Below are 115,343 nucleotides of genomic sequence, written 5' to 3'. Positions count from 1 at the left end.
CAATCGCAACGCTTATCCGGTCGGCACCGAGGTCGGGCACAATTATCTCGCGCGGCAGACGCTGTACCGCAATCTCAGCGAGGCGGTGCTGTTCACCTACGAAGGCAAGGACGGGATCAACGTCGTCGATGTGGTCAACCCGCCCAATGAGAAAAGTTTTTCGGAGCGCGTGACACCACAATTGCTCAAGCTTTTGAGCAAACAGCAGAACCCGGCGATCAACCGCACCCCGGACACGATATGGATCGTGATCAACGTGCCCGATGCGCCCGATCTCTATCTGTATATCGGCACGCATGTGAACGCGACCTTCATCAACCGCCAGCATCTGGCGGCGAGCGACCTGATCAAGGAATACCGGACGCTCCAGGAGCATTCGCACGCACTCCAGCTCAAGTTCAACGCGGCCTTGTTCGCGGTTGCGGTGTTGATCATCGCGCTCACCGTCTGGATCGCGCTCGCGGTCGCCGATCGGCTGGTGCGTCCGGTCAACGAGTTGGTGGGGGCGGCGCTGCGCGTTTCCGAGGGCGACCTCGCGGTGCGGGTGCCCGAACCACGCACCCGCGACGAGGTCGGCTCGCTGGGCACCGCGTTCAACGTGATGACCGCACGGCTCGAAGCGCAGACGACCGCGCTCGAAAGCCGGCGCGCGCTGATCGAGGCGGTGATGTCGGGGGTCACCGCGGGCGTGATCTCGATCGATTCGGATCGCACCGTCCAGCTCGTCAACAGCTCGGCGGTGGCGTTGCTCGATTCGGGCGGCGGCGATCCCGTCGGCCGGCCGCTCGCCGCGCTTTCGGCCGAACTCGACGCGCTGCTCGACAGCGACACGCGCGAGGCGGTGATCCAGGTCGCCGCCGAACGCGAGCCGAGGACGCTTGCGGTCAAGATCACGCGCGATGCCGCCGGGCAGGTGCTCACGTTCGACGACATCACCCAGCAATTGCTCGACCAGCGCCGCGCCGCCTGGTCCGATGTCGCGCGCCGGATCGCGCACGAGATCAAGAATCCGCTCACCCCGATCCAGCTCGCCGCCGAGCGGCTCCAGCGGCGTTACGGCAAGCAGATCGAGGCGAGCGACCGCACCTTCCAGCGCCTGACCGAAACGATTGTCCGTCAGGTCGGCGATCTGCGGCGGATGGTCGACGAATTCTCCTCCTTCGCACGCATGCCCAAGCCGGTCTTTCGCGAGGAATCGCTCGTCGATATCGGCCGCCAGGCGCTGTTCCTCCACGAAGTCGCGCATTCGAACATCCATTTCTCGTTCGAGCATCAGGGCAATGCGGTGATGCTGGTGTGCGATCGGCGCCAGATCGGGCAGGCGCTCACCAACATCGTCAAGAACGCGGTCGAGGCGATCGAAGCGCGCGACGATGAGGCCGACGGCAGTGTCGTGATGCGGCTTTCGGAAGATGCCGAACACGATAGCGTGACGATCGAGGTGGCCGACGACGGCGTCGGCCTGCCGATCGAGCGTGACCGGCTGGTCGAGCCGTACATGACCACGCGATCGCGCGGCACCGGCCTTGGTCTCGCGATCGTCAAGAAGATCGTCGAAGAGCATCTCGGCACCGTCACCTTCACCGATCGCGAGGGCGGGGGCACGAAGGTGACGATGACCTTCGATCGCGCGATGCTGGCGGCGATCGACACCGGCGACGGATCGGACGCCGACGACGCCCGCGATCGACCACTTCCCGCCCTCACCAGAAATCGGACCCCCTGACTATGACGCTCGACATTCTCGTCGTCGATGACGAACTCGATATCCGCGAACTCGTGGCCGGCGTGCTCGAGGACGAAGGCTATGAGGCGCGCAACGCGGCGGATAGTGACGCCGCGCTGGAGGCGATCGCGGCGCGGCGGCCCTCGCTGGTGCTGCTCGACGTCTGGCTCCAGGGCTCACGGCTCGACGGGCTCGATTTGCTCGACGAGATCAAGCGGCGCGATCCCTCGATCCCGGTGCTGGTGATTTCGGGCCACGGCAATCTCGATACCGCGGTCGCCGCGATCCGGCGCGGCGCGGCCGATTTTATCGAAAAGCCGTTCGAGGCCGAGCGGTTGCTGCTGATGGTCGAGCGCGCGACCGAGACCGAGCGGTTGAAGCGCGAGATCGCCTCGCTGCGCGCCTCGGTGGCGAGCGACAGCGACCTCACCGGCGCGTCGGCGGTGATAAACGCGGTTCGCGCGACGTTGAAGCGCGTCGCCTCGACGGGCAGCCGCGTGATGGTCACCGGCCCGGCCGGGGTCGGCAAGGAGATAGCGGCGCGCCTGCTGCATGGCTGGAGCCCGCGAGCGAGCGCGCCGTTCGTCGTCGTCAGCGCGGCACGGATGACGCCCGAACGCGTCGAGGAGGAATTGTTCGGGGTGGAGGAGGGGGGTGACCTCGTTCGGCCCGGTATGCTCGAACAGGCGCACGGCGGCACCTTGTTTCTCGACGAGATCGCGGACATGCCGCTTGCCACGCAAGGCCGCATCCTGCGCGTGCTGACCGATCAGAGCTTCACCCGTGTCGGCGGGCAGCGCGTCGTCAAGGTCGACGTGCGCGTCGTTTCCGCCACGGCGCGCGACCTGACCGAGGAGATTGCCGAGGGCCGTTTCCGCGAGGATCTGTATTACCGGCTCAATGTTGTCCCGGTCGCGATCCCGCCGCTGGCCGACCGGCGCGAGGATATTCCGCCGCTGGTCGAGCATTTCGTCGCGCATTACGCCGCCGAGCGCCGCGTGCCGACCCCCGAGATCGCCCCCGACGCGATGGTCGCGCTGCAATCTTGTGATTGGCCGGGCAACGTGCGCCAGCTCCGCAACGTCGTCGAGCGGACGGTGATCCTCGCGCCCGGCGACCGCATCGGCCGGATCGAGATCGATCTTCTGCCCGCCGAGGTGCTCGGCGAACAGGGCGATCTCGGCGGCAACGGGAGCGCGGCGATCATGGGGGCGCCGCTGCGTGAGGCCCGCGAGACGTTCGAACGCGAATATCTGCGCGTCCAGATCCGGCGATTCTCGGGCAATATCTCGCGTACCGCGAGCTTCATCGGGATGGAGCGCTCGGCGCTGCACCGCAAGCTCAAGCTGCTCGGTATCACCGAAACCCGCGAATCCTGAGCCAGCAGTGGACGCGGCGCCACCGCGTCCCTAAAATTGAAACAGCGCGCCGATAAAGGTGCGTATCCTGACGCCGGGAACCGGCGCGCCGCAGGGCATGACCCTGCCAATAAGGACAGCAAGATGGCCGACAAACACAGCTCTCTCCAGGATCTCTTCCTCAACGCGCTTCGCAAGTCGAAGACGCCGGTGACGATGTTCCTCGTGAAGGGCGTCAAGCTTCAGGGAATCGTCACCTGGTTCGACAATTTCTCGGTGCTGCTGCGCCGTGACGGCCAGTCTCAATTGATCTACAAGCACGCCATCTCCACGATCATGCCCTCCGGGCAGATCGATGTCGCCGAAATCGTCGAATCGATGGGCGAAAGCAGCAAGAAGCCGGCGTTGCTCCAGGAGGTTTTCCTCAACGCGGTGCGCAAATCCGACGAAAGCGTGACGATGTTCCTCGTCAACGGCGTGATGCTCCAGGGCCATATCGCGGCGTTCGATCTGTTCTGCATGTTGCTTCAGCGCGACGGGCTGTCGCAGCTCGTTTACAAGCACGCGGTTTCGACGATCCAACCGGCGCATCCGCTCAACCTCGCCGAAGAGCAAGCGGAGTCGAGCGAGGGTTGAGCACCGGATTCGATCGCGACCGGGATGATTTCGCCCGCGGCGCGCGTGCCGTCGTCGTCTTTCCCGATCGCGGGGAATCGCGTCGCGATGCCGAGGCGCGGCTCGACGAGACCGCAGGGCTCGCGCTCGCGATCGGGATCGTCGTCGCTGATCGCGTCGCGCTCAAGCTGCGCGCGCCCAAGCCCGCAACCTTGCTCGGCAGCGGCCAGGTCGAGGCGCTGGCGACGACCGTGCGGATGGAGGACGCCGATCTCGTCATCTTCGATGCCGCGCTGACGCCGATCCAGCAACGCAACCTCGAAACCGCGCTCGAGGCCAAGGTGATCGATCGCACCGGGCTGATCCTCGAAATTTTCGGCGAGCGCGCCGCGACCGCCGAAGGACGGCTCCAGGTCGAGCTGGCGCATCTCGATTATCAGGCGGGGCGGTTGGTACGGAGCTGGACCCACCTCGAGCGCCAGCGCGGCGGCTTCGGCTTTCTCGGCGGCCCCGGCGAAACGCAGATCGAGGCCGACCGGCGGTTGATCCGCGATCGCATGGCGCGGCTGCGGCGCGAACTCGGTCAGGTCAAGCGCACGCGCGGGCTGCATCGCGGCCGTCGCCAGCGCGCGCCGTGGCCGGTGATCGCGCTCGTCGGCTATACCAACGCCGGCAAGTCGACGCTGTTCAACCGTCTGACGGGTGCCGACGTCATGGCAGAGAACCTGTTGTTCGCCACGCTCGATCCGACGCTGCGCCAGATCCGCCTGCCGGGAATCGACAAGGCGATCCTCTCCGACACGGTGGGGTTCGTCTCCGAATTGCCGACCCAGCTCGTCGCGGCGTTCAAGGCGACGCTGGAGGAAGTGGTGTCGGCCGATCTGCTGATCCATGTCCGCGATGTCGCGCACCCCGACAGCGAGGCGCAGCGCGCCGATGTCGAGGCGGTGCTCGCCGAGATCGGCGTCGACGAAGCGGCACTCAGGATCGAGGCATGGAACAAGCTCGACCTGCTCGACACGGTCGATCGTGAGGAGCGGCTGGGCGAGGCGGCGAAGCGCGACGATGTCGTCGCGATCTCGGCGTTGACCGGGGAAGGGGTGGAGACGCTGCTGGAGACCGTCGGCGCGTTGCTCACCAGCGGGCACCGGCGCTACCGCATCGCGCTCGATCCCGCCGATGGCGCCGGCGCGGCGTGGCTCCATCAGCACGGCGAAGTGCTCGATCAAGCGCTGGAAGGGGATAGGCTGGTGTTCGAGATGCGGATGGCGCCCGCCGATCACGAACGCTTTGAGACGCGGTTCGGGTGATAAGAACAACTAGAGAACGATAGGGAAGGGAACGGCGAGGCCGACGTTCATTCGGCTTGTTTCGCCGCGTTCCACAATGCTTCCTTGTCGTCGAGCGACAGCCCCGCGAACGCATCGCCGGCGCGGGTTTCCATGTCACGGAAGCGACGCTCGAACTTGGCGTTGGCGGCACGAAGCGCGGCTTCGGGCTCGATGCCGAGCTTGCGCGCCCAGTTGACGACCGCGAACAGCAGGTCGCCGATCTCCTCGGCGCGGTCGGCGTCGGTCGTCGCGGCCTCGACCTCGGCCAGTTCCTCGTCGATCTTGGCACGCGCGCCGCGCGCATCGGGCCAGTCGAAGCCAGTGCGCGCGGCGCGCTTCTGGAGCTTGTCGGCGCGCAGCAGCGCGGGCAGGCCGAGCGCGACTCCGTCGAGCGCATGGGTGGCGTTGCCCTTGGCCGCGCGTTCCTCGGCCTTGATCTCTTCCCACAGGTGATGACCGCCCTTGGCGCGATCGCCGAAGATGTGTGGGTGGCGGCGTTCCATCTTGCCGCTGATCGCCGCTACCACATCGGCGAGGTCGAACAGGCCGGCTTCCTCAGCCATGCGGGCATGGAAGACGACCTGGAGCAGCAGGTCGCCGAGTTCATCCTTGAGATCGGCCATGTCGCGGCGCGCAATCGCATCGGCGACCTCATAGGCTTCCTCGATCGTGTACGGCGCGATCGTCTCGAAAGTCTGGACATTATCCCATTCGCAGCCCGTCTTCGGGTCGCGCAGCCGAGCCATGATCTTGACGAGGCGGTCGATCATCGGCGGGGAAGGTGCGGCAAAGGTGAGGCCAAGAGTCCCCCCTCTGCCAGACCGTCTTCAGGTTCGATAATATACATTATGTAAAATCTATCCAGCGACGGGGATGAGCACGAGATCCCGCCCTTCCACACGCCAGGCCTTCAATTGCGAGAGAAAATTCATGCCCAGTACGTTGGTGTCGCCGAACGCCGGCGATACGATCACCGGCAGATCGCGCGCGGTGATGCCGCCGATCGTGACCTGCGCCGCGACACCGGGCAGCGCGGCGATCGCGCCGTTGGCGGTGCTGATCACTTCGGGAAAGCCGCGTTCGTCGACCGCGATGCCCGCCGCCGCGGCCGTCGAGGCCGAGATCGCGGTCGTCGTCGCGCCGCTGTCGATCAGCATCCGCCGGGTGGCGCCGTTGATCGAGACATCCGCCCAGAAATGACCGTCCTCCGCCATCGGGATACGCATCGTCCGCCCCGAGACACGCGAGTTGGTGCCGAACACCGCCTCGTGCAGGCTCGACCAGGCCGCCGCGACCCGGTGCCGCTGCGTCGCGAGCAGCAGCGCCAGCGCGAAGATCGCGATCCACGCGATCGCCATCTTCGCGACCTGCCGGATCGGCAATCGCCGCGCGACCAGCGCCGAGAGCGGCAGGATCAGGCACAGCGCATAGAAGAGCGCGTCCTGGCTCGGGCCGCTGTTCACGGCACGACTTCCAGCCCATCATAGCCGGGTTCGACCCCCGCGGGCAGCGTGGCGCACAGCGTCCGATAATCCATCGACTGGTCCATATGGATGAATATGGCACGTTTGGGTGCGAGTTGCGCGATCCATTCGAGCGCGGTCGCGAGATCGGGATGCGTCGGATGCGGGCGCACGCGCAGGCAATCGAGAATCCAGACGTCCAGATTCTGATATAGCACGCGCATATCGTCGGTGAGGATATTGAAATCGGTAGCATATCCGACGCTGAAATCCCCCGCCGTGAACCGCAGCCCCGCCGAGTGGATCGCGCCGTGCGGCTGATCGGTCACCGCGATCGCGAGATCGCCGACCATGAGACTATCGGGCAATGTCTCGCTCGCGATCGTCGGCGGATAGCCGCCGCGGCCCTCGAAAGCATAAGCGAAACGCTGCTCGAGCGACGCCAGCGTATCGGCGCGCGCCAACCCGCGCACCGGCCCGCCGATCGCGTGATACACCTGCCGCAGATCGTCGATACCGTGGCAATGATCGGCGTGATCGTGCGTCCAGATCACCATATCGAGCGCGGCGACATCGGCCGCGAGCAACTGTTCGCGCAGATCGGGACTGGTGTCGACGAGCACGCGCGCGCCCTCATGCTCGACGAGCAGCGAGGCGCGGGTACGGCGGTTGCGCGGTTCGGTGGGGTCGCACGCGCCCCAGTCATTGCCGATCCGCGGCACCCCCGACGACGTGCCCGAGCCGAGAATGCGGACCTTCACGCGCCCGTTTTCGCGAACAAGGTCTTGAAGTTGCGCGTCGTCGCTGCGGCAAGAGCTTCGATGCTGTCGCCGCGCAATTCGGCGAGGAAATGCGCGGTATCGACGACGAAGCCGGGCTCGCCGGTCTTGCCCCGGTGCGGGACGGGCGCGAGAAACGGCGAATCGGTTTCGATCAGCAGCCGATCGAGCGGCAGCCGCGCGGCGGTTTCTTGCAGATCCTTCGCGTTCTTGAAGGTCACGATCCCCGAGATCGAGATATAAAACCCCAGATCGAGTGCTTTATCGGCGAAATCTCCGCTTGCGGTGAAGCAATGGATGACGCCGGGATAGGCGCCCTTCCCCATTTCGTCGGCGAGGATGGCAGCGGTATCCTCCTCGGCATCGCGGGTATGGACGACGATCGGCAATTGTGTCTCGCGTGCCGCCGCAAGGTGCGCGCGGAAACTCGTTTGCTGGCGTTCGCGATCCGAATGGTCGTAATAATAATCGAGCCCGCTTTCGCCGATGCCGACGACGCGCGGATGCTGCGCCCGCGCGACCAGCCTGGCGGTATCGACATGGGGATGTTGGTCGGCCTCGTGCGGATGGATGCCGACTGTCGCCCAGACATCGGACTCGCGCTCGGCGGTGGCGAGCACGTCGTCCCACTCGCTCTCACGCGTCGAGATGTTGAGCATCCGCTCGACCCCACGCGCTCGCGCGCGTTCGAGCACGGCCTGTTGTTCCTCAACCAAGCCTTTGTAATTCAAATGGCAATGGCTATCGACGAACATCAGTCTGCCGCCTCTTCCTTGAGATCGAGCCGCGGGAACACCGGCGTCGGCGGTGCGATGCGGAAGCCCGAGGCAGCGAGCCTGGTGTACCAATCCGCATCGTCGAGCGCTGCATGATCGCGCGCCTCGGCGCCGAGCTGATCAAGCACCTTGCCCGCCGATTCGGGAATCACCGGCAGGATCGTGATCGCAAGGCTGCGGATCGCGCGGACGAGCGTGCCGAGCACCGCGTGCATCCGATCGGGATCGGTCTTGCGCAAGGCCCAGGGCGCTTGCACGTCGATATATTGGTTGCACGCGAACACGCCGCGCATCCACGCCTCGGTCGCGTGCGACAGCCCGAGATCGGCGAACGCCTCACGGAACGCCGTCGTCGCTTCGGCGACGCTCGCGAGCAAAACAGCATCCGCCTCGTCGCTCCGCCCCGCCTCGGGCAGCGCGCCGTCGAGGTTCTTGGCGATGAACGAAAGCGTCCGCTGCGCGAGGTTGCCGAAACTGTTGGCGAGATCGGCATTGGCCCGCGTTACAATCGCTTCGGCGGAGAAGCTGCCATCCTGCCCGAAGCTGATGTCGCGCAGCAGGAAATAGCGCAGCGCATCGACGCCGTAAGCATCGGCGAGCGCGACCGGATCGACGATGTTGCCGGTCGATTTGGACATCTTCTCGCCGCGGTTGAGCACGAAGCCGTGCCCGAACACCTGTTTGGGCAGCGCGATTCCCGCCGACATCAGGAACGCCGGCCAGTAGACCGCGTGGAAGCGGACGATATCCTTGCCGATCAGATGCAGATCGGCGGGCCACCAGCGCGCGAAATTGCCCGTTTCATCGGGAAAATCGAGCCCCGACAGATAGTTGGTCAGTGCATCGACCCACACGTACATGACGTGACCGTCGCTGCCGGGCACCTTGACCCCCCAATCGAAGCTGGTGCGCGATACCGACAGATCCGACAGCCCACCCTCGACGAAGCGCAAAATCTCGTTGCGGCGACTCTCCGGCCGGATGAAATCGGGGTTGGCCGCATAATGATCGAGCAGCGCCTGCTGGTATTTGGAGAGCCGGAAGAACCACGTCTCCTCGGCGGTCCATTCGACCGGGGTGCCGTTGGGCGAGAGCTTGCCCCCTTCCCCCTCGACCAGTTCCTTCTCGTCGTAAAACGCCTCGTCGCGAACCGAATACCAGCCCTCATAGCGATCGAGATAGAGGTCGCCGGCATCGGCCATGCGCTGCCACAGCGCCTGGGTGGCGGCGTGATGATCGGGTTCGACGGTGCGGATGAACCGATCATGCGAGATGTTCAGTTTCGCCGCCATGCCCTGAAAATATCCGGACATTTCGTCGGCGAGCGCGCGGACGGAGACGCCGCGATCGCGCGCGGTCTGCACCATCTTGAGTCCGTGTTCGTCGGTCCCGGTCTGAAAGCGCACGTCGCGCCCCGCCTGGCGCTGGAAGCGCGCGATCGCATCGGCGGCGATCGCCTCATAAGCGTGGCCGATATGCGGACGACCGTTGGGATAGTTGATCGCGGTGGTGATGTAATAAGGCACAGGCATAGCCGCGCTGTTAGGCCCTGTGCCGGTGATCGGCAATGGCCGCCTCAAGTCGGATCGGTCAGCGCGCCAGCCGCGCGACGATCCCCGCCATCTCGAACGCTGTCGCCTGCGCGTCGAGCGACAGCGCGCGGGCGCTGGCGGCAAGGCTGCGCGCCGCCTCGTGCGCGTCGAGCGCGGTGCGCAGGCGCTCGCCCTCGCGCCGGCCGGCCGCAGCGGCGATGAACGAAGGCGTGCGATCGAGAAACGCCTCGTAGCGCGGCTGGGCGGCTTTTGGCGCCAGCGCCTTCGCGAGTTTCGACCGCTCGGCATTGGTCGGATCGCCCTCGGCGGCGATCGTCGCCAGCGCCCGATCGAGCGCCGCCATATCGAGCCCCGCGAACCCCAGCGCACGGCCGGGCGATCCCTGCCCCGCCGCGATCAGCGCGGCAATTTCCTCGTCGCGCGCTTGCGGCAGCGCGTCGCGCAGTAGCGACGTCATCGCCTCGCGCGGCAACGGTTCGAAGCGCAACAGGCGGCAGCGCGAGCGGATCGTCGGTAACAGCCGCCCCGGCGCATGGCTGACGAGCAGGAAGATCGTGCCCGCCGGCGGTTCCTCGAGGCTTTTGAGGAGGGCGTTGGCGCCGCCGCGTTCGAGATCGTCGACCGCATCGATCAGCACCACCCGGCGCGACGACATCGACGGCGTGGTCGCGAACATCGCCTGCAACGTCCGCACCTGTGCGATCGTGATGCTGCGCGCGAGGTTCTCGCCCGGCTTGTCGGCATCTTTGGGCAGGCGCTGGAGCAGGCGGAAATCGGGATGCGACCCGGCCTCGATCAGCTTGCGGGTCGGGTTGTCGGCCGGCAGATCGAGCGCCGTTTCCAGCGCGCCCGGCGCGACGGCTTCGGCCAGTAATCGCACCGCCGCCGCGCGCGCGAACGTTCCCTTGCCCACGCCTTCCGGCCCTGTAAACAGCCATGCATGGTGCATTGCCGGGCCGCGCATCGCCGCCAGAAAGGTGGCGCGCGCCGCCTCGTTGCCGACGAGTGACGTCATGGCAGCAGATCGCCGAGCCCGGCGAGCAGCGCTTGCGTCACCGCATCCACGCTGCCCGATGCCGCGATCAGCCGCACGCGATCGGGCTCGCGCTCGGCGAAGTCACGAAAGGCGGCGGCGACCGCATCGTGGAAGCCGCCGTCACGCGCCGCGAAGCGATCGGCGGCGGCGCCGTCGCGCCCCGTCGCGCGCGCGGCGCCCTCGTCCGGCGCGACCTCGAGCACGAAGGTGCGATCGGGAAGCAGCCCGCGTGCGCCGAAACCGTGGAGCGCCATGATCGCGGCGTCGTCGATCCCGCCGGCAACGCCCTGATAGGCGCGCGACGAATCGATGAAGCGGTCGGCGATCACCCAGATGCCAGCGCCGAGCGCCGGATTGATCGTCTTCTCGACATGATCGGCGCGCGCGGCGGCGAACAGCAGCGCCTCGGTGTGCGGGCTCCACCGGTTGACCGCGCCTTGCATCAGCAGATGCCGGATCGCTTCGGCGCCCTCGCTGCCGCCGGGCTCGCGCGTCACCAGCGTGCGCAGCCCGCGCGCGTCGAGCGCGGCCGCGAGCCGCCGGGCCTGGGTCGACTTGCCGGCGCCCTCCCCGCCCTCGAGCGAGATGAAGCGCCCACGGGTCATCCGAACAGCGACGTCAGGCCGTTCCAGGCGCGCCGAAAAAAACCCGCCTCGCCAACGTCGCTCGCCGCGACCAGCGGCACCGTCTGGGGACCGGTATCGGGCATCTGGATGACCAGATCGGCGATGTGCTGGCCGGCCTTGATCGGCGCCTTGATCGGCCCCGCATAGACGACCTTGGCCTGCATCGCGGGCAGCGCGCCAGAAGGCACGGTGACGGTCAGATCGCGTGGCGCGACCAGCCCCACCGTGCCGGCATCGCCCATCTGCACCTCGGCGGTGGAAACCTGCTTGCCCTTGGCGACGATCGGATGCGCCTGCCACGCGCGGAAGCCCCAGTTCATGAAGCGCACCGATTCGCTGATGCGCTGGTTGAAGCTCGTCATCCCGGACATCACCATCACCAGCCGTCGCCCGTTCTGTTCGGCCGATCCGGTGACGCTGTAGCCCGATTCCTCGGTGTGCCCGGTCTTGAGCCCATCGGCGCCCTCGACGCGGCCGAGCAGCGGATCGCGGTTGGGCTGGGTGATCGGCTCGCCGCCCGCGGTCTTCCCCCACGTAAAATCAGGTTTCGAATAGAAATGCTTGTAGAGTTCGGGAAATTCCTCGATCGTCGCCTCTGCCAGCTTAGCCAGATCGCGGGCGGTCACATAGGTGACGCCTTCGTCGGGCCAGCCGTTCGAGGTGCCGAAATGGCTGTTGGCCATGCCCAATTTCTTCGCCTCGGCATTCATCTGCGAGACCCAGGCCTGTTCGGTGCCCTGCAACCCTTCGGCGAGCACGACGCAGGCGTCGTTCCCCGATACCGTGATGATGCCGTAAAGCAGATCGCGCACGCTGACCTGCTGGTTGGGCGACAGAAACATCGTCGAGCCGGCCTTGGGGCCGTGCCAGCGCTCCCACGTCTCGGGGCGCACGGTGACCATCTGATCGAGCTTGACGCGACCCTGCTTCACCATGTCGAAGGCGAGGTACACCGTCATCATCTTGGCGAGCGAGGCCGGCGGAATCCGCTGATCGGGGTTCTTCGAATAAAGGATCGCGCCCGACGACAGGTCCTTCATGAACGCGACCGGCGCGGGCGTATCGAACGGCGGCGCGGCGGCCATCGTGGGGTATGCCAGCGCAATGGCGGCGATCGAGGCGGCGAACAGCTTCTTCATGGATGATCCGTAACGCTTGGAGGAAACACTAGTCGGTGACGACGCGGGCATCGCCATAGCCGCGCTTGGCCGCGCCGTCACGCGCGCTCGTCGCGGCCGCGCGCGTGGCATAGGGGCCAAGGCGGACGCGGAAGTAGCGGCCGGCGGGCTGGACCGATCCGCCCATCGCCTTGGCGACCCCGGCGGCGCGATCGCGCGTCGAGAAGGTCGCCACCTGCACCTGGTAGCGGCCGCTCGCAGCGGCCGCGGCGGGTTTGGGCGTCGACGTCGAAGGCTTGGCGGCCGGAGCCGGCGTCGGCTTCACGGCGGCGGGTTTGGCCGCGGGTTTAGCAGGGGGCGGCTTCATTGCAGCAGCGTCGACGGCAGGTGGCTTGGTGGCGGGCGTCACCGCCGCGACGGCAGGCGGCGGCGCCTTCTTCGCGTCGAGCATCGTCCGCAGGCCCGTGAGCAGCACCGGCGGGGCATCCATCCGTGCCGAGGCGGGCTGGCCCTCGCGCAGCGCCACCGCATCGACGTCGGCCGGCTCGACCTGGCGCACGCGCACCGCCGCGCGGTCGCCGCTAACGCCCAGCAGGCGCGCCGCCTCGGGCGACAAGGTGAGCAGGTGCCCGGCCGAATCCGGGATGTTCCCGGCGATCGCGACGAGGATGGTCTTGCCGCTATCGAGCGCGGTCACCTCGGCGAAGGCACCGGCGGAAAGCGCGGACGATGTGGCCGAGATCGTGCCCGAGGCGGTGCCTCCTACAGCGGCATAGCCGACATCGTCATAGCTCTTGACCGCGCCCGAAGTACCCGCCGGCCCCGTTGTTTGCACGCCGTCGGGCAGCGGCGGCGCCTTGTCCTGCGCCGTCGCCGGGGTCGATACCGTGATCAGGAAAAGCGCAACCGCTTTAGTGTTCCACCGCATCCGCCAACAGCCCCACCGACAACGCATAGAAATTCGAGCAATTGTAATCGAGGATGACACGGTAGTTGCCGGTGAGCAAATATGCCGTGGCGCCGGGGCCGTCGGGTTCGAGCAGCGTCGCCAGCATATCGGGATCGGACGGCCACGAGCGGCCCTGCGGCACGAGGCCGAGCGCGCGCCATTCGGCCATCGTCTTCCACTGGCTGTGGCGCTCGAACACGCGCGGGCAGCGCGGCGATACCGTGCGGTTGACCAACGCGGCGCGGTTCAAGCTCGCGGGCGTCGTCACCGCGAAGCCCCAGGGCTGGCCCTTGCGCCACCCGGCATTGACGAAATAATTGGCGATCGAAGCGAGCGTATCGGCGTCGCTGTTCCAGATATCGATCCGGCCGTCGCCATCGCCGTCACGCGCGAGCCGCAGGAAGACCGAGGGCAGGAATTGCGGCCCGCCGGTCGCGCCCGCCCAGCTTCCCTTGAGCGACGATGCCGGCACGCCGGTGTCGATCATCTTGAGCGCGGCGATGAATTCGCCCGAAAACAGCGGCCGCCGCCGCCCCTCATAGGCAAGCGTGGCGAGCGAACGCGGCAGATCGAACCCGCCCATATAGCCGCCGTAATTGGTCTCATGCCCCCAGATCGCGACCATGATCGATTCGGGCACGCCGGTTTCGGCCTCGATCCGCGCGAGCTTGGATCGGTTGGCGAGCCAGGCGGCACGCCCGCGACGGATGCGCGCGGCATCGACGTGGCGGGCCTTGTACGGCGCGAACATCGGGATCGGCGCGTTGGGATTGCCGCCGGGCTGGGCGCGATCGAGTTCGATCACGCGCGGGTTCATCGTCAGCGTCGGGAAGACCGAGGCGATCGTCGCACGGCTGACCCCCGCCGCCTCGGCCTCGGCGCGCAGCGTGCCCAGATACTCCTGGAATCCGGCCTCGCTCTGCGCATTCGCCGAGCCAGCCATAGCGACGCACGCGACCGCCGCCCCGCCCCTTTTGATCCACCGTGCTACGCTACGATACTTTCGCATGAATCATGGTTGCCACATCCGCGCGACGACATGAACCCCCGATATCCACCGCTTGCGCAAATCGCCGCATCCGCCCTATGCGCCGACAACCGGAAGAGTGTCCGAGTGGTTTAAGGAACTGGTCTTGAAAACCAGCGAGGGTGCAAGCTCTCCGTGGGTTCGAATCCCACCTCTTCCGCCATTTCATATGCGCACTGATCGGGGGTAGGTCATGCCGTTTCAGCCATTCGGCTACAAGTTTGAGATTCTATCCCCTGCTTCTCGAGGCGCTCTCAAAAGCAAAATTCGCGCACGGAAAAAAAGATGGTTCCATCCGAAGACGGGTGCTCGCGGATGGATTTTAGGTCCCTTCATCTGCTTATGGTTCAGTGCGTTTGATCGCTATGGTCCCATGTTGGTTGGCACGCTTGTCGATGACGGGTTGGCTTGCCGCATTAAGGGACGAGCCGGATCGGACCTCAACGGCGTGGCGATGTTCGTCGCCATGCTGCTTTTGCTCATCTGGCTAATTTACATGAGCACTTCCGAAGGGGACCCCGCTACCGGACGACTGGTCCTAATGGTCGCCATATTCGTCCTTCTCCTTCTCAGTCCACTGATTCTCTGGTTGGCTCATTCCGATCGCAAAGATGCAGAGCCCCTTATCCGTTTCTTACGAGACGTTGCTGGAGAGCGCGCCGCGCCGCTACGCGCCAGGCCGGCGCAAATGCCGCTGTTAGAGAACCTCGCGCTGCGCGTATCAGGTGAGTTGGCACCCCTGCCATTGAACACTGACGCAATTTATGATGCACTGCTCGAAACTGGCACCAATGAGTTTATCGTCCTTGAACGATCCGCAGAAAAATACCTTCAGACAGCTTCTCGCGGTGGCAAGTTCACAATCGAGATGAGGGACGGAGACTACCTGCACCACTACCAAGCCCGGCGCGCTGACAGAACCCAAACAAAGCGACGCAAGCTGAACTTCGATTTCTCGTTCGAAGAGACGCTAGACGTAGTTCTCGCTTACGCAACTGGAAACGAAATGCCCAACCTGATTGCTTGGGAGAAAATGGACATGCCTGCGCCGACTGCTGCTTGAAGCGCCACGCTAGTGGCCACGCGAGTTCACCGTCGGCACGCATACCCGGAAGATCCATCAGCGGCACGGGGTCGGGCGGTGCGATGGGTTCGGGTTCAGGCATGACACAAGTGCGGACACAAGCACCGCACCCGCCCTGAACGGTGCCCACGGTGCCGGTTCCGCCCTCGGATCACCCGTGTTCGGCGCCGGGGTGGAAGCGCTTGACGCGGTGCAGCGTGTTCCGGTCGGTATGGTGCATTTCCGCGCCCGTCGCGGCGAGCTTCAGCAGCAGGTCCGACGTATAGCCCAGCGTGCCGTCGTCGTTGACGGTGAAGTCGCTCTTGAAATCGCAGATTTCCGCGCGCTCCAGCAGATACTTGTTTTGCAGGATGCCGTAATGCGCCGCGCCGGGCTTGGCGTCGAAGCGGAGCACTTTGTCGTGCGGCCCGGCGCTGCTGCCGGCGAGGATCGCGATGCCGCGCCCGAACACCACCGATCGCATGACCTCGCCGTGCGCCTTGTCCCACAGCAGGAAGCCGACCTCGTCGTGGAACGGATCCATCGCCTCCTCGCCGTGGCGCCACGCGGTCATGCTGTAGTGGAGCCCCCACAACACCTGCTGCCCGTTTTCCTGGACCGGAATCGGTTTGAAGCAGGCCTTTTCGAAATAGGTCGTCTCGGTCGTCCAGTCGTCCTTGTTGTGGTACGACAGATCGACCCCGGCATCGCCTTCCCATTCGCCGACAAACGGCGTCAGCGGACCCAGTTTCCGCGAATAGGAAATCTCGTTCGGCATTCCAGCTCTCCCTCCTGTTGTTGGGATGCCACGTTAGCACCTGCGCCGGCGTGCTGGCCAATCGATCCAATCAACGGCGGTAATCGACGCAAGCTATCAGATGCGGTGACGGGATCGCCGGGCGGTTGATTTCGCCGCGTGTCCTGCCTAGGTCGCGCCTCGCGAGGCCACGTCCTCCCCCTTTCGCGGGTTGAAGTCCGGGACGGCCCGGCACCTTTGACACAGGAGGTTGCCGTGGCGTGGATCGTTCTCATCATCGCCGGTCTTTTCGAAATCGTCTGGGCGTTCGCGATGAAGCAGTCGCACGGGTTCACGCGGCTGTGGCCGTCGCTGGTGACCGTGGGGGCGATGGCGCTGAGCGTCGGCCTGCTCGCCTGGTCGATGCGGTCGCTGCCGCTCGGCACGGCCTATACCGTCTGGACGGGGATCGGCGCGGTCGGGGCGTTCGTGGTCGGGATCGCGGTGCTCGGCGAATCGGCAAGCGCGCTGCGGCTGCTCGCCGCCTTGCTCATCGTCTCCGGGCTGTTGCTGATGAAGGTCGCGAGCCCGGGCTAGGGCTCGCCCCGACTCACTGCAACCGCAGCGTCTCGTCGAGGTCGACCAGCGCGTCGAAGCTGGCCTGCGTCAGCGGGGCGTGGAATTCGCAGCCGGCGACGAAATCGGTCGCCCAGGCAACATCGGCGATGATTTCGCCGATCTGCGGGAGCGTGAGCCAGATCGTTGCGCCGCGCCTGAGCGCCGAATAGGTCTCGAGCCGGGCGCCGTGGACCGACAGATCGACGACGCGGCACAGCGCGCGGTCCATCCCACCACGATCGATTCGCGCGTCGAGTGCGACGGCCGCACGCGCGCTGCGGCGGCGGCCGGGCGCGTCTGCGGGTTCGATTTCGGCGGCAAGCATGGCCTTCCCTCCTGCGAACGAGGGAAAGCCTATGCCGGTTGTGGATAACGAACGGTTAAAACCGCCGCGGGGGCAGCGCTTATTTGCGGCCGAGCGAAAGCCCGCCGAAACGCTTGTTGAAGCGCGCGACCTGCCCGCCCGCATCGACGAGGCGCTGGTTGCCGCCGGTCCAGGCCGGGTGCGACGTCGGGTCGATGTCGAGCGTCATCGTGTCGCCCTCACTGCCCCAGGTGGAGCGCGTTTCGAACACGGTGCCATCGGTCATCTGCACCTTGATCATGTGATAGTCGGGGTGCGTATCTTTCTTCACGTTGCAGTCTCCATTGGCGGACTGGTTTCCGACCAGCCCTTGCGGAAAGCGCGGCCTCTATACGGCTCGCGCCGTTAGGGCAAGCGTCGGTGCCGAGTTTCGAACCCGATTCTCAGGCGACGGGCGGGTCCGCGATCATCGCGGTGAAATTCGCCTGCGCCGCGACCTTGCCGTCGATCAGCGCCTTGCCGGCGAACTTGCATACGGTCGCGCGCTTCTGAACGAACGCGACCTCGAGCCGGAGCAGCACGCCGGGTTCGACCGGAGCCCGGAATTTCGCCTCGTCGATCGCCATGAAATAGACGAGCTTGCCCGAGCCCGCGAGCCCGAGCGATTCGACCGCAAGGATTCCCGCCGCCTGCGCCAGCGCCTCGACGATGAGCACGCCGGGCATGATCGGCCGGCCGGGGAAATGGCCCGCGAAGAAGCCTTCATTGATCGTCACCGCCTTGATCGCGGCGATGCTCTGATCGGGAATGATCTCTTCGACTCGATCGACGAGCAGCATCGGATAGCGATGCGGCAGCGCCGCCATCACCCGCTTGATATCGAGCGGGCCGATGGCGGCGGCGTTGGTCGTGCCGGCGTCGCTCACCGGCCCTGCGGCTGCGCTTGCGCGGGCGCGGCAGCGGCAGGGGCGGCCTGCTGCTGTTGCTGCTGCTGGCCGGGCTGCCAGTTGGCGGGCGGCGAGATGCTCACGCTCGGCACCACGCGATCGAGTTCGGTGGTGATGGCCGAGGTAATGTCGACGGCGGGCTGCGCGAAGAACGCCGCTTCGGGGCGCAGCAGCAGGCTCACCTTCTTCTGGCCGACCACGGTCTGGACCGCTTTGTCGAGATGGGCGCTGATCTGCTCGAGCGCGTACCCTTGAGCGCGCGCCGCGGGCTGCTGGAGCCGTGCGAGTTCCTGCTTGCCCGCATCTTCACGCTGGCGGATCGTCTGCGCCTGCGTGGTCAGCGACGCCTGGTTGGGGTTGGCGGCGTTGCGCGCGGTGTTGAACGCATCATAGAGCGGCTTCAACTCGGTCGCGATCGCCTGGCGGCGGGCCTCGGCCTGGTCGAGCTGGGCCTTGTAGGTGGTTTCGATCTGCTGCTTGGCAGTCGCCCACGCCCGCGTGTTCGCCACTGCCGCTTCGGGATCGGCAACCGCGATGCCGGCGACCTGCGCGTGCGCGGCGCTGCCGATGGCGAGCGCCGGCGCGGTGAGCGCGACGGCGGCAAGGAAAGTCTTCAGATTGGTCATCAGAATTGTCCACCTACGTTGAAAGTGATGAGTTTCGTGTCTTCGCCGGGCTGGCTGAGCAGCGCCTTGGCGATATCGATACGCAACGGGCCGAACGGCGAATTCCAGTTGACGCCGAAGCCGACCGACAGCCGCGGCTTCCAACTGAAGCCGTAGAATCGCTCCGCAAAGGGCGCGATCGAGTTCGTGTAAGCGGTGTTCGTCGAACTGCCCGCGCAGACGCCGCCGAAGGTATCGGCATAACCCGTCACACAGGTCGTGATCTTGCCGGCGTTATCGGCGGCGTCGGTCGGGACGATGTAGAGCGGGCGCCCCTCGCCATCGAGCACCGGGTTGATGATCGGATCGACGATGGTGTTGCCGTCGGCATCCACATGCGTCGGGAACACCGCGGTCGGCAACGGCCGCTTGACATCGAACAGCGCGCCGAAATCCATGAAGATCGACGGCCGGAGCCCGAGCTCCTGCGCGCCCGAGCCGAGCGGGATCTCGAGTTCGGCATGGCCCAGATAATAAGCCTTGCCGCCCAGCGCGTCGTCGTAGATCCGGTCTTTGTCGGTGACGAGCGTCTGGTTGCCGTCGGCGTCGGTGGTGTACGGGATACGCTGCACGCGCGGTCCCACGCCGCGGATGTCGAAGCCGCGGAACTGCGGTTCGCCGAGGTAGAAGCGGTCGATGATGCGGACTTTGTCGATCCCCGGGCCGCGGCTTTTCTCGAGCGAGAAGATATAGCCGCCCTCGGCACGGACCGAGAAGATGAAGCCGCCGCCGACCCCCCAATATTTGGCTGCTTCAAGGCGCGTGCGGACATATTTCACGTCGCCGCCCAGCCCCGCGAAATCCTGGCTGAACACCAGCCGGTTGCCCGCGCTCGGGCGCAGGCGGCTGTTGAGGCTGTCGTTGATGAGCGAATAACCGATCGACGAGGTCAGCCGATCACCGAGCGAATCGCACAGATAGCGGCCGGCCTTGAGCGGATCGCACTCGCCGTCGGAGAAGAACTGCTCGTCAAGCCCGACTTCGTCGTACGAGAGCTGATAACGGCCCGCGAGCGACCAATATTCGGTGAGCGGAATACCCGCGCGTAGCTGGAAGCCGGTCGATACCTGGCTGTAGGTGGTCTGACGATCGCGGCCGAGATAATTGAACGCGTTGTAATCGCGCCGGAAGACATCGGCACCGACCGCGACCGACTTATCGAACAGATACGGTTCGGTGAAGCCGAGCTGTACCGATTTCGAATAAGACGAATAATTGACGCTCGCGCGCAGTTCCTGGCCCTTGCCGCGGAAGTTGCGCTGGGTGATGCCGGCCTGGATGATGAATCGTTCGAGGCTCGAATAGCCCGCCGAAAGCTGGATTTCGCCGGTCGAACGTTCCTCGACATTGGCCTCGAGCACCAGCCGGTCGGGCGCCGAGCCGGGGTTTTGCTTGATCTCGAACTTGTCCTGGAAGAAGCCGAGCGAATTGATCCGGTCCTGCGAGCGCTTGACTTGGAAGCTGTTGAACGCGTCGCCCTCGGCCAACCGCATCTCACGCCGGATGACCTTGTCCTGCGTGTTGGTGTTGCCGTTGATGTCGATCCGCTCGACATAGGTGCGCTGCGACTGCGCGATGTGGAAGTTGATCCCCATCGTGAGGGACTCACGGTCGCGGTGGAAATCGGGCTCGACCTCGGCGAAGGCGTAGCCGACCAGCCCAGCCGTCTCCTTGAGCGAATCGATCGAATCCTCGACCACCTTGGCGTTGTACCAATCGCCCTTGTGGAACGGCAGCGCGGCGGCGAGCCGTTCGCCATTGAAATCGCGGATATCGCTATCGACCGTCACGTCGCCGAATTTGTAGCGCGGCCCTTCCTCGACGACATAGGTGATGATGAAATCGCGCTTGTCGGGGGTCAGTTCGGCCACCGCCGAGGTGACGCGGAAATCGGCATAGCCTTCGGTGAGGTAGAACTGGCGCAGTTTCTGCTGGTCGTACGCCATGCGATCCTGATCGTAGCTCGTGTTCGAACTCAGGATCGTCAGCAGGCGCGCTTCCTTGGTGGCCATCTGCTTGCGCAGCTTGCCGTCCGAAAATTCCTCGTTGCCGATGATGTTGATCTGGCGGACCTTGGATTTCGGCCCCTCGCTGATCTCGAACACGACATCGACGCGATTCTGGTCGAGCGCGACCATCTGCGGCTGGACGTTGGCGGCGAAGCGGCCCTCGCGGCGATACAATTCGATGATCCGCGTGACATCCTGCCGCACCGCGGTGCGCGTGAAGATCTGGCGCGGCGCGAGCTTGATCTCCTTGGTGATCTTGTCCGACTTGAGGTGCTTGTTGCCTTCGAGGATCACCCGGTTGATCAGCGGGTTCTCCTTGATGCGGATGACGAGCTGGCCCGTCTGCGCCCCGTCGATCGCGACATCGGCGAACAGCCCGCTGTTGAGCAGATCGCGCAGCGCCTGATCGAGCAGCGGGTTGCTGAGCGGCTGGCCGACCTGGAGCTTGGTGTACGACAGCACCGTCGCGGGTTCGATACGCTGTGAGCCATCGACGCGGATCGAGGTGATCGTGCGCTGCTGCGCCGGGGCCGAAACCGCCGCCGCTGCCTGCGCGGCATCGATGGCCGGCGGCGCGGCTGGTGCCGCATCGGTGGCGGCGGCCGGCGGGGTCTGCTGCGCCGTCTGCGCGTGCGCCGCGAGCGGAACCGCCGACAGCATCGTGCCCGCAAGCAGGATGGCGGTGGCGCGGTTGCCGAAATTGGAAGCCTTGGTCGCTGTCACTGTCCCACCCCAAAAGGTATGTTTGATGCCGGGAGGCACGGCCGCGACGCCCTGCCCCAACCGGCTCAGCCGATCAACCCGGCCAGATTCTTCCACAGCCCGAACGCGCCCAGATCGTTGAAGGTGACGAGCAGCATCAACGCCAGAATCGCCGCCAATCCGCCCCGGAACGCCCATTCCTGCACCTCGGGTTCCACCGGGCGCCGCCGGACCGCTTCGATTGCATAGAACATCAGATGCCCGCCATCCAGCACCGGGACTGGCAACAGGTTGATGAATCCGAGATTAATCGACACCAGCGCGATGAGGAACACGAACGCATCGGCCCCCATCGCCATCTGTTCGCCCGAGACGCGCGCGATCGACAGCGGGCCGCCAAGTTCCTTCACCGAGCGCCGCCCGCTGATGACCTGGCCGAGCGTTTCGACCATCATCTGCACGATATCGCCGGTGCGGTCGACCGCGACCACGGGCGCACGCATGAGCCCGACCGTGGCGCGAACGGGTTCGGACGGGCCGATGCCGAGCAGGCCGACGCGATATTCGTTGCCGAAGCGGTCGCGCTCGACGACCGTGCCGATCGTCGCCACGCGCGACATCTCGTCGTCGCCACGCCGGAAATCGACCGCAATCTGTTCGCCCGCGCGAATTTTCACGTAGCGGACCATATCGTCGAACGTGTCCATCGATCGCCCGCCGAGCGACACGATTCGATCGCCCGTCGTCAGCCCGATTCGCGCGGCCGCGCTGCCTTCGACCACGGTGCCGACCGTGGCGGGCGTCCGGCTCTCGCCATAGGCCAGCGCGAAACCGGCGAGGATCAGGATCGCGATCAGGAAATTGGTGACCGGCCCCGCCGCGACGACGATCGCGCGCTGCCACAGCGGCTTGGCCTGGAAGGTGCGCGCGCGCTCCTCGGGCGGCAGCGCGAGCCAATCAGCCGAGGGCTGCCCCGCCGGGTTCATGTCGCCCGCGAATTTGACGTAGCCGCCGAGCGGCATCCAGCCGAGCTTCCAGCGCGTGCCGCGTTTGTCGGTATGGCCCCAGATCTCGCGGCCGAAACCGATCGAGAAAGCGTCGGCCTTGATCCCGAACCAACGCCCGGCAAGATAATGGCCCAGCTCATGGACGAACACGAGCGGCCCGATCACGAGCATGAATGCGACGACGGTGAGGAGCACGCCCGGAGAGTCGATCAAGCCACGCAATCCTTTACACGCTCGCCCGCGATCGCCCGCGCCTCGGCATCGATGGCAAGCACCGCATCGATGCTGTCCGGCGCGGCCGGAGCATAGCGCGCCAGCGTATCAGCGACGATTGCGGCAATTTCAAGAAATCCGATCGCGCGCGCGAGAAAGGCGGCCACCGCGATCTCGTTGGCGGCATTGAAGATCGCCGGCCGCGCGCCGTCCGCCTCGAGCGCTTCTCGCGCCAGGCGGAGCGCGGGAAAGCGTTCGAGGTCAGGCGCTTCGAAGTCGAGCCTGCCGAGCGCCGCGAAATCGAGCGGGGCCATCGCGGTATCCATCCGATCGGGCCAGGCGAGCGTGTGTGCGATCGGCGTGCGCATGTCCGACGGGCCGAGCTGCGCGAGGATCGACCCGTCGACATATTCGACCATCGAGTGGATCACCGACTGGCGGTGGACGATGATCTCGATCTGGTCGGCGCGCACAGGGAACAGCCGCGCCGCCTCGATCAGTTCGAGTCCCTTGTTCATCATCGTCGCCGAATCGACCGAGATCTTGGCGCCCATCGACCAATTGGGGTGGGCCACCGCCTGTTCGGGGGTCACGCGCCGCATCTCGTCCAGCGTCGCGTCGCGGAACGGCCCGCCGCTCGCGGTCAGGATCACGCGCCGCACCCGATCCGCGCGCGCCGAATCAAAGCACTGAAAGATCGCATTATGCTCCGAATCGGCAGGCAGCAACGTCGCGCCGTGGCGTGCCGCCGTCTCGATCACCAGCGCCCCCGCCGATACCAACGGCTCCTTGTTGGCGAGCACCACTGTGCCGCCTTGCTCGAGCGCCGCCGTCACCGGCCGCAGCCCTGCGCAGCCGACGATCGCCGCCATCGTCCAGTCGGCACCGAGCGTGGCGGTGTCGCACACCGCCTGCGTACCGCCGGCCGTATCGATGCCGGTGCCGGCGAGCGCCGCGCGCAATTCGGGAAGCGCCGCTTCGTCCGCCACCACCGCGCGCTTCGCATTGGTCCTGATCGCCGCCGCGGCGAGCCCTTTCGCGTCGCGATTGGCGGTAAGCGCAAGCACCTCGAACTGCTCCGGCGCACGCTCGATCAGGTCGAGCGTGGAAGTGCCCACCGATCCGGTCGCGCCGAGGATAGTGACAGTCTTCACCCGATCAGCTCGCGAACATGGACGAGCACCAGGATCGCCGCGAGCGGTGCGACCGGCACCAGCCCGTCGAGCCGGTCGAGCACGCCACCGTGACCGGGCAGGATCGTGCCGCTGTCCTTGACGCCCGCGCGGCGCTTGAGCCAGCTTTCGAACAGATCGCCCGCCTGCGCGATCACCGCGAGCAGCGGCGACGCCAGCGTCAACCGCAGCGGCAGGCCGTAAGTATAATGCATCGCAATCCCGAACAGCCCGGCCGCGAGCACCCCGCCGCCGAGCCCGGCCCAGGTCTTGTTGGGGCTGATCGCGGGCGCGAGCTTCGGCCCGCCGATCGCGCGCCCTGCGGCATAGGCGCCGATATCGGTCGCCCAGACGAGCGCGAGCGTCCAGAAGACGAAGACAATGCCGTTGGCGGGCGTGTCGCGGATGAGCAGCAATGCGAACACCGGCAGCCCACAATAGAGCGTGCCCCAGCCGAGGATCGGCCGCCGCGTCACGATGACGATGAAGAAGGCCGCGCCGAGCAGCAGCCCAAGTGCGAAGAAATCGGGCCCCGCCGCCCACGGGCTGAAGATCGCGAGCGGCACGAACAACGCATATTGCGCGAGGCGTTTGGTCTTGGACGGCACCTTTGCGAGATCGGCCCACTCGGCCATCATCAGCAGCGCCATCACCGCAGCGAGCAGCCAGAACGCCATACCGCCGAAAATCAGCGCCGCCACCGCGATCGCGATCAGCGCGATCCCGGCAACCACGCGCAGCATCAGCTCGGACGGCGGCTTTCGGTCCTGGGGCGCGGTCACAGCCCGCCGAAACGCCGCTCGCGCTGCGCGAACGACGCGATCGCCTCACGCAGCCGCGCGCCGTCGAAATCGGGCCACAAGGTATCGACGAACAGCAGTTCGGCATAGGCCGCCTGCCACAGCAGGAAATTCGACAGCCGGCGTTCACCCGACGTGCGGATGAGCAGATCGAGCGGCGGCAGGCCGGCGGTGTCGAGTTCGGCCTCGATCGCCGCTTCGTCGATCGCCTCCGCGCCGATGTCGCCGGCCGCCGTGCGGATCGCGAGCCGGCGTGCAGCAGCGGCGATCTCCGCCTGCGCGCCGTAATTGAGCGCAATCACCAGTGTCGCGCCGCTATTGGCCGCGGTACGCGCGATCGCGCCATCGATCATCTCGGTGAGGTCGGTGCCGAAACGGCGATAGTCGCCAATCACCCGCAACCGCACATTCTCCGCGGCCAGTTCGTCGAGATCGGATCGGATGAAGGTGCGCAGCAGCGCCATCAAGTCGGTGACTTCGGTATCGGGCCGCCGCCAGTTTTCGGATGAAAAGGCATAGAGCGTCAGCGCCTCGATGCCCAGCGCGCGCGCCTCGCGCGTCACCTTGCGCACCGCCTCGACGCCCGCGCGGTGCCCCGCGACGCGCGGCAGCAGCCGCTTCTTGGCCCAGCGCCCGTTGCCGTCCATGATGATCGCGACGTGCCGCGGCATACCCGGATCACCGCCGGCGGCGGGCGCAAAGGCGGGGCTGGTGCTCATCGGCGCCCCGCAGAGGAAGGTGTTATTGAGGCCATCACTGACCGAGGATTTCCTTTTCCTTGGCCTGGGTCACTGCGTCGATATCGCCGATCGTGCTGTCGGTGAGCTTCTGCACCTCGGTTTCATGGCGCTTGCGCTCGTCCTCGCCGAACAGCCCTTTCTTCTCGTCAGTCTTGAGGCTGTCCATCCCGTCGCGACGCACGTTGCGCGCGGCGACGCGGGCCTTTTCGGCATATTGCCCCGCCAGCTTGGCCAGTTCCTTGCGGCGCTCCTCGGTCAGATCGGGGATCGGCAGCCGCAGCGTCTGGCCGTCGGCGATCGGGTTGAGCCCGAGCCCTGCCGAGCGGATCGCCTTGTCGACCGGGCCGACATTGGATTTATCCCACACCTGCACGCTCAGCATCCTGGGCTCGGGGGCGGAAATCGTCGCGACCTGGTTGAGCGGCATCGCGGCGCCATAGACCTCGACCGTGATCGGATCGAGCAACACCGTCGACGCGCGGCCGGTGCGCAGCCCGCCGAGATCGTGCTTGAGCGCCTCGACCGCGCCGGCCATGCGCCGCTCGAGATCGGCCTTGTCATAGGCGGCCATGATCCTGCTCCCTTCTTGTCGCTTGAACTTATTCTACCACGGAAAGCGCGGGTTCGGCGACGTTCGAGACGATCGTCGCCCTGCCCTTTCCTTCGAGCACCGAGGCGAGGTTATGCTCGCCGCGGATGTTGAACACCACGATCGGGATGTCGCTGTCACGGCACAGCGCCACCGCGCTGGCATCCATCACCTTCAGATTGTCCGCAAGCACGCGATCGAAGGTCAGCGAATCGTATCGCCGCGCGGTCGGCACCTTCTTGGGATCGGCATCATAGACACCGTCGACGCTGGTGCCCTTGAACAGCGCGTCGCAGCCCATTTCGGCTGCGCGCAGCGCCGATGCGGTATCGGTGGTGAAGAAGGGATTGCCGGTCCCGGCCGCGAAAATGACGATCCGGCCCTTCTCCATATGCCGCACCGCACGGCGGCGGATATAGGGCTCGCACACGCTCGCCATCGGGATCGCCGATTGCACGCGCGTCTCGACGCCGATCTTCTCGAGCGCCGCCTGCACCGCGAGCGCGTTCATCACCGTCGCGAGCATGCCCATGTAATCGCCCGTCGTGCGGTCGATTCCCTGCGCCACCCCCGCCAGCCCGCGGAAGATGTTGCCGCCGCCGACGACGAGGCACAGATCATGCCCCGCCTCTTTCGCCGCGGCGATCTCGCCGGCGACGCGCGCCACCGTCTCGGGATCGATGCCGAAGGATGATTTGCCCATCAGGACTTCGCCCGACAGCTTGAGAAGGATGCGTTTGAAGCGGGGCAGCGTCATGGAACCTGGCGAAACGATAAGGCGGGGGAAATACGAAGGCGCGCGGACCTTAGTAGCGCGCCTGTTGGATGCCAAGCGCTGATCCCGTGCAATCATGGTGCATGGCGACGGAACGAAAACGGGCGGGGTGGCAGGCCATCGCCCCGCCACCCCGCCCGCAATCATCCCTAGCCGCTTACTTGGTGAGCCCGGCCGTCGCCGCGACCTCGGCGGCGAAGTCGCTCTCTTCCTTCTCGATACCCTCGCCGAGCTGAAAGCGGACGAAGTCCTTGAGCGTGATCGTCGTGCCCGCGGCCTTGCCCGCCTTGGCGACGACGTCCGCGATCGGGGTCTTGTTGTCGATCACGAAGAGCTGGCTGAGCAGCGCGTTCTCCTTGGCGAACTTCTTGACCGCGCCGTCGACCATCTTGGCGATGATGTCCGCGGGCTTACCCGATTCGGCGGCCTTTTCGGCGGCGATCTGGCGCTCGCGATCGAGCACGTCCTGGTCGAGCCCGCTCTCGTCGAGCGCGAGCGGGAAGGCCGCGGCGATGTGCATCGCAAGCTGCTTGCCGAGCGGCTCGAGCACGTCGACCCCGGCGTCGCTCTCGAGCGCGACGAGCACGCCGATCTTGCCGAGGCCCGGCGCCTGCGCGTTGTGGACGTACGGGATCACCGCACCCTGCGCGACATTGAGGCGCCTGGCGCGGCGCAGCGACTGGTTCTCGCCGATCGTCGCGATATTGTTGGTCAGCGCGTCACCCACCGTGGCGCCCGATGGCATCTTGGCGGCCTTGAGCCCATCCATGTCGTCGCCGGCGGCGAGCACGATCCCGGTAACCTCGCGGACGAACTGCTGGAACTGCTCGTTCTTGGCGACGAAATCGGTCTCCGAATTGACCTCGGCGGCGGCGCCGGCGGTGCCCGCGACGGCGACACCGACCAGCCCTTCGGCGGCAGTGCGGCTCGACTTCTTCTGCGCGGCCGCAAGGCCCTTGGTGCGCAGCCAGTCGATCGCGGCTTCCATGTCGCCACCGCTTTCGGTCAACGCTTTCTTGCAATCCATCATGCCCGCACCGCTGCGGTCACGAAGCTCCTTCACGGTGGCGGCGGTGATCTCGGCCATTGTCTCAATTCCTCATTGTCTTGGGTGCCCGCTATCGGGGGCATGTGTCAGTAAAACGAAACCGTTCGCGCTGCGCCTGTCGAAGGGAGCCGTCCTTCCTCGAACCGGGAAAGAGCGGTGCTTCGACAAGCTCAGTACGAACGGCCGTTCGAAGCCGTGTCGAAGCGCGCGCTCAGGCGTCGAGCTGACGCTCGCCCTCGGCGGCGGTCTCGGGCTCGGTCGAGGCGGCGGGCGCCTCGGGCTCGTCCTTGGCCTGCTCGGCGGGGGTCGGCGCGGGTTCGGGCGCTTTCTCCTCAGCGGCGGGTTCAGGCGTCGCCTCGGCGACCGGCGCGGGCGCTTCTTCAACCACGAGCGCCGGCTCGGCGGGCGGCTCGGCCATCGCGCCGAAATCCTTGCCGCTCATCACCGCCGCGTCCTGGCCGCCGCGGGTCGCGGCGATCGAGATCGCTTCGCAATAGAGGCGGATCGCACGGCTCGCGTCGTCGTTGCCGGGCACCGGGAACGCGATGCCGTCGGGCGAGACGTTGGTGTCGAGGATCGCGACGACCGGAATACCGAGCGTGTTGGCTTCCTTGATCGCCAGCTCTTCCTTGTTGGCGTCGATCACGAACATCACGTCGGGCACGCCGCCCATGTCGCGGATGCCGCCCAGCGACAGTTCGAGCTTGTCGCGCTCGCGCGTGAGCTGGAGGACTTCCTTCTTGGTGAGCCCCTGCGTGTCGCCCGAAAGCTGCTCGTCGAGCGCCTTCATGCGCTTGATCGACTGCGAGATCGTCTTCCAGTTGGTGAGCATCCCGCCCAGCCAGCGATGGTTGACGAAATGCTGGCCGGCCTTGCGCGCGCTCTCGGCGATCGCGTCCTGCGCCTGGCGCTTGGTGCCGACGAACAGCACCTTGCCGCCCGATGCCACCGACGCGGCGACGAAATCGAGCGCGCGCGCGAACAGCGGCACGGTCTGCGACAGATCGATGATGTGAACGCCGTTGCGGTCGCCGAAGATATACGGCTTCATCTTCGGGTTCCAGCGGTGCGTCTGGTGACCGAAGTGCGCGCCGGTTTCGAGCAATTGCTGCATGGAGACGACAGGAGCCGCCATAGGGTCTTTCCTTTCCGGTTGTTCCTCTGGGAAGCAGTGATCCATCGGCCACAGGCCCGGACACCGGTATGTGCGCTTCCCATGCGGGTTGAGGCGGCGCCCCTAGCGGAGACGACGCATCAAATCAAGCGTTGACATATGGAACGAATATGGAACATAACATGCTCAAGACAGGGGCGCGGAGCAAGTTATCCACAATTCGGCTAACAGCTTCGCGGATGTCGTACCCCGATCAGGGAGTTCGGACGATGATGGCAATGGTGCAGCTTTTGGTGTTCATTGGCGCGCTGGCGCTGGTTCTTCTGGTGCTGGCCGAAACGGTCGTCCCGGCGCTGCCGCGCATGGCGATGCTGCTGCGCGGCGAGGCCGATCCGGCAGTCGTGCCGCCGTTCACGCCGCGGGCGGCGGTGGCTCGAGGCTATCAGCCGGGCGCGGCGGCAGGACGTGCGCCGATGCGCGAAGCCGCCTGACGCGCGTATAGCTGGCGATGCTGAACGGTATCGCGAGTAGATAGAGCAGGCACAGCGCGGTGGCGGTGTGCCACGGCGCCGAGATCAACCCGCCGCCGAGCAGAACGACGACGACGATCGCCTCGAAGCGAATGTTTTCCCGGAGCCTGAGCGAGCCCCAGGAGAAGGTGGCGATGCTCGACACCATCAGCGCGGCGACGAACGCCACCCACGGCGCGACGATATAGGCTGAGCGAAAGATCGGCGCGCCGGTCCAGAACCACAGATACATCGGCAGCATCGCCAGCGCGGCGCCCGCGGGTGCGGGCACGCCGGTCAGGAATCCGGCCGATTTGTGCGGTTGTTCGGACACGTCGATATTGGCGTTGAAGCGCGCGAGCCGGAGCGCGCACAGCACCGCGAGCGCGAGTGCGCACATCCAGCCGAGCCGCGGCAGATCGATCAGCGACCACAGGAACAGGATCAGCGCCGGCGACACCCCGAACGAGATCGCGTCGGACAGCGAATCGAGTTCGGCGCCGAACTTGCTTTCGCCGTGGAGCATCCGCGCGACGCGCCCGTCGAGCCCGTCGAGCACGCCCGCGACGAGCACCATCAGCACCGCGCGTTCCCACTCGCTGCCGACCGCGAAGCGAATGCCGCTGAGCCCGAAGCACAAGGCAAGCGCGGTGACCGCGTTGGGCGCGACCGCGCGCAGCGGCAGGCCACGGCGGAACCTGGGCCGCTTTTCTCTCACGACAGGAGGTCGGTCACTGGGCGATGCCGGACGCCGGCTGTCCGCCGACGCGGCCGAGCACCGTCTCGCCGGCGACGCTGCGCTGCCCGAGCACGACCTGGCACGCCGCATCATCGGGCAGATAGACGTCGACACGGCTGCCGAAGCGGATGAGGCCGATCCGCTGCCCCGCCGCGACGATATCGCCGGTCTTGGCGAAGGTGACGATGCGGCGCGCGACCAGCCCGGCGATCTGGGTGAAGCCGACGCGGCGGCCGTTATGGCCTTCGACGACGAAATGCTGGCGCTCGTTCTCGTCGCTCGCCTTGTCGAGATCGGCGTTGAGGAACTTGCCCGAGATATAGACGACCTGCCGGATCGTGCCGCTGATCGGCGTGCGGTTAACATGCACGTCGAACACGCTCATGAAGATCGAAACGCGCACCCGGCTCGCGTCGCTCAGCCCGTTCTCGCCCGCCATCTCGACAGGCACGGGCACGCGTTCGATCATCGTGACCAGCCCGTCGGCGGGCGCGACGATCAGATCGCCGCCCTGCGGCGTAACGCGCACCGGATCGCGGAAAAACGCCGCCACCCAGATCGCGAGGCCGATCAGCGGCCAGGTCGCGAAATCCCAGACGAACAGTGACACGAGCGCAATCGCGCCGGCGATCAGGATATATTTGCGTCCCTCGGGATGGACCTCGGGGAAACGCCATTTCACCGTCGTGGTCGTGACCGGTGGTTTGTCGAGCGATGACATGGCGCACGGTCTAGCTGCCCGGCGCCCGCAACACAATCGACTCCGGCGCGCCGAGGTTGATCGCCCGCGGCCATCTGCCTAGAGGCTTGGCCCACATCCCTACCCCATCACGGAAAGCGAGCAGCAATGGCGAAGATCAAGGTCAAAACCCCCGTCGTCGAGATCGACGGCGACGAGATGACGCGGATCATCTGGGAATGGATTCGCGAGCGCCTGATCAAGCCCTATCTCGATATCGGGCTCGAATATTACGATCTCTCGATCCAGAAGCGCGACGAGACCGACGATCAGATCACGATCGATTCGGCCCATGCGATCCAGAAATACGGCGTCGGCGTGAAGTGCGCGACGATCACTCCCGACGAGGCGCGCGTCGAGGAATTCCATCTCAAGAAGATGTGGAAATCGCCCAACGGCACGATCCGCAACATCCTGGGCGGCACGATCTTCCGCGAACCGATCGTCATCAACAACGTGCCGCGGCTGATTCCGGGTTGGACCAAGCCGATCGTCGTCGGCCGCCATGCCTTCGGCGACCAGTATAAGGCGACCGATTTCCTGATCCCCGGCGCCGGCAAGCTGACGATGAAATTCGAAGGCAAGGACGGCAAGGTGATCGAGCACGAGGTGTTCGATTTCCCCGCCTCGGGCGTCGCGATGGGAATGTACAATCTCGACGAATCGATCCGCGATTTCGCCCGCGCCTCGATGAATTACGGCCTCAACCGCAACTGGCCCGTCTATCTGTCGACCAAGAACACGATTCTGAAGGCCTATGACGGCCGCTTCAAGGATCTGTTCCAGGAGATATTCGACAGCGAGTTCAAGGATAAATTCGCCGAAGCCGGTATCGAATATCAGCACCGCCTGATCGACGACATGGTGGCGAGCGCGCTCAAATGGCACGGCGAATTCGTGTGGGCGTGCAAGAATTACGATGGCGACGTCCAATCGGATCAGGTCGCGCAAGGGTTCGGCAGCCTCGGGCTGATGACGTCGGTGCTGATGACGCCGGACGGCAAGACGATCGAGGCTGAGGCGGCGCACGGCACCGTCACCCGCCATTACCGGATGCACGAACAGGGCAAGGCGACCTCGACCAATCCGATCGCGTCGATCTTCGCGTGGACCGGCGGGCTCAAGTATCGCGGCAAATTCGACGGCACCCCCGACGTGACCAAATTCGCCGAAACGCTGGAACGCGTCTGCGTCGAGACGGTCGAAAAGGGCCAGATGACCAAGGATCTCGCGATCCTGATCGGCCCCGATCAGCCGTGGATGACGACCGAACAGTTCTTCGAGGCGATCCGATCGAACCTCGAAACCGCGATGTCGGCGCAAGGGCTGGGTTGAGGGCGAGAGAGCGATCATCCCGCCTCTCCCGTCAAAGTTGCACCTCATCCTCGTCATGCCGGACGTGTTCCGGCATCCAACCCTCCCCGAGCGCCAGCGCTTGAGGCACGTTGGACCCCGGAACAAGTCCGGGGTGACGGGGCGTTCTGTATGTATCCCGCGGAAGAAAAGCGGCGCACAACGTCAGGGAGGTACGGATGATCGACGAGACCATGTTTCCCGCTGACCGACTGTCGCCCTGATGGCCCGCTCCGGGACCGCCAAACGTCTTGAGGTCCGTCTCGCCCGGATCGCTGATGTCTCCGGCATCATCGATCTGGTCGAGCGGGCCTACGATCGGATTTCGGGCTACAGCCCCGGCCAGGTACGCGGCCAGATCAACCATTATCCGGAAGGTCAGTTCGTCGCGCTATATGACGGTCGCGTGGTCGGTTATTGCGCGTCGATGCGGGTCGACGAGGATATCGCCCTCGTCCCCCACGATTGGGAGGAGATCACCGCCAACGGCTTCGGGTCGCGGCACGATCCCACCGGCGCGTGGCTCTACGGTTATGAGATGTGCGTCGATCCCAGGGTGCGCGGCGTGCGGATCGGGCAACGGCTCTATGACGCCCGCAAGACGCTTGCCGAACGCCTTGAACTGAAAGGCATCATCATCGGCGGCCGGATGCCGGGCTATCACCGCAACCGCCGCAAGGTCGACGGCCCCGATGGTTATCTGGAGGCGGTCGCCACGGGCAAGCTGCGCGATCCGGTGGTCGGTTTTCAGTTGCGCAACGGCTTTGAAATCCGCGGTGTGCTCAAGGGCTATCTGCCGGAGGACAAGCGCTCGGCGGGCAATGCCGCGCTGATGGTGTGGCGCAACCCCTATGTCCCCGACGATAGCGACAAGGTTTACTCGCTCCCACGCGACGTCGAGAGCGTGCGCCTCGCGACCGTCCAGCTCCAGGCGCGTGCGGTCAAGGATTTCGAGGATTTCCTCGGCAACATCGAATATTTCGTCGACGTCGCCGCCGATTATCGCTGTGACTTTGTCGTTTTTCCAGAACTCTATACGCTACCGCTGCTGTCATATGAGAAGCGCGACCTGACGCCGATGGAGGCGATCGACGCGCTGACGGCGCACACGCCCCGGTTGGTCAGGGAACTCAACCGGATGGCGCTCGAATACAATATCAACATCGTCGGCGGCTCGCACCCGACGCGCACCGACGACGGCGATATCCAGAACGTCGCTTATGTCTGCTTGCGCGACGGATCGACCCATGCCCGCGAGAAAATCCACCCCACCCCCAACGAACGCTATTGGTGGAACATCAAGGGCGGCGAAGAAGTCGACGTCATCCAGACCGATTGCGGGCCGGTGGGCGTGCTCATCTGCTACGACAGCGAGTTTCCCGAACTTGCACGCCACCTGGTCGACGAGGGCGCGCGCATCCTGTTCACGCCGTTCTGCACCGACAGCCGGCAAGGCTATTTGCGCGTGCGCTATTGCTGCCAGGCGCGCGCGATCGAGAACCAGTGCTTCGTCGTCATGTCGGGCAATGTCGGCAACCTGCCCAATGTCGACAATATGGACATCCAATACGCGCAGAGTTGTATCCTGACACCGTGCGATTTCCCCTTCGCGCGCGACGGCATCGCCGCCGAGGCGACCGAGAATGTCGAGACGCTGACGATCAGCGACGTCAATCTCGCCGATCTCACCTGGGCGCGCACCGAAGGCACCGTGCGCAACCTCACCGATCGCCGCTTCGATCTCTACCGCCTCGATTTCGAGCAGCGCACGCCCGGTGCAGGCGGCACGGGCGGCGTGGTTCAGGGCACGCCGCCGCGCGGGCCGCACAGCCCCGGCGGCGGCTGATCCCCCCTATGCTTCCGGCGAGCGCACGTGTTCGGGCCGGAACCCCAGCCCGATCGCCCGCGCGGGCAGGCGCCGCAGCAGCGGCAGCGTCGCGAACAGACGCAGGAACCACGGCGGGCGGTCGAACGCGGTATCGTCATCGAGCAACGGCGCGATCACGCGGTTCTGGATCACCTGCTGCATCCCCTGGGTGAGCCGCGTCGGCAACATCCGCCGCGCCTGCACCCCGGCCAGCAGCGGCGCGATATCCTCGCCTCGCGCCATCGGGCCGGCGAGGATGTTGGCGGCGGCGACCGCATCCTGGATCGCGAGATTGATCCCCACCCCACCGATCGGCGACATCGCATGCGCCGCGTCGCCGATGAACAACAGCCCCGATTTGTGCCATGTCTCGAGCCGGTCGACGCTCACCGTCAGCAGCTTGACGTCGTCCCAGTCCGCGATCGCATCGGCCCCTGCCGCCGTTTCGGCGCCGACCGCCGCGACCCGTCGTCGAAAGGCATGGATCCCCTCGGCCCGGATTTCCTCGGCGCGCCCCTTGGGAAAGACGAACGCGCATTGCCAGTAATCGCGCCGATCGATGAGCACGAACAGGCGGCCGGCCTCGAACACGCCCATCGTTTCATTGTCGGGCGCCGCGGTCTTGGGCAGGCGGAACCAGAACACGTCCATCGGCGCGCCGATCGTCCGCTGCGGCAGCCCCGATTGCGCGCGCAGCACCGAATGGCGGCCGTCGGCGGCGATCACGAGACGCGCCTGCACCTCGTCGCCGCTTGCGAGCCTGACCCCGGTTGTGCGCCCCGCCGTCTCGATCGTCGCCACCGCCTCGGCCTCACGGCGCAAGGTGAAGCGGGGATAGCGCGCGGCGGCCTCGGCGACGAAATCGAGGAAATGCCATTGCGGCATCAGCGCGATGTATGGCGCGGCGACGGGCAGGTGGCGGAAATCAGCGACCGGGATCGTCTCGCCGGCGACACGCGCGTGGATGACGGGCAGCTTCACATGATCGCGCTCGAGCAATTGTTCGAGCAGCCCGAGTTCGTGAAAGAGCTGGAGCGTCGAGGGATGGATCGTGTCGCCCCGGAAATCGCGGAGGAAATCGGCGTGCTTTTCGAGCACGATCGTCTCGATCCCGGCGCGCGCGAGCAGCAGCCCCGCAATCATCCCCGCCGGCCCGCCGCCGACGATGCAGACCTGGCACGAAAATTTATTCATGACCCACTGACAAACGCCCCGGCCTCCGGTTAAGTGCGCGCATGGCGCTTGGTCTCGAGAATAACGGTTTCAGCGATGCATTGGTGATCCTCGGCGCGGCGGGGCTGGTCATTCCGGCGTTCGCGCGTTTCAAGATCAGCCCGGTCATCGGTTTCATCCTCGTCGGCATCCTTGTCGGCCCGGCCGGGCTCGGCTCCTTCGCGGGGCAGGTTCCGTGGCTCTATTACATCACGATTACCGACAGCGAGGCAATCGAACCGTTCGCCGAGTTCGGCATCATCCTGCTGCTGTTCTCGATCGGGCTCGAATTGTCGCTCAAGCGGCTGTGGGCGATGCGCAACCTGGTGTTCGGGCTGGGGGCGGCCGAATTGCTCGGATCGGGCTTGCTGATCGCGCTCGCGCTGGCGCTACTGGGGCAGAACACGCCCGGCGCGATCGGGCTCGGGCTCGCGCTCGCTTTATCGTCGACCGCGCTGATCCTGCCGATGGCGGGCACCGCCAGCCCGGTCGGCCGCGCCGCCTTTTCGATGCTGCTGTTCGAGGATCTGGCGCTGGTGCCGATCATCTTCGCGCTGGGCGCGCTGGCGCCGACCGCCACCGACACGGGCTGGGAAGGCATTGCCGGGGTTGCGATCCGCGGGGCGATCACCGTGGTGGCGATGTTCGTCGGTGGCCGGTTCGTGCTGCCACGCCTGTTCGCACAGGCGGCGCGCACCAAGAGCCCCGAACTGTTCCTTGCCGCCTCGCTGCTCGTCGTGATCGTGGCGAGCCTCGCGACCGCGGCGGTCGGCCTCTCGCCGATCGTCGGCGCGCTGCTCGCCGGGCTGATCATCGCCGAGACAGAATATGGTGACGAAGTCGAGGTGATGACCGAGCCGTTCAAAGGGCTCGCGCTCGGCGTGTTCCTGATCACCGTCGGGATGAGCCTCGATCTGAGGCTCGTCGCCGCCAATTGGATCGGGCTCGGCGGGGCGGTGATTGGCGTGGTCGCGATCAAGACCGCGGTCACGTTCGGGCTGCTGCGCTTCACCGGCACGCGGCCGGGCATCGCGGCCGAAGCCGGGGTGCTGATGTCGAGCCCGTCGGAGACGACATTGATCGTGCTCGGTGTCGCCACGCAAGCACAGTTGATCCTCCCCTCCACCGCGGCCTTCTGGCAGACGGTGACGGCGATCGGGCTGACGCTGACCCCGCTCCTCGCGCGCGTCGGGCAGAATGCGGCACGGCGGCTCGAACGGCGGCTGGGCACCGAGGATCCCGAAGTGGCAAGCGATCCTGAAGGCCCCGGCACGGTCGTGATCGGCTTCGGCCGCGTCGGCCGGATCGTCGCCGACATGCTCGAACGCCACGGCCGCAAATATGTCGCGGTCGAGGCCGATATCGATGCAACCGGCGCCGCGCGCCGTGCCGGCCATCCCGTCGTCTTCGGCGATGCGTCGCGCGCCGAACTGATCGATCGGCTCAACCTCGGGCGCGCCGATGCGCTGATCCTGACGATGGACGATCCGGTGCTGTCGGTGCGCCTCACGCGGCGCGTGCGGAGCTGGGTGCCGCATCTGCCGATCATCGCACGCGCGCGCGATACCGCGCACGCCGCCGAACTCTATCGCGCCGGCGCCACCGACGCCGTTCCCGAAACCGTCGAAAGCTCGCTCCAATTGTCCGAGGCGGTGCTTGTGGAACTCGGCGTCGCGATGGGGCCGGTGATCGCCTCGATCCATGACAAGCGCGACGAATTACGCCACATCATCAAGGAAGCGGCCAATCTCGACCGTGAGCCGAGGATGCGCCTCGCGCGGCTGGCTGAGACCAGCGGCCAGGATCTTTCGGAAATATGAGCTGGGGCGATCGGCGGCTTTCGCGCTACGACTCCGTCTATCGGAACGGAACGGCGATTCGGCTCGTTCTGCCGGAAACGGCAGCGCTCGCCGATCCCGTCGAGTGTTTTGGAGAGTAACATGAATTTCCACCGTTTCCGCGCCCGCGGCCGCCTTCTTGCCGCGATCGGCACTGGCACGTTGGTGCTTGCCGGTTGCGCCAGCCCCACGCCGTACCAGCCCGCCACCGGTTACGGCTTCAACCGCACCGGCTTCAGCGAGCAGCGGATCGAGAGCAACCGCTACATGGTCAGCTTCTCGGGCAATTCGCTGACGTCACGCGAGACGGTCGAGCGCTACCTGCTGTTCCGCGCCGCCGAGCTGACCGTCCAGCAGGGCTTCGATCACTTCATCCTCGTCGATCGCAACACCGATCGCAAGACGCGGACCTACGTCGATCGTCCCTTCGGCCCCGGCCCCTACGGTTTCTGGGGGCCGTCATGGCGGTTCTACGGCAGTTGGGGGTGGCGCCGCTGGGATCCGTTCTGGGGCGATCCATTCTACAACGATGTCGATGTCCGCACGGTCGATCGCTACGAAGCGGTTGCCGAGATCGTGATGGGCAAGGGCCCGCCGCCGCGCGACAATGTGCGCGGTTTCGATGCGCACGAGGTGATGAGCAACCTTGGTCCGACGATCAAGGTTCCGAAGTAAGCCAATCACAAGAAAACGAAAAGCCCGCCCGGTTTATCACCCGGCGGGCTTTTTGTTTCCGTCGTTGTCGCCCCGCTACAGCGCGCCGTGGCAATGCTTGTACTTGCGCCCCGATCCGCACGGGCACGGCGCGTTGCGGCTGACGCGCCCTTCCCACGCCGCCGGATCCGATCCCAGCGGCGCGTCGGGTCGCGCCGTCTGCATCGGCGGCAACTGCGTCGTCACCATGCCCAGCGTGCCGCCGTCGATATCGACGGTGTCGTCGCTCGCGGTGAACGGGTCGAAATGGCTGGTGATGAAATCGGGCAGATCGGGCAGCGGCGGCGGGGCCTGCATCTGGAACTGGGCGTGCGCGATCGTGCGCGTCACGTCCTCGCGGATGTTCGAGAGCATCCGCTCGAACAGCGCGAACGCCTCGGCCTTATATTCGTTGAGCGGCGTTTTCTGCGCATAAGCGCGCAGATGGACGACCTGGCGCAGCGCATCGAGCGTAGCAAGGTGGTCCTTCCAATGCTGGTCGAGATTCTGGAGCAGGATCGATTTTTCGATCTGCGTCCAGGTCGCGGGCTCGATCCCGGCGGCCTTTTCGGCCACCATCGCGTTCGTCTCCGCACCGACGCGCTCCTCGATCATCTCGATATCGACCGTATCTTCCTTGAGCCAGTCGTCGAGCGGCACCTCGAGGTTGAGCAATTCCGCGAAGTGCGCCTTCATGCCCTCGATATCCCATTGTTCGGGATAGCTGCCCGGCGGGCACGCATCGGCGACGATCGTGTTGACGGTGTCGTTGCGCATGTCCTCGACGATCTCGGTGACGTCGTCCGAATCCATGATGTCGGCGCGCTGCTCGTAGATCACGCGGCGCTGATCGTTCATGACGTCGTCATATTCGACGACCTGCTTGCGGATGTCGTAATTGCGCGCCTCGACCTTCTTCTGTGCGGTCTCGATCGCCTTGGAGAGCCATTTCGAACCGATCGCCTCGCCGTCCTCGAGGTTCGATCGCATCATCCGCGCGAACAGCGTGTCCGGCCCGAAGATGCGCAGCAGATCGTCGTCGAGGCTGAGGTAGAAACGGCTGAGCCCGGGGTCGCCCTGGCGGCCCGAGCGGCCGCGCAACTGGTTGTCGATGCGGCGGCTCTCGTGGCGTTCGGTGCCGAGCACGAACAGTCCGCCGGCGGCGAGCACTTCGTGCTTCTCGATCTCGATCTCCTCGCGGATACGCTCGATCGCCTTGTCGCGCTCCGGCCCTTCCTCCATCTCCGCGAGTTCGGCCTCGACGCGGAATTCGAGGTTGCCGCCGAGCTGGATGTCGGTGCCGCGACCCGCCATGTTGGTGGCGATCGTCACCGCGCTCTTGCGCCCGGCCTGCGCGACGATGTGCGCCTCCATCTCGTGATGGCGCGCGTTGAGCACGTTGTGCGGTACCCTCTCCTTTTCGAGAAAGTCCGCGAGCAGCTCCGATTTCTCGATCGAGACGGTGCCGACCAGTACCGGTTGGCCGCGCTCGGCGTGGAATTTGATCTTCTTGGCGATCGCGGCGAACTTGTCGGCGGTGTTCTTGTAGAATTCGTCCTCCTCGTCCACCCGCTGGATCGGCAGGTTGGTCGGGATGGTGACGACGTTCATCTTGTAGATGTCGAAGAATTCGGCCGCTTCGGTCGATGCGGTGCCCGTCATCCCCGAAAGCTTGGGGTACATGCGGAAGTAATTCTGGAAAGTGATCGAAGCCATCGTCTGGTTCTCGGGCTCGATCTTGACGCCTTCCTTGGCCTCCACCGCCTGGTGCAGCCCGTCCGACCAGCGCCGCCCGTCCATCATCCGGCCGGTGAACTCGTCGATGATGACGACCTTGTCGTCCTTGACGATATAGTCCGTGTCGAGCTTGAACATCTTGTTCGCGCGCAGCGACTGGTTGAGGTGGTGGACCACCTGCGTGTTCTCGAAATCGTAGAGATTGGCGCCGATGAGCACGCCCGCGGCCTCGAGCATCCGCTCGGCGCGCTCGGTGCCGTCCTCGGTCAGGACGATCGTCTTCTGCTTCTCGTCCTTTTCGTAATCGTCTTCGCCGAGCTGCTTCACCACCGCATCGACCTTGATGTACATTTCGGACTTGTCGTCGGTCGGCCCGGAAATGATCAGCGGCGTGCGCGCCTCGTCGATCAGGATCGAATCGACCTCGTCGACGATCGCGAAGTTGAACGGCCGTTGCACCATCGCGCTGCGCTCGTACTTCATGTTGTCGCGCAGGTAATCGAAACCGAATTCGTTGTTAGTGCCGTAAGTGATGTCGGCGGCATACGATTCGCGCCGCTGCTGGTCGGTCAGATTGGGAATGATCGTCCCCACCGTCAGCCCGAGATAGCGATAGACCTGCCCCATCCATTCGGCATCGCGGCTGGCGAGATAGTCGTTGACCGTGACGACATGGACGCCCTTGCCCGGCAGCGCGTTGAGATAGGTCGCCAGTGTCGCCACCAGCGTCTTCCCTTCGCCGGTCCGCATCTCGGCGATCTCGCCGCGATGAAGCACCATGCCGCCGATCATCTGGACGTCGTAATGGCGCTGCCCGAGCACGCGCTTGGCGGCCTCACGCACCGTCGCGAAGGCCTCGGGCAGCAAGTCGTCGAGGCTTTCCCCGGCGTCGAGCCGCTCGCGGAAACGAAGCGTCTGGTGCTTGAGGTCATCTTCGCTCATCGCCGAAATGGTCGGCTCGAAGGCGTTGATCTTGTTGACGGTCGACCTGAGCGACTTGACGTAGCGATCGTTCGAGGAACCGAAGATGGTTTTGGCGAAACTGCCGAGCATGGCGGAATCCTGTTCGTTGTCGTGCGGGAGCCGATACGCGGGAGACGCCGGTCAGGCGGCGCGACGGTCGGCGGAACGGAGACGATATGGGTGCGGCGCGAGCGCGCGCAACGCGTCGGGCTATTCGCGCCGGCGCTCGGTGATCACGCGGGCATAGGCGATGGCGGCGATCACGGGCACCGCGCTGGCGATGCGGCGCGCGTCGGGAATGGCCTGCGTCACACCCGGTGCGCGAGCGGCGCGGATAGCGGGAGCGACCGCCACCTGCCCAGTGCCGGATTGTGCCGCCTCGATCGTGGTCGTGCTGCCCAGCGTCACCTGCGCGCGCGCCGGGCCCTGGCCGGAAAGCCCGGTCAGCCCTGCGAGCATCGCATAGAGGATCAGCAACAGTTCCACGTGTCTCCTGACGGATCGGCGGCCGCGCGGCCCGGTGGCGTCGGCCATAGAATCAGCGGCCGCGCCCGTCGACTCCTAATCGCGCGGCCGCATCCCGCTCAGAGCGGCAGGGGATCGTCGTCGCTCGGTGGCGCGACCTGCAACTGCCAGCGCATCGACGAGTTCCAGACGCCCGCAACCGCCGTGCCCGCGGCATCGTGCGCGGGGGTGAAGCGGCCGTTCATGACGACGAGCGCGCAGGTCGTGCTGTCGAGCAGTGGCGTGCCGCTCGATTCGGTGATCGAACATGAGGTCACGCGACCCTTGGCGTCGACATTGACCGCAAACCCCGTCCGCCCTTCGGCACCCGACGCCTTCGCCGCCGGCGGATAGGCATCGGCAGGGAACCAGTCGGCAGGGTTGCCGATCGGCGACGGCGTGGCCGCATCGGCGGTCGATTGCGCGAGCGCCGACGACGCAAGCATCAAGGCCCCGATAGCGAGCGAGGCGCGGCGAACAAGAACACGAACGATCATGGGGGTAAAGTATCGCCACGCACGCGCATTGTCACCTGCGCAGGCGATCGACGCATCTGTTTTCCTGGCGGCGCGGACACGCTAACAGGCGCGCATCGCCAGCCGAGAAAGGCCCGTTCCTCTTGCCCACCACCCCCTCCCCCCTCGCCCCGCAACAATTCCCCGACCTGCCGCCGATCGCGGGCGTGGACCTGCGCGTGGCGCGCGCGCGGTACAAGACGTGGGATCGGTGCGATCTCACCTTCGTGACGCTCGAACCCGGCACCAACGTCGCGGGCGTGCTGACGCAGAGCAAATGCCCCTCGCCCGAAGTCGAATGGTGCCGCGCGGCGCTGACGCTCGGCGAAGCGCGCGCGCTGGTCGTCAATGCGGGCAATTCGAACGCCTTCACCGGCAATCGCGGGCGGGCGGCGGTGGAGGCGATCGCCGCGCGCGCCGCCGCGCATCTTGGGTGCAAGCCCTCCGACGTGTTCGTCGCTTCCACCGGGGTAATCGGCGTGCCGCTGCCGATCGACAAGGCCGAGGCCGGGCTCGACGCGGCCTTCACCGCCGCACCGTGCGGCTGGAACGATGCGGCGGCGGCGATCATGACCACCGACACCTTCATCAAGACGGCCGTCGCCACCGCGATCGTCGACGGCCGCACCGTGACACTCGCCGGAATCGTCAAGGGATCGGGGATGATCGCGCCCGACATGGCGACGATGCTCGGCTTCGTGTTCACCGATGCCGCGGTCGAACCCGACTTCCTCCAGGCCGCGCTCAATGCCGCCAACCGCACCAGCTTCTCATGCATCACCGTCGACAGCGACACCTCGACCAGCGACACCGTGCTCGCCTTCGCTACCGGCAAGGCGGGCAACGCGCCGCTCTCGCACGTCGACGATCCGGGTGCCGACGCGTTCGCCGCCGCGCTCGGCGATCTGTGCCGCCAGCTTGCGCATCTGGTGGTGCGCGACGGCGAAGGCGCGACCAAGTTCGTCACCGTCGAGATCACCGGCGCCACCTCGGACAAGAGCGCGCACCGTATCGCGCGCAGCATCGCCGATTCGCCGCTGGTGAAGACCGCGATCGCGGGCGAGGACGCCAATTGGGGCCGCGTCGTCATGGCGGTCGGCAAAGCGGGCGAACCCGCCGAACGTGACAAGCTCGCGATCCGCTTTGGCGATACGCTGGTGGCCGAAAACGGCCTCGCGGTCGAGGGTTATGACGAAGCCCCCGTCGCCGCGCACCTCAAGGGCAAGGAAATCGACATCGGCGTCGATCTGGGCCTCGGCGACGGCCGCGCGACGATGTGGACGTGCGATCTGACGCACGGCTACATCTCGATCAACGCCGATTACCGGAGCTAGAATAGGATGACGTTACATTGAACCGTTCGCCCTGAGCTTGTCGAAGGGCCGTTCTCCTTTTGACAGGCCAAAGAATAGAACGGTGCTTCGACAGGCTCAGCACGAACGGGTTTTAAGATGCGGCTCGACGTAAAGTCATCAGGCTCTAGTAAGTAAACCCGTCACCCCAGCGAAGGCTGGGGTCCCCGCCACGAAGAGATGCCGGCCTCCGCCGGCATGACGGTCTTATGGCTTACGCGAGTTCGTTTTCGAGCCACGCCTTGATCCGGCCCTTGGGCTCGGCGCCGACCTTGGTCGCGGCGGGCGCGCCGCCCTTGAACAGGATCATCGTCGGGATGCCGCGCACGCCGTAGCGGCCGGGGGCATCGGGATTGTCGTCGATGTTGAGCTTGGCGATCGTCACCTTCTCACCGAGTTCGTCCGAAATCTCCTCGAGGCTCGGCCCGATCATCTTGCACGGCCCGCACCATTCGGCCCAGAAATCGACCAATACGGGGCCATCGGCCTTGAGGACGTCGCTTTCGAAGCTCGAATCGGTGATCTGTTTGGTGGCCATGAGGGCGTCTCCTTTGAAAACTAAGGTAGGCAGGCGGAAGCGGTTGCTCAAGCGCCCGATGCGAAGCTTTGTTGCGCTGCCGTCAAGCCCGGCTTGTGGCGGGCCAGCAGCGCGTCGGGAAGCGTGAAAGATGCCGGCCCTGTGGTGTAGAGCAAGGTCGCGCCGATCCGGCGATCGGGAAAGATCACGCGCAGCGCCTCGGCATAGGCCGCCATCTGGCGCAAGTGGTAAACCGGCACGTCATCGATCGTTGCCGGCACGCGCCGCCCGGTCTTGAAGTCGATCAATTCGACCGCGTCGTCGGTGACGAGCAGCCGGTCGATCGTCCCCGCGACCACCAACCCGTCGCCGATCACCGCGGTCACCGGGGCCTCGGCCAGCGCATCCGGCCCGAACAGCGCGGCGAAGCGCGGATCGTCGAGTACCGCCAGCACCGTCGCCGCCAACGCATCGCGTTCGCCGGAGTCGGATATCTGCCCCACCTCGCGCAGCCAGCGATCGGCCGCTATCGCGCGGTTCGGTGCGGGCACCGGCGGCAAGCGCTCGAACAGCGCATGAATCAGCCGCCCGCGCTCGGCGGCAGCGCGCATCGCCGGGCCGGGCGGCGGATCAGCGACATCGTCCTCGCCCAAGGCCGACGGCGCGAGCGGGCGCGGCGGCCGCGCCTCCACCGGCGCCGCACGCCGTGCCCAATCGGGAAGATCCGGCTGCGCGGCGGCCCTCAGCGCCTCACTGGCCTTGGCGGCGACCGGCGGCTGCGGCACCAGTCCCTCGAACCCGCGCGCCTCGCCTTCCGCCACCGGCACGCCCAGCGTGGTCAAGGCGCGGTCGGCGGCGGCATACCAGCTCGCTTCGGGCGGTACCCCCTTCGCGCGCGGCCCTAACGCGCCGGCAATAACAAGCTGTTCCTCAGCGCGCGTCGCCGCGACGTAGAACAGCCGCCAATGTTCCTCCAACTCGCGCGCCTCGGCCCGCTCGGCGAGGTCCGCGATCTCACCTCCGCGTTCGGCCGTGCGTGGACGGAAGATCGGGATCGCATCGCGCGCATCCCCCGGCTTCCAGTTGAGGATATCGCGCCGCGCCGAGGCCGGATCAGCGGTCGCATCGGCAAGGATCACCACCGGCGCCTGCAATCCCTTGGCACCGTGGACGGTCATCACCCGCACCGCATCGAGCGGCGCCGACGGGTCGCGCACGATCTCGACGTCGCCGCGATCGAACCAGTCGAGGAAAAGCTGAAGCGACGGCGCCGACAGCGTCTCGAAATCGAGCGCCGCGCCGAGCAGTTCCTCGATCGGGTCGCACGCTTCCTGCCCCAGCCGCCGGATCAGCTTGCGCCGCCCGTCGAGCGGCCCGGTGAGCAGTTCCTCGAGAAACTGGTACGGCGTGGCGATATCGGCACGGTTGAGCATCGCCTCAAGCGGCGCGAGCCGCTCCGCCGGCTGCGTCGCACGCAAATGACGCCATAACGGCATCCGCGCCGGGCGCGGCGCGGCGGCGTGCATCAATTCGTCCTGACTCCAGCCGATCAGCGGCGACACCAGCAGGCTTGCGAGCGCCAGATCGTCCTCGGGCTGGAGCGCGAAGCGCACCGCGGCGAGCAGATCCTGCACCGCCAGCGGCGCATTGAGCCGCAGCCGATCGACGCCTGCCACCGGCACGCCCTCGGCATAGAGCCGCGCGACCAGCAGCGACGCCAGTTCGCCGCGCCGCTTGACGAGGATCATCACGTCCTCGGGCCGGATCGGTCGCCCCTTGCTCGCGAGCGTGCCGTCGTCGATCATCTCGCGCACGCTGCGCGCGATCTTGCCCGCCAGTGCGCGCGTGGCATCGCCCACCCAGCCTTCTTCGTCCTCGTCCGCGTCGCCGGAATCGTCGCTGACGGGGGGCCACAAGGTGACGCGCCCCGGCCCGGGCACTTCGCTGGCATGGGTTTCGATCTCGCCGATCTCACCCAGTGCCGCCGCCCCCACCGCGTCGATCGCGGCATCGACGAATTCGAGCACTGGGCGAGTCGATCGAAACGATTGCGTCAGCGACAGCCGCTCGAACGGCACACCATCGCCCGCCAGCGGATCGAACGCCGCATCGGCCAATGCTTTGAAATGCCGCCCCGCCCACGCGAAATTGAGCGGATCGGTGCCCTGGAAGCCGAAGATCGCCTGTTTGAAGTCGCCGACGGTGAATAACGTGCGCGCCCGATCGCCGTGCGCGCCCTCGCCCGCGAAGAATTCCTCGGCGAGCCTCGCGATGATCGTCCATTGCGCGAGGTTGGTATCCTGCGCTTCGTCGATCAGGATATGTTCGGTCAACTGGTCGAGTTTGTAGCGCACCCACTCACCCATCCCCGGCTGTTCGAGCAGCGCGACCGCGCGGCCGATCAGATCGTCGAAATCGACCGCCCCCGCGCGGCGCTTGGCAAGCGCATAGCGGTCGGCATAATCCCGCCCCACCTCCAGCCCGGCGGCGAGCAGATCGGCATAGGCCGCACGCGCCCGCATCGAGATCAACTCGGCACAGACTTCATGCAGCCGGCTCGCCGCCTCGGCATAGCCCTCCTCCTGCGGCGCCTGCCCCTTGCCGAACGAGCGGATCTCGCCGTCGGCCTTGGCCCAAACGAGGTGCAACTCGCCGAGCGTCGCCGCGCGATCCTCCACCGATCGCCCGCGCCACGCCGCGATGATATCGGCACGTGCAAGCCCGTTCTTGGTCCCCCACGCGGCGTTCATCGCGGCCACCGTTGCCAGCGATGCGAGATCGAACGCATCGTCGCCGCACGCCGCCGCCAGCACCGCCTCGATATTACCGGCGGGCAGATCGAGCGCACGCCGCACGAACGGCGCGATCCCGCCGTTGGGCAGCGTCGACAACCCGGCACGCGCATGGGCGCAAGCGGTGAGGAACCCCTCGGCCCCACCCTCTCCAAGCCTCAAACTGAGCGCCCCGATCGTGTCGATCACCTGTCCGCGCCCCTCGCGCTCGGCATCGACCAGCATCTCGGCCAGCGCCTCGCGCGCGAGCACCGCTTCCTCGCGCGCCTCGAGCGGGCGAAAGCCGGGCACCAGCCCCGCCTCGATCGGGAAGGCCGAAAGCAGGCTCTGCGCGAAGCCGTGGATCGTCTGGATGCGAATGCCGCCGCCCGGCGCATCGAGAACCTTGGCGAACAAGGTGCGCGCGCGCGCGATCAAATCGCGGTCGAGCGGGTTCTCGCCCAGCGCCGCAAGGTCGTCCTTCACCTGCCGCTCGGGCATTCGCACCCACGCCGCGAGCCGCGCGCTGATCCGCCCCGCCATCTCGGCGGCGCCTGCCTTGGTGAAGGTGAGGCACAGGATCGCCCCCGGATCGACCCCGCGCAACAACAGCCGATAGACGCGCGCCGCTAGCACCTGCGTCTTGCCCGTCCCTGCGGAGGCCGACAGCCACACGTGCGCGTCGGGCGCACTCGCGCGCGCCTGGCTGCCCAGCAGACGGGGCAAGGTGCGGATGCCGTCAGCGCTCACGGCCATACCATTCGTCGCGGCGCATCAACTGGTCGTATTCGGCGTAAGGCGCGTATTCGGGGACGAGTTTGGCGGTGAAGCCGCGCGTGCCCGTCAACCAGTCGCGCGCCGCCTCGGTGAAATGGTGCGCGGCGATGCTGGTGAAATCGGCGGTCGGGATGCGATCGCGCTTGCCCGCCGGATCGACCGGCGTGGCGATATAGCCGAATTGCCCGCCGCGCTTGCTGATCGACCAATATTCGAACGCCTCGGCAGTGCCGACGATATCGGCAAAACCACCACGCTCGGCGATCAGCCCGAGCAGCCCGAGCTGCATCGAAAACCCCGCGCGCACCGCTGCGGCCGAGGGCGGCTTGCCGGTCTTGTAGTCGACGATCCCGATCCCGCCGCTGCCGAGCCGATCGATCCGATCGGCGGTGCCGTTCAACGTCACCCCGGCAAGGTCGATCTTGCCGCGCAGTTCAGCGGCGAGCACGCGTCTGCCCTCATCGGCCTGCGCGGCCATCGCCTGCCCGATCCACCCGATCGCCTCATCGAGCCGCGGCCACCACAACGCGCGCAGCATCGGGTGCGTGCGCGCGTCGTGCATCATCGTCAACGCACGCGGGCGCAGCGCATCGACGCGGCAATCGTCCTCGCGCGTCCAGATTTCGAGGATGCGGTGTACCGCCGTCCCGCGCCATGCCGCGCTGGGATCGGCATCGACCGCATCGAGTGGCATCAGCCGCAGCACGCGCCGCGCGTAAAAGGCGTAAGGGTCCGCCTTCAACCGATCGACCTCGGTCACCGAGATCATCGTCGGGCGCAGCGCCGGCGGCGGCACGGGCTCGGGGCGGGCCTCGGGCGCGTGCTCGCCCGGATCGTCGAGCGCGCGCGCCCAGACCTCGAGCCCGGGCGCGCGTACCAGCTCGCCCGCCATTGCTTCCAACCGCAGCCAGAAACGCGAGGGGATCGCCGGCGACCGTGCATCGCGGCGCGCGCGCGTCAGCAGCACTTGCGGGGCGCCCAGCGCCTCGGCCAGATCGTGCGCGGCGAGCCCGACCCGCCGGTCGAGCCCCGGCAGCCCCAGTTCGGCGCGGATACGCGGCGCCAGCCACGGGTCGGGCGCGGGCTGGCCCGGCCAGATTCCTTCGTTGAGCCCGCCGAGAACCATCAGGTCGGCGGTCTGCAATCGTGCCTCGATCAGCCCATAGATCGCGAGCCGGGGATGCCCGCCCTGCGGCGGCCGCACCGCGGTCTCATCGAGCAGCGTCCGCACCAGCGGCGCAAGGCTCTCGGGCGCGATTGCGGGCGGCCCCAGCGCTGCGCGTGCTTCGAGTTCGGCGAACCATTCGGCCAGCGCCCGTCCCGCCGGGCCGGCCCACAAGGCATCGCCGCAGAGCGCGATCGACGCCTCGCGCAGCGCCGCGAGCAACGCACCAAGCGATTGCACGCCATCGTCGAACACCGCCCCGATCGGCTCCAGCAGCGGCCGCGCGTCGCGCCACCATTCGCGCGCACGCGCCCGAACCACGCGGGTACGCTCGTCGCCCTCGGCGAGATGCGCGTCGATCCCGTCGAGGCCGGGCGCCGGACGCGGCCCGCGCAGCGCGAGATCGAGCGCCCGCGCGCCATCGAGCCAGCCGATCCGATCGGGGCCGAAGCGCACCAGCGGATGCTTGAGCAACGCGAGCAGCGCCACCGGCGCGAAATGCTGCGCGGCGGCCTCGGCAAGCGCGATCAGCAGCGTTCCCGGCGGCAGGATCGACAGCGGCCGTCCCGCCGAATCGTCGATCGCGATGTTCCAGCGCGCGCAATGCGCCGCCACGCGCCGCGCCAGCGCGCGATCGGGCGTCACCAGCGCGGCGGTCTTGCCGGGTTCCTCCAGCGCCTGGCGCAATGCCAGCGCGATCGCCTGGGCTTCCTCGGCGGGCGTCACGAGTTCAACCGCGGTGACGTCGGTAAGCCGCCGGTCGGCGCCCGCCAGCCCGGTCCATTTGCCGGTGAAATCGGCGGGCGCGAGCGCATTGGCGACCGCCCGACCCCGGATCGCGCCGGCATCATGCCCCCCGCCCTCGCGCCATGTCTCGACCTCGCCGCGGTTGATCCCCATCCGATCGAGCAGAAGCTTCAACTGGAATTGCGGGTGGGTCTCGATCGAGCGCGCGCGGCGCCCGGTGACGGGATCGGGTTCGTGTGGCCCGAGCGCCTGCCATTCGGCCTCGGGCATATCGATGCCGAGACCCGGCAGCACCACCAGCCCCTGCGGCAGTTCGGCAACGCAGCGCAGCAGCCGCGCGATCGAGGGCGAGGCCGTCGTCACCCCCGCCGCGCAGACGAAGCCGGCAGGCGGTGCCGCGCGCCAACGCGTCGCCAGCCGCGCCATCAGCCGCGTCCGCCGCTCGGCAAGATCGATCCGCCCCAGCCGGTGCAATTCCTCAGGCCAGCGATCGAGCACGATGCGGAACAAATCGAGCGACCGCTGCCAATGCGACGACAATTCTTCCGCCATCGCCAGATCACGCAGCCGCGTGGGCGCGACATCCTCGACCAGCAACTGATCGAGCGTTCGCGCCAGTTCCCCCGCCAGCCGTACCGCTTCGGCGGCGTCGATCGGCTGTCCGGCCTTCGCGCGCTCCTCCTCGACCAGCCGCGCGAGGATCATCCGCCGCTCGATCGGCGCGACCGCGGGCGGGATCGGCTCGGCGTCATCAACCGGATCGAGCGCCGCTCCCGCCGCCTCGTCGAGTTCGGGATCACCGATCGCGACCAGCCGCGGCAACAGCAGTGCCCCGCCGCTCGCCCGCACGAAGGCGTCGCGCACGCTCCGTTGCGCGCGATTGCTCGGCAGCAGCACCAGCCCGCGCGCCAGCGCCATCCGGTCCTTGCCGAAACGACGGATCAGCCCGGCGGCAAGCGCATCGGCGAACGCCCGGTGCGCGGGAATCGTGAACAGTGCGGGCCTGGCCCGATCAGCCATGCCCGATCACGGCTTCGGTCGCGCCGATCGCCTCGGGAGTACCGATATCGAACCACAGCCCTTGATGGACGAGGCCATATGCGCGCTCGGCCGCGATCGCGCGATCCCAGAACAGATTGGTCGAAAATGGCCCCTCGGGCGCATCGACCAGCAGCCGCGGCGACACTATCTGGATGCCGGTAAAGACGAACGGCGCCACCCGGTTGCGCCCGCGCCGGCCAGTGATCCGCCCGTCGGCCGCCAGCCGGAAATCGCCCTTCCCGCGATGGTTGTTCGCCCGCGCGAGCGGCACGAGCAGCAGCAGCGCATCCATCCGGGAATCGTCCCACCCCGCGGCAAGCTCGCGGATCGCGTCGGTGGGGCCGTCGATCCACAGATTGTCGCTATTGACGACGAGCACCGGCGCGTCGCCCAGCAGATCGCGCGCATGCATCAGCCCGCCGCCCGTCTCCATCAGGCGGTCACGCTCATCCGATACAATTATCTCAATGCCTTTGATGCGGTTCCTGAGATGCGCTTCGAGCGCATCGGCGAGATAATGGACATTAACCACCGCGCGCTTGACGCCCGCCGATCGCAGCCGATCGAAGACATGATCGATCAACGGCTGCCCCGCGACCTCGACCAGCGGCTTGGGGCGGGTCGCGGTCAGCGGCCGCATCCTTTTGCCGAGCCCGGCCGCCATCACCATCGCCGTCTCGGGCACCACACCGCCCGGATCGGGGCGCAACGCCAGCGTCCGCTTCGCGCTCATGCCACCTCCATCGGGTCGCCGCGCTTGGCCGCGGGCACGTTGGCGGCGAACCAGTCGGCGACCGGTGCCAGCGCCGGATCGGCGAGATCGCGCTCCAGATAGCGCCACACGCGCGGGCACATCGCGGCGTAGCGCGGCTTGCCGTCGCGCTTCCACAGCCGCGTGAAGATGCCGAGGATCTTGGCATTGCGCTGCGCGCCGAGCACCGCATAAGCGGCAGCGAAATCATCCCCCGCCCCGGTCGCCCGCGCATAGCGTTCGCGCATCGCCGCCTCGATTTCGGGCGCGACATCGCGCCGCGCGTCCTGGAGCAGCGATACGAGATCATACGCGGGGTGCCCCGCAAGTGCATCCTGAAAGTCGAGCAACCCCAACCCCTTGCCGTCATCGATCAACATCAGATTCTCGGCATGGTAATCGCGCAGCACAGTGACGGTCTCGCGACGGTCGAGCGCAACGCCGAGCACCGCGTCCCACGCCGCGCGATAGCCTTCGCCATCGACGGTCAGCCCGACCGCGGGGCAATACCAGTCGACGAAGAGCCCGGCTTCACGCTGCAATTCGGCGCGGTCATACGGCCTGAGCGGCCCCGCCGGGTGCTTGTGGAGCGCCACCAGCACGTCGATCGCCGCGCCGTAGAGACTATCGGCCGCCTCCGGCCGTGCGTCGACCGTCTCGCGCATCCGCACGTCGCCGAAATCCTCCAGCAGCACCAGCCCCGCCGCGGCATCGTCCGCGAGGATTTTGGGCGCGGCAAAGCCTCGCTCGCCGAGCCAGCGCGCGATCGCGAGGAACGGCCGGGGGTCTTCGTGCGGCGGCGGCGCATCCATCAGCACCGCGCGGCCCTTGCCGCCGGACACGCGGAAATAGCGGCGGAACGAAGCGTCGCCGGCCAGCGGTGCGATCGCGGCGTCCCCCCATCCGTGTGCTGCCAAGAAGGCGGCCGCGGTGGCCGGGGGAATCATGTCTGGAACCATCGGTCCTTCCAAGGCGCGGGCACGTTGGCTGTCAAGGATCGTGCGCCATCTGCGGTGACAGCGAGCGTCAATGCAAACGCATCGGGCCAACGCCCCGGCGCGCGCTCCGGCCATTCGATCACCAGCACCGCATCGCCGCGCGCCTCGTCGAGCCCCAGTTCGTCGATCTCGGCCACCGACTCGATCCGGTACAGATCGACATGGAGCACCGGCAGCGCCACCTCGGGCGGCTCATAAGGCTGGACGATCGCAAAACTCGGCGACGGCGCCTCGCCTTCGAGCCCCAGCGCCGCGAGCAGCCCGCGCGCAATACTCGTCTTGCCCGCGCCCAGCGGCCCCGAGAGCGTGACGACATCGCCCACCCGCACCAGCCCGGCGAGCCGCGCGCCCAGCGCCTCACTGGCCGCGACATCGGTGAGCAAGATCGTCATCGCGTCAGCTCGGCGACGATCAGCGTGCCCTCTCCCGGTTCGGAGATCAGCTTGACGGTGCCGCCATGCGCCTCGACGATCTGCCGCGCGAGCGGCAACCCCAGCCCGAGCCCGCGATCCGCGGGGGCGCGGCTATCGGCGGCGGGGCGATCGAAGGCATGGCCGATCGCCTCGCGGCTCATGCCGGGTCCGTTGTCCGAAACGACAATCCGCGCCGTCTGATCGTTGCCGTCGGTATGCAGCAGCACGCGCCCGCGCTCGGGCGTACCCGCGATCGCATGGCGCAGCATATGCTCGATCCCCTGCTGGAGCCGCCGTGCATCGCCCTCGATCTTGCCCGCCGACGGATCGATCTCGATCGCGAAGTCGATCGCGCGCTCGCGGGCGAACGGGACAAGCGCCTCCGCGGCGGTGCGTGCGACCTGGGCGAGATCGACGGTGCCGCGCGCCAGATCGGGCGCGGTCGCCGCTTGCTGGGTCAGGCCGAGCACGTCGTCGATCAGCACCCCCAGCTTGGCGGTCGAATCGAGGATCGCGGCGACGTAGGAATCGACTTCCTTGCTCAGCGGCCCCGCATAGCCGCCGTGGAGCATCTCGGCGAAACCGCTGATCGAGGTGAGCGGCGTGCGCAGTTCGTAGCTCATATTGGCGACGAACGCGGTCTTGACGCGGTCGGCAGCCTCCAGCGCCTCGGCGCGCTCGCGCAGCGCCTGCTCGATCCGCCGGCTGTCCGAAATGTCCAGCATCGTGAACAGCGCGTTGCCGTCGGGCAGCGGCACCGCGGCGAATTCGAAATGGCGGCCGTCGGCAAAGCCCACGCGCCCGCTGCGCTGCTGCCGCTCGACCGTCGCCGCGCGCACCAGTTCGCCGATCAGCGACGCGCGCGCCGGGTTGGAAAGGCTCGGCGCAGCCATCTCGGCGAGCGCATCGACGCGCGGATGCGCCGCCAGGAAATCGTGCTCGAACCCCCAGACTTCGCGAAAACGGTTGTTCCAGAGCTGGAGCCGGCCGTCGGCGGCGAACACGCCGAGCGCCTCGAACAGATTGTCGAAGGTCGCCGTGCGCACGCGCAACAGCGTGTCGCGCGCACTCGCAAGCTGCACCTCCTCGGTGCGATCCTCGAACACCAGCAGCAGCCCGCCGTCCGGCAGCGGCTGCGCGAGCATCCGCAAATGCGTGCCGCCGGGCAGGTGCCAATGCTCCTCGATCGTATCCTCGTCGGCGTTGAACCACGCGCGCCGCTCGGCCTTCCAGCGCGGGAAGTCGCGCACCTCGGGCACCCGGTTCGCCTCGCGCATCCGCTCCAGCACACGATCGAACTCGGGCTTGTCGGCAAGCCATTCGTTGCGCATCGCGAACAGGCGGCGGAACGGCAGGTTGCAAAAGGCAAGCGTGCGCTCGGGCGTGAACTGCGCGACACCCGCCGACAGCCGGTCGAGCATCGTGCGCTGCGCCTCGCCCAGCCGCCGCATCCGGGTACGCGTCTGGTCGAGTTCGTCGATATCGACCGCGAAGCCGGCGACGCCGCCGATCGGCAGCGGGATATCGTGGATGCGCAGCATCCGCCGCGCGCCGTCGATCGTCGCGGGCATCGCCTGTTCGTGCGGTTCGCCGGTGTCGCGCGCCTTGGCCGCGCCCGCCAGCGGCCCGCCCAGCCCGGCGCCCTCGACCAGTTCGATCCCGCGCGCGACGACATCCTCGGCATCGTTTCCTTCGACCGCGCGAACATAGGCCGAATTGACCATCGCCAGCCGCAGGTCCGGGCCGCGATACCACATCGGCAGCGGCGCGGCCTCGATCAGCCCGGTCAACGCCTCGAACGCCTCGCGCAACCGTGCCGCCTCGGCCTCCGCCTGCTCGGCCTCGGCGCGCATTTCGGTGGCGTCGAAAAACCACAACAGCGCCGATCCCGATCCATCGACGCCCGCCGGCGCGCGCATGCCGCGGATCATCAGCGTCCGGTCCGACCCATGCGCGTGAACCGCCTGGTCGAATCCGCGCCCCGATTTCTGCGCCGCCGAGGTTTCGTGGATCAGCGTCGCGAGGTCGTCGTCGCTCAGCCCGGTCTCGCTCGTGCCCAGTTCGGAAAGATAGCGCGGCCTATCCGTCAGCCCGAGCCACCCGGTCAGCCGCTCGGGCGGGGCGATCCGGCCGTCGGCGCCCACCACGACGGCAAGCGCAGGTGCGGCGGCGAGCATCGCTTCGAGCCGCGCGTGATCGGCGGTCAACTGCCGCGCTGCCCGCGCCGCCCGCAGCCCGGCGAACAGCATCGCGATCGCGGCGGCGAGGATGCCGAACAATGCGGCGCCCGCAAGGACGACCTGCCAATCGATCTCCGTCATCGCGCCACGCCGCGGCCGCCGTTGATGTCCATGATCATGCCTTAAGCGAAGGCACATCATTCGCAAACAGCACAGCGCGAAGGAAGCCAGTCATCAAACCCCGGCTTCCCGTTCGCTTAGAACTTGACGCTGGCGCCCACCTTGAAGCTGCGGCCGAAAAACGCGTCGAAATACGTCACCGAGCCGCCCGCCGCCGGCACCGGGAACGGCGGCCCCTTGTCGAACACGTTGTTGACGATCAGGCGCCAGGTGAAATGATCGTTCACGTCAAAGCCGACCGTGGTGTTGAAGAAGCTCGTCGCGGGCACCTTCGGGAATTCATAGGTCGAATCGGGCGAATCGGGATCGATCTTGGTCTTGCCGTAATACAGCCACTGCCACGACCAGTTGAACGGGCCGTTGGTGTAGCCCAGGCTGAGCGTCCCCTTGTGCGGCGAATAACCGATCGAATTGCGCAGCGTCGTCCGGGCGCCCTCGCCGATGCGCACGACCAGCTTGTCGGTATATTGGTAATTGGCCGACAGGTTGATCGAGCTGTCGGCACCGAGGAACGGCGTGTCGTGCTGATAGCCGATCTGCGCGACGAGCCCGCGGAACTTGCGCGACGCGGCATTGGCGAAGCCGGTTTCGATGAAGGTGATCTGGCCGTTGGCATCGCGCGTGAAATTCGAGCACAGCGGCGAGGGATAGGACGCGTTGTCGTAACACCCCTGAAGCACCTGATCGGCGTCGAGCGATTCGATCGCGCCGTTCACCCGGATATCGACCCAATCGACAGTGGCGTTGAACCCCGGCAGGAAACGCGGCGCGAGGATGACACCGAAGGTCAGCGCCTTAGCTTTCTCGTTATGCAGATCGGGATTGCCCGAAAGCGTGCCGCGTGCCGTGGCATCAACGATATGCGATTCGAAATTACTCGGCAGCCCCGCCGCCGCGCAATTCGCCTGCCGCGTCGCAGGGTCCGGCCCGCCGTTGAGGAAGCGCGCATCGCACGGATCGTCCGCGGTGGTGAAAATCTGGCTCGACGGATTGAACAATTCGGTGACCGCGGGCGCGCGCACCGAGCGGGTGTAATTGACCCGCGCCGCCAGGCCGGGGACGAATTCCCAGCGCGCATCGCCGGTATAGGTCCAGTCCGATCCCGCCAGCGAATTATCGATATAGCGCGCCGCGCCGTGCAGCTCGAACGCATGGACGAACGGGATATCCTGCGACGGGCCGATGATCGGCAGGCGCAGTTCGCCGAAGAACTCGTCGGTGTTGAACCCGCCCGACACCGGGTCGATCGGCACCGACCGCCCGAACTGGGCGCGCTCGCCGGTGGGGTCGTTCGGATCGGGTATCCCGTAATAGAAGGTGCCCGGATCGAACCGCGCCTTCTCGTCGCGATGCTCGTAGCCGAGCGCATAGCCGACGCCGCCGCCCCACATATCGAACAATTCGCCCGACACCGATGCGGTGACCACCCATTGCTCGTTGACCGCGCGCGGATTGGCGATCGTCGTCACATAATCGCGCGCCGCCTGCGAGATCTGCTGGCCGAACGGGTTGATCGGTGCGCAAGTGCTGCTGAGCGTTTCAATGGGCGCATTCTGGTAACCCGGCGCGCAGACGATATTGCCGCTCGGATCGAGCACGGCGTTGAGCGCATTCTCGAAATTCTGCTGGACGAGCACGCGCTCGCGGCCCTGCGTCGTCGAGCGGCCGTAATTGCCGACCACCTCGAAATTCATCTCCTTGCCGAGTGCATGGAAGGTCCCGTCGAGCCCGCCGACGAAGCGATAGAGTTCGACCGTCGAGGCGCCGGCGCCCGAGGTGAGATCGGTGTTGGCGCGTCCCAACAGGAAGGTGTCCTGCGAATCCGAGTCAGGATTGCTCGCCAGCGCCGCGATAATCGCGTCGCGCGCCGCGGGCTTCAGGAACGGATTGTCGATACTGAGGATGAGATTGCCGTCGGGATCGCCGGCATTGCCGAACAGGGCGGTGTTGTAGACCGGCTGGTCGCGAAGCTGCTCGCCCCGGCTGTTGGCGTACCACCCTTCCGCGAACAGCCGCAGATTGGAGGTGAGCTGGAAATCGGCGAGCGCGGTGGCGAGGTAGCGCCGCACCGGCGTCAACAGGTTGCCCGGCAGCACGAAACCGTTGCCGCCGTTGAAGTTGAGCAGGTTGCCGGTCTGCTGACCGAAATTGATCGGAACGAGGTTGCCGTTGACGTCGAACGCCAATGGATTGCCCTGGGCGTCGGTAACGCTGGGCTGGAACCCGAAATCGCTGGCCTGGGCCGGTGACAGCGGAATAAAATCGGTAACCAGCGGCACGCCAAACGGGCTCAGCGACGGCAACCGCCGATCGCCGATATAGACGTTGTCGAACGGCGAATCGTCGAGCGGGGTAGTGAAGAAGCTGTTGAGTCGCTTGCCGGGCCGCGCGAAATTGGTCAGCCCCGCTTCCTGGTTATATTCGCCTGCCACGGTGATATTGCCGCGCCCGCCCGCGAAATTGTAACCGGCAAGGCCGCGGACGCGAAAATCGCGCCCGTCGCCGGCCTCGCTGATTCCATATTGGGCGTCGAGCGTGATGCCCTGATAATCGTGCTTGGTGATGACGTTGATCGTGCCCGCGATCGCATCGGAGCCATAGATCGGCGCGCCGCCGACCGCGATCGTCTCGACGCGATCGACGATGATTGTCGGGATGACGTTGAAATCGACCTGCGATCCGGACCCCGTCGGGCCGAAGATCGAACTGGTGTTCGAACTGACGAAGCGCCGTCCGTTGACGACGGTCAGCGTCCGCTGGTCGCCCAGCCCGAAGAAATTGACGAAATTCTGTCCCGAGCCGAACGCACCGGCCTGCCCGCCGACGCGGCTGCTGCCCGGCACGCCGAACGACGGCAGGTCGTTGAGCGCATCGCCGACATTGGTGTAGCCGCGCTGCTCGATCGTGTTCGAATCGAGCACCAGCGTCGGCTGGCCGGTGTCGATATTGCGCCGCGGAATACGCGAGCCGGTGACGACGATGTCGCCGCCGGTGCTGTCGTCGGCGGTCGCGTCGCCGTCCAGCGACGCAGCCTCGTCGGTCTGGGCGGGATCTGCCACGCAGGTCGTACCGTCCGCGCTCGCGACGGTGCCGTCAGGGCACGCCGCGACGACAGGTTGATCGGAGGTCGCCTGTGCGGCCGCGGGCGTGGCAATCGCCACGGCCAGGGCGGATAGCGAACAAGCACAAAACCGCGAAGCTAACGGAAAACAAGGGGTAGTCATCGGGCGTCTCCTCGCGATGCGAGTTACCCCCAGGCGGCTTGCATTAGGCGCCCACACCCGAGTCGTTGCAAGGGCATGTTCTTGATTTCATTGCGCTGTTGCGCCGCAGCAACAGCGTCCGGGCGACCCGAGGAATCGAGCCGCCCGGAACGGATCAGTAACGATAGTGATCGGGCTTGAACGGCCCTTCGACCGGCACGCCGATATAATCGGCCTGCTTCTGGCTGAGCTTGGACAGATGCACGCCGAGCTTTTCGAGGTGAAGTGCTGCGACCTTTTCATCAAGGTGCTTGGGCAGCACGTAGACGTCGTTCTTGTACGCGCCCGGCTTGGTGAACAACTCGATCTGCGCCAGCGTCTGGTTGGTGAAGCTCGACGACATCACGAAGCTCGGATGCCCGGTCGCGCAGCCCAGATTGACCAGTCGGCCCTTGGCGAGGACGATGATCTGCTTGCCATCGTCGAACTCGACCAGATCGACCTGCGGCTTGATCTCGGTCCACTTGTAGTTGCTGAGCGCCGAAATCTGGATCTCGCTGTCGAAATGGCCGATGTTGCTGACGATCGCCATGTTCTTCATCGCCTTCATGTGATCGGCGGTGATGACGTCGGCATTACCGGTCGCCGTCACGAAGATGTCGGCGCGCTTGACCGCCTCATCCATCGTCACGACCTCGAAGCCCTCCATCGCCGCCTGCAACGCGCAGATCGGATCGATTTCGGTCACCAGCACGCGCGCGCCGCCGTTGCGAAGCGACTGTGCCGAGCCCTTGCCGACATCGCCGAAGCCCGCGACCACCGCGACCTTGCCCGCGAGCATCACGTCGGTGGCGCGGCGGATCGCATCGACCAGCGATTCCTTGCAGCCGTAGAGATTGTCGAACTTCGACTTGGTGACGCTGTCGTTGACGTTGATCGCCGGGAACGGCAGCTTGCCTGCCTTGGCGAGATGATACAGCCGGTGGACGCCGGTGGTGGTTTCCTCCGACACGCCCTTGATGTTCTTCACCGTCTCGGTGAGGTAGCCGGGCTTCGCCTTGACGAACGCCTTCAGCGCCCGCTGCATTTCGACTTCCTCGTCATTCTCGGGTTCGGGCATCGTCTCGCCCGCCTCGATGCGCGCGCCCCACAGCGCGAACATCGTGGCGTCGCCGCCGTCGTCGAGGATCATGTTGCAGGTCTCGCCGTCGCCGTTCGACTCCCAGTCAAAGATGCGGCCGACGTAATCCCAGTAATCGGCGATGCTCTCGCCCTTGATCGCAAATACGGGCACGCCCGACGCGGCGATCGCGGCGGCGGCGTGGTCCTGCGTCGAAAAGATGTTGCACGTCGCCCAGCGCACCTTGGCGCCCAGCGCGGTCAACGTCTCGATCAGCACGGCGGTCTGGATCGTCATGTGCAGCGAGCCGACGATGCGCGCACCCTTCAACGGCTGCGACGCGCCGAATTCCTCGCGCAGCGCCATCAGGCCGGGCATTTCGGTTTCGGCGATGTCGATCTCGCGGCGGCCGTAATCGGCCAGCGAGATGTCACTGATCACATAGTCTTCGCGCTCGATAACGGGGGCGGTGGCCACGCAGTGTCTCCTGGATCGTTCGATAGGATTCGAGTTGGGTCGACTGGCGCCCACGCGCCCGCCGGATGCGCGGCACATAGCGATTGCATCCCGCCGGATCAAACATAAAGATATCTTTATATCTCGTCGCAGGATCGGCTCGTGGAAATTTTTTGCGTGCCCTGCCCTGCCATGTCACATTCGGCGGCGCCCGATCGTCATACCTGTGACCCCCACCGACAGGAGATGTACGATGACCACCCGTTCCAACCCCTACAAGGCCGCACCGGAGCTGATGAAGGCCTGGTTCGCGCTCTCGCAGCAGGTCGAAAAGGCCGGGATCGAGCCCGATCTGCTCGAATTGGTCAAAATCCGCTCGTCGCAGATCAACGGCTGCGCCAATTGCCTCAACATGCACCATGCGCACGCGCGCAAGCTGGGCGAGCAGCAGAAGCGGCTCGACGTGCTGTCGGCGTGGCGTGAGGCGCCGTGGTTCTCGGACCGCGAGCGTGCCGCGCTCGCCTGGACCGAATATCTGACCGAGGTTGCCGACAAGCGCGCGCCCGATGACGTCTATCAGGCCGTCGCCGCGCAGTTCAGCGCCGCCGAGCAGGCACAGCTCACGATGATGATCAACGTCATCAACGGCTGGAACCGGCTCGCGATCGGCTTCGACCTGTTCGATGAGAGCCTCGCTGCATGAGCGATACGGCCTCCGACCCGGCGCTAAGCTTCGCGCCCCTGCGCCCGATGCTGATGCGCGTCGCCTATCGGATGCTCGGTTCGATCGCCGATGCAGAGGATGTGATGCAGGATGCGTATCTGCGCTGGGCGGAGACCGATCGTGGCGCGGTGCGGGTACCCGAGGCGTTCCTGCGCCGCGTCGTCACCCGGCTGTGCCTCGATCACCTCAAGGCCGCCCGCGTGCGCCGCGAGGCCTATGACGGCCCGTGGCTGCCCGAACCGGTGGTCGAGGCCGAGGACGAACAGGACGACGTCACACTGCCGCTGATGCTCGCGCTGGAGCGCCTGTCACCGCTCGAACGTGCCGCCTTCCTGCTCCACGACGTATTCGGTCAGTCGTTCGACGAGATCGCCGCCGTGATCGGACGCGACCCCGCCGCCTGCCGGCAGCTCGCCGCGCGGGCGCGCGCCCACGTCCGCGCTGAGCGCCCACGCTACCCGGTCGAGCGCGCGCACGGGCAGGAGATCGCGGCGGCCTTCCTCACCGCGTCGCGCGCCGGCGATACCGACGCGCTGCGCGAACTGCTCGCTGCCGACGTCACCTTCTATTCCGACGGCGGCGGCAAACGCCCCGCGGTCGCGCGCGTCATGCGCGGGCTGTCGGAAGTAGTGCGCTCGCTCGCCGCGATCGCGCGGCTGCTCGCCGGAAAGCCGGCGCAGATCGTCCGTACCGGCCTCGTCAACGGCCTGCCGGGCTTCGTTACGCGCGAGCACGACGGCCTGCTCCAGACGACCGCGCTCCTGATCGAGGACGGCCGCATCGCCGCGATCTACGTCATGCGCAACCCCGACAAGCTCGCGCACCTCGAACGCGAGATGCACTGAAACGCGCCGTCACCCCGGACTTGTTCCGGGTCCAAAGTTCAACAAGCGATGACGCTCATGGAGGGTTGGACCCCGGAACAAGTCCGGGGTGACGAAGACGTGACGAAGGCCGGATTTGAAACCACCGTGTCCCCGCAACGGCGCAAAGCTCTACGCCCGCCCCGCCTGGCTGGTGAGCAACCGCGGGTCGATCCCCGCCGTCTCGAAACCGCGCGTCCAGCGCGCGCGTGCCTCGGTCGCGTAGATCAGATCGACGTCACCGGCGGTCGAGAACCAGCCGTGACGCGTCATCTCCTCCTCGAGCTGCCCCTCACCCCACCCGGCATAACCGAGCGCGACGATCCAATGCCGCGGCCCGGCGGCACCGGCGATCGCACGCAGGACATCGGTGGTGCCCGACAGCGCCCAGCGCCCCGCAACGTCGATCGTGTCCTTGCCGCCCCAATCCTTCGAATGGACGACGAAGCCACGGCGCGGCTCCACCGGGCCGCCGAAATGAATCGGGACGTCGGGCGCCTCGCCCGGCGCGATGTCGAGCTGTCCGAGCAGGTCGTGCAACCCCAGCCCCTCGATCCGCGCGCCGAGCCCGATCCCGATCGCGCCTTCGGAATCGTGCGCGCACACCGCGATCACCGCGCGTTCGAATCGCGGATCGCCGATGCCGGGCATCGCGAGCAGGAACTGGCCGGTAAGATAGGTGCTCGATTCCATGAGGGCGACCATAACGGGTGGCGTCGCGCGCGGCCACGCTTGAAAATCGGCCCGGCCTTCCCAAGCTACCGTGTACCGCATCTCTCATGCGGCCGACCATCAGGAGGAAATACCCGACATGACCATCAGCGTTGGCGATCGCCTGCCGAACACCACTTTCGTCAAGGCCACCGAGGCCGGCCCCGAACAGGTCAGCTCGGAGGATTTCTTCAAGGGCCGCAAGGTCGCGCTGTTTTCGGTGCCCGGCGCCTTCACGCCGACCTGCTCGGCCAAGCACCTGCCCGGCTATCTCGACAAAGCCGAGGCGCTACGCGCCAAGGGCATCGACGAGATCGCGTGCACCGCGGTCAACGACGCCTTCGTCATGGGTGCATGGAGCAAAGCCAATCAGGCTGAGGGCAAGGTGACGATGCTCGCCGACGGCAACGGCCAGTTCGCGCAGGCGGTCGGGCTGGAAATGGACGGATCGGGGTTCGGCCTCGGCACGCGCGGTCAGCGCTACTCGATGCTCGTCAACGACGGCGTTGTCGAACAGCTCAACGTCGAGGCGCCGGGCGAATTCAAGGTGAGTTCCGCCGAGCACCTGCTCGACAACGCATGAGCGCCTGAATCAGGCCCTGAATCGCGGAAATCCTGCGTTCGTCGCGGGGACACAACGCCCCGGCGTTCGCCGCCTCGATTCGAGGTTGCGGGCGTCGCGGCGATTGGTCATCCCCACGCGAAGCCGCGATCGAAAGGAAACGGGCTCCCCCCGAACGGTCGCCGATCGCAGGCTCAGGACAGGACGACCAACCCGATTTCCGATCTTGTGGCTGCCGTGAGTCCCCCAGACGCGGCGGCCACACTTGTCTTATCGGTGCGGACGATTTAGCCGCAGAAGATGACACGCGCATCTCACATCGTCACCGAACTCGATCGCCTCTATCGCGCGTCGGTCGAGCGGCTCCAGGCCGCGCTCAACGCCTATCTGATCGACGGCACTACGCCCGATCCCGCGTCGCGCGCCGACGGCAGCTTCGCCTATCCCGAAATCCACCTGCGCTATCACGGCGGCGCCGATGATCGACCGACACCGCTGCGGTCGTTCGGGCGGCTCGTCGCGCCCGGCGAATATCGTACCAGCGTCACCCGGCCCGCGATGTTCGCCGATTATCTCACCGAGCAGTTGACGCTGCTGATGGAGGATTACGAGATCGAGGTCGAAGCGGTGGCGGGGCGGCAGGAAATCCCCTTCCCCTACGTGATCGATCCGGGCCACGAGATGAGCCTCGACGAAGTGTCGGCCGTCGAACTGGCGCGACATTTCCCCGCAACCGAACTGGCGCATATCGGCGACGAGGTATCCGACGGCCTGTGGACGCAAGGGGACGCCGCGCAGCCGCTCGCGCTGTTCGACGCGCTGCGCACCGATTTCTCGCTCGCGCGGCTCCGGCATTACACCGGCACCCCGCCAGAGCATGTCCAGCGCTTCGTCCTGTTCACCAACTATCACCGCTATGTTGATGAATTCGTGCGCTGGGCGTGTGCGCAGCTCGGCACGGACGATCGCTACACCGCGCTCTCGGGCGCGGGCGGATTGATGATCAAGGCGGGCGATGACCCCGAGCGCGTCGTCGCCGACAGCGCGTGGCGGCGGCACCAGATGCCCGCCTATCATCTCGTCGCGCCCGATCGCTCGGGGATCAGCCTCGTCAACATCGGTGTCGGCCCGTCGAACGCCAAGACGATCACCGATCACCTCGCGGTGGTGCGCCCCGATGCCTGGCTGATGATCGGCCATTGCGGTGGGCTGCGCCCCAGCCAGCGGATCGGCGATTACGTCCTCGCGCACGCCTATCTGCGCGACGATCATGTCCTCGACGACGTGCTGCCGCCCGAAATCCCGGTCCCCGCGATCGCCGAGGTCCAGCAGGCGCTCGCGCGTGCCGCCGAAACCGTCTCGGGCCAGTCGGCCGAACAGCTCAAGCGCCGCCTGCGCACTGGCACGATCGTCACCACCGACGATCGCAACTGGGAATTGCGCTATTCGCGCTCGGCGCTGCGCTTCTCGCTCAGCCGCGCGGTCGGCATCGATATGGAATCGGCCACCATCGCCGCGCAGGGCTATCGCTTCCGCGTGCCCTACGGCACCCTGCTGTGCGTCTCGGACAAGCCGCTCCACGGCGAATTGAAGCTGCCCGGCCAGGCCAACCGCTTCTACGAACGCGCGATCAGCGAACATATGCGGATCGGCATCGAGACGTGCGAGGAATTGCGCCGCGAAGGCGCCAAGCTCCACAGCCGCAAGCTGCGCGCGTTCAACGAACCGCCGTTCCGCTGAGGCTTTTCACTGATGCGGAGCAACGCCCGCGCGGTTGATGCGTTGCGCGCATGACAGGAGGATATGATGGCCGATACACCCACCCCACCGCCACCGCCACCGCCCGAAACGCCGAAGCCGCGATCGCGCCGCGCGCCGCCACGCCACGCCGATGCCGCCAAGCCGGCGCGGTCGCGCACGGGCGCGGCCTCCAAGCGCACGGCCCCAGCGGCCAAGCGCTCGCCTGCCAAGCGCAAGGCGCCCGCGAAACCGAAGACGGCCGCCAGCCCGGCGCCCGCCACGAAAGCCGCCCCACCCTCGCCGCCCGCATCGGCTGCGACAACGGCGGGGCTATCGCTCGGCTGGAAATCGATGCTCGCCGCCGCGGTCGGGGTGGTCGGCGCGATCGGCGGTCTGCTCGCGCTGCGCGGCAGCACCCCGCGTGACGACAAGGCGGGTGCTATCGACAAGGCAACAACTCCAGACAAGAAATAAGCCCGTCACCCCGGACTGGTTCCGGGGTCCAACGCGCCACGACCGCACCGGCATGATTGTGGCCCGTTGGATGCCGGAATAAATCCGGCATGACGAACCTTATCCCCCAACCAGTGCCGCCAGCGCCTCGCTCGTCAACGGCTCCGCGCACAGGAACCCCTGGTAGATCTGGCACCCCTCCTTCGCGAGCAGATCGAGCTGCTCGGCGGTCTCGACGCCCTCGGCGACCACCGTCAGCCCCAGCGAGCGCGCCATGTCGATCACCCCGCGCACGACGACGCGGTCGCGCGCGCTGCCGGTGATGTCCTGCGACAGCCGCTTGTCGATCTTGAGCGTATCGAGCGGCAGCGCCTTCAGATACGCCAGGCTCGAATAGCCCGTCCCGAAATCGTCGATTGCGATCCGCAAGCCCGCGCTGCGCAACGCCGCAAGCAGCGCCGCCGCCGCGCCGAGATCGTCGATCAACCCCGATTCGGTGATCTCCGCCGTCAGCCGCTGGCGCGGGAAACCGCTGGTATCGACGCGGTCGAGAAACAGGTCGGCGAAACCCGGCCGCGCGATGTCGGCCGCGGTCAGGTTCACCGCGACGCGCAAGTGCGCGAGCGCCCCCGGCCACGCCGCTGCCCGCGTCAGCGCGAGCCGCTGGACATGATCCGACAGCGCGATCGCCAGATCGGCGCGCTCGGCGGCGGCGAACAGCACCTCGGCGCCCAGTTCGCCGAAGCGCGGATGCCGCCAGCGCGCCAACGCCTCGGCCCCGACGATCCGGCCGCTCGCGATCGCCACCTGCGGTTGGAACAGCACGTCGATCTCACCGCGATCGAGCGCGTGCCGCAAATCGAGCGCGAGCGCCTCGATCGGCGCGGCGGGTTCGCCGTCGGCGCACGCATCGCGGATCGTCGCCCCGTCCGATGCCTTGGCCTCGGCCAGTGCCTCGCTCGCGTGGCGCAGCAGCGCCGCCGCGTCGTCACCGTCGCGCCGACACGCAACCCCGATCCGACATCCCACCGTGGTCGTCAGCGCGCCGATCGGAAACGCGCGCCCGATCTGATCGGCAAGCTGCGCGGCGAGCAGCATCAATTGCGCGTGCGGCGCCTCAGACGCGACGAGGAACTCCGCCCCGCCGACGCGCGCGACGATCGCGCGCCGCCCCATCACCTCGCGCGTCACGTGCTCGATCCGCGCCACCGCCGCCGCCAGCAGCGCATCGCCCGCGGCGCGCCCGTGCGCGGCGTTGACCAGATCGAACCGCGTCAGCGCGATCAGCGCCACCCCGATCGGCGCGCCCTCCCCCAGCCGTCGGTCGAGCCAGCGCCGCGCGCCCGCGGCGTCGCGCGTCGTCGTCGCGGTCCCGACCGCGACCGGCTCGACCACCGCTTCGATCGTTCCGTCGGCGCCCGACCGCAAGTGCGTGACCACGCGGCCGATCCCGGCCAGATCATGCACGATCGCGGTCGCGTCGCCGGGTTGAGCCAGAAGCTGCCGGAGCTTCGCGATCGCCGCCGTCCGCTCGCCGGGCGCCAGCATCGCCAGCGCCGTCCGCCACGCCAGCGCGCCGCCATTCCCGATCAGCGACGCCAGCGCCGCGGTCGGCTCGATCCGCTTGCTGCCCGGCTGCGCGTGCCAGCCGAGCGGCGCCGCGCGCACCACGTCCGCGCGGTTTCCTGCCACCCGTTCAGCATGGCGCTCGGCGCAGCGCAGCGCCTGTAGCAGTTCGCCCTCGCCGTGCGGACTCGTCAGAAAATGGGTCGCGCCCGCCTCGATGAAATCGCCGAGCGCCGCGACATCGGTATGCGAGACGAGCACCAGCATCGCATTGCCCGTCGCCGCAATCATGTCACCCAGCGCCCGTGCCGCCGCCAGCCCGTCGCTCAGCGCGCCGCGCGCGTCGACCAATGCGATCTGCGCGCCACTGGCGAGGAAGCGCCGCTCGGCATCGTCGGCGCGCCGTGCGGCGACGACGCGCCATCCCGCCCCCGATACCGAAGCGGCAAGTTCGTCGCGTTGGCGGAACGACAGCACGAACAGCGGCACCGCCCGTTCCGGCTGCGCGGCATCGGCCTCGCTCAACACCCCGTCTCCCCCCTTGCGCATACGGCCCCTTGGTAACGCCGTACCGGGCCAGCGCAATGCGCAAACGGGGTTGTTCGGGCGCGAGCTAGGCCCTAGCTCTCGTTTCATGGCCAGCGCCCCCGCCCTGATCGATCGCCACGGCCGCAGGATCAGCTATCTGCGCCTCTCGGTGACCGACAGGTGCGATCTCAGGTGTCGCTATTGCATGGCCGAGCGCATGACCTTCCTGCCCAGGGACCGCCTGCTCAGCCTCGAGGAGATCGCGATCATCGCCGAGCGCTTCATCGCGCGCGGCATCACCAAGGTCCGGCTCACCGGCGGCGAGCCGCTGGTACGCCGCGACGTCACCGAGCTGGCGCACCGGCTCGGCCGCCATCTCGGCTGTGGGCTCGACGAACTTACGATGACGACCAACGCCACCCGCCTCGCCGATCACGCCGATGCGCTGGTCGCCGCGGGCATGCGCCGGATCAACGTCAGCCTCGACAGCCGCGACCCGCAAACCTTCCGCCACATCACCCGTCACGGCGATGTCGAGCGGGTGCTGGCGGGGATCGCCGCCGCACGCGCCGCCGGCCTCGCGATCAAGATCAACATGGTCGCGCTGAAGGGGCTCAACGAGCACGAAATCGCGCCGATGCTCGACTATTGCGGGCGTGAAGGCTTCGATCTCACGCTGATCGAGACGATGCCGATGGGCGCGATCGACGAGGATCGTACCGATCGCTTCCTGCCGTTGACCCGGGTGTTCGACGATCTGTCGCGCCGCTTCGCGCTCACCCGCGACGCCCGCGGCACCGGCGGCCCGGCGCGCTATTGGCGCGTCGCTCCCTGGGGCATCCGGCTCGGGCTGATCTCGCCGCTCACCGCCAATTTCTGTGACGGTTGCAACCGCGTCCGCCTGACGACCGAGGGCATGCTCTACCTCTGCCTCGGCCACGACGAATCGGTCGATCTCAAGGCGGCGCTGCGCGGTGGCGGCGTCGGCGCGCTCGATGCCGCGCTCGATGCGGCGATGACGATCAAGCCGCGCGCCCATGATTTCCGCATCGCCGCCGGGGCCGCGCCCGCGGTCGCGCGCCACATGAGCGTCACCGGCGGATGACGGCACGGTCCCGCCGCGCGCTGCTCGCATCGCAGACCGCGCCCGCGCAGGACGCGGCGGCGGCACTGCGCGACCGCTACGAATGGGTGTCGATCGAGGAAGCGGACCTTGTCGTCGCGCTGGGTGGCGACGGCTTCATGCTCCAGACGCTCCACGCGATGCTCGATCGGCGCCAGCCGCAGCTCCCCGTCTTCGGGCTCAACCTCGGCACCGTCGGTTTCCTGATGAACGAATGGCGCGCCGACGGGCTCGAGGCGCGGCTCGCCCACGCCAAGGCGGTCAACGTCACGCCGCTGTGTATGGAAGCGACCACCGTCGACGGCGAGCAGCATCGCATCCCCGCGATCAACGAGGTCTCGCTGCTGCGCGAAACACGCCAGACCGCCAAGCTCGAAGTGACGCTCAACGGCCGCATCGTCCTGCCCGAACTCGCGTGTGACGGCGTGCTGTGCGCGACCCCCGCGGGCTCGACCGCGTACAACCTCTCGGCGCAAGGCCCGATCCTGCCGCTCGGCTCGTCGATGCTTGCCCTGACCCCGATCAGCCCGTTCCGCCCCCGGCGCTGGCGCGGCGCGATCGTGCCCGACAAGGCCCGGATCGGCATCCGCGTGCTCAACCCCGAAAAGCGCCCCGTCAGCGCGGTGGCGGACCAGCGCGAGGTCCGCGAGGTGGCGCAGGTGGATATCGCGATCGATCGCGCGCGCGACCTCACCTTGCTGTTCGATCCCGAGCACGCACTCGACGACCGGATCACGATGGAGCAATTCCTCTCCTGAGCGCATTTCCCGGGCTTGCCTACCGGCGAATCCCGCTGCTATAGGCGCGCCTCTCGCGAGGCCCCACCCGGGCAACCGCGCACGGCATTCCCCGGTAGCTCAGTGGTAGAGCAATCGGCTGTTAACCGATCGGTCGCTGGTTCGAATCCGGCCCGGGGAGCCACCGTCTTTCGCCACCGTTTGTGCCCTAGGCTAGGCTAGAACCGCCGAGGCACGACAGGCTCGATCTAGAAAATTCAACAGCGATCCACCTCGGCGCCATCATCGAGCAGGAAGTGCCCGTTCAGGAATATTGGGATTTAATATAGACCGCTCCAGGCTGATCCAATCTAGGGCGGCTAGATGCTGTACATGGGCCGATGACCGGTCCGATGTACGGAGATGATCTCATGCGACCGATTGCCATTCTTGCCATCCTTCCCGTCGCCGCGCTGGGCGCGAGCCTCGCGATCGCCGCATCGCCGGGCAAGCTGACCAAGGCGCAGGCGCAGGCGATCGCGCTCAGGGTCGCGCCGGGCAAGGTTGCCAAGGCGGAATATGAGAAGGAAGACGGCGCCTGGCGCTATTCGTTCGATATTCGCCAGGGCAAGCGTATCCACGAAATCGGCGTCGATCCCAACACCGGCAAGATCATCGAGAATTCGTTCGAATCCGCGGGCGATAAGGACTGATATCAATCGATGCGCGTGTTGCTCGCCGAGGACGATGCCGAAACTGCCGGTTTCGTCGCGCACGGGCTCCGCGAGCTCGGCCATATCGTGACGCCCGCCGCGGCCGGCGAGGATGCCCTGCACCTGGGGATCGTCGAGACGTTCGACGTCATCGTTCTCGATCGCATGATGCCCGGGATTGACGGGATCGAAGTGCTCAGGCGCTGGCGCGCCGCCGGAGTGACGACGCCGGTGCTGATGCTCACCGCCTTGGGCGGCATCGCCGATCGCGTGTCGGGGCTCGACGCCGGCGCCGACGATTATCTGGTCAAGCCATTCGCCTTTGCCGAGCTCGCCGCGCGGCTGGCGGCGCTGCGGCGACGCCCGCCGATCAGCGAGGTCGCGACGCGGCTAGAGGTCGGCGACATCGCCCTCGACATGCTCAAGCGGCAGGTTCGGCGCGCGGGCCGGGAAATCCACCTCCAGCCGCGCGAACTGGCGCTGCTCGAACTGTTGATGCGCCACGCCGGCAAGGTCGTCACGCGGACGATGTTCCTCGAACAGGTGTGGGGGTTCCATTTCGACCCGCAGACCAACATCGTCGAGACCCATCTCAGCCGGCTGCGCAGCAAGCTGAAGGGCGACGACGGCGCGCCCGATCCGATCGAGACGCTGCGCGGCATCGGCTATCGGATGCGGGCATGATCCGGCCCTTCGGCAGCGCCGCCTATCGCATCGCGTTCACCTATTCGGCGGCCTTTGCGCTGGCGATCGTGTTGCTCGGCGCGATCGTCTATGTCGCCGCCGACGCCGATTTCCGGCACCAGCAGGACGTCGGGCTCGCCGTCGAGACGCGCGACCTTGCCGCCAGCTATCGCGAGGAGGGTCTTGCCGATCTCGCCGAAGCGATCGGCACTCGCGAACAGCCCAGCGCCACCAACGGCTATGGCTATGCCCTGTTCGATCGCAGCGGCCGGCGAGTCGCCGGCGCGCTGCGAACGCGGCGGCCGGCCCCCGGATTCGGCACGATCCCCTTCATCGACCCCCGCGAAGGACCGGACATCGCCCGGGCGCTGACGACCGATTTGCCCGGCGGCTATCGCCTCGTCGTCGCGCAGGATACCGAGAATGTCGAACGGTTCGACCGCACGATCCTCAGCCTGTTCGGCGTGGCGTTCGGGCTGGTCGTGCTGCTCGGCATCGGCGCGGCGTTGTTGCTCGGCGGCTATCTGCGGCGCCGGCTGGAAAGGCTGAGCGCGCCGGCCCGCGCGATCGTCACTGGGGATCTCGATCGACGCATGCCGGTCAGCGCGGGGCATGACGAATTCGATCAACTCGCGTTGGCGCTCAACGCGATGCTCGATCGCATCGCCCAATTGCTCGACAATCTCCGTCAGGTGTCGAGCGACGTGGCGCACGACCTGCGCACCCCACTGGCGCGGTTGCGGGGGCAGCTCGAAGCGGCGATCGACGGGCCGCGCGAGATCGCTGCTTACCGCACCGGTCTCAAGCGCGCGCTCGTGCAGAGCGACGCTCTGCTCGGGCTGTTCGCCGCGATCCTGCGCATTTCCGAGATCGAGGGCGGCGCGGTCAAGCGCACCTTCGCGCGCATCGACCTGACCGATCTCGTCACCGATCTGTGCGACAGTTTCGCGCCGGCGATCGCCGACAACGGCCGAACGCTCGCCTGCGACACGGCGCCCGGCCTGGCGCTGAGCGGCGATCGCGAGTTGCTCGCGCAGGCGCTGATCAATCTGCTCGACAACGCCCAGCATCACACGCCGCCGGGCACCCACATCACCGTCGCAGCCGCCGGCGACGCCGTGACCGTCCGCCTGACGGTCGCCGACGACGGCCCCGGCGTCGCGCCCGAGGATCGCGAGCGCATCACTCGCCGCTTCGCCCGGCTCGACAGCAGCCGCGGCACGCCGGGTCACGGGCTCGGCCTCAATCTCGTTGTCGCGGTGGCGCAGGTTCACGGCGGCGCGGTGACGATCGACGACAACCGGCCGGGGTTGCGCGTGACAATGACCTTGCCGAGGCTGGCCGAATGACGAGGATGCAGCCCATTCTGCTCGCCTTGCCGTTGGCCGCGTGCGCGAGCTATTCCCCGAATCCGCTCAGCGACACGCCGGCGATGCTCGACGCGCCGACCTCGGCGACGCTGACGCAGGCGACGGCAGGAATCGCTCGGCCGTATCTCACGCCGGCGACGATCGACCTTGCCGCGCCGCTCGACCCCAATGCCGTGGCGACGATCGCGGTGATTACCAATCCCGACTTGAAGGCGCTGCGCGCCAAGGCCGGCGTAAGCGACGCGCAGGCATTCGCCGCGCGGCTGATGCCCGATCCGACCTTCAGCATCGGCGCGCATCCCGTCTTGTCCGGCCCCGATCCGCTGACCGAGCTGGTCGGGGCGCTGGGGCTCGACCTCAATGCGCTGCGCACGCGCGGCGTGCAGCGCCGGCAAGCGCGCGCGCAGGCCGAGCAGGCGCGGCTCGATCTCGCCTGGGCGGAATGGCAGACGGCGGGGCAAGCTCGCATGCAGGCGGTGCGCATCCTCGGCTTCGAGAAGAGCGTGGCGATCGAGCGGCAGACGCTGGCCGCACAACAGAACCTGCTCCGCCATATGCTCGCCGCGCTGGGCCGTGGCGACATCGCCGCCGATCGCGCGCAGGCTGCACGCACCGCCGCCTATGACGCCGAGACCAGGCTAAGGACCGACGAAGCGAGCCTCGCCACCGCCCGCGGCGAACTCGACAAATTGCTCGGTCTGCCCCCGGCGACGCAATTGCAGCTTACCGAGCCCGCGCTGCCCGCACCGCCGCCCGACGCCGCGGCGCTATTCACTCTCGCGCGCGCCAAGCGTGCCGATCTCGCCGCACTTCGCGCCGGCTATGCCGCGCAGGAGGCGGCGGTGCACAGGGCGATCCTCGACCAGTTCCCGACGCTCAACCTGACGCTCGACGCGACGCGCGACACCACCGGCAACAAGATCCTCGGCCCGACGGTCGACTTCACCTTGCCGCTGTGGAACCGCAATCGCGGCGGCATCGCCATCGAGCGCGCGACGCGAGCGCAGCTCAAGGCCGAATATGACGCGCGGCTGTTCCAGACCCGCGCCGACATCGCCGCCGCGGTGGAGGGCATTGCCATCGCCCGCAAGCAGCGCGATGCGGCCGCGACGAGCCTGCCGTCGCTGGAACGCTATGCGGCGGCCAGCCGGCGCGCGGCCGATCGCGGCGACCTTTCGACCGCCGCCGCCGAGACCGCCGAGCAGGCGCTGCGCGACCAGCAGGCGCTGCTCGCGGCGAGCGATGAAGCGATCCGCGAACAGACGATCGCGCTGGAACTCCTCACCGGAACGCCGAGGCAGACATGGCCGCATTGACCCGATTGACGTTGCTCGCTCCGCTGCTGCTGCTCGCCGCCTGTTCGGGCCACGGCGACGAGTCCGACAACGCGCCCGATCCGGTGGCCCTGGTCGCGCTCGGCGCCGTCGAGCAGGGGCCGGTGGCCCGGACGGTCAGCCTGTACGGCATGGTCGATGCCGGACCGTCGGGAACGATCGCGCTCGCCGCGCCGGCCGAGGCGACGGTGTCGCAGATCGTCGCGCCGGTCGGCACCCATGTCGGCGCCGGTCAGGCGGTGGTGGTGCTGTCGCCGAGCCCGGCGACGCGCGTCGACCTGGCCAAGGCGGCATCGGACGCCAGCGCGGCCGACAAGGCGCTGGCGCGCGCCCAGCGCCTGCGCAGCGACGGGCTCGCCAGCGACGCCGATGTCGAGACCGCGCGGGCGACGGCGCAAAGCGCCGATGCGCTGGCGCGATCGATGCGTACGCGGACCAGCGGCTTGACGTTGCGCGCTCCGGCAGCGGGCGTCGTGCAGGCGATCGCCCATCAGCCGGGCGATCTGGTGCCGGCGGGGACGAGCGTCGCGACGATCGCGCGGCTGGGCGACTTGCGCGCACATTTCGGCGTCGATCCGGGCGTCGCGCGCCAAATTCGCCCCGGCGCCCCGATCCGCGTGATGGTGACAAACAGCGCGGCGCCGATCGAGGTCACGGTGCAGTCGGTCGATCCGGTGGTCGATCCGCAAACACGGCTCGCATCGCTTTATGCCAGGCTGCCCGGCGACGCCGGCCTCGCCGCGGGCGAGACGCTGAGCGGCACGATCGACACCGGCGCGGTCGGCAACGCGCTGACCGTCCCCTATGCCGCGCTGCTCGACGATGGCGGCCAGCCTTATGTCTATGTCGTCGCGGGCGGCGTCGCGCACCGGCACGACGTCGACACGGACGTAGCCAGCGGCGACCGCATCGCCATCATCAAGGGCGTGCGTGCCGGCGAAAAGGTGGTGACGCAAGGCGGCACTGCGCTCGAGGACGGCATGAAGGTGCGCACCAGATGACGCGCTCGCTCGCCGATCATTCGCGGGCATTGTGGCTCGCCGCGATCCTCCTGACGCTGGGTGGGCTTGTCGCGGCGCTCAAGATGCCGGTCAGCCTGTTTCCGTTCATCAGCTATCCGCGCGTCGTCGTGTCGATCGACGCCGGCGAACGCGACGCCGGGCAGATGACTGCCGAGATTACCCGCCCGGTCGAGCTGGCGCTGCGTGCGGTGCCGGGCGTGTCGCGCGTGCGCTCGACCACCAGCCGCGGCTCGGCGGAGATCGACCTCAACTTTCCCTGGGGTGAGGACATGGTCTCGGCGACGCTGGCGACGCAGGGTGCGCTGGCGACGGTCCTGCCCGACCTGCCCGCCGGCACGCGGTTCGACGTGCGGCGATCGGACCCCACCATGTTTCCGGTACTGGGTATCGCGCTGACCTCGACGTCGCTCGATCAGGAGGCGCTGCGCCAACTCGCCGTGCTCAAGGTGCAGCCGGCGTTGACCGCGGTGAGCGGTGTGGCCGGGGTCGACGTGCTCGGCGGCAGCCCGCGTGAGTTCGCGGTCGACATCGATCCGGCGCACGCGCAGGCGCTCGGCGTCAGCCTCGACGATATCGCGGTGACGCTCGGCAAGGCGAACGTCGTTCGAGGGCTTGGCCGCATCGAGGACCGGCACCGCCTCTATCTCGTGCTCGCGCAGAGCCGGATCAGGTCGATGGCCGATCTCGCCGCGACGCCGATCAAGGCGGCGACCGGCGGCGCCGGCATCGCCACGCTCGGCCAGATCGCGACGATCAAGCCCGCGACGGAGCCCAATTACACCGCCGTCACCTCGAACGGGCAGGCCGCGGTGCTCATCAATGTCCGCCAGGCGCTGCAGGGCGACACGGTGCGGATCGTCAAGCAGGTCGACGCCCGGCTCAAGACGCTCGGCCTGCCCGCCACGGTCAGGGTAACGCCGTTCTACGACCAGTCCGAGCTGGTCACAGGCGCCGCCAATGCGGTGCGCGACGCGATCCTGCTCGGCGCGGTGCTCGCCGGGCTGGTGCTATTCGTGTTCCTGCGATCGGGCCGGTTGATGGTGATCACCGGGCTGATGCTGCCGATGGTGCTCGCCGGCACGTGCCTGGTCCTGCTCGCGTTCGGGATGAGCTTCAACATGATGACGCTGGGCGGCATGGCCGCGGCGGTCGGCCTCGTCGTCGACGATGTCGTCGTCATGCTCGAACATATCATGCGGCGCATGCAGGAGGGCACGGTGCGCGGCGTGCTCGGTGCGGCGGCGGAGATGGGCACGCCGCTGATCGGCTCGACCTCGGCGACGATCATCGTGTTCCTGCCGCTCGCCTTCATCAGCGGCGTGACCGGCGGCTTCTTCAAGGCGCTGGCGCTGACGATGGTCGCGGCTTTGGTGCTGTCGCTGCTCTATGCGCGGCTGATCGTCCCGATCGTCGCGGCGCACTGGCTGCGCGACAAGGGTGCCGAGGCGGCAGAGCGTGCGGGTGGATTCGTCGGCAAGCTCGCCGACGGCTACCATCGCGTCTTCGAGCGCTCGATGGCGCGGCCGGGGCGGTTTGCGCTGCTGCTCGGCGTTGTGCTGGCGGCGCTCGGCTATGTGGCGTGGAGCCATGTGCCCTCAGGCTTCATGCCCAAGATGGACGAAGGCGGGTTCATCCTCGACTACAAGGCGCAATCGGGGGCCGCGCTGAGCGACACCGATCGCATCCTGCGCCAGGTCGAGCAGGTGATCATGGCGACGCCCGAGGTCGCCAGCTATTCGCGACGCACCGGCCTCCAGCTTGGCGGCGGCCTGACAGAGGCCGACGAGGGCGACTATTTCATCCGTTTGAAGGACGGCCGGCGGCGGCCGATCGAGGCGGTGATGGCCGATATCCGCCAGCGCATCGAGGCACGCGTGCCCGGCGTCGAGATCGAAACCGCGCAATTGATGGAAGACCTGATCGGTGACCTGACGGCGGTGCCGCAGCCGATCGAGGTCAAGCTGTTCGGCGACGATTCCGCTGGGCTCCAGCAAGCGGCGAAGCGAGTCGGCGCTGCGATCGGCACGATCAACGGCGTGGTCGAGGTGGTCGACGGCTTGCGCGTGGCGGGCGACGCGATCGCCGTCAAGGTCGATCCCGCGCGCGCCGCGCAACAGGGGCTCGATCCCGACAGCATCGCCAGCCAGCTCCAGACCATGATCGGCGGCAATCCAGCGACTGAGGTGCGCATCGGCGAGCAACTGGTGACGGTTCGCCTGCGCGCGCCCGCCGACCTGCGCGGCAGGGCCGACCAGCTTGGCCAGCTCGTGCTGGTCGCGCCTGACGGGCATGGCGTGCGCGTCTCGCAGGTCGCGCAGGTGTCGATCATGCCCGGACAGATGCAACTGACGCGCGAGGATCTGGCCCCGTTCATCGCCGTCACCGCGCGGCTCGAAGGCCGCGACCTCGGCTCGGGCATGCGGAAGGTGCGCGCCAAGGTCGCCTCGCTGCGCCTGCCGGCATCGATCCGCGTCGATTATGGCGGCCTCTACGCGCAGCAGCAGCAGAGCTTCGCCGATCTGTCGATGGTGTTCGCCGCCGCGCTGCTGCTCTCGGCACTGCTGCTGACGTTCCTCTACGAGCGGTTGGCCTGGACGCTTTGCGCGATCGTCACGGTGCTGCTGTCGGCCGCCGCGGTGCTGCTCGGGCTGTGGGTCACCGGCATCGAACTCGACATCTCGGCGCTGATGGGGCTGACGATGGTGGTCGGCATGGTCACCGAACTGGTCATCTTCTTCCTTGCCGAGATCGACCGCACGCTGCCGCTAAACCTCGCGCAGCTTCGCGAGGCGGGCGCCAAAAGGCTGCGCCCCATCCTGATGTCGGCGCTGATCGCGGTCCTGACGCTCAGCCCGCTGGCGCTCGGCATCAGCCGCGGCGCCGGATTGCAGCAACCGCTCGCCACCGCGATCATCTTCGGCCTCACTGCTGCCGTGCCGCTGGTACTGCTGTTCCTGCCGGCGATGATGCTGTGGCTGCAACGACGGACACAGTCGTGAACGGGCCCGTGCTTTGGCGCCATCTCCGTCGTCCGGCGGTCTGGGTGCTGATCGGCGTTGCGTTGGTCTTGATGGGCTTCGCCTTGATCCGCCCGCTCGACCATGACGAGAGCCAGTATGTTGCCGCCACGCTGCTGGCGCGGCACGGCGTCATCTATCGCGACTTCGCTTATCTCCAGACGCCGCTTCAACCGCTGCTGTTCGCGCCGTTGGTGGGGGCATGGGCGTTCGTCGAGCTGCGGCTGCTCAACGCCCTGCTGGGCGCCGGGTGCATCGCCTTCGTCTATGCCGCGAGCCGCAGAGGGGGTGCGGGGCGGCGGGAAGCGCTGCTTGCCGCCGGGTTGCTTGGGTGCTGCGACAGCTTCCTGTTCGGCGCGGCGGTCGCGCGCAACGACATGCTGCCGGCATGCCTGTTCGCGGCCGCGTTATGGTTGATGGTGAAGCGGACCGAGGGGTGCGGCAGCGCCGGCCACGCCGCAGCGATCGGTTTGCTGTTGTCGGCGGCCACCGCCGCGAAGCTGTCCTATGCGCTGCCGGCTCTGGCATATGGCGGACTCGCGCTGGCCGACCGTCGCTATCGACCGGGCTGGCTGCTCCTCGGCGCCATGCCTCCGGCGCTGTTGGTTGCGACAAGCTGGGCAGGCGCGCCGGCGGCGTTCGCGTTCGATGTGCTGCGCTTTCCCACCGCCGCGCCCGAGCAATTCTATGCGATCCATGCCGCCGGGAAGCTCGGCATCCCCGGCCGCGCTCTGGATATCCTCAAGTTCCTCGCGCTCGGCCCCGCGCTGCTGGCGAGCATGATCGTTCTCACCGATTTTCGTCGCCGCAACCGGCTTGCCGTCATGCTCGACGTGATGATCGTCGCCGGCCTGATCGCCGCGATCCTGCCCGCGCCGACCTGGCGGCAATATCTGCTGGTGATGATTGTGCCGCTGTTCGTCCGGCTGTCGCTGACGCCCGCCTTGCAGCGCCCGGCGAAAGGGCTGCGCATCGCCGCGGCGGTGTTCGTCGTCGCCGGTCTCGTCCCGTCGACGATCGCGCTGGTCGAGGCGGTGCGGACAAGACCGCCGGTGTTCGCCGCGATCGCCTATGGCCGTGCGCTGCGATCGACGATGGACCGGCTGCACGTCGCCGGCCCGGTCGCGACCCTGTCGCCGCAGATGATCGCGCCGGCGGGGCGACCGATCGACCCGCGATTCGCAACCGGCCCGTTCTTCTTTCGCAGCGACGGTCTCCTGTCGCCGGACGACGAGCGGCGCTTCGTACTGGTCAGCCGGGCGAATGCCGCCGCGCAGCTCTCGCGACGTCCGCCCGCCGCGATCGTCACCGGCGGTGAAGCAAGCTGGACGAGCGGCGACGACCGACTCGATGCCACCCTCGCGGCCGTCGCGCGGCGGCAGGGCTGGACCGCCGTGGCGGTGCCGGCGACGCCGTTCACCTTGTTCCTCCCGCCATCGCGAGGCCAGGCTCTGTTTCAGCGAAGCCGGAAACAACTCTGACACCGTCATCCCCCTGTCGCGACTGAGGTGCAGATGGGTCGACGCCGTCTCACGGTGAAGGAGACACCGCAATGTCGTCGACCGCCTTTCGTTGCGACCCCCAGCCGATGCCGCATGCGCCCGCTGATGAGGTCGATGACGGCTATATGATGTGGGTACTCGCGCTGCTCGTCGGCGTCTATCTGCTGGTCGCGATACCCGCCTGGCGCCTCGTCATCGTATTGACGGATCGGACGCACCGCCGCCGGGTCGGGCGCGAGCCATCCCCCCGTCCCACGCCGGTCGACATGGCAATCATGCCGGGCGACAATCGTGGGATGGCGACAATATCGCGTGCGGACGCTACACGAACCGGGTGAAAGCCGACCCCGAACTACCCAGCCTTTTCGAGCATCACCGCGCCGAACTACTTCGGTTCGTGGCGGCGCGGACCGGGGACGTGGCCGAAGCCGAGGACATCCTGCAGGAGCTTTGGCTGCGCGCGAGCGCGGCCCCCGCCGCGACGGTCGAGCATTGGCGCGGCTATCTGTTCCGCGCAGCGAACAACCTGGTCATCGACCGCGTGCGCGCCCGCCGCCGCCGCGAGTGTCGCGACCGTGCCTGGACCGAAAGCGTCCACGGCGCAGCGCTCGGAACGGGAGAGGTTGCCGACCCGGTCGACGCGCCCGACCTCGCCCTCGAAGCGGACCAGGAGGCGCAGCGACTGGCCAGAGCGATCGCGGCGCTGCCCGACGGCGCGCGGCGCGTGTTCGAGCTGCACAAGATCGATGGCTTGAGCCACGGCGCGGTCGCCGCGCGACTCGGGATCAGCAAGAGCGGGGTCGAAAAACACATGGCGGTGGCGATGAAGCATCTTCGTCGCGCGCTGGCGGACTGAGGTGATGGTGGCACGAGAACGTCCTCAGGGCGGGGCAACGGGATGATGATGGAAGAAAGGGACAGCGAAATCGTCGAACGCGCCATCGCCTGGCAACAGGCGATCGCGGGCGACGATATGGATTGGGCCGCGTTCACCGCGTGGCTCGAAGCCGATCCGCGCCATCGCGACGCCTTCGACGACATCGCGCTGATCAACCGCGCGGTCGATTCGCATCGCGATGCCCTGCGCATCTTGCTGCGCCCCGACGATAGCAAAGCCGCGGATGAGGCGGCCGAACGTCCTTCGACCGGGCGCCGCTGGTTCCTCGGTATCGGAATCGCCGCCGCGCTGACGCTGGCGGTCGGGCTGCCGCTCATCCAGTCGCAGGAAGACCAGTCGATCGCTTATGCCACGGACCCCGGTGCGACGCGCAACGTGGCGCTCGACGACGGCTCACAGCTCGCCCTTTCCGCCGATACCGCCGTCAGCGTCGATCATCGTCAGCATCGCGTGACGATCGGGCATGGGGCAGTCTATTTCGACGTGCGGCACGATCCGGCCCGGCAACTCGTCATCGAGGCGAACGGCTACCACATCGCCGATATCGGCACCCGGTTTTCGGTCGATCTGGCCGGCGACCACGTGTCGATCGCGGTGGCGCAAGGCTCGATCACGGTCACGCCGCCGGCCGGCGATCCGTTTCGCCTCGACGCCGGCGACGCGGTGAGCGGCGGCCAGGACGGCGCTGTCGCCAGGGCGAACGTCGCACCCGATGCGGTGGCGAGCTGGCGGCGCGGGCGGCTGACCTACGACAATGCTTCATTGGCGAGGGTGGCGAACGACATCAGCCGCTATACCGGCAAGCGAATCGCCATCGCCACAACCGCCGGCGATCGCCGCTTTTCGGGAGTGCTCGTGATTGGCGACGGCTCGCATCTGGTTTCGGATTTCGCCGCCGTCGCGGACCTTGCTGTTCAGCACGGCCCTGATCGCATCGTGCTGTCTCCAAAGCGCGGTTGAAGCGCGCCCGCTTGCCAATGCCGGCGAGGCGCGGCAGCGGTTCGACATTCCCGCCGGGCCGCTGCCGGTCAGCCTCGCACGATGGTCGAGCATCACCGGACAGTCGGTCGGCGCGACGACGGCGCTGCCTGCGATCCGCACCCGGGCGGTGCATGGCCTGCTGACGCCAGCCGACGCGCTCAACCGGATGTTGGTGGGAACCGGGTTCCGCGCGATCGCAGTCGGGCCCGGCTTGTTCCGGCTCGAGCGTAGCCCGATCGAGCCGCACACATCGTCATCTCGCCGCCGTCGTACGATTCCGCGTATCAGCCGCGCCCCGGTCGATATCGTCGTCACCGCAACCAAGCGGCCGGAGGTGCTCGGCACGATCCCGATCTCGGCCTCGGTCTTCGCCCCCGACCGGCTGGCCACCGGCACCGCCTCGCCCGACAGCGCGACGGTGGCGAGCGGGATCGATGGGCTGGCTCTCACCAATCTCGGCCCCGGCCGCAACCGCGCCTTCATCCGCGGTGTCGCCGACAGCCCGTTCAACGGCCCGACTCAGTCAACCGTCGCGGTGGTGCTCGACGACAGCCGGATCAGCTACGATTCGCCTGATCCCGACCTGCTGCTGCTCGACGTCGCGCGGGTCGAGGTGCTCAAGGGGCCGCAGGGGCCGCTCTACGGATCGGGGGCGCTGGGCGGCATTTTCCGCATCGTCACTAACCCGCCCGCGCTCGACGCGGCATCGGGCGCGGCGACATTGGTCGGCGCGGCGGGAGCGCATGGCGGGCTGGGCGGTGGCGGCGACGCGCTGATCAACCTGCCGCTCGCAAAAGATACGCTCGCGGTGCGGGCGATCGGCTATTATCGCTCCTATCCCGGCTGGCTCGATACCGAAGGCGGCGCGCGCGACGCCAACCGATCGACCACCAAGGGCGGCCGCGTCGCGTTGCGCTGGGCGCCCGATACCGACTGGACGGTCGATCTCGGCGGCGTGGTGCAATCGATCGACGCGCGCGACAGCCAATATGTCACGGGTTCACCGGACACGCTGGCCCGCGTTCACCCGATCGCCGAGCCGGCCGACAACGATTTCGCGCAGGCGCATCTCGATGTGGTCGGGCATCTCGGCGGGCTGCGGCTCGTCTCCGCCACCAGCTACGTGACGCAGTCGGTCGATTATCGCCTCGACGCCAGCGCCGCGGCAGCCGATTTCGGCGTGTCGACCCCCGCACTGTTCGCCGACAACCGGCAATATTCGATCTTCAACCAGGAAGTGCGGCTGTCGCCGATCGCGGCGGGGGGCGTCGGCTGGGTGGCGGGATTGGCCTATCTCCATGCGTCGAGCAGTCTCGACGGAACGATCAGCGTGCCTGGCGCCAGCCCGTTCGCGGTCGAATCGATCGATCAGGACGTCGCCGAATTTGCCGCCTTCGGCGAAGCGACGCTGGCGCTCGGCCGGTTCAGCCTGACCGCCGGCGGCCGCCTGTCGCTGACCGATGCGGCGGACGAGCGCGCCGAGCGCATGGGCGCGACCGACCGGCGACGCCGCAAGCTCGGCTTCGCGCCCAGCCTGTCGCTCGCCTGGCGCCCCGCCGACGATCGCTATTTCTTCCTGCGCTACGCGCGTGCGCTGCGCCCCGGGGGGCTGGCGGCGGGCGCCGGCCAAGCACAGGGACATTTCGATTCCGACGAGCTCGAAAGCCTCGAAGGTGGCGCGCGGCTGACGCTCGCCGATGGCGCGCTGGCGCTCGCGTCGAGCCTGTATTTCGATGACTGGCACGCGCTCCAGTCCGATTACCTGCTCGATAACGGGCTGATCTCGACGCGCAATGCCGGCCGGGCGCGGATCCTGGGCGGCGATGCCAGCGTGGATTGGACGCTCGGCCGCGGCTGGTCGCTCAGCGCCGGGCTCAATGCCGAGAGCGCGGAGTTGGTATCGGCGAACGGCGTCCGCCTCGAAGATCGGCGGTTGCCGGTCGTGCCCAACGTCACGCTGCGCGGTCTGGTCGGCTATCGCTTCGCGCTCGGCAACTGGACGGTCAGGCTCTCAGGGCAAGGCAACTATATCGGCAGCGCGAGGCTGAGCTTCGATCCCACGCTCGATCGGCACATGGGCGACTATGCCCTGTTCGCCGCCGGCGCCAGCGCGACCGCGGGCCGCTGGAGCCTCGCCCTCCGGATCGACAACCTGTTCGACACCGCCGGCGACAGCTTCGCGTTCGGCAACCCGTTCTCTATCCGCGACGGACCGCAATATACCCCGCTTACGCCCCGCACGGTTGTCACGTCCCTGCGCTTCGACTGGTAAAAATTTTCGCGCCAACCGACTGCGGCGGCGGGGCTTCGGCGTCGTCGTCGGGTCGGGTGACCAGTTCGGATCGATTATGCCAGCACCGACCGCCGATAAAACGGCCTTTGTCCCGTCGCTTTCGTTTCACCCACCGGCGGCTTCCGATCTGATGACCGGCATGCCGCCGGCGATCGGCCGGCGCTGGGCGGGGATCGGCAGCACGCTGATCTCGTTAGCAATTCTTGCGGCGGCGCTGTATCAGCTCCACGGCACGCCGGTTGCCGACATCCTGGCGCTGGTGCCGCGCAGCGCGGTGTTCTGGCTGGTGTTCGTGATCGCCTATCTGGTCACGCCGGCGTCGGAATGGGTGATCTATCACCGCCTGTGGTCGATCCCGCCGTCGGGCATGATCGCCCTGCTGCGCAAGCGCGTCGCCAACGAAATCGTGCTCGGCTATCTCGGTGAGGTTTATTTCTACGCCTGGGTCCGCCGCACCGGGCTGATCACGCGAACAGCACCGTTCGGCGCGATCAAGGACGTCGCGATCCTTTCTGCGCTGACCGGCAACGCGGTAACGCTGGCGATGCTCGCGGCGGCGCTGCCCTTCTTCGGCCTGCTACAGCTCGATCTCGGTGGCAAGGCGGTGCTCAGTTCTTTAGGCGTGCTCGCCGTGACGTCATTCGTAATGCTGCTCCTGCGCAAGCGTCTGTTCAGCCTGCCGCGGCACGAATTGTGGTGGATCACCTTCATCCACCTCGCGCGCATCGTCACGACGATCGGGCTCACCGCGCTGATGTGGCACCTCGTCCTGCCGACAGTGGGGCTGGTCTGGTGGCTGATCCTCGCGACCCTGCGCCAGCTCCTGTCGCGCCTGCCGTTGATGCCCAACAAGGATCTCGCCTTTGTCGGCCTCGCGATCTTCATTGTCGGGCGCGATGGCGACGTTGCGGCGATGATCGCGATGATCGGCGGGCTGATCCTGCTCGCCCATTTGCTGGTCGGCTCGACACTCGGCGCGGCGGGGCTGATCCGCCGGGAGGCGACGGCGTGATCGCGCCGTTGCTCCTGGGCCTCCTCGCAGGACAGGCGTCGCTGCCCTCGAACCCCGATCTCGGCAAGGCGGCGGCGCGCTGCCGCACGCCCGAGACCGGCCCGTCGTTCCTCGTCACGGTCGAGGGGTTGAAGGACCGGCGCGGCCTGCTCAAGCTCGAAATCTATCCGGACGATAACGAGGATTTCCTCGCCGACGACAACAAGCTGATCGCCGCCGGCAAGGTATTCCGCCGCGTCGAGGTGCCGACACCGCCGAACGGCGCCGTTCAACTATGCATCCGCGTGCCGCATGCCGGGCGCTATGCCGTCAGCCTGCTCCACGATCGCGACGGCAACCACAAGTTCGGCCTTTCGAGCGATGGCATCGGTTTTGCCGGCAATCCGAAGCTCGGCTGGTCCAAGCCCGCCGCCGACAAGGCAAGCGCCAATGCCGGCAGCGGGCCGACGTCGATCACCATCGTGATGAACTATCGCCACGGCCTGTTCTCGTTCAGCCCGCTGAAGGAGGCACACTGATGCGTATCGTCGACGTCTGCGCCTTCTACACGCCCGCCGGCGGCGGAGTGCGCACCTATGTCGAGCGCAAGCTGCGCGCGGGCGCGGATGCAGGCCACGAGATCGTCATCCTCGCGCCGGGGACGCACGACGAGGTGCGGCATTTCGGCCGCAACGTCCGGATCGTCACAATCGCCGCCGCCCCCTTCCCGCTCGACCGGACCTATCATTATTTCGACGACGAGCCGGCGCTGCACGCCGCGCTGGACGCACTCGCGCCCGACATGGTCGAGGTGTCGTCGCCCTGGACCAGCGCGGCGATGGTCGCGCGCTGGCGCGGCGCGGCGCCGCGCGCGCTGATCATGCATTCGGATCCGCTCGCCGCCTATGCCTATCGCTGGTTCGGCGCGATCGCAGACCGCGCGACGATCGACCGGCGGTTCGACTGGTTCTGGCGCCACCTGCGCCGCATGGACGCCGCGATTGACCTGATTGTCTGCGCCAGCCACGATCTGTCGCGGCGACTAACGGCGGGCGGCCTCACCCGCGTCGTCACCGAGCCGATGGGGGTCGAGCCCGGCCTGTTCACGCCCGCCAACCGCGACGAGACGCTGCGCGCCGAGCTTTTGCGGTGCTGCAACCTGCCGCCGGACGCCGTGTTGCTGATCGGCGTCGGCCGGTTCGCGCCGGAAAAGCGATGGCCGATGGTCGTCGACGCGGTCACGCGCGCCGGCCTGGCGCAGCCGGTCGGCCTGATGCTCATCGGCGACGGACGCGAGCGGGATCATATCGCGCGCGCCGCGTTCGGCAGCCCGCACATCCGGCTGGTCCAGCCCGTCCGCGACCGCGCGGCGCTGGCGCGCATCCTCGCCTCGGCCGACGCGCTGGTCCACGGCTGCGAGGCCGAGACCTTCTGCATGACGGCGGCCGAGGCGCGGGCCAGCGGCCTGCCGGTGATCGTGCCCGACAGCGGCGGCGCCCGCGACCATTGGCGCAAAGGTCAGGGCGCGCTCTATCGCGGCGGCGACGGCGCGGCGCTGGCGCAGGCGCTGACCGGATTTCTCGCCGACGATCCCTCCATGCACCGCGCCCGCGCCGCCGATGCCGCCCGCGAGGTGCGCTCGATGGACGATCATTTCGCCGCGCTGTTCGCGCGCTACGCGCAACTGGCCCGAGGCGTCGCCGATGCCGCATGACCGCCGGCTGCTGGTCGCGATCCATGATGTCGGCCCGCGCTTCGAAAGCCAGGTCGATGCGCTGGTCGACCGGCTCGCGCGCCTGCTCGGGCAGATGCGTTTCGCGATGCTCGTCGTGCCCAACCATTGGGGCGAAGCACCGCTCTCCAGCAATCGCGCCTATCAGGCCAGGCTGCGGCGTTGGGCCGAAGCCGGCGTCGAGATGTTCGTCCACGGCTGGTTCCACCGCGACGACAGCGCGCACGACGGCGCGATCGCCCGCCTGAAGGCACGGCACATGACCGCCCGCGAGGGCGAGTTCCTCGGCCTCGGCCACGCCGAGGCGTTGCGTCTGATGACGGACGGCCGTCGATTGATCGAGGATGTAGTCGGCGCGCCGGCCGCGGGCTTCGTGGCGCCCGCCTGGCTCTACGGCGACGGCGCACGCGCCGCCTTGGCCGAAGCGGGTTTCGCCGTCGCCGAGGATCATATGCGCGTCTGGCAACCCGCGACCGATCGGACCATCGCACGCGGCCCCGTCATCACCTGGGCGAGCCGCAGCCGACCGCGGATCGCCAGCTCGCTGGCGGTGGCCGCGCTCGCGCCTGGTCTGCTGCGCGGTCAGCGCGTGGCGCGCGTGGCAGTCCATCCCGGCGATACCGGCGTGCCGAGGCTGCTTGCGAGCATCGACCGCACCCTGAGCGCGATGGCGCGCGACCGAACCGTGTCGCGCTACGCCGATCTCGTGCCATGACGGCGCGGCACATTCTCACCTTCGCCCAATCGCTCGATGGCGGCGGCGTTGAGAGCGCGCAGTTAAGGCTCGCGGCGGACTGGCTGGCGGCGGGCCGCCGCGTGACCCTGATCCTGGGAACATCACGCGGTCCTCTGGCCAGTGAAATCCCTCCCGGCCTGCGCGTAATCGAGCGTGGCGCCGCCGCTTATCTGGCGATGTTCGATCTGCCTCGATACGTCGCCGCGCTCGCTCCCGACGTGCTGTTCTGCCCCGGCAACCATTATACCAGCGTCGCGGCGGGGGCCTGGCTCGAACTGGGCGCAGCCTGCCCCCCGGTCGTGGCCAAATTGTCGAACACCGTAGCGCGGGCCGATCACGCTGCGTTGGTCGCGCGCGGCTACCGGGCATGGGCGCACTTCCACCCGTGTTTCATCGATCACCTCGTCGCAATGACCCGCGGCATGGCCGACGAGGCCCGGCGCCTTATGGGCTTTCCCGCCGATCGCGTCAGCGTCATTCCCAACCCGCCCGCTCGTCATGTGGTGGACGAGATGCCGCTGAAACTACCCGAGGACCGCTTCATCCTTGGTATCGGCCGCCTCGAACGGCAGAAAAGATGGGATCGCCTGATCCTGGCGATGCGCTCGATTCGCGCAGCCGACGCAAAGCTCGTGATCCTCGGCGAAGGCACTCTGCGGCCGGCTCTGGAACGGCTGGCCGCGGAGCATGGCCTGGAGGATCGCGTATCGCTGCCCGGCCATAGGCTCGATCCCCGTCCAGCCATGCGCCGCGCCTCGGCGGTGGCGCTGGTTTCCGATTACGAGGGCGTGCCCGGCGTCCTGCGCGAAGCCCTGTCCTTGGGCACCCCGGTCGTCACGACCGATTCAAGCATCGCCATCCGCGAAATTGTGACGTGCCCCTCGCAGGGCGACATTGTTTCCCCCGACGACCCGTCGGCGCTCGCCGCCGCGCTCGATCGCCGGCTGGATCCCGCCCGACCACGTCCAATGCCGACCGAAGCGGTCCAGACATGCGCCGCTGGAGACTATCTCGATCTATTCGACCAGCTCCTGCCACGTGGCGCGTCTCACAATCATGTTTCTCGAAGGCATGGGCCGACTGGTTGACGACCCTCGATCGGACGACGCCCGCGCCGCGCAGATGAGCCTGCTATGCGGCGAATCTCGATTCCTGGCGAAGGAAAAGACGGGGCCGTAGCCCCGTCCTTATTTGGTGCAGTCAAGCTGCTTGTTAACAGCTGGCCCGCGATCTCTGAGGCGGATAGAATTTCATCCCCACAAGAGACTGTCAAGGGTCAACCGCAACTAGAATGCTTTGGCATAACCCGAAGATGATGCACCAGTTTCTAGGGCGGGAATGGGTTTGGACCTCCGCTTCCTCTGCACTATGGTCTTCGCAGCCTGTCAGCCGCTAGGCGATGGCGGACGCAGTTTGGACCCCGGTCGCCATCGCCATCGCCAGCAGAGTACATGAGCGATTAATCCTCTGAGGAGATCTGGCCTGTCAATCCCCTAGAATACTTTAAGCAATGGAAGCGGGTGGCGCCCTGCGGGTAGGGATGATGCAGTTTCGGAGGCAGAACAACATTGCCCACGCAGCACAAGAAGTGCAAAAGTTTCAAAGGGGGATGGAATATGCGCAGACTCGGGCTCGATATCGGCACCAACAGCATCGGCTGGTGCCTGGTGGAATTCGACGAAGAACATACGATCGGGATTCGCGTTCTCGACATCGGCGTCCGTATATTCAGCGATGGGCGCGATCCCAAGACCGGTGCAAGTCTTGCGGTCGACCGCCGAACAGCGCGGGCGATGCGGCGGCGTCGCGACCGTTATCTTCGTCGGCGCTCGGTATTCCTCGATACTTTGATCCAATATGGACTGATGCCTGTCGATGCAGATGAGGCTAGGCTGATCGCGGCACGGGATCCCTATTCGATCCGCGCCCGCGCGCTGACCGAACGGCTGGAGCCGTATGCGATCGGCCGCGCGCTCTTCCATCTCAACCAGCGTCGAGGCTTCCTATCCAACCGCAAGGCCGAGCGGCGCAGCGAGGACGGCAAGATCGCCAACGGCGCCAAGGCGCTCGACCAGGCAATGGCCGAAGCGAAGGCGGACACGCTCGGCCAGTTCCTCGCCGGCCGCGCGGAGAAGCGCGTCCGGCTCAACGGCGAGAGCCAGGGCTACGATTTCTACCCTCAGCGCCGGCATATCGAATATGAGTTCCAGCGCATCTGGGAGGAGCAGACTGGGTATCATCCGACTCTGCTCACCGAAGAGGCACGCGCGGCGCTCCACCGCGTGCTGTTCTATCAGCGCCCGCTCAAGGAGCCCGAAGTCGGCGTGTGCCTGTTCGCGGGACGATATGGCATAGCACGCGACGAGCGCCGGCTTCCTAAGGCGCATCCGCTGTTTCAGGAGCGACGTCTCTACGAGGAGGTCAACCAGCTTGAGATCACCACGCCGGGCGAAGCGCCTCGCAAGCTGACCCTCGACCAGCGCGACAAGCTGATCCTGGCGTTACGCGACAAGCGCAAAGTGTCGTTCGCTTCCTTGGCCAAGACGCTCAAACTGCAGCCGGGCGAAAGCTTCAACAAGGCGAACGAGACGCGCACCGACCTGACGGGTAACGAAGTGCGCGCGGTGCTTGGCGACAAGAAGCGTTTCGGCGGCGATTGGCACCACAAGACGCCCGAAGCGCAGTGGGAGATCATCGAAAGGCTGATCGACGAGGAAGACCCCGAGACGCTGCACGCGTATCTGACTGTCACTTGCGGGCTGGACGAGGTGACGGCAGACGCTGTTGCCAAGGCTCCCCTTCCCGAAGGGTTCGGGCGGCTGGGCGAGATCGCGACGCGACGCATCCTCGAACAATTGAAGACTCGCGAAATAAACGGCGCGCCAATCACTTACAGTCAAGCGGTCGAAGCCTGCGGCTGGCATCATAGCGACGATCGCACCGGAGAGGTTCTCGATCGTTTGCCCTATTATGGCGAGCTGCTGTCACGCGACATTCCGCCCGGGACCTTCGATCCCCGCGATCTGGAGGGCGGTCGCCGCGAGAAAAAGATGGAGCGCTATTGGGGCAAGATAACCAATCCCACGGTTCATATCGGGCTGCGTCAGCTTGAGAAGCTCATCAACGCGATCATCACCGTCCACGGCCGGCCCGACCAGATCGTCGTCGAGCTCGCGCGCGAACTGAACCTCAGCGAAAAAGACAAGGACGAGCACAACCGGCGCATTCGCAAGAATACGGCCGATGCGCAAGCACGGTCCAGAAAGTTGATCGAAGAAGGCATAGACGATACGGGCACCAATCGTGCGCGGCTCAAGCTTTGGGAAGAACTCTCCGGCAACCTCGTTGATCGGTTTTGTCCTTATTGTGGCGATTCTGGAAAATTGATCGGTTTTCGCGCGCTATTTTCGGACGAGGTCGATATCGATCACATCATTCCTTACTCTCGTTCGCTCGACGATAGTGCTGCCAATAAGGTCGTGGCTCATCGCAATTGTAACCGTGCCAAGGGCAATAAAACGCCATACGAACGGTGGGGCTCTGATCCCGAGCGTTGGGATCGGATCACGGCGCAGGTGGCGCACCTTCGTAAATCGAAGCAATGGCGCTTCGGGCCCGAAGCAATGGCGCGGTTCGAGAAGGACGGCGGCTTTCTCGCGCGGCAATTGACCGACACCCAGTATCTCTCGCGACTGGCCGGCAAATATCTGCGCAGCCTCTATCCGACGAAGGAGGATGGCTGCGTCTACGTGGTGCCCGGCCGGATGACCGCGATGCTGCGGCGCAAATGGGGACTCAACAGCTTGTTGCCCGATCATAATTACGTCGAAAACGAACATAGCAACGCACCGAAGAACCGGCTGGATCACCGCCATCATGCCATCGATGCGGCAGTTGTAGCCGTCACGACACGCGCCACGCTCCAGAAGATCGCGCGCGCAGCGGGGGAAGCCGAGGATCGCGATCTCGACCGCTTGACCGTCGATATCGAGCAACCGTGGAGCGGCTTTCGTGAGGAACTGGGCGAGAAGCTCTTGCGCGTCACGGTCAGCCACAAGGCCGATCACGGGCGCAAGGGCCGCCCCTCGCGCCATCGCGACGTGACGGCCGGGCGCCTGCACAACGACACCGCATATGGCCTTACCGGCGACGTGGCGGCGGACGGCAAAACACCGATCGTGGTCCACCGCGTGCCGCTCGCCAGTCTCAAGCCGGGCGATCTGACCAATCCGGATCGCATCCCCGATCGGGCACTGCGCGACGCACTGTACGAATGGACGCGCGATCTCACCGGGAAGTCGTTCGAGGCGGCACTTCAGCGCTTCCGCGACACGCATCCCGTCTTCGGGGGCATCCGCCGCGTTCGCGTGCGCGAGCCACTGAACGTCATTCCGATCCGTGATGCTTCGGGTCGCGCGTACAAGGCCTATAAGGGCGATGCGAACGCGCGCTTCGAGTTGTGGCAGCTCCCTGACGGCGGCCTAAAGACGCGTGTCGTCACCATGTTCGAAGCGCATCAGCACAAGCAGGACGATCGTCCCCATCCCGCTGCAAAGCGGTTGCTTACCCTGCGCCAGAACGATCTTCTTGCCGTTGAGCGTAATGGAGAACCACGCGAGATCCTGCGCGTGGTCGGCTTTAACGTCCGGGGCCGCCTTACGCTCGCTGCCGCGCAGGAGGCCGGTAATCTCAAGGAGCGGGACGGCCTGTCGAACGACCGCGACCCCTTCAAATATGTCTATCTCTCGGGGCGTAGCATTGTGAAGGCCAAGGCCCGCCAGGTTCGTGTCGATCCTCTCGGCCGTCTCTTCGATCCCGGTCCTCGAACATAGCGAAAAGGCGAGGGATTCCACCATGGACCGCATCGTCGATATCGCCACGGACGGTCGCCATCTCTCGCTCTATCGGGGCTTCCTCGTCGTGGAGGAGCAGCGCGAGGAAGTAGGCCGGATCGCGCTCGACGATATCTATGCCGTGATCGTTCACGCCCACGGCACCACCTGGAGCGCCAATCTAGTCGCGGCTCTGGCCGAGCGTGGCGCGCCGGTCGTCTTCTGCGGATCGAACCATTCGCCGGTCGCTGTCACCCTGCCGATCGAGGGGCATCACGCCCAGAACGCCCGCTTCCGCGCCCAGTGGGGTGCGTCGAAGCCGCTCTGCAAGCAACTTTGGCGCCGGATCGTGACGGCCAAGATCGCGATGCAGGGATCGCTGCTGGCCACACGCGGCATTGCGGGCGCGGAGGCGTTTCCTTTGATCGCGCGGCGCGTCAAGTCGGGCGATTCGGACAATCTCGAGGCGCAAGCCGCGCGCCGCTATTGGCCTTTGCTGATGGGTGCCGAATTCCGGCGGGACCGCAATAGCCCGGGTGCGAACGCATTGCTCAACTACGGCTATGCGGTGATCAGGGCGACCGTTGCTCGGGCAGTGATCGCCGCCGGCCTCCATCCGACGATCGGCATCAACCACGCCAATCGGGGCAACGCCTTCGTGTTGGCGGATGATCTGGTGGAGCCGTTCCGTCCTCTGGTTGATGCGCTCGTCGTCGCTATGATCGCCCGGGGGCTCGATACCCTCGATCCGAAGCTCAAACGGCAGTTCGCCAGGCTGATCGCGTTTGATTTGCGGATCGGCGGCGAAGCATCGCCCGTTTCGATCGCGGCCGTACGACTCGCGCAATCGCTTGCGCGCGCGTTCGAGACTGGGCGTCCATCGCTTGCGATATTCGATCCCCCGACACCCATCGAATGGGCAGCGCTCGCCCGAAGCGATGAAAGCGACGAGGCGAGCGAGTGACCAACCCCTCCTATCTGAGCGGATATCGGCTGATGTGGATCTTCGTCATGTTCGACCTGCCAGTCGGCACCAAAAAACAGATGCGAGACGCGGCCAAGTTCCGAGAGTTCCTGCAAGACGAAGGTTTTGAGATGAGCCAATTTTCGGTCTATGCTCGATTCTGCAACGGCAAGGAAAGCTTCGACTCGCACCTCTCGCGCATCGAGCGCAGCCTGCCGGAGAAAGGCGATGTGCACATCCTCACCTTCACTGACAGGCAATATGAGAACATCGTCCGATTCTCGAGCCAGCGGCGCAAGCGCCCGCGGAAGAATCCGGACCAGCTTGTCATGTTCTGATTCGCATGCTCGGAACAAGGCTTCCGGATGTGCCAATTTTTCTTACATGATCAATAAGTTACTGGCGCATCCGGTTTAGCGCCTCAGAGATCGGGGGCCAACCACAACAACCAACGGCCAAGGCGTGGGGGTGCCGGTGGTTTAGCGCCTCAGAGATCGGGGGCCAACCACAACACCTTGCGCGCTCGCCCTGACGTTCGGATGGGTTTAGCGCCTCAGAGATCGGGGGCCAACCACAACCATCGCCTTCGCGCTCGCTTCCGCCACGCCGGTTTAGCGCCTCAGAGATCGGGGGCCAACCACAACCCTAGCGCATTCATCGCCAAAGACGACTTGGGTTTAGCGCCTCAGAGATCGGGGGCCAACCACAACCCCAGGAGGTCTATACGTTCGCCAAGGCGAGGTTTAGCGCCTCAGAGATCGGGGGCCAACCACAACGTGCCGACGCCGGCGCCGCGCAACACCGGCGGTTTAGCGCCTCAGAGATCGGGGGCCAACCACAACATTCGCTATCCGCTGTTCGAGCAGGTTGCGGGTTTAGCGCCTCAGAGATCGGGGGCCAACCACAACCGAACGGCACCGCGTCCGCTCGGCCATAGCGGTTTAGCGCCTCAGAGATCGGGGGCCAACCACAACGATATCGTCCGCCAGCTCGCCGACGACGGAGGTTTAGCGCCTCAGAGATCGGGGGCCAACCACAACCCAGGACTGCGCCAGCTCGCGGCGGCGCGGGGTTTAGCGCCTCAGAGATCGGGGGCCAACCACAACTCGACGTCGGCCGCCGCCGGCATCGCGCCGGGTTTAGCGCCTCAGAGATCGGGGGCCAACCACAACGCCACGGCAATGGCGCACCTGTCCACGATCGGTTTAGCGCCTCAGAGATCGGGGGCCAACCACAACCGCAGGCTCCAGCGGTGAGGGTGGATCAGGGGTTTAGCGCCTCAGAGATCGGGGGCCAACCACAACATCACGGTGGACAAGCAGAAGGGTGTTGATGGTTTAGCGCCTCAGAGATCGGGGGCCAACCACAACCGTTAATCGCCGTGATATACCATGCGTCAAGGTTTAGCGCCTCAGAGATCGGGGGCCAACCACAACACCAAACGTAATCCAGTAAAATATCCGCCGGGTTTAGCGCCTCAGAGATCGGGGGCCAACCACAACTGATCGTGCGGATCGCCCTGGGATCGAAAGGTTTAGCGCCTCAGAGATCGGGGGCCAACCGCAACACCGGGCATCGCACCGGGCTGGTGAGGGAGGGTTTAGCGCCTCAGAGATCGGGGGCCAACCGCAACTACCGCGCTTCTCGACGCGCAGGCGCGGTTGGTTTAGCGCCTCAGAGATCGGGGGCCAACCGCAACGCATAAGCCGCAGGTCGCGCAGCAGGCAGTGGTTTAGCGCCTCAGAGATCGGGGGCCAACCGCAACTGGTTGCCGCGCTGGATGTAATTGGCGCCGGGTTTAGCGCCTCAAAGATCGGGCGCGCCTTGGCGCGGGCGGCTGACGGACCAGGTCGCCAGCACGGCGCCCGTCGCGGTATTTTCGATCAGCACCTCGTCGAGCGAGATCGCAACGACGCAGATCGGGCGCTGCTCGCTGCCCGCCGGCTGAATGCAGCGGACCGCACCGGCGCCGGGCACGCGGTCGATACGTCCGCGCAGGCGAAGCCGCAGCCCTTGCGACACGTCGAATTCGTCGGGCGTGACGCGCTGCACGGTATCGAAGACACGCTCGTCGTCGCCGGTGAATTGCGCCACCGCCAGCGTCTGTCCCGGCAGCAGGACGGTCTCGGTGCCGCTCGCCCCCGCCTGGGTCCGCCGCGGGCAGGCGTCGCTCGTCGACCAGGGCCGCGGAATCCAGAAACCTTCGATCGAGGCCGCCGCCTGTTCCTTGGCCAGCGCCCAATCGGCCCCCGACCATTGCGTCGGCTCGACATGGATACGCAACGCCCGGTCTTGCGCATCGTATCGCCAGCGCAGCGGCGCATGGCTGGTCTCGTCCGCCGGCCCTGAACAGCCGAACGGAATGACGAGATCGAGCCGCTGGCCGACCGCCTCGTTCGCCAGATCGGGAAGCGGCTTGCCCGAGGTCAGCGCATCGCTCGCGGCAACGGCGAGGTCGACGATCTCGCTTCGCCCCCACACCGACGGCAAAACCGGCGTGGGTGATGGCCGCGGCGCAGGTGCCTCGATCACTACGGGGGTGATCGGCTCGGGCGCGGGATAGGTGGCGCGGCCGAGAAAGAACCCGGCGGCGCCGATCGCGATCGTGGCGGCCGCGCCGCCCGCGATCGCCAACCGGCTGGCCCTGACACTCGGTTCCCGCATGATCACCTGATAGCAAATTCGGCCGCGCGCTCCAGCCCGAATTGCCGCGCGCGGCGTCTGACGCATTGACAACCCGCCTCTGCGTGCGTGAGGCAGGGCGGACATGACGGTCGACCAGATCCTGACCTTGTTCGTCCTCGCCGCGGTCGTCGCGGCGCTGATCTGGGACAAGATACGCGCCGACGTCGTCGCGCTGTCCGGCGCCGCGGTGCTGCTGATCACCGGCGCGGTGCGGCCGATCGACATCCAGGGCGCCTTCGCCAGCCCCGCGATCGTCGCGCTCGCCTCGCTGTTCGTGATCGCCTACGCGCTCGAACTGTCGGGCCTGCTCGATCGCGCGATCACCCTCGCGGTGCGGATGTGCCGCCGATGGGGCAATGCCGGCATCTGGCTGTTGTTGACGATGATCGGCGGGGTATCGTGCTTCCTCAACAGCACGCCGATCGTCGTGCTCGGCGCGCCGGTGGTGCGCGACGTCGCCCGCGCGCTCAAGCTCTCGCCGCAGCGCTACCTGCTGCCGCTGTCGTATATCGCGGTGCTGACGGGGTGCTGCACGCTGGTGGGCACCTCGACCAACCTGCTGGTCGACGATATGGCGCGGATCGCCGGCCAGCCGCGTTTCGGCATTTTCGAGATCACACCCGTCGGGCTGCCGATGGCGCTGGTCGGCGGGCTCTACCTCTTTCTCGTCAGCGGGCGGCTGTTCGGCCGCGACGACGGCGTAAGAGAGGTCAAGCGCGGCGTCCCGACGATCGCCGAACCGCTGATCGAAAGCGGGCAGGTCGGCGATGCGCAATTGTTCGCCGAACGACGCCCGTTGGCCCCGCTCAAGGCGGCCGTCGCGCTCGTGACCTTCGCCGGGGCGATCGCGCTCGCGGCATTCAACGTGGTGCCGATCGCCGCGTCCGCCTTCACCGGCGCGGTGCTGCTGATCCTGCTGCGGGTGATCAGCGCCGACGAGGCCTATAGCGGCCTCAAGCCCGAGATCCTCGTGTTGATCGCCGGCATGGTGGTGATCGGCATCGGCATGGAACAGAGTGGGCTCGCCAACACCGCCTCCAGGCTGCTGATCGGCAGTGTCGACGGCCTCAGCCCGCTCGCGGTACTGTGCCTCCTCTATCTGATCACGATGGTGACGACCGAACTGCTCTCGAACGCCACCGTCGCAGTGCTGATGACGCCGATCGCCGTCGCGCTCGCGCAAAGCCTCGGCGTCAGCCCGCGCCCGTTCCTGGTCGCGGTGATGATGGCGGGCAGCGCGGCCTTCGCGACCCCGTTCGGCTACCAGACCAACGTGATCGTCTATCAGATGGGGGGATATCGATATCTCGATTTCGTGCGCGTCGGCCTGCCGCTCAACCTCATCACCTTCGTCGTCGCGGTCACCGCGATCCACACCTTCTTCCCGTTTTGAAGAGCGCTCAGAGTCGGCTTGAGAAATCGCGGAAGAGCGATTTCCGTGGCGGCACCGGCCCGCTCCCCCACCCGGCCACCCAATGCGATTATCCTATGGGTGGTCGGGTGGGGAAGCGGGCCGGTGCCGCCATGCGCCGAAAGGCGCATTCTCAAACGGACTCTCAGAGCCGATCGGCCCGCCGATGCGCCGACAGGAACGCCCACATCGCGTCGTTGTCGACCACCCAGGCATGGCCGCCGCCGACGGTGATCCGCGCCGCGACGTCGGCCCCGTCGCGGCAGCCGGTATAGCGCTCCTCGTAGACGCCGTCTGCCGCCCAGCGCGTCGTCGGCGCAGCGGTGCAGCCGTTGAGCGCGGCCCAGCGCTGCTCGGCGGCGTGCATCGTATAGTGCCAATATCCCGCGCCGCCGCCCTGGATGGGATTGGTCTTGTCGGCGTCGCCGGCAAAGGCGATCACCGGCATCGGCGCGGCGGGCGCGCAGGTCGCGGGATCGGGCCGCGACGGGTCGTCGGCATCGGGGTTGCCCGCGCGCAGACCCACCACCGGCGCGATCGCCGCGAACCGGTCGGCCGCGACACAGCCCAGCCATGACGTCATCCGCCCGCCCCCCGACAGCCCGGTGACATAGGCCCGCGCATCGTCCGCGCAGCCCTCAGCCGCCAGCCAGTCGAGCGCGGTCGTCAGATAGGCCACGTCATCGGGATCGTCTTTGGTCGGGATCGTCCCCGTCACCGTCGGCACGCCGGGGATGTTCCACACGAATCCTCGCCCCACGGGAATTCCGGCATCGGGCGCGGCGAGAATGAAGCCATGCGTGTCCGCGGTCGCCTCAAGCCCCGATTCACGCAGCATCTCGGCGCCCGTCGCCGTGCTGCCGTGGAGCAGGAAGACGATCGGCAGTGCCTCCCCCCGATCGTATCCCCGGGGCAGATGCACCAGCATCGGCCGCCCGCTATCCCCGATCGGAATGCGCGCGGTCGTCCCGGGCGCGCCGATGTCGCAGCGGGTGGCGGCATGCGCGGTCGAGGCGATCGACAAAGTGCCGGCGGCGGCGATGCAGGCGAGCAGCGGACGGAACGGAATCGGCCTTCTCCCGATGGTGTTGTTTCGCCCCTTTTCCCCTCGCGGGCACGCGGGAGCAAGGGGTGCCGTCGGATGGCCCCGCTCCCCTTCCCCAACCGCGCGCGGCTTGCTAAGGCGCCCGCGAGCCCCGCATTCGCAAGCTGCCGGCGCCCGCGCGGACCTTAGTCCGCGACGTACGCGTTGGCTCGATACAAGAGAAAGGGAATACCCGCATGACCGCCATTGGCCAGGACACGCTCGGCACCCGCGACACGCTCGACGCCGCCGGCACCACCTACGGCTTCTACAGCCTTGCCAAGGCGGCCGAGAAGCTCGGTGACATCAGCCGGCTGCCCTTTTCGATGAAGGTTCTGCTGGAAAACCTGCTGCGCTTCGAGGACGGCAAGACCGTCACGACCGAGGATCTCCAGGCGATCGTCGATTGGCAGAAGGATCGCCGCTCGGATCGCGAGATCCAGTATCGCCCGGCGCGCGTGCTGATGCAGGATTTCACCGGCGTCCCCTGCGTGGTCGATTTGGCGGCAATGCGCGACGCGATTCGGAAACTCGGCGGCGACGCGCAGAAGATCAACCCGCAGGTGCCCGTCCACCTCGTCATCGATCACTCGGTGATGGTCGACGAATTCGGCACCCCCAAGGCATTCGAGGATAACGTCGCGCTCGAATATCAGCGCAACATGGAGCGCTACGAATTCCTCAAATGGGGTTCGAAGGCGCTCGACAATTTCCAGGTCGTGCCTCCCGGCACCGGCATCTGTCACCAGGTCAATCTCGAATATATCGGCCAGGCGGTATGGCATTCGAAGGGGCCGGACGGGCAACCGGTCGCCTATCCCGATACGCTGGTGGGCACCGACAGCCACACGACGATGATCAACGGCCTCGGCGTGCTCGGCTGGGGCGTCGGCGGGATCGAGGCCGAGGCCGCGATGCTCGGCCAGCCGGTGTCGATGCTGATCCCCGAGGTCGTCGGCTTCAAGCTGACGGGATCGTTGCGCGAAGGCATCACCGCGACCGACCTCGTCCTCACCGTCACGCAGATGCTGCGCCAGAAGGGTGTGGTCGGCCGCTTCGTCGAATTCTACGGCTCCGGCCTGCACACGCTGACGCTCGCGGATCGCGCGACGATCGGCAACATGGCGCCCGAATATGGCGCGACCTGCGGCTTCTTCCCGGTCGATGCCAAGACGATCGATTACATGCGCTTCACTGGCCGCAGCGACGATCAGATCGCGCTCGTCGAGGCCTATTGCCGCGCGCAGGGCATGTGGCACGACGAGAATGCCGCCGATCCGATCTTCACCGACACGCTCGAACTCGACATGTCGACCGTCCACGCCTCGCTCGCCGGCCCCAAGCGCCCGCAGGACCGCATCTCGCTCAACAAGGTCGACGAGGTGTTCAACGGCGATCTCTCCAAGGTCTATGACAAGCAGCGCCCGACGCGCGTCGCCGTCGATGGCCTCAACCACGATATCGGCGACGGCGATGTCGTCATCGCCGCGATCACGAGCTGCACCAACACCTCGAACCCCAGCGTGCTGATCGCCGCCGGCCTCGTCGCCCGCAAGGCGCGCGCGAAGGGGCTCAAGCCCAAGCCGTGGGTCAAGACCTCGCTCGCGCCGGGGAGCCAGGTCGTCACCGATTATCTCGACAAGGCCGGGCTGACCGACGATCTCAACGCACTCGGCTTCAACCTCGTCGGCTATGGCTGCACCACCTGCATCGGCAATTCCGGGCCGCTCGCGCCCGCGATCTCGAAGGCGATCAACGAGAACGACGTCGTCGCCGCTTCGGTGCTCTCGGGCAACCGCAATTTCGAGGGCCGCGTGTCGCCCGATGTGCGCGCCAACTTCCTCGCCTCGCCCCCGCTCGTCGTCGCTTATGCGATCAAGGGCACCGTGACCGAGGATATGGAAGCCTCCGCGCTCGGCACGGACGGCGACGGCAACGACGTGTTCTTGCGAGATATCTGGCCGACCAATCAGGAAGTCCGCGACCTGATCGACGCCAATATCGACAATGAGATGTTCCGCGCCCGCTACGGCAACGTCTATGCGGGCGACGAGCGGTGGCGTGACATCGACGTCACCGGCTCCGAAACCTATCAGTGGCGCGCCGGCTCCACCTATGTCGCCAACCCGCCCTATTTCGAGGGCATGGAGATGACGCCGGCGCCCGTCGCCGACATCGTCGAGGCGAAGCCGCTCGCGATCCTGGGCGATTCGATCACCACCGATCACATCTCGCCCGCCGGCAGCATCAAGGCCGACAGCCCCGCCGGGCTCTACCTCCAGGATCATCAGGTCAACCGTCAGGATTTCAATTCCTACGGCAGCCGCCGCGGCAACCACGAGGTGATGATGCGCGGCACCTTCGCCAACATCCGCATCAGGAACGAGATGGTTCCCGGCGTCGAAGGCGGCATGTCGAAATACGACGGCGAGGTGATGCCGATCTACGACGCCGCGATGCGCCACAAGGCCGACGGCACGCCTTTGGTGGTGGTCGCGGGCAAGGAATACGGCACCGGCTCGTCGCGAGACTGGGCCGCCAAGGGCACGATCCTGCTCGGCGTCCGCGCGGTGATCGCCGAGAGCTTTGAGCGTATCCACCGCTCGAACCTTGTCGGCATGGGTGTGCTCCCCTTGCAGTTCGCGGACGGCGTGACGCGCCAGACGCTCAGGCTCGACGGCTCGGAGACCTTCACCATCCACGGCGTCGGCGACATCCGCCCGCGGCAGGATGTCGAGGTCACCCTCACCCGCGCCGACGGCAAGACCGAACGCTTCGCCACCCGCTGCCGGATCGATACCGTCAACGAGTTGGAATATTTCCTCCACGGCGGCATCCTCCAATACGTGCTGAGGAACCTCGCCGCGAACTGAGCCGCCCCCCTTTCCCTCTCCCCTCGGGAGAGGGAGGGAGCCGGCAAAGGCGGCGGAAGGGTGAGGCCGGCAACGCCCAGCCGCTCCCCAAGCCCGCCACCCCAGCCCCAGACCGTCACCCCAGCGAAGGCTGGGGTCCATGTCTGATGCGAGAAATAACGGACGGTGGCCCGATAACCGACCGACATGGATGCCAGCCTGCGCTGGCATGACGGAATAAGGCATTTCCTCGCCCAGCGCGTCGCTCCGGCGGACGCTGGACTCCCGATACTCCCGAAAGCCGCGGCCTTCGATCGCGTGCCGATTGCCGCGCGCCGCCGCCCGGCCTAAGTGCCCGCTCGATGGCGGCTTATTCCTCCCCGGCCTATCAGGCGTCGCGCCGCGGCCGGGGGCCGGGGCTCGCGCTCGCGATCGCCGCGAACGTCCTGCTCGCGTTGCTCTTCCTGACCATGTCGTCCTATTCGCCCCTCCAGCGCATGGCGCCGACGGGGCTGTCGGTGTTCAACGTCTCGGGCTCGCGCCCCGCCGCCGAAGCATCCGAAAGGAAGGCCGCGCCCAAGCCGCGCCCGAAACGCGCCACCGCAGCGCGAGAGGCACCCGCACCACGCCCGCCGAAGCCGCCGGCACCCGACGCCTCGGCGCCCAGCCCGTTCAAGATGATCATCGTCAGCAAAGAGGCGTTCGGCGCCTCGGACATCGGCAAGCTGCCCAAGGACGCGCCCGAAATTGCCTCCGGCGGTGGCGAGGGCAAGGCGGCCGACAGCGCCTCGACCTACGGCCCCGGCGAAGGACCGGGCGGCGCCACGCTCTACGCCGCCGACTGGTATCGCAAGCCGCGCGATGCCGAGCTTGCCTATTACATGCCCAAGGTGGTCCGCCCCGGCAGTTGGGCGGAGATCGCCTGCCAGACGGCCGAGCGCTATCGCGTCGAGAATTGCCGCGCGCTTGCCGAATCACCGCCCGGCTCCGGCCTCGCCAACGCGCTACGCCGCGCCGCATGGCAATTCCAGGTGCGCCCGCCGAGCATCGACGGCAAGCCGATGCTCCACACCTGGGTCCGCATCCATTTCGACTTCACCGAAAAGGCCCGCGACTGATCACCCCGGTCAATCCGCGGGCAGGACGGGCTTTTCGGGCAGCGCCTCGGGATCGACGGCGTCTTCGGTGGCTTTGCCGGCGCGCGGGCGGCCATAGACGAAATAGACCAGCAGCCCGATCGCGTTCCAGCCGAGGAAGAACAATTCGGTCCGCGTCGGCAAGCTGAAGAACAGATAGATGCACCCCAGGATCGCGATCGTCCCTACGACGGGCGCCATCGGCGTGCGGAAGGTCCGCGGCGCATCGGGCGCGCGCCGGCGCATCACCAGCATGCACACCGAGACCGCCGTGAACGCCGCGAGCGTCCCGGCATTGGCGAGCGCCGCGATCGCATCGATCGGCGCCACGCCCGCGATCACCGCCACCAGCACCGCGGTCAGGATCGTGATCTTCACGGGTGCCCCACGCTTCGAGACCGTCGCCAGCTTCGCCGGCAGCAACCCGTCGCGCGCCATCGTGAAGAAGATGCGGCTCTGCCCGAACAGGAAGCCCAGCAGCACCGTCGGCAACGCCACCACCGCGCTCACCGCCAGGATCGTCGCCACCACCGGCTGGTCGATCCCGCGCAGGATCAGCGCCAGCGGATCGGGGCTGTTGGCGAACTCGATGAAGTGCAGCGCCCCCACCGCCGTCACCCCGATCAGGATGTAGATCGCGACACACGCGATCATCGATCCGACGATCCCGATCGCCAGATCGCGGCCCGGATTCTTGGTCTCCTCGGCCGCCGTCGAGATCGCATCGAACCCGTAGAAGGCGAAGAAGATGATCGCCGCCGCCGCCATCACCCCGCGCGCGACGACCTCGCCGCCCGCGCCGGGCAGCGCTTCCTTGCCGAAGCCGTAGGGCATGAACGGATGCAGGTTGTCGGGGTTGAAATGCGGCAGCGCGACGACGACGAACAGCGCCAGCGCGAGCATCTTGATCACCACCAGCACCGCGTTCAGCGTCGCCGATTCCTTGGTCCCCAGGCTCAGCAGCCCTGCCACCACCGCGATGATGAAGATCGCCGGCAGGTTGATCAGCCCGCCAAGCTCCGGCCCCTGCGTCAGCGCGTGCGGAAACCCCAGCCCTTCGAGCAACGGCGAGGCATAGCCCGACCACCCCACCGCCACCGTCGAGACCACCAGCGAATATTCGAGGATCAGGCTCCACCCGATCACCCAGGCAATGATCTCGCCCAAGACGACATAGCTGTAGGTGTATGCGCTGCCGCTCGCTGGCAGCATCGTCGACATCTCGGCATAGGCCAGCGCCGCGCACGCGCAGATCACGCCGGCGATCACGAACGACACGATCACCGCCGGCCCGGCGCGATCCGCCCCCACCCCGATCAGCGTCAGGATGCCGGTGCCGACGATCGCCCCCACCCCCAGCGCCACCAGATGCGGCCAAGACAAGGTGCGCGCCAACCGGTGCTCGCCCGGCTGCTCGGCGCCCACCGCAATCACTTTCTTACGGAATAAATCGGCCATCGATCCCCCGAAATGAGAAACAACGAAGCCCGGCGCTTGATGAACGCCGGGCGGTTGCCCATAGGGTAGGGATATGAAGCGACTCCGCAACCTTTGTGGGGTTTTATAAGTTTTATAAATACTTAGGAGGGATTTGATGGAAACCGCGCTCGATTTCGCGCTGGGCGAAACCGCCGACATGATCCGCGAGACGACCCGCCGTTTCGCCGCCGACCGGATCGCGCCCAAGGCCGCCGATATCGACGAGCACAACAAATTCGATCGCTCGCTCTGGCCCGAAATGGGCGCGCTGGGGCTGCACGGCATCACCGTCGAAGAAGAATGGGGCGGGCTTGGGCTGGGCTATCTCGATCACGTCGTCGCGATGGAGGAGGTCAGCCGTGCCTCGGCCTCGATCGGTCTCAGCTACGGCGCGCATTCCAACCTCTGCGTCAACCAGATCCGCCGCTGGGGCAACGCCGAGCAGAAAGCGAAATACCTGCCCCGGCTGATCTCGGGCGAGCATGTCGGCAGCCTCGCGATGTCGGAGGCCGGATCGGGCTCGGACGTCGTCTCGATGAAGCTCAAGGCGGAAGCGCGCGGCAACGATCGCTACATCCTCAACGGCACCAAATTCTGGATCACCAACGCGCCCGAGGCGGACACGCTCGTCGTCTACGCCAAGACCGACAGCGCGGCGGGAAGCGGGGGCATCACCGCGTTCCTGATCGAAAAGGGTTTCAAGGGCTTCTCGGTCTCGAAGAAGCTCGACAAGATGGGGATGCGCGGCTCCGACACCGCCGAGCTGGTGTTCGAGGATTGCGAAGTCCCGGCCGAGAACGTGATGGGGCCGGTCGGCGGCGGCGTCGGCGTGCTGATGAGCGGCCTTGATTACGAACGCGCGGTGCTCTCCGCCGGCCCGCTCGGCATCATGCAGGCGTGCCTCGATGTGGTGCTGCCCTATGTCCGCGATCGTAAGCAGTTCGGCAAGCCGATCGGCAGCTTCCAGCTCATCCAGGCCAAGGTCGCCGACATGTACGTCGCGCTCAACAGCGCGCGCGCCTATGTCTACGCGGTCGCTCGCGCCTGCGACGCCGGCAAGACGACCCGCTTCGACGCCGCCGGCGCGATCCTGCTCGCCAGCGAAAACGCCGTCAAAACCGCGCTCGAAGCGATCCAGGCGCTCGGCGGCGCGGGCTACACCAAGGAATGGCCGGTCGAACGCTTCCTGCGCGATGCCAAGCTCTACGACATCGGCGCAGGAACGAACGAGATCAGGCGCTACCTGATCGGCCGCGAATTGATCGGGGCGTAGCGGTGGCGGCTTTCGCCCAGTTGCCGTCATGCCAGCGAAGGCTGGCATCCATGACCCTATCGGAAGCGAACGGGCCGCCTTGCTAGAGAGATAGACCCCAGCCTTCGCTGGGGTCACGAAACGGGGGACGGCCACTAACCACCAATAGCAGTCGCACCACTCACCTCACCACACATGCACCCTCTTGTCGGGCGCGAGATACAGTTTCTGCCCCGGCTGCACGTCGAACGCCTTGTACCAGTCGTCGAGATTGCGCACCGTCAGCGCGCGGAAATTGCCCGGCGCGTGGCCGTCGGTCGCGATCTGCTGGCGCAGCGCCTTGTCACGCGTCTTGGTCCGCCAGCTCTGCGCGAAGGAGAGGAAGAAGCGCTGGTCGCCCGTCAGCCCCGCGATCACCGGCGCTTCCTTGCCGCCCAGCGAGGCGTGATACGCCTCCAGCGCCGCCGTCAGCCCCGCGACGTCGGCGATGTTCTCGCCCAGCACCAGTTCGCCGTTCAGATGCAGCCCCGGCAGCGGCTCGTACGCGCTGTATTGATCCGCCAGCGCCTGCCCGGCCTGTTTGAAGTGCGCCAGATCCTCGGGCGTCCACCAGTTGCGCAGCTTGCCGGTCGAATCGAATTCGGCGCCGTTATTGTCGAAGCTGTGGCTGATCTCATGCCCGATGACGGCGCCGATCGATCCGTAATTCGCCGCCGGATCGGCCTTGGGGTCGTAGAACGGCGCCTGGAGGATCGCGGCCGGGAAGTTGAGCGCGTTCTGCAAGGGCAGGTTGACCGCATTCACCGTCTGCGGCGTCATCCACCATTCGCCGCGATCGACCGGCTTGCCGATCTTGGCGATCTGGTGGTGATATTCCGCCTTGGCCGCGCGCCGCGCATTGCCCACCGGATCGTCGGCACGAATGTCGAGCCCCGAATAATCGCGCCACGTCTCGGGATAGCCGATGCCGACCTTCAGCGTCTCGATCTTCTTGCGCGCCTCGGCCTTGGTCGCCGGGGCCATCCAGTCGAGATTGGCGACGCGCGTGTCGAACGCCTTCAGGATGCCCTGCACCATGTGCTGGATGTCGGCCTTGGACGAGGCCGGGAAATATTGCTCGGCATAGAGCTTGCCCACCGCATCGCCCAGCGCGTTGTTCACCGCGGCGATCGCGCGCTTGTCGCGGCTGCGCTGCTGCGGCGTGCCCGATAGCGTGGTGCCGTAAAACGCGAACCGCGCGTCGTCGATCGCCTTGGGCAGCACGGTCGCGACGGTGTTGATGCGGTGGAAGGTCAGCCAGTCCTGCCACGTCTGCAACGGCTCGCTCGCCACCAGCGCGGCCTCGCCCGTCACCGCCTTGGGCTGCCAGACGATGAAGTCCTTCTGGTCGGGCAGTTCCGCCGCCGCCCAGAACGCCTCCCAGTCGAGCCCCGGCGCCTTCTTCGCGAAGTCCGCCTTGGTCCAGGGATCGTGTCCCTTCGACATCTGGCTCGTCGTCTCGAGATCGGCATGCGTCTTGGCGAGCTTGGTTTCGAGATCGACGATCCGCGCCGCGCGCGCCTGCGCGTCGCTCACGCCGGCAAGCTGGAGCAATTGCGCGACATAGCTCTTATAAGCGACGCGGATCTGCTGCATCTCGGGCGCCGAAGACAGGTAATAGTCGCGATCGGGCAGCCCCAGCCCGCCTTGCAGCAGATAGGGCACGGTCTTGTCGGGCTGCGTCAGCGCCTGCGTCACGAACAGCCCGAACAGATTCTCGCTGCCCAGGCTGGTCGCGTTGATCGGGTCTTCGTCGGCAAGCAGGTTCGCGCCCAGCATCGTCGCCAGTTGCGTCTTGTCCTTGAGCGCCGCGATCGCCTGCAACTCGCCCTGGATCGGCGCCAGCCCGCGCTGTTCGATCGCCTTGGTGTTGAGATAGGCGTTGTAGAAATCGGCGATCCGGCGCTGGTCGGTTCCGGGCGCGGCCTCGGCCTTCACCGCGGCGTCGATGATCGCGCGATTGTTCGCCTCGGCCTTGTTGAACACCTCCAGGAACACGCCGGTGCTCGATCGATCGGCGGGAATCTCGGTCTTCGCACGCCAGCCGCCGTTGGCATATTCGTCGAAATTGTCGCCGGGCTTGACCGAGGTGTTCAGCCCGGTCGTATCGATTCCGATCGTGGTGCCGGCGGCCGCCACCCTGGCGATGTCGTTCTGCTCGTCGCCCTGGCTACAGGCGGCGACGGTGGCAGCGGTGGCGAGGAGGGCGGCAAGCAGCAGGCGTCGCGTCATGGCATCTCTTTCCCGGAATATCGTATATGGCTGATGGACTACACCGCGGGCCGGGCCAACGCCAGCGGCTTCCCTTCCTGCGCGGACGCGTCTAGCAGGGCCACAAAAATACCGAGGGAAGGATCAGGGCACCGCCATGAGCGCACCGCTACTCGACACCAAATTGTCGCCCGAAAGCGATGCGTTCCGTACCAATGCTGCGCACAATCGCGCGCTGGCCGATCGCTTGCGCGCCGATGTCGCCCGGGCCGCAGCGGGCGGCTCGCAAGCCTCGCGCGACCGCCATACCGCGCGCGGCAAGTTGCTCCCGCGCGATCGCGTCGAACGGCTGCTCGATCCCGGCGCGCCCTTTCTCGAAATCGGCCAGCTCGCCGCGGGCGGCCTGTATGGCGGCGAGGTGCCCGGCGCCGGGTTGATCGCCGGGATCGGCCGCGTCTCCGGCCGGCAGGTCATGATCGTGTGCAACGACGCCACGGTGAAGGGCGGCACCTATTATCCGATGACGGTCAAGAAGCATCTCCGCGCGCAGGAGATCGCCGAGGCCAACCGGCTGCCGTGCATCTACCTCGTCGATTCGGGCGGCGCCAACCTGCCGCATCAGGCCGAGGTGTTCCCCGACCGCGACCATTTCGGCCGCATCTTCTTCAACCAGGCCAACATGAGCGCGCTCGGCATCCCGCAGATCGCGTGCGTGATGGGAAGCTGCACCGCGGGCGGCGCCTATGTCCCCGCCATGTCCGACGAAAGCGTCATCGTCCGCAATCAGGGCACGATCTTCCTCGCCGGCCCGCCGCTGGTGAAGGCTGCCACCGGTGAGGTCATCTCGGCCGAGGAACTCGGCGGCGCCGATACCCACGGCCGCAAGTCGGGCGTGGTCGATCACGTCGCCGAGAATGACGAGCACGCGCTCACGATCGTCCGCGACATCGTCTCGACGCTCCCCGCCAATCGCACGCCAGACATCGCGCTCACCGATCCGCGCCCGCCCCGATACCCCGCCGACGACCTTTACGGTATCATCCCCGAAGACGTCCGCGCGCCCTACGATGTCCATGAAGTCATCGCCCGCCTCGTCGACGGCAGCGAGTTCAACGAATTCAAGGCGCTCTACGGCAGCAGCCTGGTGTGCGGCTTCGCGCATATCTGGGGGATGCCGGTCGCGATCCTCGCCAACAACGGCGTGCTGTTCAGCGAAAGCGCGGTCAAGGGCGCGCATTTCATCGAACTCGCCTGCCAGCGCCGCATTCCGCTGCTTTTCCTCCAGAACATCTCGGGCTTCATGGTCGGCGGCAAGTACGAGGCCGAAGGCATCGCCAAGCACGGCGCCAAGCTGGTGACCGCGGTTGCCACCGCCAGCGTGCCCAAGATCACGATCCTGATCGGCGGCAGCTTCGGCGCGGGCAATTACGGCATGTGCGGCCGCGCCTATTCGCCGCGCTTCCTCTTTTCATGGCCCAACAGCCGGATCAGCGTGATGGGCGGCGAACAGGCCGCCAGCGTGCTCGCGACGGTCCACCGCGACGCCGATAGCTGGAGCGCGGAAGAAGCCGAGGCCTTCAAGGCCCCGATCCGCGAAAAATACGAAGACGAAGGCAACCCCTGGCACGCCACCGCGCGACTGTGGGACGACGGCATCATCGATCCGGCGCAAACCCGCGATGTCTTGGGGTTAGCCTTCGCCGCCACCCTCAACGCCCCCATCCCCGAACGCCCGTCGTTCGGCGTGTTCCGCATGTGATGAGAAACGATGGCCCCTTATTCCTCCCCGAGCTTGTCTCGGGGAGGGGGACCGTCCGGCGCAGCCGGATGGTGGAGGGGCAGCCGCGCCTGCGCGGCCACGACGATCCCCCGAACGACCCTATCCAGATCGCGAAGCGCCTCACGCGCGGGAATCCGCACCGTCGCAATGCCGTGACCCGCAAACCACCGATCACGCCGCGCATCGCGCATCGGCCGATCACCTCGCCCGTGCGCCTCGCCATCGATCTCGATCGCCAACCGGGCGTCGCTACAGTAGAAATCGAGCGTATAATCGCCGCTTGGATGTTGCCGTCGAAATTTGAGACCCGCGGGGCGCGCGCGCAAAACCTGCCAAAGCGCGATTTCGGGCGGAGACATCACACGCCGCAACCGGCGCGATCTCGCGACCGTCTCGCTTTTCGGTTTAGGCGCAACGTCTCGCAACATCTCCCTTCCCCCTCCACCATGCTTCGCATGGTCCCCCTCCCCGAGACAAGCTCGGGGAGGATCGCATAGGATTCCACCCATGCTCCCCCTCATCCTCCCGCTTCTCTTTCAGGTCACCCCGGTCGCGCCCATCATCAAGGGCACTGCGCTGCCGCCACCCGATGCGGATACCGCCGCCGTCCTCGCCCCCGTCGAGCGCATGTTCGCCGGCCTCGCGGCGCACGACGCGCAGGCGATCCGCGCCGAGCTTCGCCCCGAAGGCGGCGCCACCGTCGCCATCGAACAGCCCGACGGCACCCGCACGATCCGCCATCTTAGCTGGGACGAATTCACCGCCGGCATCAAGCCGGGCGCAGAGGCATTCGAGGAACGCTTCACCGGCCCGCCCGCGGTCGAGATCGACGGCGATATCGCGATGGTCTGGGGGCCGTACACTTTCCTGCTCGACGGCAAGCCGCACCATTGCGGGGTCGACCATTTCGACCTGATCCACGACGCCGGCCAGTGGAAGGTGCTCAACGTCACCTGGTCGCAGCGCACCACGGGGTGCGAGGCGGCATGACGTGCGCTGTCCTACAGCACCCCATCTGGTTTATGATCACCGCATGAGCATCGCCCGCCCGCATCCTCGCCCCCGTTTCCGGGCGCTCGCGGCAAAGCGGACAAAACCGTGCGACACTCTCCACTTTCTCCACTTTACCCCGGCGGACCCATGCTGACATCGCTCCTCATCGCCAATCGCGGCGAAATCGCCTGCCGCGTCATCCGCACCGCGCGCCGCATGGGAATCCGCACGATCGCGGTCTATTCGGATGCCGACGCCGCCGCGCTCCACGTCCGTCAGGCCGACGAGGCGGTCCATATCGGCCCCTCGCCCGCACGCGAAAGCTATCTCGTCGGCGACAAAATCATCGCCGCCGCGAAGCAGGCCGGCGCCGAGGCGATCCATCCCGGCTACGGCTTCCTCTCGGAAAATGCCGATTTCGCGGCTGCCGTGATCGATGCCGGGCTGATCTGGGTCGGCCCCAAGCCCGACAGCATCCGCGCGATGGGCCTCAAAGACGCCGCCAAGCAGCGCATGATCGCCGCGGGCGTGCCGGTGACGCCGGGCTATCTCGGCGAGGATCAGAACCCCGATCGCCTCCACGCAGAGGCCGATGCGATCGGCTATCCGGTGCTGATCAAGGCGGTCGCGGGCGGCGGCGGCAAGGGGATGCGCCGCGTCGATGCTGCGCCGCAATTCGCCGACGCGCTGCAATCGTGCCAGCGCGAGGCCGCCAGTTCGTTCGGCGACGATCGCGTGCTGATCGAGAAATACATCCTCTCGCCGCGCCATATCGAAGTGCAGGTGTTCGGCGATGCCCACGGCAATGTCGTCCATCTGTTCGAGCGCGATTGCTCGCTCCAGCGCCGCCACCAGAAGGTGATCGAGGAAGCCCCCGCCCCCGGCATGGACGAGGCGACGCGCGAGGCCGTCTGCGCCGCCGCCGTCCGCGCCGCCAAAGCAGTGGACTATGAAGGCGCCGGCACGATCGAATTCATCGCCGACGCGAGCGACGGGCTGCGCGCCGACCGCATCTGGTTCATGGAAATGAACACCCGGTTGCAGGTCGAACACCCGGTGACCGAGGCAATAACCGGTCAGGATTTGGTCGAATGGCAGCTATGGGTCGCCAACGGTGAGCCGTTGCCGAAGCGGCAGGAGGAGCTGAAGATCAACGGCTGGGCCATCGAGGCGCGGCTTTATGCGGAGAACCCGGCCGCGGGATTTCTGCCAAGCACCGGCTCACTCGATCACCTTGTGTTCCGGGGGGCCGGGCGAATCGAAACTGGCGTCGAGCAAGGCGACACGATTTCTCCGTTCTACGATCCTATGATCGCCAAGTTGATTGCAACAGCGGACACGCGGGAAAAGGCAATTACGAAGCTGGCGGACGCGGTCGGTCGCGTTGAATGCATCCCGGTCAAGACGAATGCCTGGTTCCTGCACCGCCTGCTCCTCAGACCGGAATTTCAAGCAGGCGCTGTTACAACCGGTTTTATCGCAGAACATCAGGATGTGCTGATAGAGGCCCCGCGCCCTCGCCCCGCGTTGTTGCAACAAGCCGCCGACCGTGCGGTCTATAACGACGACTTTCATCCGCCAATCTGCTCTCCAGGTGATGAGGCCCGCTTTGCGGGAACTTTGGGATTCCGCTTGAATGCCGATCGTCAGCGCACCGTTGTGCTGTCTGTTGATGGTGAACGGGTGCCCATTGAGTTCGCAGACAGCATGGATGAGTTCCGCGCCTATTGGGAAGATGAACGCAACGGCATGGTCGGCATCGGGCAAACGGCAGTGATGTTCGATGGTGGAGCGGCATTTGTCACCGCCCCTTACCGCGGATCCGGCACCGCCTCAGGCACCGCCACCGATGGCGCCATCCTCTCCCCCATGCCGGGCCGCATCATCGCCGTTTCGGTCGCGGCGGGCGACGCCGTCGCCAAGGGTCAGAAGCTCGTCACGCTCGAGGCGATGAAGATGGAGCACACGCTCACCGCCCCGTTCGACGGCATCATCGCCGATCTCGCCGCCACCGAAGGCGCGCAGGTCAGCGAAGGCAGCTTGCTGGTGCAGGTCGAGCGCAACGAAGAATGATCCTCACACCGTGAAGCTCTCGCCGCACCCGCACGAACCCTTCGCATTGGGGTTGTTGAACACGAACCCCGCGGCGAAATCGTCCTCGGTCCAGTCCATCGTCGAGCCGATCAGATAGAGGATCGACGCGCCATCGACGAACAGGGCGCCGCCCGGCGTGTCGATGCGCTCGTCCATCGGGTTGGCGGCGGTGACATAGTCGACCGAATAGGCCAGCCCCGAACAGCCGCGCCGCGGGGTCGAGAGCTTGACGCCGATCGCGTCCTCGGGCGCCTTGGCCATCAGGCTCGCGATCCGCGCCTCGGCATCGGGCGTCAGCATCAAGGGCGCGGGGCGCTTACGGGTTTTCACGTCGGTCATCGTCTTCTCCACGCCCCCAAGGCAGAGGAGCTGGGGCGGTCTTGCCTTCCCCCCACCCCCTCGGCGGCGGTCGTTCCAGCTCCTCAAAGCCCGCGGGCATTCACAGCATCCCCAGTTCGAGCTTGGCGTCATCGCTCATCTTCTGCGGGTCCCACGGCGGGTCCCAGACCAGATCGACATCGGCGGTCGCGATCCCCGGCACCGAGCCGACGCGCAACTCGACTTCGCCCGGCATCGATTCGGCGACGGGGCAATGCGGCGTCGTCAGCGTCATCGTGATCGCGACATGCCCGTCCGCGGTAACGTCGACCCCGTAGATAAGGCCCAGATCATAGATATTCACCGGGATTTCGGGATCGTAGATCTCCTTGAGCGCGTCGATTACCGCCTCGTACAGCGCCCCGCCCGGCTCGCCGCCCGACACGGGCGGCGGCTGCTGCGCGAGGAAGCCTTCGAGATAATCGCGTTTGCGCTCGAACGTCTCCGCCGCACTCTCGACGCGTGCCTTGGGCGGCGCCTCCACTGCATCGACCTCCTCGACCACGATCTTGCGTGCTTCGTTCATCCGAAGATCCTCGTCACCCGTTCGATTCCCTTGATCAGCGCCGCCACGTCCGCAGGGCCGCTATAGACGCCGAAGCTCGCCCGCGCGGTCGCCGGCACGCCCAGCGCGTCCATCAGCGGCTGCGCGCAATGGTGCCCGGCGCGGATCGCGACCTGCCCTTCGTCCAATATGGTGGCGATGTCGTGCGGATGCACCCCCTCCACCGCAAAGCTCAGGATGCCCGCCGACTCCTCCGGCCCGAACACGCGCACGCTGTTGAGGCCCGCCATCGCTTCGCGCGCCTCGCGCACCAGCGCCGCTTCATGGGCATGGATGCGCTCCAGCCCGACACCTTCGACATAATCGATCGCCGCATGCAGCCCGACGACGCCGACGATATGCGGCGTCCCCGCTTCGAAGCGCGCCGGCGGCGGGGCATAAGTGGTGCGCGCGAAGCTGACGCGATCAATCATCGATCCGCCGCCCTGATACGGCGGCATCGCCTCGAGCAGGTCGCCCCTGCCCCACAGCACGCCGATCCCGGTCGGGCCGTAGAGCTTATGGCCCGAAAAGACGTAGAAATCGCACCCCAGGTCGGCGACGTTCACCGCCATCCGAGGCACCGCCTGACACCCGTCGAGCAGCAATTTCGCGCCAACACCATGCGCCAGTTCGGTCGCGCGCCGGGCATCGAGCACCGAGCCGAGCACGTTCGAGACATGCGCTAGCGCGACCAGCTTGTGCGCCGGCGTCAGCATCGCCGCCATCGCGTCAAGATCGATCCTGCCGTCGCCGGTCAGCGGCACCACATCGATCGCCGCGCCCACGCGCTCGGCAACGAGCTGCCACGGCACGATGTTCGAATGATGCTCCAGCGTCGAAAGCAGAATGCGATCGCCCTTGCGAAGCTGCTTCCCCGCCCAGCACTCGGCGACAAGGTTGATCCCCTCGGTCGCGCCGCGCACGAACACCACCTCGTCGGCCGACGCCGCACCGATGAAGCCCGCGACGCGCTTGCGGGCGGCTTCATAGGCCAGCGTCATATCCGCCGAGCGCTGATAGACGCCGCGATGGACGGTGGCGTAGGTCTCGCCATAGGCGCGCGTGATCGCGTCGACCACGACGCGCGGCTTCTGCGCGGTCGCCGCACTGTCGAGATATGCCCAGCCTTCGGGGATCGCCGGAAAATCACCGCGCACGTCGAGCGCCCGATCAGCCGAAAGGTCAGGCGAAAGTGAGGCCGAGACCCCCGTCACAATGTTTTCTCCAGCCAGGCATCGGCATCGACGGAAAAGGCATCCCTGGTCGCTTCATCGCCGATCCGATCGATCGCATCGGCGACGAACGCCCGCGTCAGCAGCCCCCTTGCCCGCGCCGGCGCGATGCCGCGGCTTGCGAGATAGAACAGCGCGCGGGCATCGAGTTCGCCCACGGTCGCGCCATGCGCGCATTTGACGTCGTCGGCGAAAATCTCGAGTTCGGGCTTGAGGTTGATCGTCGCGGTGCGATCGAGCAGCAGCCCGCGCAAGGATTGTTCGCCGTCGGTCTTCTGCGCGCCGCGCGCCACCTCGACGCGCGCCGCCAGGCTTGCCGTCGATACGTCCTTGGCGACCGCGCGCCAAATCTGCCGGCTCTGCCCATTCACCGCATCGTGGCGCAGCGAAACAGCGCATTCCTGGCGCTGGTTGCCATCGGTCAGCAACGCGCCGCCCAGTTCGGCATAGGCCGCCGCGCCGTTGCAGGTGATCGCGTCGTCGATGCGGCAATCCATCCCGCCCGCGCCGAGAAACACCGAAACGAGGCTCGCGCCCTCGCCCACCGTCGCTTCGTCGCGGATCGAGACGAAGCCCGATCCCTGCAACATTCGCACCGAGCGCATCAGCCGCGCCGAGCGCGCAAGCTCGATCTGCGTCAGCCGGTTGGCCCAGCCCTCACCGACATAGGTTTCGACCACCGACGCCACCGCGTCCTCGGCCAGCGTGATGCGCGCGGGCAGATGGTTGGCGCCGCCCGAGGCGACGTGGACGATCTCGATACCATCGGTCGCCTGATCGCGGTCGAGCGTCAGCGCCCAGCCGGCGCCCGTCGCCTGCCGCCCCAGCGGATGATCGGTCGCAAGCTCGAGTGCCCCGATCGACACGCGGCCAAGCTCGCTTGCGTCCTCATCGAGCACGCCATCCACGAACACCAGTCGCGGCCCGCCCAATCCGATAAAATGCTGCGCAGCATTTCCGGCCTGCCCGTGGCGCGCGCGCGCCAGTTCGGGTAGCGCATCGAGCCGCGACCAGCGCCACGCTTCTTCGCGCCGCGAAGGAAGTTCGAGCAGTTCAACCATATACAAGCTCGCCACTCCAGCGCAGGCTGGAGTCTATCTCTGTTCCAATCGTCATCACCGTTCGCGGCGAGAGACATGGGTGCCAGCCTGCGCTGGCATGACGGAAAGAAATCATCATGCCGCCACCTGCGCATAGCCTTCGGCCTCGAGCTGCCGCGCCAGTTCGATCCCGCCGGAACGGACGATACGACCGCCGGCGAGCACATGGACGAAATCGGGCGCGACGATCTCCAGCAGCCGCTCGTAATGCGTGATCAGCAGCACCGCCTTGTCGGGCGCGCGCATGATGCGGTTGATGCCCTCACCCACCGCCTTCAACGCGTCGATGTCGAGCCCGCTGTCGGTTTCGTCGAGGATCGCGAAGCGGGGCGCGATGATCCCCATCTGCACCATCTCGTTGCGTTTCTTCTCGCCGCCCGAAAAGCCGACATTGACCGGGCGCTTGAGCATCTCCTGATCCATTCCGAGCCCATCCGCCTGCGCGCGTGCGAGCTTGAGAAATTCGCCGCCCGAAAGCAGTGCCTCGCCCCGCGCCTTGCGCTGGCTGTTCAAAGCTTCGCGCAGGAACTGGACGTTGGAGATGCCGGGAATCTCGACCGGATACTGGAAGCCGAGGAATAGCCCCAAAGCGGCGCGCTCGTGGGGTTCGAGTTCCAACAGATCGACCCAGCCATGGTCGTCACCTCGGCCTTGTGCCGGGGTCTGCTTATCCGCAAGCGCTTCCGCCTGAGGCGAGGCGGATGCCGGCACAAGGCCGGCATGACGAGCGGGATGGAACATCACACTGCCCCCCGTCACCTCATATCCGGGCCGCCCGCCGAGCACATAGCCGAGCGTCGACTTGCCCGCGCCGTTCGGCCCCATGATCGCGTGCACCTCGCCCGCGTTCACCTCGAGGTTGAGCCCCTTGAGGATTTCCTTGCCGTCGATTTCGGCGTGGAGGTTATCGATTTTGAGCATTAGGCGCGTTCACCTGCTTTTCGAGCGAAATCCATATTGTCGAGTAGCCCAGCGTATTGGCTAGCAACCTTGGCAACTGCTGGAAGATCGTTCGCAATCGAGCGGATCGGACGCAGGCCGAAACGTGCTTGGGCGCCGGCTTCGTGTAAATTGTGAATGATGGACTGCGTGTTGCGTAGCAGCGTCTCAGCGATCTCATTTGGGCCGAGCAATGATGCGAATTTATTGCTTTCTTCAACATTAGCCTGAGCTCGCGCTTCGATTCGTTCGAACCGAGTCAAGAGCGCATCAATCTCGCGTTCAACCTTCTCTTTAGTTGGAAACAGCATCACCCCACGCTCCCCTCCAAACTGATCCCCAGCAGTTTCTGCGCCTCGACGGCAAACTCCATCGGGAGTTGCTGGAGCACCTCCTTGGCAAAGCCGTTGACGATCAGTGCCACCGCCGCCTCGCTGTCGAGCCCGCGGCTCATCGCGTAGAACATCTGGTCGTCGCTGATCTTGCTCGTGGTCGCCTCATGCTCGATCTGCGCGCTCGGGTTCCTCACCTCGATATACGGCACGGTGTGCGCGCCGCACTGGTCGCCGAGCAGCAGGCTGTCGCACTGGGTGAAGTTGCGCACGTTCTCCGCGCCCGCATTCACGCGCACCAGCCCGCGATAGGTGTTGTCCGAACGTCCTGCGCTGATCCCCTTCGACACGATCGTCGAACGCGTGTTCTTGCCGATGTGGATCATCTTGGTGCCGGTATCGGCCTGCTGGAAATTGTTGGTGACCGCGACCGAATAGAACTCGCCCACCGATCCGTCGCCCGAGAGCACGCAGCTCGGATATTTCCAGGTGATCGCGCTGCCGGTCTCGACCTGGGTCCAGCTCACTTTGCTGTTGGTCCCCGC

Annotated in this window: 98 protein-coding genes, 2 tRNA genes and 1 CRISPR repeat array (2 of these 101 cut by a window edge); of the genes, 47 read left to right on the top strand and 53 right to left on the bottom strand. The window is 66.8% G+C overall.

Annotated elements, in window-relative coordinates; translation table 11 throughout:
• The 4 genes in view from DFR49_RS01775 to hflX are tightly spaced (at most 36 nt apart) and all read left to right on the top strand, a layout consistent with a single transcriptional unit that may run on beyond the window.
• On the top strand, window positions 1-1,726 hold the 3' portion of the coding sequence (locus tag DFR49_RS01775) for a sensor histidine kinase NtrY-like (RefSeq protein ID WP_119034323.1). 515 nt of this gene lie to the left of the window's left edge; only the last 1,726 of its 2,241 coding nucleotides appear in the window; its start codon lies off the left edge, out of view; it ends in the stop codon at window positions 1,724-1,726.
• A gap of 2 nt (window positions 1,727-1,728) precedes the next feature.
• Window positions 1,729-3,105, top strand: a complete 1,377-nt coding sequence (gene ntrX / locus DFR49_RS01770) for a nitrogen assimilation response regulator NtrX (protein ID WP_119034322.1) — start codon at window positions 1,729-1,731, stop codon at window positions 3,103-3,105.
• A gap of 36 nt (window positions 3,106-3,141) precedes the next feature.
• Window positions 3,142-3,720 (top strand): RNA chaperone Hfq, encoded by a 579-nt coding sequence (hfq, locus tag DFR49_RS01765; protein WP_281271725.1) that lies wholly within the window; start codon window positions 3,142-3,144, stop codon window positions 3,718-3,720.
• Window positions 3,717-5,009 carry a GTPase HflX gene (hflX, locus tag DFR49_RS01760; RefSeq protein ID WP_119034320.1) on the top strand — a complete coding sequence of 431 codons (1,293 nt, stop codon included), beginning with the start codon at window positions 3,717-3,719 and terminating at the stop codon, window positions 5,007-5,009. The genes hfq and hflX overlap by 4 nt, the downstream gene beginning before the upstream one ends.
• Before the next feature lie 47 nt (window positions 5,010-5,056).
• Here hflX and mazG read toward each other — a convergent pair whose 3' ends face one another.
• The 10 genes from mazG to DFR49_RS01710 all read right to left on the bottom strand — a co-directional run bounded on the left by mazG (window position 5,057) and on the right by DFR49_RS01710 (window position 14,273).
• Window positions 5,057-5,800, bottom strand: coding sequence for a nucleoside triphosphate pyrophosphohydrolase (gene mazG / locus DFR49_RS01755; protein ID WP_119034319.1), 744 nt, complete (start codon window positions 5,798-5,800; stop codon window positions 5,057-5,059).
• Between the two features lie 87 nt (window positions 5,801-5,887).
• Window positions 5,888-6,493, bottom strand: a complete 606-nt coding sequence (locus tag DFR49_RS01750) for a retropepsin-like aspartic protease family protein (protein WP_245968193.1) — start codon at window positions 6,491-6,493, stop codon at window positions 5,888-5,890.
• On the bottom strand, window positions 6,490-7,254 hold the full coding sequence (locus tag DFR49_RS01745) for an MBL fold metallo-hydrolase (protein WP_119034318.1): 765 nt from the start codon (window positions 7,252-7,254) through the stop codon (window positions 6,490-6,492). The genes DFR49_RS01750 and DFR49_RS01745 overlap by 4 nt, the downstream gene beginning before the upstream one ends.
• The gene (locus tag DFR49_RS01740) at window positions 7,251-8,027 is read right to left on the bottom strand and encodes a TatD family hydrolase (protein ID WP_119034317.1); all 777 of its coding nucleotides are present in this window, start codon (window positions 8,025-8,027) and stop codon (window positions 7,251-7,253) included. Before DFR49_RS01740 ends, DFR49_RS01745 begins: the two co-directional genes overlap by 4 nt.
• The gene (gene metG / locus DFR49_RS01735; RefSeq protein WP_119034316.1) at window positions 8,027-9,580 is read right to left on the bottom strand and encodes a methionine--tRNA ligase; all 1,554 of its coding nucleotides are present in this window, start codon (window positions 9,578-9,580) and stop codon (window positions 8,027-8,029) included. Before metG ends, DFR49_RS01740 begins: the two co-directional genes overlap by 1 nt.
• 58 nt (window positions 9,581-9,638) lie before the next feature.
• On the bottom strand, window positions 9,639-10,616 hold the full coding sequence (locus DFR49_RS01730; protein ID WP_119034315.1) for an AAA family ATPase: 978 nt from the start codon (window positions 10,614-10,616) through the stop codon (window positions 9,639-9,641).
• On the bottom strand, window positions 10,613-11,242 hold the full coding sequence (gene tmk / locus DFR49_RS01725) for a dTMP kinase (RefSeq protein WP_119034314.1): 630 nt from the start codon (window positions 11,240-11,242) through the stop codon (window positions 10,613-10,615). The genes DFR49_RS01730 and tmk overlap by 4 nt, the downstream gene beginning before the upstream one ends.
• Entirely contained in the window at window positions 11,239-12,402 is a 1,164-nt protein-coding gene (locus DFR49_RS01720) for a D-alanyl-D-alanine carboxypeptidase family protein (RefSeq protein WP_119034313.1), read from the bottom strand. The genes tmk and DFR49_RS01720 overlap by 4 nt, the downstream gene beginning before the upstream one ends.
• Window positions 12,403-12,430: 28 nt before the next feature.
• The gene (locus DFR49_RS01715) at window positions 12,431-13,309 is read right to left on the bottom strand and encodes an SPOR domain-containing protein (RefSeq protein ID WP_119034312.1); all 879 of its coding nucleotides are present in this window, start codon (window positions 13,307-13,309) and stop codon (window positions 12,431-12,433) included.
• Window positions 13,293-14,273 carry a lytic murein transglycosylase gene (locus DFR49_RS01710; RefSeq protein ID WP_119034311.1) on the bottom strand — a complete coding sequence of 327 codons (981 nt, stop codon included), beginning with the start codon at window positions 14,271-14,273 and terminating at the stop codon, window positions 13,293-13,295. Before DFR49_RS01710 ends, DFR49_RS01715 begins: the two co-directional genes overlap by 17 nt.
• A gap of 157 nt (window positions 14,274-14,430) precedes the next feature.
• Between DFR49_RS01710 and DFR49_RS01705 the strand changes: the two genes are divergently transcribed.
• A tRNA-Ser gene (locus tag DFR49_RS01705) sits at window positions 14,431-14,520 on the top strand.
• Between the two features lie 30 nt (window positions 14,521-14,550).
• Window positions 14,551-15,420 carry a hypothetical protein gene (locus DFR49_RS01700; RefSeq protein WP_119034310.1) on the top strand — a complete coding sequence of 290 codons (870 nt, stop codon included), beginning with the start codon at window positions 14,551-14,553 and terminating at the stop codon, window positions 15,418-15,420.
• 172 nt (window positions 15,421-15,592) lie between these two features.
• Here the strand turns inward: DFR49_RS01700 and DFR49_RS01695 are convergent, their stop codons facing one another.
• A complete protein-coding gene (locus tag DFR49_RS01695; protein ID WP_119034309.1) occupies window positions 15,593-16,198 on the bottom strand; it encodes a heme-binding beta-barrel domain-containing protein in 606 nt (201 codons plus the stop codon).
• A 234-nt stretch (window positions 16,199-16,432) separates the two neighbouring features.
• On the opposite strand from DFR49_RS01695, the gene sugE reads away from it, so the two are divergent.
• On the top strand, window positions 16,433-16,753 hold the full coding sequence (gene sugE, locus DFR49_RS01690; RefSeq protein ID WP_119034308.1) for a quaternary ammonium compound efflux SMR transporter SugE: 321 nt from the start codon (window positions 16,433-16,435) through the stop codon (window positions 16,751-16,753).
• Between the two features lie 13 nt (window positions 16,754-16,766).
• Here sugE and DFR49_RS01685 read toward each other — a convergent pair whose 3' ends face one another.
• The 13 genes from DFR49_RS01685 to rpsB all read right to left on the bottom strand — a co-directional run bounded on the left by DFR49_RS01685 (window position 16,767) and on the right by rpsB (window position 28,880).
• Window positions 16,767-17,099, bottom strand: a complete 333-nt coding sequence (locus tag DFR49_RS01685; protein WP_119034307.1) for a PilZ domain-containing protein — start codon at window positions 17,097-17,099, stop codon at window positions 16,767-16,769.
• Between the two features lie 79 nt (window positions 17,100-17,178).
• The gene (gene rpmE, locus DFR49_RS01680) at window positions 17,179-17,409 is read right to left on the bottom strand and encodes a 50S ribosomal protein L31 (RefSeq protein ID WP_119034306.1); all 231 of its coding nucleotides are present in this window, start codon (window positions 17,407-17,409) and stop codon (window positions 17,179-17,181) included.
• Window positions 17,410-17,521: 112 nt separating this feature from the next.
• Window positions 17,522-18,004: a 3-hydroxyacyl-ACP dehydratase FabZ gene (gene fabZ, locus DFR49_RS01675; RefSeq protein ID WP_281271723.1), complete on the bottom strand. Its 483-nt coding sequence runs from the start codon at window positions 18,002-18,004 to the stop codon at window positions 17,522-17,524.
• The gene (locus tag DFR49_RS01670) at window positions 18,001-18,651 is read right to left on the bottom strand and encodes an OmpH/Skp family outer membrane protein (protein ID WP_119034305.1); all 651 of its coding nucleotides are present in this window, start codon (window positions 18,649-18,651) and stop codon (window positions 18,001-18,003) included. Before DFR49_RS01670 ends, fabZ begins: the two co-directional genes overlap by 4 nt.
• A complete protein-coding gene (gene bamA / locus DFR49_RS01665; protein ID WP_245968192.1) occupies window positions 18,651-21,422 on the bottom strand; it encodes an outer membrane protein assembly factor BamA in 2,772 nt (923 codons plus the stop codon). The genes DFR49_RS01670 and bamA overlap by 1 nt, the downstream gene beginning before the upstream one ends.
• Before the next feature lie 65 nt (window positions 21,423-21,487).
• Window positions 21,488-22,621, bottom strand: coding sequence for an RIP metalloprotease RseP (gene rseP, locus DFR49_RS01660; RefSeq protein WP_119034304.1), 1,134 nt, complete (start codon window positions 22,619-22,621; stop codon window positions 21,488-21,490).
• Window positions 22,618-23,775, bottom strand: coding sequence for a 1-deoxy-D-xylulose-5-phosphate reductoisomerase (gene dxr, locus DFR49_RS01655; protein ID WP_119034303.1), 1,158 nt, complete (start codon window positions 23,773-23,775; stop codon window positions 22,618-22,620). The genes rseP and dxr overlap by 4 nt, the downstream gene beginning before the upstream one ends.
• The gene (locus tag DFR49_RS01650) at window positions 23,772-24,536 is read right to left on the bottom strand and encodes a phosphatidate cytidylyltransferase (protein ID WP_119035221.1); all 765 of its coding nucleotides are present in this window, start codon (window positions 24,534-24,536) and stop codon (window positions 23,772-23,774) included. The genes dxr and DFR49_RS01650 overlap by 4 nt, the downstream gene beginning before the upstream one ends.
• Window positions 24,537-24,571: 35 nt before the next feature.
• On the bottom strand, window positions 24,572-25,312 hold the full coding sequence (locus tag DFR49_RS01645; RefSeq protein ID WP_170150891.1) for an isoprenyl transferase: 741 nt from the start codon (window positions 25,310-25,312) through the stop codon (window positions 24,572-24,574).
• Between the two features lie 34 nt (window positions 25,313-25,346).
• Window positions 25,347-25,904 (bottom strand): ribosome recycling factor, encoded by a 558-nt coding sequence (gene frr, locus DFR49_RS01640; protein ID WP_119034302.1) that lies wholly within the window; start codon window positions 25,902-25,904, stop codon window positions 25,347-25,349.
• A gap of 28 nt (window positions 25,905-25,932) precedes the next feature.
• Complete coding sequence (gene pyrH, locus DFR49_RS01635; RefSeq protein ID WP_119034301.1) at window positions 25,933-26,679, bottom strand: UMP kinase; 747 nt, start codon at window positions 26,677-26,679, stop codon at window positions 25,933-25,935.
• Between the two features lie 175 nt (window positions 26,680-26,854).
• The gene (gene tsf, locus DFR49_RS01630) at window positions 26,855-27,784 is read right to left on the bottom strand and encodes a translation elongation factor Ts (protein WP_119034300.1); all 930 of its coding nucleotides are present in this window, start codon (window positions 27,782-27,784) and stop codon (window positions 26,855-26,857) included.
• Window positions 27,785-27,956: 172 nt separating this feature from the next.
• Window positions 27,957-28,880 carry a 30S ribosomal protein S2 gene (gene rpsB, locus DFR49_RS01625; protein ID WP_119034299.1) on the bottom strand — a complete coding sequence of 308 codons (924 nt, stop codon included), beginning with the start codon at window positions 28,878-28,880 and terminating at the stop codon, window positions 27,957-27,959.
• A 248-nt stretch (window positions 28,881-29,128) separates the two neighbouring features.
• Here rpsB and DFR49_RS21565 point away from each other — a divergent pair, with 248 nt between their 5' ends.
• Window positions 29,129-29,350 (top strand): hypothetical protein, encoded by a 222-nt coding sequence (locus tag DFR49_RS21565; protein ID WP_147373611.1) that lies wholly within the window; start codon window positions 29,129-29,131, stop codon window positions 29,348-29,350.
• Here the strand turns inward: DFR49_RS21565 and DFR49_RS01620 are convergent.
• Window positions 29,271-30,086: a CDP-alcohol phosphatidyltransferase family protein gene (locus DFR49_RS01620; RefSeq protein WP_245968191.1), complete on the bottom strand. Its 816-nt coding sequence runs from the start codon at window positions 30,084-30,086 to the stop codon at window positions 29,271-29,273. The genes DFR49_RS21565 and DFR49_RS01620 overlap by 80 nt on opposite strands.
• Window positions 30,087-30,099: 13 nt before the next feature.
• The gene (locus tag DFR49_RS01615; protein WP_119034297.1) at window positions 30,100-30,828 is read right to left on the bottom strand and encodes a phosphatidylserine decarboxylase; all 729 of its coding nucleotides are present in this window, start codon (window positions 30,826-30,828) and stop codon (window positions 30,100-30,102) included.
• Window positions 30,829-30,954: 126 nt separating this feature from the next.
• On the opposite strand from DFR49_RS01615, the gene DFR49_RS01610 reads away from it, so the two are divergent.
• Together DFR49_RS01610 and DFR49_RS01605 are read left to right on the top strand one after the other, a co-directional pair.
• Window positions 30,955-32,181, top strand: a complete 1,227-nt coding sequence (locus DFR49_RS01610; protein WP_119034296.1) for an NADP-dependent isocitrate dehydrogenase — start codon at window positions 30,955-30,957, stop codon at window positions 32,179-32,181.
• Window positions 32,182-32,422: 241 nt separating this feature from the next.
• A complete protein-coding gene (locus DFR49_RS01605; protein WP_119034295.1) occupies window positions 32,423-34,045 on the top strand; it encodes a bifunctional GNAT family N-acetyltransferase/carbon-nitrogen hydrolase family protein in 1,623 nt (540 codons plus the stop codon).
• 6 nt (window positions 34,046-34,051) lie between these two features.
• On the opposite strand, the gene DFR49_RS01600 is transcribed toward DFR49_RS01605, so the two are convergent.
• Window positions 34,052-35,260: an FAD-dependent oxidoreductase gene (locus tag DFR49_RS01600; RefSeq protein WP_119034294.1), complete on the bottom strand. Its 1,209-nt coding sequence runs from the start codon at window positions 35,258-35,260 to the stop codon at window positions 34,052-34,054.
• 41 nt (window positions 35,261-35,301) lie between these two features.
• Here DFR49_RS01600 and DFR49_RS01595 point away from each other — a divergent pair, with 41 nt between their 5' ends.
• The gene (locus DFR49_RS01595; protein WP_119034293.1) at window positions 35,302-37,098 is read left to right on the top strand and encodes a cation:proton antiporter domain-containing protein; all 1,797 of its coding nucleotides are present in this window, start codon (window positions 35,302-35,304) and stop codon (window positions 37,096-37,098) included.
• Window positions 37,099-37,218: 120 nt separating this feature from the next.
• Entirely contained in the window at window positions 37,219-37,791 is a 573-nt protein-coding gene (locus DFR49_RS01590) for a CC0125/CC1285 family lipoprotein (protein WP_119034292.1), read from the top strand.
• Between the two features lie 75 nt (window positions 37,792-37,866).
• Here the strand turns inward: DFR49_RS01590 and secA are convergent, their stop codons facing one another.
• From secA to DFR49_RS01575, 3 genes are all read right to left on the bottom strand, one after another.
• A complete protein-coding gene (secA, locus tag DFR49_RS01585; RefSeq protein WP_119034291.1) occupies window positions 37,867-40,599 on the bottom strand; it encodes a preprotein translocase subunit SecA in 2,733 nt (910 codons plus the stop codon).
• A 120-nt stretch (window positions 40,600-40,719) separates the two neighbouring features.
• Complete coding sequence (locus DFR49_RS01580; RefSeq protein WP_119034290.1) at window positions 40,720-40,995, bottom strand: hypothetical protein; 276 nt, start codon at window positions 40,993-40,995, stop codon at window positions 40,720-40,722.
• Window positions 40,996-41,093: 98 nt separating this feature from the next.
• Complete coding sequence (locus tag DFR49_RS01575) at window positions 41,094-41,510, bottom strand: energy transducer TonB (protein WP_119034289.1); 417 nt, start codon at window positions 41,508-41,510, stop codon at window positions 41,094-41,096.
• A 122-nt stretch (window positions 41,511-41,632) separates the two neighbouring features.
• On the opposite strand from DFR49_RS01575, the gene argJ reads away from it, so the two are divergent.
• On the top strand, window positions 41,633-42,862 hold the full coding sequence (gene argJ, locus DFR49_RS01570; RefSeq protein ID WP_119034288.1) for a bifunctional glutamate N-acetyltransferase/amino-acid acetyltransferase ArgJ: 1,230 nt from the start codon (window positions 41,633-41,635) through the stop codon (window positions 42,860-42,862).
• 232 nt (window positions 42,863-43,094) lie between these two features.
• On the opposite strand, the gene trxA is transcribed toward argJ, so the two are convergent.
• From trxA to ahcY, 9 genes are all read right to left on the bottom strand, one after another.
• A complete protein-coding gene (trxA, locus tag DFR49_RS01565; protein WP_119034287.1) occupies window positions 43,095-43,418 on the bottom strand; it encodes a thioredoxin TrxA in 324 nt (107 codons plus the stop codon).
• A 47-nt stretch (window positions 43,419-43,465) separates the two neighbouring features.
• The gene (gene addA / locus DFR49_RS01560) at window positions 43,466-46,924 is read right to left on the bottom strand and encodes a double-strand break repair helicase AddA (protein WP_119035219.1); all 3,459 of its coding nucleotides are present in this window, start codon (window positions 46,922-46,924) and stop codon (window positions 43,466-43,468) included.
• Window positions 46,908-49,877 (bottom strand): double-strand break repair protein AddB, encoded by a 2,970-nt coding sequence (addB, locus tag DFR49_RS01555; protein WP_119034286.1) that lies wholly within the window; start codon window positions 49,875-49,877, stop codon window positions 46,908-46,910. Before addB ends, addA begins: the two co-directional genes overlap by 17 nt.
• Window positions 49,870-50,631, bottom strand: coding sequence for a nucleotidyltransferase family protein (locus tag DFR49_RS01550; RefSeq protein WP_119034285.1), 762 nt, complete (start codon window positions 50,629-50,631; stop codon window positions 49,870-49,872). Before DFR49_RS01550 ends, addB begins: the two co-directional genes overlap by 8 nt.
• Window positions 50,628-51,596: an aminoglycoside phosphotransferase family protein gene (locus tag DFR49_RS01545; RefSeq protein WP_211325832.1), complete on the bottom strand. Its 969-nt coding sequence runs from the start codon at window positions 51,594-51,596 to the stop codon at window positions 50,628-50,630. The genes DFR49_RS01550 and DFR49_RS01545 overlap by 4 nt, the downstream gene beginning before the upstream one ends.
• Complete coding sequence (gene tsaE / locus DFR49_RS01540) at window positions 51,593-52,039, bottom strand: tRNA (adenosine(37)-N6)-threonylcarbamoyltransferase complex ATPase subunit type 1 TsaE (RefSeq protein ID WP_211325790.1); 447 nt, start codon at window positions 52,037-52,039, stop codon at window positions 51,593-51,595. The genes DFR49_RS01545 and tsaE overlap by 4 nt, the downstream gene beginning before the upstream one ends.
• Window positions 52,036-54,381: a PAS domain-containing sensor histidine kinase gene (locus DFR49_RS01535; RefSeq protein WP_119034283.1), complete on the bottom strand. Its 2,346-nt coding sequence runs from the start codon at window positions 54,379-54,381 to the stop codon at window positions 52,036-52,038. Before DFR49_RS01535 ends, tsaE begins: the two co-directional genes overlap by 4 nt.
• A 116-nt stretch (window positions 54,382-54,497) precedes the next feature.
• The gene (locus DFR49_RS01530; RefSeq protein WP_119034282.1) at window positions 54,498-57,581 is read right to left on the bottom strand and encodes a TonB-dependent receptor domain-containing protein; all 3,084 of its coding nucleotides are present in this window, start codon (window positions 57,579-57,581) and stop codon (window positions 54,498-54,500) included.
• Window positions 57,582-57,798: 217 nt separating this feature from the next.
• A complete protein-coding gene (gene ahcY, locus DFR49_RS01525) occupies window positions 57,799-59,220 on the bottom strand; it encodes an adenosylhomocysteinase (RefSeq protein WP_425454901.1) in 1,422 nt (473 codons plus the stop codon).
• A 232-nt stretch (window positions 59,221-59,452) separates the two neighbouring features.
• Here ahcY and DFR49_RS01520 point away from each other — a divergent pair, with 232 nt between their 5' ends.
• On the top strand, window positions 59,453-59,902 hold the full coding sequence (locus tag DFR49_RS01520) for a carboxymuconolactone decarboxylase family protein (RefSeq protein ID WP_119034280.1): 450 nt from the start codon (window positions 59,453-59,455) through the stop codon (window positions 59,900-59,902).
• Window positions 59,899-60,768 carry a sigma-70 family RNA polymerase sigma factor gene (locus DFR49_RS01515; protein WP_119034279.1) on the top strand — a complete coding sequence of 290 codons (870 nt, stop codon included), beginning with the start codon at window positions 59,899-59,901 and terminating at the stop codon, window positions 60,766-60,768. The genes DFR49_RS01520 and DFR49_RS01515 overlap by 4 nt, the downstream gene beginning before the upstream one ends.
• Window positions 60,769-60,918: 150 nt before the next feature.
• Here DFR49_RS01515 and DFR49_RS01510 read toward each other — a convergent pair whose 3' ends face one another.
• A complete protein-coding gene (locus DFR49_RS01510) occupies window positions 60,919-61,479 on the bottom strand; it encodes a YqgE/AlgH family protein (protein ID WP_119035217.1) in 561 nt (186 codons plus the stop codon).
• Between the two features lie 118 nt (window positions 61,480-61,597).
• Between DFR49_RS01510 and DFR49_RS01505 the strand changes: the two genes are divergently transcribed.
• The 3 genes from DFR49_RS01505 (at window position 61,598) to DFR49_RS01495 (ending at window position 64,273) form a co-directional block, all read left to right on the top strand.
• Entirely contained in the window at window positions 61,598-62,080 is a 483-nt protein-coding gene (locus DFR49_RS01505) for a peroxiredoxin (RefSeq protein WP_119034278.1), read from the top strand.
• Window positions 62,081-62,359: 279 nt separating this feature from the next.
• On the top strand, window positions 62,360-63,799 hold the full coding sequence (locus DFR49_RS01500; protein WP_119034277.1) for an AMP nucleosidase: 1,440 nt from the start codon (window positions 62,360-62,362) through the stop codon (window positions 63,797-63,799).
• 66 nt (window positions 63,800-63,865) lie between these two features.
• On the top strand, window positions 63,866-64,273 hold the full coding sequence (locus DFR49_RS01495; protein WP_147373610.1) for a hypothetical protein: 408 nt from the start codon (window positions 63,866-63,868) through the stop codon (window positions 64,271-64,273).
• A gap of 99 nt (window positions 64,274-64,372) precedes the next feature.
• On the opposite strand, the gene DFR49_RS01490 is transcribed toward DFR49_RS01495, so the two are convergent.
• Complete coding sequence (locus DFR49_RS01490) at window positions 64,373-66,343, bottom strand: putative bifunctional diguanylate cyclase/phosphodiesterase (protein ID WP_425454900.1); 1,971 nt, start codon at window positions 66,341-66,343, stop codon at window positions 64,373-64,375.
• A gap of 109 nt (window positions 66,344-66,452) precedes the next feature.
• Here DFR49_RS01490 and moaA point away from each other — a divergent pair, with 109 nt between their 5' ends.
• The 22 genes from moaA to cas2 all read left to right on the top strand — a co-directional run bounded on the left by moaA (window position 66,453) and on the right by cas2 (window position 91,592).
• Window positions 66,453-67,451 carry a GTP 3',8-cyclase MoaA gene (gene moaA, locus DFR49_RS01485; RefSeq protein WP_119034274.1) on the top strand — a complete coding sequence of 333 codons (999 nt, stop codon included), beginning with the start codon at window positions 66,453-66,455 and terminating at the stop codon, window positions 67,449-67,451.
• The gene (locus DFR49_RS01480; protein WP_119034273.1) at window positions 67,448-68,227 is read left to right on the top strand and encodes an NAD kinase; all 780 of its coding nucleotides are present in this window, start codon (window positions 67,448-67,450) and stop codon (window positions 68,225-68,227) included. Before moaA ends, DFR49_RS01480 begins: the two co-directional genes overlap by 4 nt.
• 88 nt (window positions 68,228-68,315) lie before the next feature.
• Window positions 68,316-68,390 (top strand) — tRNA-Asn (locus DFR49_RS01475).
• Window positions 68,391-68,616: 226 nt separating this feature from the next.
• On the top strand, window positions 68,617-68,898 hold the full coding sequence (locus DFR49_RS01470; protein WP_119035216.1) for a PepSY domain-containing protein: 282 nt from the start codon (window positions 68,617-68,619) through the stop codon (window positions 68,896-68,898).
• Window positions 68,899-68,907: 9 nt separating this feature from the next.
• On the top strand, window positions 68,908-69,582 hold the full coding sequence (locus DFR49_RS01465; protein WP_119034272.1) for a response regulator transcription factor: 675 nt from the start codon (window positions 68,908-68,910) through the stop codon (window positions 69,580-69,582).
• Window positions 69,579-70,931, top strand: a complete 1,353-nt coding sequence (locus DFR49_RS01460) for a sensor histidine kinase (protein ID WP_119034271.1) — start codon at window positions 69,579-69,581, stop codon at window positions 70,929-70,931. The genes DFR49_RS01465 and DFR49_RS01460 overlap by 4 nt, the downstream gene beginning before the upstream one ends.
• Window positions 70,928-72,268 (top strand): TolC family protein, encoded by a 1,341-nt coding sequence (locus tag DFR49_RS01455; RefSeq protein WP_119034270.1) that lies wholly within the window; start codon window positions 70,928-70,930, stop codon window positions 72,266-72,268. Before DFR49_RS01460 ends, DFR49_RS01455 begins: the two co-directional genes overlap by 4 nt.
• The gene (locus DFR49_RS01450) at window positions 72,256-73,287 is read left to right on the top strand and encodes an efflux RND transporter periplasmic adaptor subunit (RefSeq protein WP_119034269.1); all 1,032 of its coding nucleotides are present in this window, start codon (window positions 72,256-72,258) and stop codon (window positions 73,285-73,287) included. The genes DFR49_RS01455 and DFR49_RS01450 overlap by 13 nt, the downstream gene beginning before the upstream one ends.
• Window positions 73,284-76,307: an efflux RND transporter permease subunit gene (locus tag DFR49_RS01445; RefSeq protein WP_119034268.1), complete on the top strand. Its 3,024-nt coding sequence runs from the start codon at window positions 73,284-73,286 to the stop codon at window positions 76,305-76,307. Before DFR49_RS01450 ends, DFR49_RS01445 begins: the two co-directional genes overlap by 4 nt.
• Window positions 76,304-77,806, top strand: coding sequence for an ArnT family glycosyltransferase (locus DFR49_RS01440; RefSeq protein WP_211325789.1), 1,503 nt, complete (start codon window positions 76,304-76,306; stop codon window positions 77,804-77,806). The genes DFR49_RS01445 and DFR49_RS01440 overlap by 4 nt, the downstream gene beginning before the upstream one ends.
• A gap of 71 nt (window positions 77,807-77,877) precedes the next feature.
• Entirely contained in the window at window positions 77,878-78,165 is a 288-nt protein-coding gene (locus DFR49_RS01435; protein ID WP_119034267.1) for a hypothetical protein, read from the top strand.
• Window positions 78,162-78,683 (top strand): RNA polymerase sigma factor, encoded by a 522-nt coding sequence (locus tag DFR49_RS01430; protein ID WP_119034266.1) that lies wholly within the window; start codon window positions 78,162-78,164, stop codon window positions 78,681-78,683. The genes DFR49_RS01435 and DFR49_RS01430 overlap by 4 nt, the downstream gene beginning before the upstream one ends.
• Before the next feature lie 45 nt (window positions 78,684-78,728).
• Window positions 78,729-79,685, top strand: a complete 957-nt coding sequence (locus tag DFR49_RS01425; protein WP_211325788.1) for a FecR family protein — start codon at window positions 78,729-78,731, stop codon at window positions 79,683-79,685.
• Window positions 79,585-81,978 carry a TonB-dependent receptor gene (locus DFR49_RS01420; protein ID WP_170150890.1) on the top strand — a complete coding sequence of 798 codons (2,394 nt, stop codon included), beginning with the start codon at window positions 79,585-79,587 and terminating at the stop codon, window positions 81,976-81,978. The genes DFR49_RS01425 and DFR49_RS01420 overlap by 101 nt, the downstream gene beginning before the upstream one ends.
• Before the next feature lie 151 nt (window positions 81,979-82,129).
• Entirely contained in the window at window positions 82,130-83,011 is an 882-nt protein-coding gene (locus DFR49_RS01415; RefSeq protein ID WP_147373609.1) for a hypothetical protein, read from the top strand.
• Complete coding sequence (locus DFR49_RS01410) at window positions 83,008-83,529, top strand: DUF2141 domain-containing protein (RefSeq protein WP_119034262.1); 522 nt, start codon at window positions 83,008-83,010, stop codon at window positions 83,527-83,529. The genes DFR49_RS01415 and DFR49_RS01410 overlap by 4 nt, the downstream gene beginning before the upstream one ends.
• Window positions 83,529-84,704: a glycosyltransferase gene (locus tag DFR49_RS01405; RefSeq protein ID WP_119034261.1), complete on the top strand. Its 1,176-nt coding sequence runs from the start codon at window positions 83,529-83,531 to the stop codon at window positions 84,702-84,704. The genes DFR49_RS01410 and DFR49_RS01405 overlap by 1 nt, the downstream gene beginning before the upstream one ends.
• On the top strand, window positions 84,694-85,437 hold the full coding sequence (locus DFR49_RS01400; RefSeq protein WP_119034260.1) for a DUF2334 domain-containing protein: 744 nt from the start codon (window positions 84,694-84,696) through the stop codon (window positions 85,435-85,437). Before DFR49_RS01405 ends, DFR49_RS01400 begins: the two co-directional genes overlap by 11 nt.
• A complete protein-coding gene (locus DFR49_RS01395) occupies window positions 85,434-86,546 on the top strand; it encodes a glycosyltransferase (RefSeq protein WP_119034259.1) in 1,113 nt (370 codons plus the stop codon). Before DFR49_RS01400 ends, DFR49_RS01395 begins: the two co-directional genes overlap by 4 nt.
• A gap of 528 nt (window positions 86,547-87,074) precedes the next feature.
• Entirely contained in the window at window positions 87,075-90,290 is a 3,216-nt protein-coding gene (gene cas9 / locus DFR49_RS01390) for a type II CRISPR RNA-guided endonuclease Cas9 (RefSeq protein WP_119034258.1), read from the top strand.
• A gap of 22 nt (window positions 90,291-90,312) precedes the next feature.
• Window positions 90,313-91,254, top strand: coding sequence for a type II CRISPR-associated endonuclease Cas1 (gene cas1 / locus DFR49_RS01385; RefSeq protein WP_119034257.1), 942 nt, complete (start codon window positions 90,313-90,315; stop codon window positions 91,252-91,254).
• Complete coding sequence (cas2, locus tag DFR49_RS01380) at window positions 91,251-91,592, top strand: CRISPR-associated endonuclease Cas2 (protein ID WP_245968189.1); 342 nt, start codon at window positions 91,251-91,253, stop codon at window positions 91,590-91,592. The genes cas1 and cas2 overlap by 4 nt, the downstream gene beginning before the upstream one ends.
• Window positions 91,593-91,664: 72 nt before the next feature.
• Window positions 91,665-93,019: direct repeats of the CRISPR family, unit length 36 nt; unit sequence GGTTTAGCGCCTCAGAGATCGGGGGCCAACCACAAC.
• Window positions 93,020-93,060: 41 nt separating this feature from the next.
• On the opposite strand, the gene DFR49_RS22470 is transcribed toward cas2, so the two are convergent.
• Window positions 93,061-93,918 (bottom strand): hypothetical protein, encoded by an 858-nt coding sequence (locus DFR49_RS22470; protein ID WP_425454899.1) that lies wholly within the window; start codon window positions 93,916-93,918, stop codon window positions 93,061-93,063.
• A gap of 103 nt (window positions 93,919-94,021) precedes the next feature.
• Between DFR49_RS22470 and DFR49_RS01370 the strand changes: the two genes are divergently transcribed.
• Complete coding sequence (locus DFR49_RS01370; RefSeq protein WP_119034255.1) at window positions 94,022-95,332, top strand: SLC13 family permease; 1,311 nt, start codon at window positions 94,022-94,024, stop codon at window positions 95,330-95,332.
• 163 nt (window positions 95,333-95,495) lie between these two features.
• Here the strand turns inward: DFR49_RS01370 and DFR49_RS01365 are convergent, their stop codons facing one another.
• Entirely contained in the window at window positions 95,496-96,374 is an 879-nt protein-coding gene (locus DFR49_RS01365) for a CE1 family esterase (RefSeq protein ID WP_245968188.1), read from the bottom strand.
• 257 nt (window positions 96,375-96,631) lie between these two features.
• Between DFR49_RS01365 and acnA the strand changes: the two genes are divergently transcribed.
• Window positions 96,632-99,307: an aconitate hydratase AcnA gene (acnA, locus tag DFR49_RS01360; RefSeq protein ID WP_119034254.1), complete on the top strand. Its 2,676-nt coding sequence runs from the start codon at window positions 96,632-96,634 to the stop codon at window positions 99,305-99,307.
• Window positions 99,308-99,648: 341 nt separating this feature from the next.
• Complete coding sequence (locus tag DFR49_RS01355) at window positions 99,649-100,404, top strand: hypothetical protein (protein WP_119034253.1); 756 nt, start codon at window positions 99,649-99,651, stop codon at window positions 100,402-100,404.
• 9 nt (window positions 100,405-100,413) lie between these two features.
• On the opposite strand, the gene DFR49_RS01350 is transcribed toward DFR49_RS01355, so the two are convergent.
• A complete protein-coding gene (locus DFR49_RS01350; protein WP_119034252.1) occupies window positions 100,414-101,880 on the bottom strand; it encodes an amino acid permease in 1,467 nt (488 codons plus the stop codon).
• A 136-nt stretch (window positions 101,881-102,016) separates the two neighbouring features.
• Here DFR49_RS01350 and DFR49_RS01345 point away from each other — a divergent pair, with 136 nt between their 5' ends.
• Window positions 102,017-103,174: an isovaleryl-CoA dehydrogenase gene (locus DFR49_RS01345; RefSeq protein ID WP_119034251.1), complete on the top strand. Its 1,158-nt coding sequence runs from the start codon at window positions 102,017-102,019 to the stop codon at window positions 103,172-103,174.
• Window positions 103,175-103,339: 165 nt separating this feature from the next.
• On the opposite strand, the gene DFR49_RS01340 is transcribed toward DFR49_RS01345, so the two are convergent.
• A complete protein-coding gene (locus DFR49_RS01340) occupies window positions 103,340-105,424 on the bottom strand; it encodes a M13 family metallopeptidase (protein WP_119034250.1) in 2,085 nt (694 codons plus the stop codon).
• Between the two features lie 136 nt (window positions 105,425-105,560).
• Here DFR49_RS01340 and DFR49_RS01335 point away from each other — a divergent pair, with 136 nt between their 5' ends.
• Window positions 105,561-107,162, top strand: coding sequence for a carboxyl transferase domain-containing protein (locus tag DFR49_RS01335; protein WP_119034249.1), 1,602 nt, complete (start codon window positions 105,561-105,563; stop codon window positions 107,160-107,162).
• A 17-nt stretch (window positions 107,163-107,179) separates the two neighbouring features.
• Here the strand turns inward: DFR49_RS01335 and DFR49_RS01330 are convergent, their stop codons facing one another.
• Entirely contained in the window at window positions 107,180-107,611 is a 432-nt protein-coding gene (locus DFR49_RS01330; protein ID WP_119034248.1) for an endonuclease domain-containing protein, read from the bottom strand.
• 79 nt (window positions 107,612-107,690) lie between these two features.
• Here DFR49_RS01330 and DFR49_RS01325 point away from each other — a divergent pair, with 79 nt between their 5' ends.
• Both DFR49_RS01325 and DFR49_RS01320 read left to right on the top strand, forming a co-directional pair.
• A complete protein-coding gene (locus DFR49_RS01325; RefSeq protein WP_119034247.1) occupies window positions 107,691-108,173 on the top strand; it encodes a nuclear transport factor 2 family protein in 483 nt (160 codons plus the stop codon).
• Between the two features lie 150 nt (window positions 108,174-108,323).
• On the top strand, window positions 108,324-110,249 hold the full coding sequence (locus DFR49_RS01320; RefSeq protein WP_119034246.1) for an acetyl/propionyl/methylcrotonyl-CoA carboxylase subunit alpha: 1,926 nt from the start codon (window positions 108,324-108,326) through the stop codon (window positions 110,247-110,249).
• A gap of 3 nt (window positions 110,250-110,252) precedes the next feature.
• On the opposite strand, the gene DFR49_RS01315 is transcribed toward DFR49_RS01320, so the two are convergent.
• From DFR49_RS01315 to sufB, 7 genes are all read right to left on the bottom strand, one after another.
• Entirely contained in the window at window positions 110,253-110,609 is a 357-nt protein-coding gene (locus DFR49_RS01315; RefSeq protein WP_119035213.1) for a HesB/IscA family protein, read from the bottom strand.
• A gap of 100 nt (window positions 110,610-110,709) precedes the next feature.
• Window positions 110,710-111,174: an SUF system Fe-S cluster assembly protein gene (locus tag DFR49_RS01310; protein WP_119034245.1), complete on the bottom strand. Its 465-nt coding sequence runs from the start codon at window positions 111,172-111,174 to the stop codon at window positions 110,710-110,712.
• Window positions 111,171-112,409: a cysteine desulfurase gene (locus DFR49_RS01305; RefSeq protein WP_425454898.1), complete on the bottom strand. Its 1,239-nt coding sequence runs from the start codon at window positions 112,407-112,409 to the stop codon at window positions 111,171-111,173. Before DFR49_RS01305 ends, DFR49_RS01310 begins: the two co-directional genes overlap by 4 nt.
• Complete coding sequence (locus DFR49_RS01300) at window positions 112,406-113,488, bottom strand: SufD family Fe-S cluster assembly protein (RefSeq protein WP_119035211.1); 1,083 nt, start codon at window positions 113,486-113,488, stop codon at window positions 112,406-112,408. The genes DFR49_RS01305 and DFR49_RS01300 overlap by 4 nt, the downstream gene beginning before the upstream one ends.
• A 114-nt stretch (window positions 113,489-113,602) precedes the next feature.
• Window positions 113,603-114,448, bottom strand: a complete 846-nt coding sequence (sufC, locus tag DFR49_RS01295; protein WP_119034244.1) for a Fe-S cluster assembly ATPase SufC — start codon at window positions 114,446-114,448, stop codon at window positions 113,603-113,605.
• Window positions 114,448-114,780: a hypothetical protein gene (locus DFR49_RS21560; RefSeq protein ID WP_147373607.1), complete on the bottom strand. Its 333-nt coding sequence runs from the start codon at window positions 114,778-114,780 to the stop codon at window positions 114,448-114,450. The genes sufC and DFR49_RS21560 overlap by 1 nt, the downstream gene beginning before the upstream one ends.
• On the bottom strand, window positions 114,777-115,343 hold the 3' end of the coding sequence (gene sufB / locus DFR49_RS01290; protein ID WP_119034243.1) for a Fe-S cluster assembly protein SufB. 897 nt of this gene lie beyond the right edge of the window; only the last 567 of its 1,464 coding nucleotides appear in the window; its start codon lies off the right edge, out of view — the gene reads right to left on this strand; it ends in the stop codon at window positions 114,777-114,779. Before sufB ends, DFR49_RS21560 begins: the two co-directional genes overlap by 4 nt.

Source organism: Hephaestia caeni, assembly GCF_003550065.1.
In the GTDB taxonomy this organism is placed as follows: Bacteria; Pseudomonadota; Alphaproteobacteria; order Sphingomonadales; family Sphingomonadaceae; genus Sphingomonas; species Sphingomonas caeni_A.
This window is presented reverse-complemented; position numbering and strand designations above follow the sequence as displayed.

Excerpts from the sequence above, each read along its gene's own strand:
- rpsB (WP_119034299.1), bottom strand. The coding sequence starts at position 28,880 with ATGGCGGCTCCTGTCGTCTCCATGCAGCAATTGCTCGAAACCGGCGCG.
- cas1 (WP_119034257.1), top strand. The coding sequence starts at position 90,313 with ATGGACCGCATCGTCGATATCGCCACGGACGGTCGCCATCTCTCGCTC.
- DFR49_RS01670 (WP_119034305.1), bottom strand. The coding sequence starts at position 18,651 with ATGACCAATCTGAAGACTTTCCTTGCCGCCGTCGCGCTCACCGCGCCG.
- DFR49_RS01450 (WP_119034269.1), top strand. The coding sequence starts at position 72,256 with ATGGCCGCATTGACCCGATTGACGTTGCTCGCTCCGCTGCTGCTGCTC.
- acnA (WP_119034254.1), top strand. The coding sequence starts at position 96,632 with ATGACCGCCATTGGCCAGGACACGCTCGGCACCCGCGACACGCTCGAC.
- DFR49_RS01695 (WP_119034309.1), bottom strand. The coding sequence starts at position 16,198 with ATGCCGAACGAGATTTCCTATTCGCGGAAACTGGGTCCGCTGACGCCG.
- DFR49_RS01445 (WP_119034268.1), top strand. The coding sequence starts at position 73,284 with ATGACGCGCTCGCTCGCCGATCATTCGCGGGCATTGTGGCTCGCCGCG.
- DFR49_RS01505 (WP_119034278.1), top strand. The coding sequence starts at position 61,598 with ATGACCATCAGCGTTGGCGATCGCCTGCCGAACACCACTTTCGTCAAG.
- DFR49_RS01590 (WP_119034292.1), top strand. The coding sequence starts at position 37,219 with ATGAATTTCCACCGTTTCCGCGCCCGCGGCCGCCTTCTTGCCGCGATC.
- DFR49_RS01355 (WP_119034253.1), top strand. The coding sequence starts at position 99,649 with ATGGCGGCTTATTCCTCCCCGGCCTATCAGGCGTCGCGCCGCGGCCGG.
- DFR49_RS22470 (WP_425454899.1), bottom strand. The coding sequence starts at position 93,918 with ATGCGGGAACCGAGTGTCAGGGCCAGCCGGTTGGCGATCGCGGGCGGC.
- DFR49_RS01600 (WP_119034294.1), bottom strand. The coding sequence starts at position 35,260 with ATGAATAAATTTTCGTGCCAGGTCTGCATCGTCGGCGGCGGGCCGGCG.
- DFR49_RS01685 (WP_119034307.1), bottom strand. The coding sequence starts at position 17,099 with ATGCTTGCCGCCGAAATCGAACCCGCAGACGCGCCCGGCCGCCGCCGC.
- frr (WP_119034302.1), bottom strand. The coding sequence starts at position 25,904 with ATGGCCGCCTATGACAAGGCCGATCTCGAGCGGCGCATGGCCGGCGCG.
- DFR49_RS01710 (WP_119034311.1), bottom strand. The coding sequence starts at position 14,273 with ATGGCTGGCTCGGCGAATGCGCAGAGCGAGGCCGGATTCCAGGAGTAT.
- DFR49_RS01325 (WP_119034247.1), top strand. The coding sequence starts at position 107,691 with ATGCTCCCCCTCATCCTCCCGCTTCTCTTTCAGGTCACCCCGGTCGCG.
- DFR49_RS01605 (WP_119034295.1), top strand. The coding sequence starts at position 32,423 with ATGGCCCGCTCCGGGACCGCCAAACGTCTTGAGGTCCGTCTCGCCCGG.
- DFR49_RS01740 (WP_119034317.1), bottom strand. The coding sequence starts at position 8,027 with ATGTTCGTCGATAGCCATTGCCATTTGAATTACAAAGGCTTGGTTGAG.
- DFR49_RS01550 (WP_119034285.1), bottom strand. The coding sequence starts at position 50,631 with ATGAGCGCGAAGCGGACGCTGGCGTTGCGCCCCGATCCGGGCGGTGTG.
- DFR49_RS01300 (WP_119035211.1), bottom strand. The coding sequence starts at position 113,488 with ATGGTTGAACTGCTCGAACTTCCTTCGCGGCGCGAAGAAGCGTGGCGC.
- DFR49_RS01350 (WP_119034252.1), bottom strand. The coding sequence starts at position 101,880 with ATGGCCGATTTATTCCGTAAGAAAGTGATTGCGGTGGGCGCCGAGCAG.
- tmk (WP_119034314.1), bottom strand. The coding sequence starts at position 11,242 with ATGACCCGTGGGCGCTTCATCTCGCTCGAGGGCGGGGAGGGCGCCGGC.
- DFR49_RS01415 (WP_147373609.1), top strand. The coding sequence starts at position 82,130 with ATGACCGGCATGCCGCCGGCGATCGGCCGGCGCTGGGCGGGGATCGGC.
- ntrX (WP_119034322.1), top strand. The coding sequence starts at position 1,729 with ATGACGCTCGACATTCTCGTCGTCGATGACGAACTCGATATCCGCGAA.
- sufC (WP_119034244.1), bottom strand. The coding sequence starts at position 114,448 with ATGCTCAAAATCGATAACCTCCACGCCGAAATCGACGGCAAGGAAATC.
- DFR49_RS01500 (WP_119034277.1), top strand. The coding sequence starts at position 62,360 with ATGACACGCGCATCTCACATCGTCACCGAACTCGATCGCCTCTATCGC.
- pyrH (WP_119034301.1), bottom strand. The coding sequence starts at position 26,679 with ATGACGCTGCCCCGCTTCAAACGCATCCTTCTCAAGCTGTCGGGCGAA.
- DFR49_RS01595 (WP_119034293.1), top strand. The coding sequence starts at position 35,302 with ATGGCGCTTGGTCTCGAGAATAACGGTTTCAGCGATGCATTGGTGATC.
- DFR49_RS01535 (WP_119034283.1), bottom strand. The coding sequence starts at position 54,381 with ATGACGGAGATCGATTGGCAGGTCGTCCTTGCGGGCGCCGCATTGTTC.
- DFR49_RS01335 (WP_119034249.1), top strand. The coding sequence starts at position 105,561 with ATGAGCGCACCGCTACTCGACACCAAATTGTCGCCCGAAAGCGATGCG.
- DFR49_RS01730 (WP_119034315.1), bottom strand. The coding sequence starts at position 10,616 with ATGACGTCACTCGTCGGCAACGAGGCGGCGCGCGCCACCTTTCTGGCG.
- DFR49_RS01520 (WP_119034280.1), top strand. The coding sequence starts at position 59,453 with ATGACCACCCGTTCCAACCCCTACAAGGCCGCACCGGAGCTGATGAAG.
- DFR49_RS01315 (WP_119035213.1), bottom strand. The coding sequence starts at position 110,609 with ATGACCGACGTGAAAACCCGTAAGCGCCCCGCGCCCTTGATGCTGACG.
- secA (WP_119034291.1), bottom strand. The coding sequence starts at position 40,599 with ATGCTCGGCAGTTTCGCCAAAACCATCTTCGGTTCCTCGAACGATCGC.
- DFR49_RS01310 (WP_119034245.1), bottom strand. The coding sequence starts at position 111,174 with ATGAACGAAGCACGCAAGATCGTGGTCGAGGAGGTCGATGCAGTGGAG.
- tsf (WP_119034300.1), bottom strand. The coding sequence starts at position 27,784 with ATGGCCGAGATCACCGCCGCCACCGTGAAGGAGCTTCGTGACCGCAGC.
- DFR49_RS01345 (WP_119034251.1), top strand. The coding sequence starts at position 102,017 with ATGGAAACCGCGCTCGATTTCGCGCTGGGCGAAACCGCCGACATGATC.
- DFR49_RS01610 (WP_119034296.1), top strand. The coding sequence starts at position 30,955 with ATGGCGAAGATCAAGGTCAAAACCCCCGTCGTCGAGATCGACGGCGAC.
- DFR49_RS21565 (WP_147373611.1), top strand. The coding sequence starts at position 29,129 with ATGATGGCAATGGTGCAGCTTTTGGTGTTCATTGGCGCGCTGGCGCTG.
- DFR49_RS01650 (WP_119035221.1), bottom strand. The coding sequence starts at position 24,536 with ATGCTGCGCGTGGTTGCCGGGATCGCGCTGATCGCGATCGCGGTGGCG.
- DFR49_RS01645 (WP_170150891.1), bottom strand. The coding sequence starts at position 25,312 with ATGAGCACCAGCCCCGCCTTTGCGCCCGCCGCCGGCGGTGATCCGGGT.
- DFR49_RS01455 (WP_119034270.1), top strand. The coding sequence starts at position 70,928 with ATGACGAGGATGCAGCCCATTCTGCTCGCCTTGCCGTTGGCCGCGTGC.
- tsaE (WP_211325790.1), bottom strand. The coding sequence starts at position 52,039 with ATGACGATCTTGCTCACCGATGTCGCGGCCAGTGAGGCGCTGGGCGCG.
- DFR49_RS01545 (WP_211325832.1), bottom strand. The coding sequence starts at position 51,596 with ATGATTCCCCCGGCCACCGCGGCCGCCTTCTTGGCAGCACACGGATGG.
- DFR49_RS01480 (WP_119034273.1), top strand. The coding sequence starts at position 67,448 with ATGACGGCACGGTCCCGCCGCGCGCTGCTCGCATCGCAGACCGCGCCC.
- DFR49_RS01720 (WP_119034313.1), bottom strand. The coding sequence starts at position 12,402 with ATGAAGAAGCTGTTCGCCGCCTCGATCGCCGCCATTGCGCTGGCATAC.
- DFR49_RS01460 (WP_119034271.1), top strand. The coding sequence starts at position 69,579 with ATGATCCGGCCCTTCGGCAGCGCCGCCTATCGCATCGCGTTCACCTAT.
- DFR49_RS01435 (WP_119034267.1), top strand. The coding sequence starts at position 77,878 with ATGTCGTCGACCGCCTTTCGTTGCGACCCCCAGCCGATGCCGCATGCG.
- DFR49_RS01395 (WP_119034259.1), top strand. The coding sequence starts at position 85,434 with ATGACGGCGCGGCACATTCTCACCTTCGCCCAATCGCTCGATGGCGGC.
- metG (WP_119034316.1), bottom strand. The coding sequence starts at position 9,580 with ATGCCTGTGCCTTATTACATCACCACCGCGATCAACTATCCCAACGGT.
- moaA (WP_119034274.1), top strand. The coding sequence starts at position 66,453 with ATGGCCAGCGCCCCCGCCCTGATCGATCGCCACGGCCGCAGGATCAGC.
- DFR49_RS01615 (WP_119034297.1), bottom strand. The coding sequence starts at position 30,828 with ATGTCATCGCTCGACAAACCACCGGTCACGACCACGACGGTGAAATGG.
- trxA (WP_119034287.1), bottom strand. The coding sequence starts at position 43,418 with ATGGCCACCAAACAGATCACCGATTCGAGCTTCGAAAGCGACGTCCTC.
- mazG (WP_119034319.1), bottom strand. The coding sequence starts at position 5,800 with ATGATCGACCGCCTCGTCAAGATCATGGCTCGGCTGCGCGACCCGAAG.
- DFR49_RS01340 (WP_119034250.1), bottom strand. The coding sequence starts at position 105,424 with ATGACGCGACGCCTGCTGCTTGCCGCCCTCCTCGCCACCGCTGCCACC.
- DFR49_RS01320 (WP_119034246.1), top strand. The coding sequence starts at position 108,324 with ATGCTGACATCGCTCCTCATCGCCAATCGCGGCGAAATCGCCTGCCGC.
- DFR49_RS01510 (WP_119035217.1), bottom strand. The coding sequence starts at position 61,479 with ATGGAATCGAGCACCTATCTTACCGGCCAGTTCCTGCTCGCGATGCCC.
- DFR49_RS01575 (WP_119034289.1), bottom strand. The coding sequence starts at position 41,510 with ATGATCGTTCGTGTTCTTGTTCGCCGCGCCTCGCTCGCTATCGGGGCC.
- DFR49_RS01465 (WP_119034272.1), top strand. The coding sequence starts at position 68,908 with ATGCGCGTGTTGCTCGCCGAGGACGATGCCGAAACTGCCGGTTTCGTC.
- DFR49_RS01515 (WP_119034279.1), top strand. The coding sequence starts at position 59,899 with ATGAGCGATACGGCCTCCGACCCGGCGCTAAGCTTCGCGCCCCTGCGC.
- DFR49_RS01470 (WP_119035216.1), top strand. The coding sequence starts at position 68,617 with ATGCGACCGATTGCCATTCTTGCCATCCTTCCCGTCGCCGCGCTGGGC.
- DFR49_RS01495 (WP_147373610.1), top strand. The coding sequence starts at position 63,866 with ATGGCCGATACACCCACCCCACCGCCACCGCCACCGCCCGAAACGCCG.
- DFR49_RS01715 (WP_119034312.1), bottom strand. The coding sequence starts at position 13,309 with ATGCGGTGGAACACTAAAGCGGTTGCGCTTTTCCTGATCACGGTATCG.
- DFR49_RS01425 (WP_211325788.1), top strand. The coding sequence starts at position 78,729 with ATGATGGAAGAAAGGGACAGCGAAATCGTCGAACGCGCCATCGCCTGG.
- DFR49_RS01400 (WP_119034260.1), top strand. The coding sequence starts at position 84,694 with ATGCCGCATGACCGCCGGCTGCTGGTCGCGATCCATGATGTCGGCCCG.
- DFR49_RS01370 (WP_119034255.1), top strand. The coding sequence starts at position 94,022 with ATGACGGTCGACCAGATCCTGACCTTGTTCGTCCTCGCCGCGGTCGTC.
- addA (WP_119035219.1), bottom strand. The coding sequence starts at position 46,924 with ATGGCCGTGAGCGCTGACGGCATCCGCACCTTGCCCCGTCTGCTGGGC.
- addB (WP_119034286.1), bottom strand. The coding sequence starts at position 49,877 with ATGGCTGATCGGGCCAGGCCCGCACTGTTCACGATTCCCGCGCACCGG.
- DFR49_RS01700 (WP_119034310.1), top strand. The coding sequence starts at position 14,551 with ATGCCGTTTCAGCCATTCGGCTACAAGTTTGAGATTCTATCCCCTGCT.
- DFR49_RS01405 (WP_119034261.1), top strand. The coding sequence starts at position 83,529 with ATGCGTATCGTCGACGTCTGCGCCTTCTACACGCCCGCCGGCGGCGGA.
- DFR49_RS01330 (WP_119034248.1), bottom strand. The coding sequence starts at position 107,611 with ATGTTGCGAGACGTTGCGCCTAAACCGAAAAGCGAGACGGTCGCGAGA.
- cas9 (WP_119034258.1), top strand. The coding sequence starts at position 87,075 with ATGCGCAGACTCGGGCTCGATATCGGCACCAACAGCATCGGCTGGTGC.